Below are 115,343 nucleotides of genomic sequence, written 5' to 3' on the forward strand. Positions count from 1 at the left end.
GCTTGTGACCGGCGGCGTGTTTCACTTCGGCCTTTCGGGCCTCAGCCCGCGCGGGGGAAGAGCGGCCTCACAAGAATCATGAAGGTTTCGAGCGCGGTATCATAATCGCGCTCACCCAGAGGGGCCGTGTCGAGCAGGGCCTCGAACTGGACCTGCATATCCGCATAGGCCTGTGTTCCAGACCAGAGCAGGCACAGGAAATGGGTGGGGTCTATGGGGGTCATGAGCCCCCGTGACTGCCAGCCGAGAAAGATCGCGGCATGGCGGTCTACATGGGCGCGGAGCACGTCCTTCAGAAAGCCTTCGAGCCGCTGCCCTCCTGAAAGCAGTTCCTGAGCGAAAAGCCGCGACCCTTCCGGTCGGGTACGTGAGAACGCGATCTTGGCGCGCAGATAGCCTTCCATGCCCTCAATCGGGTCACGATCGGCGCTGAGCCAGTGATCGGCATCATCCAGCCAGACATCGAGAAGTCTTTTGAGCGTGGCGTTGTACAGCTCCTCCTTGGAACCGAAATAATAGAGGATATTGGCCTTGGGGATGTCGCACAGCGCAGCAATTTCTTCCAGGCGCGTGCCGTTCAGGCCTCGCATCCCGAAGGTCGTCTCGGCGGCATTGAGGATCTGGGGCAGCATCGCCTGGCGCGGGGCACTGGGTCTTCTGGGCTTCTTGATTGTGTTGGCGTCAGACGACGCTTTTGCTCTGAAGCCACGAGGGGCGAGGTCACTGCCTGCGCTGTCATGGTGACCAGAGGCGAGATGATCCTTATGAGGCAGGATCCTTCCGGCGAGGGGCACGGTATTATCGGTCATTCCGTCCTGTCTCCTGCTTTTTCAGCCGTCGGGATCCTGTCTTGCGGGCTCACCTGGCCTCAAAAGACCTTGTCGGCGCGCAGCAGGGCGCCCAGCAGCACATTGGCACCGGCTTCGGCCTCGGCTTCGGTAATGCTTTCGGCTTCGTTATGGCTCAACCCGTCACGACAGGGGACGAAAATCATGGCGGTTGGGGTCATGCGCGCCATATAGGCGGCATCATGGCCGGGGCCGGACACAATTTCCATCGCGTCGAATCCTGCATCACGCGCGGCGTCAGACACCATCTCGATGCAGCGTCGGTCGAACGGTACGGCAGGGGCATCCCAGATCTGGCGCAGGGCAAGTTCCACCCCGGCCTGCTCGGCAAGATTGGTGAGAGCCTGCTTCATTTCCTGCTCCATCACGGCAAGCGTCGCATCCTCCGGATGGCGCAGATCGATGGTGAAGAAGGTTTCTCCCGGCACGACGTTATGGCTGTTCGGCCGGTTCTCGATCAGGCCGACAGTACCAAGACCCTTGGGTGCATGAGCCGTGGCCACATCCGATACGGCACTGATCATGCGTGCAGCCGCCAGAAGCGTGTCTGCGCGCATGGTCATGGGGGTTGAGCCCGCATGGGCATCGCGGCCTGTCACCGTGACCTCATACCAGCGCATCCCCTGCACGCCGGTTACGGCGCCGATGACCCGATTTTCGACCTCGAGGATCGGCCCCTGTTCAATATGGAGCTCGAAATAGGCGGCGACGGGGTGATCGCCGCATTGCTGCGTGCCACGGTAACCAATCGCTTCCAGTGCGTCGCCAAAACGTTCGCCGGCGCGGTCACGCTTGTCGAGAATTTCCTCCTCCGTGAACACGCCTGCAAACGCGCCGGAGCACATCATGGGGGGAGAAAACCGCGAGCCTTCTTCATTGGTCCAGTTGATAAGCTCGACGGGGTGACGCAACACATGCCCGGCTTCGCGCAATGCACGCAGCACGGCCAGGCCGCCCAGCACACCCAGAATTCCATCGAACTTGCCGCCTGTAGGCTGGGTGTCGAGATGGCTCCCCATGGTCAGGGGCGGAAGGCTGCTATCCTGCCCCTCAAGACGGGCGAACATGTTACCCAGTCGATCGACCGTGACCGTGCAGCCGAGCGCCTTGCAGGTGGCAGCAAACCAGTCACGTACCTGACGGTCCTCTTCCGTCAGGGTCAGACGCTTGATTCCCCCCTTGGGGGTCCCGCCAAAACGCGCAGTTTCCATGAGATCGGCCCAGAGGGCGCGGCCATCGATACGGATATTGCTCATGCGGCGGGAGATCCTTTCAGGCGGAGAGGCGATGCGGATTGGAGGGATGGTCAAGCCAAGTCATCTCGCCGTCAACAGGCTGCGGTGTCATGGTGATGCAATCATCCACCGGGCAGACATGGGCGCAGAGATTGCAGCCCACACATTCGTCCTCGATCACGCTGTATTCGCGACGGTTCGGCCCGGTGCTTTTGGCGATGGCCTGATGCGAGGTGTCCTCACAGGCGATATGGCACAGGCCGCACCCCACGCAGCTTTCCTGATCGATCTGCGCGATGGTGCGGAACTTCATGTTGAGCTGGTTCCAGGGTACGAAGCGCGACACGGCCCGCCCGCTCAGATCGGGCAGGGTCGCGTAATCCTTGCTGTCCATCCAGTTCGAAAGCCCGTCGATCATGTCCTCGACGATACGGAACCCGTAATGCATGGCCGCCGTGCAAACCTGTAGCGCGCTCGACCCCATGGCGAGGAATTCGGCGGAGTCCCGCCAGTTGCTGATGCCCCCCATGCCCGAAATGGGTATTCCCGCCATTTCGGGATCGCGGGCAATCTCGCCGATCATGCGCAGGGCGATGGGCTTGACCGCCGGGCCGCAATAGCCGCCGTGCGTGCCCTTGCCTCCTACGACCGGCATGGGGGCCATGGCGTCCAGATCGACCCCGATGACCGACTGGATGGTGTTGATGAGCGACACCGCATCGGCACCGCCACGACGGGCAGCGCGTGCGGGCATGAGGATATTGGTGACATTGGGGGTCAGTTTGACGATGACCGGCATGCGCGTGTTCTGCTTGCACCAGCGCGTGACCATCTCGACATACTCAGGCACCTGCCCCACGGCAGAGCCCATATTGCGCTCTGACATACCATGCGGACAGCCGAAATTCAGCTCGATTCCGTCCGCTCCCGTCTCCTCGATAAGCGGCAGAATGGCCTTCCAGCGATGCTCCTCGCACGGCACCATAAGGCTGACGATGAGCGCCCGGTCCGGGAAATCACGCTTCACGCGCTTGATCTCGGCGATGTTGGTTGCTAGCGGCCTGTCGGAAATCAGCTCGATATTATTGAGCCCCATAAGACGCTTGCCCTCGAACTGAAGGGCGCCGTAACGCGAGCTGAGATTGACTACCGGCGGGTCTTCTCCCAGCGTTTTCCACACCACGCCGCCCCATCCCGCTTCATAGGCGCGACGGACATTATATTCCTTGTCGGTGGGTGGGGCAGAGGCCAGCCAGAACGGATTGGGTGAGGTGATGCCGGCGAAACTGGTGCGCAGATCGGCCATGATCAGAGAACTCCTGTGCCGGAGAGAGAAAGATCGTCAGGAGTCAGGTCGCTGTGAATGGCCTGTGCTGCCTCGCGCCCGTCGCGTACGGCAGCCACAGTGAGATCTTCACCCGCTGTGCAGTCGCCGCCAGCATAGACGCCAGCCAGTGTGGTGCGGCCTTTTTTGTCCACCACAAGGCGGCCATTCTCGATCAGGATCTGATCCTGTGAAACCGGGTCAGGGACAAAAACCTGCCCGATGGCCTTGAGCACCATATCCGCGGCAATCGTGAAATCGACAGGGGGCGTGGCGGGGCCTGTCGACGCTTCTGCGGCTGCGTCAGTGCGTCTGAATGTCACGCCGGTGAGGGCGCCATTGTCGAATTCCAGCCGGGTTGGTGCGGCCCAGAGCCGGAGCGTGACCCCGTTGGTCTGCGCCCAGTCGCGCTCGACCTCGGTGGCCGACATGGTGGGCTCACCCCGACGATAAACCAGCGTGACTTCTTCGGCGCCGAGGCGTTTCGCCTGTACGGCGGCGTCGATGGCCGTGTTGCCTCCACCGATCACGACGACACGCCGCCCGACCTGCACCGAGGCCAGCGGGTGGGAGCGCAGATGTTCGATGAATGCCACGGCATCCTTGACGCCAGGCATGGTCTCGCCGGGGAGGCCAAGAGCCCGCACGCCGGACAGGCCGATTGCCAGAAAGACGGCATCGTAATCCTGTCGCAACGTGGCGAGGTGGATTGTTTCGCCCAGAATGGCCCGTCCCTGATAATGAATGCCGCCGATTGCCATCAGGAAATCGATTTCCTTCTGGGCAAAATCATCCGCCAGCTTGTAGGCGGCAACACCATATTCATTCAGGCCGCCCGCCTTTTCGTGCCGGTCGAACAGCGTCACCTCATGACCGTGCATGGCCAGACGATGAGCACAGGCGAGGCCCGCAGGGCCGGCGCCCACGATGGCGATATGTCGCCCCGTCGGGGTGGCGCGTGTGAAAGGGTGGGTGTCCTGGGCCATCTGCCAGTCTGTGGCGTAGCGCTGCAGGGCGCCGATACGAACAGGTTTATGGGTTTCGATGGCGGTGTGCACACATTTCTGTTCGCACAGGATCTCGGTCGGGCAGACGCGGGCGCAGGAGCCGCCGAGGATGTTTGATTGCAGGATGGTCCTGGCCGCACCGGCCGTGTTCCGCGAGGCAATGGCCTTGATGAAACGCGGAATGTCGATATCGGTCGGACAGGCCTCGATACAGGGCGCGTCATAACAATAGAAACATCGATCGGCTTCCAGCGCTGCCTGTTCGGGGGTCAGTCCCGGATGGGCATCCGCGAAATTTCGCGCCAGAATATCTTGGGGCAGGCGACCACAGGCAATATCAGGGCGCATGGGAGAATCCGGTTCTGTTTGTTCCGTAAAACGAACGTTACGGTCGGGATGATGCGCACTGCAAGTAAAATTTGACCATATGTTCAGATATCTCGCGGCGAAAATTTCCTGACTGATCCCGATGCAGGGCGCGGCGGTCAGAACAGCGGGGGCAAGGAAACATGTCGCACACCTGTCTGTTCCGATATCGATACATAATCCGTGCTAGCAAGGGGGATACCGGGGGAGGTGGATCGCTTGCGCGATGCCGTGATGGCAAAGAAGTGGAACATTTTTGCATCTGGCCCAGAAAGCGTTACCGGATTGGAACGCCCCTTCCGCAGGCGCTATAGGGTGAAGCGCTGGTCACGACAAAGCAAAGAGTGGGGATAAACGATGAGAATGATCGGGCTTCTGGGCGGTATGAGCTGGGAGAGCTCGGCCATGTATTATCGTCTGCTCAATGAGGGTGTGCGTGACAGGCTCGGTCCTGCCTCGTCTGCACGCTGCCTTTTGTGGTCATTCGACTTCGCCGAGATCAAGGATCTCCAGCATCGTGGCGCATGGGATGTTCTGACCGAGCGTCTGATTGAGGCCGCGCGTCATCTGGAAAAGGCGGGAGCGGATGATCTGGTAATCTGCACGAACACCATGCACTGCGTGGCGGATGCGGTGCAGGCGCAACTATCGATTCCCATCCTGCATATCGCTGACGCCACCGGCGAACAGATCAGGCAAAGCGGCTTTCGCCGCATCGGGCTGTTGGGCACGCGCTTCACCATGGAGCAGGATTTCTACAGGAAGCGACTGACCGAGCGTTATGGTCTGGAGGTGATCATTCCCGACGAACGGGACCGCATGGACGTGCATCGTATCATCTATGAAGAGCTCGTGGCCGGGCAGATCAACCCGTCATCCCGCGCGCTTTATCGCGCCATCATGGCCCGCCTTGTCGCTTCGGGTGCTGAGGCGATCATTCTGGGATGCACGGAAATCATGCTGCTTGTCGGGGCTGAGGATTGCACGGTGCCGCTTTTCGATACGACAGCCCTGCATGTTCACGCCACACTCGAAAAGGCATTGGCCGACTGACGAGATGTCCGGAAAGGTATGGAAAATGGCCGTCCCCTGAGGGGGGAGGCTGAGCGCGCGTCATTAACGCACCATCACAGCGATTAAGGGCTATCGCCGGGCAGGCTGGTGGTCTGCCGTGGTCTTTGGCGTAGCGAACGTCATTGTGAAGCAGGTTGTCACAATATGTTGCGAAAAAGCAACGACGTCCAGTATTTTTCGTTATCGTTGCGTTATAGATACCAAACCGGAAAAATTTCCTTACGGTGTGTTTCATTATTTTTACGAAACATATTCACGGGGAGTCTCACGATGGTGCGCCGGGTAACATTGCCTTATCGTCACAGGGGCCTGCGGCAGAGCACATTGATGGTTGCCCTGTTCTGCACAGTGTTTGCTGCGCCGGCAGAGGGCCTTGCCCAGACCATCGCTCAGGGGGCGGGAACCGCGCACAAGAAGACCACCGCGCGTCGGTCATCCCACGCGACGAAAAAACCCGCTCATGCAACGGCCAAGGCAACATCCTCGAAGGTGGGCGTGGCGGCAGGGAGCGCTGGTGGCAGCGCAGCGTTAACCGGTGCAGGCACTGCATCGCAAAACGGCGCGTCGAGTGCTGCCGCCCAGCCTGCCCTGCCTTTCTCAAGTGGCGTGGAAACGGCGGATTCCTCGCCGCAGAAAGAGACCATCATCGTCACCGGCACGCGCCTGTCGCAATCGCGCCTGACGAATGTCATGGCAGGATCGACCCTGGGTGGGGAACAGATCCGACGCCGGGGATATTACGATCTCGGTACGGCCCTGCTGCGCGAAAATCCGGCAATCAGCCAGGGTGGCAATTCCACCATCGGTAACCAGGGCAGCTTTGGGGCGGGTCAGTCCTTTATCGGCCTCCTCAATCTGGGCGCCCAGCGTACGCTGACCCTGATCGATGGCATGCGTATGGGCGGTGGCGCGACAGCCTCGATCTATGGTTCCGGTTCGGGCTCGCAGGTGGATGTGAGCACGATTCCGACCTCGCTCATCAAGGGTATCGATACGCGCCTCGGCGGCGCGGGCGCGGCCTATGGTGCCGACGCCGTGGCAGGCGTGATGAACTATACGCTCGATGACCACTTCACCGGTGTCGATTTCAATGCCCAGGGTAACTGGTCGCAAAAGCTCGATGCACCGGGTGAGAAACTGACCTTCAAGGCTGGCCGCAATTTCGACCATGACAAGGGCGGCATGGTCTTTGATGTGGAATACCGCAACCAGGGCGGTATGGTCGCCAATGACCGGCCTGATGTGTTCGGGCGCGACGCGGTGCTTTATCATCGCGTGCCGCTCGGGCAGAGCTCGCCCTATACCTATGTTCTGGGTGCTGGCTCACGGTTCATCCAGAACTCTGTGACCGGTATTCCCATGATCACCGGTGATTACGGCAATCTGCCGGTCTATGCGGGGTCTGCTGGCGCCGCGCTGGCCGGTCAGGCCAATAACGCCGTGGCCAATGGCGCCAATATGCCGCTCATGTTCAGTCAGAATGGCCAGTCGCTCATTCCGCTTCAGGCAAATGCCTATCTCAAGGGAGACACCACGCACGGCATCGGCGGGAACGGTATCGCCCTTCAGGACTACAATCAGTTGATCGCCCCCAATGACAAGCTGAACCTGACGTTGCTTGGGCATTACGACATTACCCGGCACATTCATGCCACATGGCAGGGCTGGTATGCCCGTGGCAGCGCCGAGAGTCAGGTGGGTCAGGGCACATGGAGCACGACCCAGTTCGACAATCCCCTGACGCTCAATACGGCTGGCCCGATGAGCAGCAGCTACTACACCAACGATGTCGTCAACGGCGCCTATGCGCTGAGCACGAGCAATCCCTATCTTACCAGCGCCGAGCAGCAGACGATCAGGAATGCGCTCGCTGCCAATGGCCAGCCGACAGACACCTTCTACCTGAACCGTCTGAACCAGGACCTCGACGCCGGTCTGTATCGCACGAAGGTGCAGATGTACCGCTTCCAGGGCGGGCTTGCCGGTGATTTCAATGCAGTGGGGCGCAAGTTCGACTGGAAAGTGCGTGGTGAATACACGCGCTACATGAACAATACTTGGACGCCTTCCATCGTCATTCCCAACCTCGTCAATGCCCTCAATGCAGTGCGTGATTCCAGCGGCAATATCGTGTGCGCTTCGGGCTATCAGAATGCACCCATCGCCACGCGCAGTTCGACCTGTGAACCACTCAATCCATTCGGCTATAACCAGATGACGCCGGGCGCACGTGACTATGTCATTTCAGATGCCCATTCGCGCAACAACAACACCCAGCGCGATATCCAGGCCGAACTGAGCTCAACGGTGTTCCGCCTGCCCGCAGGCGATATCCGGTGGGATCTGGGCTATGAGCATCGCCGCGAAGGGTATCATTTTGATCCGGGCGCGTTCTTCCGCGGCTGGCCGCAGGGTGATGGCACGTATCAGCAATACGGCAACAGCACGGCTATTCCGCCCACGGGTGGTGCGTATCATACGCATGAAGCTTTTGGCGAGCTAGACGTACCTTTCGTCTCGCCGACCATGAACGTGCCGGGTATCTATAACCTGTCGGCCACAGCCAATGGTCGCTTCATCAATAACAGCATGACCGGCAATTACTGGACCTACATGTTCGGCGGTGCCTGGTGGCCGACCGAGGATTTCGGCCTGAGCGGCAATTATGCCCAGTCCGTGCGTAATCCCTCCGTGACGGAACTGTTTTCGCCCCGCTCCACCGATTACGAATCAGGCGTTGATCCGTGCTCCGACGCAGGTGTCGGTTCCGGCCCCAACCCGGCCATTCGTGCAGCAAACTGCGCGAAGGCAGGCATCACCCAACCCTTCACCTCCAACTTCAATTTCTACACCATTCCGGGCAGCGCAGGCGGCAATAGCAACCTCAAGAACGAAACCTCAAAGAGCTATACGGGCAGCCTCGAATTCCGGCCGCATTTCGTGCGTGGCCTCGACATGAAGGCGTCTTTTGTGGACGTGAAGGTGAAAAACGCCATCACCTCACTGGGCGCGCAGGATCTGATGAATGCCTGCTATGACTCGTCCAGCTACCCGTCCAATGCCTTCTGCAATACCTTCACACGTGATTCCTCCGGGCAGCTCTCGACCTTCAGCGCAGGCTATTACAACATTGCCAGCTATGAGACGCAGGCTTTGCAGGCAACCTTCGACTACTACGCTCCCCTGTCGCGTTTCGGGCTGGGCGACGGTGCCGGTGAAATCGATCTGAGCGGCAACTACGTTCACTATCTCAAGAGCCAGAACACCTATCTGGGCAGCACCTATTTCCTCTCGGGAACGACAGACGCACCCAATGACAACTTCACGCTCAACCTGAACTACATGCGCGGTCCGTTCTCGGCCCAGTGGCAGACGCTCTGGTATGGGCCGACCCAGTACGCGGTGCAGGTACCGGCCACGCGTTATCAGGATAACAAACGCCCCTCATTTGCCTATTTCAATCTCTCCCTGGCGTATGAGATTACCAGGAATCTCGCGGCCAATTTCGTTATCAACAACATCACCGATGCCCTGCCGAAGGACCCGGGCATCTATGATACCAACCGTTATTACGAGGCCTTTATCGGACGGAGCTTCCAGCTCAATATCGGCGTGCATTTCTGATGCAACCGCACCCCTCTGCAAAAGCAGAGGGGTTTTTCGACGCGCCTTTCCCGATGGTCCTGAAAGTGGCGCGGCACAGGGAAAACCTTTTGCCTTGCGGGAGCGTTGCCTGTTACGGCCCCATTTTCAGGATCATCTGTCTCTTGCGCCCATTCATTTTCGGTACGCTTTTCGTCGTTGTCATTCTGAACTGGCTCTGGCCGCTTCCTCTGGCACTTCCCGTCAAACTGGCTGCGATCATCCTGATCGTTGGAGCGGCGCTCTTTCACCAGTGGAGCCGCCTTTCTTCCGGCTCTGTCTTTGCGCCGGAAATGCCGCGCCCTGTGGTCATCCTGTTCAACTGGGCCTTCGGCGCCCTGATGTTCGTGACCGTCGGGCAAATCTTGGTTGATAGTGTCGCGGCTCTGTTGGCATTGGTGCAGTGGCATGGAATCGTGATCGGCACGATCCCGCGCGTAGCGATCGGTGGGCTTGCTGCCTTGCTGTCGGCGCTGGGAGTATGGAATGCCGTTCGTGTACCGCCGGTCAGGCATGAGACAGTCAGCATCGCGGGGCTCGATCCTGCTTTTGACGGTTATCGTATTGCCCAGCTAACCGATCTGCACATCACCCGGGTTTTCCCGCGTCGCTGGGCCGAGGAGGTGGTGTCACGCACCAATGCCATCGGGGCAGACCTGATCGTCGTGACCGGGGATTTTATCGATGGATCGGTGGCCATGCGCCGCGACGACGTTGCCCCGCTCGCGCAACTGGCGGCCCCTGACGGGCTGATGGCCTGTCCGGGTAACCATGAATATTTTTTCGATTATCGCGAATGGATGCAGCATATCGGTTCGCTCGGCTTTCACATGCTGCTCAACACGCATCGGCTCATCACCCGTAACGGCGCGTCGCTGGTGGTTGCGGGTGTGACAGATCACTCCGCAGCCGGTCATGGTGAGGCCAGGCCCGATCTGGCGGCGGCGCTGGCAGGACGTCCTGAAGGCGCTCCTGTCATACTGCTCGATCATCAGCCCGGTGGCGCGCGTGAGGCTGCCGCTCAGGGCGTGGCGCTTCAGCTTTCGGGCCATACGCATGGGGGGATGATCTATGGTCTCGACCGCATGGTGGCGCGTGGCAATAACGGCTTTGTTTCCCGCCGCTACGAAATTGGCACCATGACGCTTTACGTAAGCAACGGCACCGGTATCTGGCCCGGCTTCGCACTTCGCCTTGGCAGACCCTCCGAAATTACCTGCTTTCACCTCAGATCCGCCTGATCGCTGGCGCGAAAAGGGTAGGGCGCGTCACAGTCTGGAAGGCTATGGCCCTGCTGTATGCACGGCCGTATGAAGCTGCTACGTCCCGCAGGAATAAAGGCGGTTGTGATAACCGTGCGGCCGGTCAGGGCGCAGGCCGGGGATATCGTGCCTCGGCGATGAAGCAACGACATGCTGGCGATGGACAGGGGAAGAGGATGGGCCGTTATTGCGTTACGGTAACGTGCGAGGCACGTCGCGGAATTGTGGCTGTGATCTCGGGGTATCTCGCAGGAAAAGACTGCAATATCCGCGATAGCTCACAGTTCGACGACGTCGAATCAAACCGGTTTTTCATGAGGACCAGTTTTCTGGCCGAGGCGAATACGAGCCTTGAGGAATTGCAGCGCGATTTCGCCCCGATCGCCGCGCAATACGGCATGACCGCCACCTTCCATGACGAAAATGAGCGTCTGAATGTCGTGATCATGGTGTCACGGTTCGGCCACTGCCTGAACGACCTGCTCTATCGCACCCGTATCGGGGCCCTGCCGATCAATATTGTTGCGGTGATTTCCAATCATCTGGATTTTCAGAAGCTGGTGGTCAACCACGACATACCCTTCCACTACATCCGGGTGACGAAGGAAAACAAACCCGAGGCCGAAGCGCAGCAGCTTGCCATCATTCGCGACAGCGGGGCGCAGCTTGTGGTGCTGGCGCGCTATATGCAGGTTCTGTCTGATGAGATGTGTCAGGCCCTGTCAGGGCGCACGATCAACATCCATCACTCCTTCCTGCCCAGTTTCAAGGGCGCTCATCCCTACCATCAGGCTCATGCGCGTGGCGTCAAGCTGATCGGTGCGACCGCGCATTATGTCACGGCGGAACTCGATGAGGGGCCGATCATCGAGCAGGATATCATTCGCGTATCGCATAACCAGTCACCTGAAGACTACGTCACACTGGGACGTGATGTGGAAAGTCAGGTGCTGGCACGCGCAATTCATGCCCATGCTCACAGACGTGTGTTTCTCAACGGCCGTAGCACGGTGGTCTTTCCCGCAAGCCCGGGATCCTTTGCCTCGTCACGTAACGGCTGAACCAGACAGAGCCCCTGTTGCACGGGATCGCTGTCAGTGGCGATTACCGGGCGATGGGCATGGCGGTTCTGGGATCCATCACCCTTTGCCGATGCGTTGGCCAATCCAGTCCATGGTGCGCCCGAGATTACCGAATGGGTAGAAATGCAGGCTTGCCGGGCCATGCGCGTCGGCAAGCTGCTCTTCAAGCTGGGTGATCAGCTTGTCCGGTCCGGCGCTTCCCAGTAACTTGCCAAGCGATATGCCATATCGGGAAAGCACGGAAGCAGAGGCCCCTACCCCGCAGCGTGCGGCAAAACGCAGCAGGGAGGCGATCGACGCAGGTCCCGGAACGCCTATCCTGACGTGGCATGTGATCCCACGTTCACGCAGGCGCATCAGCCATGTCGTAATGGCCTGAGCATCGAAGCCGAATTGCGTGACGATTTCGGGCGTCATGCCCCGTGCCTCGATATCGCGGCATTTATGCTCCAACACCGTCCAGCCTTGTTCAGGCGTCATGAGGGGATGGCCTTCCGGATATCCCCCGATACCGACAACCCTGATCCCTGCTTTCTCGAACAGGCCGGTTGCCAGCAGGGCAGCGCTGTCGGCAAAAGGGCCTGCAGGCTCGGACGGGTCCCCTGCGACAATGAAGCATCGCTCAATCCCGGCCTCGGCCACCATCTGTGCCAGCAGGGTCTCGCAGGCCGCTTTCGAGGGAAGGCGTCGGGCAGAGAAATGCGGCACAGGAAGCAGGCCAAGAGTCCTGATGGTGCGGATGGCCTCCAGACGCGCTGCTTGCGTGTCATTGGCCAGATGGGGGATCATGACAGGTGTGACTGGCTCCAGGGGCAATGCTCCCGATGACATCATGCCTTTCAGGGATGGCAGATCCCTGGTCGTGACTTCGAGCGAAAAGCGCCAGAGCCGATCCGGATCGTGTGCCCCGTCCCTTTTCCCCGTTGATTGCACCGTCATGGCGTCCCCCTGCCCGTTATGGGGATCATGCCCTGTGTTGTCGTTCAGGGCTGCATGAATCTGGAGAGGCGATAGATTTGAATTGCCCGGCATGATGCAGGAGCGGGCGTGCGGCCTTGTCATGGGCCATACTGCATACCTGACCGATCAGTATGACATGATCTCCCGCCGTTACCTGCTGCACGAGATCCGTGGTGAAGACCGCCCCTGCGCCTTTCAGAACCGGCAAGCCGTCGTGCGGCTCGAACAGATCCTGCAATGCATCGTTGCGTCGTCCCGCAAAATGCAAGGCATGGGCCTCCATATCCCGCGCAAGAACACTGACGGCAAACCGGCCAGCATGGCGGACCCGCGCCAGAAGCGTGGAACGCGCACCAACACAGACACCAATCAGGGGTGGGTCGAGCGAGACCGACATGAAAGCGCTGACCGTCATGCCGTGATCGCCCTCCTCTGTGCGTGTCGTCACAACCGTGACGCCGGTCGCGAACTGCCCACAGCAGGCGCGCAGGGCTTTTGGATCAAGGCTGTTTTGGGCCTTGATGTCTGGGCCGGGCTTCAGGGGGGCTTCTGTCATGATTTCTGCCGAATCTTCGTTTAATGAGCGCGGCAAATGCGGCCCTGCCGCCATTGGGGCCGAATCCTGAAAAACAGGCCGGTCAGCTTTCGCGGCCAACCGGCATCGTCTTGCGCATGATCGGGAGGGTGGGATCAGGCGCAGGTCAGCTCGCGACGGACGATCTCGGCACCGGCGGCGAGAGCCTGGAGTTTGCCTCTGGCCACGTTGCGTGAAAGTGGCGCCATGCCGCAATTCGTGCAGGGGCAGAGATTTTCGGCATCAACAAACTGAAGCGCCTTGCGCAGAGTATCCGCAACTTCTTCCGGGGTTTCGATGCGGTTGCTTGCGACATCGATGGCCCCGACCATCACCTTCTTGCCTCGCAGCAATTCGATCAGTTCCATCGGCACGTGGGAGTTCTGGCATTCCAGCGACACGAGATCGATGTTCGAGGCCTGCAGCTTCGGGAAGGTGCGTTCGTATTGGCGCCATTCATGGCCCAGCGTCTTTTTCCAGTCTGTATTGGCCTTGATGCCATAGCCGTAGCAGATATGGACGGCGGTCTGGCATTTCAGCCCTTCAATGGCGCGCTCCAGCGTGGCAATGCCCCAGTCATTGACCTCGTCGAAAAACACGTTGAAGGCTGGCTCATCGAACTGGATGATGTCCACACCGGCCTGCTCCAGCTCACGGGCTTCGGCATTGAGAATGGCAGCAAATTCCCAGGCCAGTTTCTCGCGGCTTTTGTAGTGCGCGTCATACAGCGTGTCGATCATGGTCATCGGGCCGGGCAGCGCCCATTTGATCGGCGCCTTGGTCTGCTGACGCAGGAATTTTGCATCCTCGACAAAAACCGGCTTCTCACGCGCGACTGCACTCACGACTGTGGGTACGCTGGCCTCGTAGCGGTTGCGAATGGTGACGGTCTCGCGCTTCTCGAAATCGACACCGGCGAGATGCTCGATGAAGGTGGTTACAAAATGCTGGCGTGTCTGCTCGCCGTCGCTGACGATATCGACGCCTGCCACCTGCTGCTCAAGCAGCGAGACGCGAAGCGCATCCTGTTTGGCCTCAACCAGAGCCTCGCCCCCCATTTTCCAGGGGGACCAGAGCTTTTCGGGCTCGGCAAGCCATGAGGGCTTTGGCAGGCTGCCAGCAGTTGCGGTGGGGAGAAGCTTCTTCATGAAATATGACTCTTCAGAGGGGTGGCCCACAGGGATGGCCCACAGGGGCGGCATAGTGATGCAGAATGAAGGGCTCAGGCCGCGTATCGGCTGGACCATTGCTCGAGAAGGGTTTTGTGCGGCGCAATGAAATGTTCGCCTGCAAATCGTCCCTGCTCGATGGCGAGGCGCGTGCGCTCCTCGCGGTCATAGACCACACGGGTGTTGGAGTAATCGTTCTGGCGCAGGCTGGGCTTGTAGCGTGAGGCGGCAGCCGAGTTCGCGTTGTAGATTTCCGGGCGATAGATACGCTGGAAAGTCTCCATCGTGCTGATCGTGCTGATCAGTTCGAGAGGCGTATAATCATTGAGCAGATCGCCAAAGAAATAGAAGGCGAGGGGCGCGACGCATCCGGGCGGCATGAAATAACGCACCTGCATCCCCATCTTGCCAAAATAGCTTTCGGTCAGTGAGGTCTCGTTGGGTGTGTATTCCACGCCCAGCACGGGATGCTCATTGGTGGTGCGGGTATAGATCTTGTTTTCCGAAACGCTCAGGCAGATCACGGGGGGCTTTGTGAAATGGGCTGCGTAGGCCTCAGACGCGATGAAAGCCTTGAAGATCCTGCCATGCAGAACGCCGAAATCATCGGGAACTGAAAAACCGTCACGTCCGCGATTATGCTCGGGCAGGAGCACGCTGAAATCATAGTCGCGCACATAGGATGAGAAATTATTGCCTACGATGCCCTCGATGCGCTTGCCACTGGTCCGGTCGATGATTGTGGTCCTGAGGAGCTCGATGGCAGGAAAGCTCTCACCAGACCCGGTGATATCCATGTCGATGGAGACGATATCGAGTTCGAGCGCATAGCGATGACCCTCAGGGTTGTCCCATCGAGCGAGATCGTTGAAGCGATGATCGATCATGTGCAGCGCCGCCCGCAGGTTTTCCTGACGGGATTCACCTCTCGCGAGATTGGCGAAATTGGTGGTCAGCCGCGTACCGGGAGCCGGCGCATAGTTTTCGTCAAACCGGAGGCTTTTGACCTTGAAGGTGAAATCGCGGGTCATGATGGGCGGGTATCCTCTACTGGAACCTGTTTTCCGCGCCACGTTGGAAGTGCCGCCGCGCGGTGCGAGCGAGGCCCGTTTATCCGGCGTGACCCATCATGAAGACAAATGATTATAATTCGTCATAACATGACAATCTGTCATGTCATTCCTCGTCGTGTCAGAAAGACACGCGGGATGCTGTAGGCCCGGCGCCGTTGATCATCGGCGTCATGAGTCGATTTTGACACTGGCTGCCAGTTTGATGAATCCGTCCAGATATGGGGGTGCCGTACCCGTGCGGTGGCCCAGGTGGATGGATTTGAGAATTCCGTTACCAATCCTGACTCCTTTCACCCCTCTCACCTTGCGTAGCAGCCAGTCCGGTGTGGCGCTGACAGCCCGTCCGGATGCCACAAGGCGCAGCATCAGATCGGTGGTTTCCACTGTGCGGTGCCGCCGCGGCAGGGCATGGGCCGGGACGAGGAATTGCGTGTAGATATCGAGCCGCTCGCGCGAGACGGGATAGGTGATCAGCGTTTCGGTTGTAAGGTCGGAAGGTTCGATATGGTGTTTCTGCGCCAGAGGGTGCGTGTCGGACACGGCCAGTACGAGCTCGTAGTCGAAGACGGGCGTGAAGGTGAGCTCCGGGCGCGCAATCGGATCGGGCGTGACGAGAATATCGATTTCATGGCCGAGCAGAGCCGTCAGGCCGCCAAACTGAAAGGCGGTCGTGACGTCGAGTTCGACATCAGGCCACGCAGCAAGAAACGGATCGACCACCTGCATCAGCCAGTCCTGACAGGGGTGACATTCCATACCGATACGGATCGAGCCCCGCCGACCGCGCGCATAATCTTCCAGCACACCGGCGCCATGCTCAAGCTGAGGCAGGACGCGCTGGGCGAGCCCGAGCAGATAGTCACCGGCGAGGGTAAAGCGCAATTTGTGGCCTTCGCGTTCGAACAGCTTGACGCTGTAACGGTCCTCGAAACGGCGGATGGCATGACTGACGGCTGACTGGGTCAGGCATAATTGTTCTGCTGCCTGTGTCAGGCTGCCGGTGCGATGGATTTCACGCAAAATGGCCAGCGGCTGAATGTCGATCATGATCCATGAATATCCGTCAGGTTTCCCTCATCTGTGATGAATTTCAGGCAGGAATCAAGCAGATGGTCTGGCGTGATCACGATCCGGGAGCGCGAACAGCATCTCTCTGGCCCCGGCACGCCGCTCCGGTTTTCGTGCCCCGGAGATGCAGCCGGCCTCGGACGTTCGGCAGGGAGATGGCGGTTTCAGCTGCAGTGAGCGCGGTGAGTGGTCAAAAACAAGCTGGCGCAGCCCTTATGGGATACGCCAGCAAGGTTACGATCTGCCGACTTACGCCATCTGAGGGCTTAGATTAGCAACGTCACTCAGCAAGCTGGCCCCAATGGGCTGCCAGCCAAGGCGTTGCTGCGTCTTCTGACTCGAGGCCGTCATGTCCTTGCTGACGAAGCTATATAACCAGCCGAAATGAGCCATTGCCTCATCCTCGCTCAGTCCGGTGACGGGCAAGCCGAGAGTTTGCCCGATCCTTTCCGCAATGGCGCGTACCGACACACCTTCTTCCGCCGTTGCATGATAGCGTGCGCCGTGGGCCTGTTTTTCAAGCGCCAGACGATAGAGTGTGACGGTGGCCGAAACAGGGGCTGCCGACCAGCGATGATCTGTGTCCGCAATATAGGCGGCACGCCCTGTCTCGCGGGCGAGCTGGATCAGGAATGTCACGAGGCCCTGACGCGCCGTATCGTGAATTTGCGACAGACGCACCAGCGAGACATTCCGGCCGCGATCAATCATCCCCTGCGCTGCGATTTCCGAAATGACCCGTGGATTCTTGTGCTGGGCGTTAAAGACATCCTCATCCGCGCACGCGCCGGGATGGGCTTCGCCGAACAGCGTTGTGGAGGTGATTACAAAGGGGCGGTTCGAACCCTCAAGCGCCTCACCGATGGCGTCGATAGCGCGTTGGTCTTTCTCGCAATTGGCAAGATAATGCGCGAAGTCATGGTCGAACGCGGTATGGATAACGCCGTCGCTCCCTGCCGCTCCTGCGCGCAGGCTGGCGAGATCCTCAAGATCGCCGTGCAGCGCCTCTGCACCTGCGGCCTGAAGTCTTTGTGCGCCAGCCGTCGAGCGCGTCAGGCCAAGCACCTGATGGCCAGCCCCAATAAGTTCCGCAACGAGTTTGGCGCCGATAAAACCGTTCGCCCCGGTCAGAAAAACGCGCATGATCCAGCTTCCTCAGTTGTCAGATCATGATTATGGCCGCCATAGTCATCCTGTTACAGTAGTGACGTTATCATAGTACCAGCACTGACAGGCTTGCCGTGACATCTCCCACCGCCCTTGGCGCCTATTTGCGAGATAGGCGTGATCGTCTCGATCCGGCGGCTTTCGGCTTTCCCGCCACAAGGCGACGCACGCCGGGGCTGCGCCGGGAGGAAGTCGCGCAACGCGCCAATATCAGCCCCACATGGTACACCTGGCTGGAGCAGGGGCGGGCGGGTTCGCCCTCGGCGGATGTGCTTGATCGTATTGCCAAGGGGATGCTGCTGACCGAAGCAGAGCGGGAGCATCTGTATATGCTGGCGCTCGGGCATCCGCCGGAACGGCGGTACAGGGCGGCCGAAGGCATCACGCCGCGCCTGCAACGTGTGCTTGATGCGCTCACCTGGAGCCCAGCCATCGTCAAGACAGCCTTGTGGGATGTCGTTGCCTGGAACAGGGCTGCCTCCTGTGTGCTCACCGATTACAGCAAGCTGGCGCGGGAAGACCGCAATATCCTCAAGATCGTCTTTTGTACGCCCCGTATACGCGCGATGCAGACAGACTGGTCGAGCCTTGCTTATTCAGTGGTCGCGGCTTTTCGTGCCGATGTGGTGCGGGCTGGTGCTTCTGCCGAGATCGACAGGCTTGTCGCTGAGCTGAGCGCTGCCAGCCCGGATTTCGCGGCGCTCTGGCAGCATAATGACGTGTTGCAGCAGGGTGAGGGAACCAAGCGCCTGCAACATCCTGCGGTGGGGCTGATCGAACTCGAATATTCAGGGTTCGCGGTCGATGGGCGGCCAGATCTGGGCCTGATCATCTACAATCCGGCTACAGAAGGCGATCTTGAGCGCATCCAGCGCCTCATGGCAGAGACACCTTCGGACAGTGGCGTCCCGGTGGCTGACGGGGGTGGCCCGAACTGATGTGATGTGTCGGATGCGGGCAGGCCGTAGCTGGAGGCTCAAGACGCCGCCTACAGATATTCGCTTTTGAATGAGAGGCGCGATTTGCCTGTAAGGGATTGGCCGTGAACTTCCTGACCCTATCAGGGTGCAGGACAACAGACGACCAAGCAGTAAAATGCCAGACTGTCTGACTTGAAACGCTGTTCTGTTTTTCTAGAAATTCCGCATCTGCGTCATCGCTTTGTACCGAAAAATCCGGCCTGTAGCGTGGTGTCCCGTACGGGATTCGAACCCGTGTTACCGCCGTGAAAGGGCGGTGTCCTAGGCCTCTAGACGAACGGGACTGGAGGCGTGAGCGGCTGATTATCTCACCCCCGGATGGGGGTCAACCCTAAATCGTGGCAGCGTCCAAAATAAAAAAGCTCAGCATATCCTGACCGTTCCACTGCTCGCAGCGCAGTTGCCCCGCCACGTGAAGTACCGGCATGGCCCGGTCTTCCAGCAGGGCAGCGAACGCCTTGTCTGCGGCGCGAAAGACCAGACCACGCAGCCTGCCACCATCCTCGCCCTGCAGGATGACACGCAGCGTGTTGCCATCGCGCCCGATACGCTCGGTCTTGACGGCACGAACGCGGCTGATGGCAATGACCGGCTCTTCATGGCCAGCCCCGAAGGGGCCGAGGCGTGCCAGCTGTGCGGCAATTTCCGTCGTTGCTCCACGAAGGGTCAGTACGCCGTCTATGCATAGTGAGTCGTGGCGCGGGCGGAGTCTGGCCTGGGCAAGCGCCTCGTCAAGGAACTGGTGGAATTCCGCTGCTCTTGCTGCGTCAAGAGAGAACCCGGCCGCCATGGCGTGACCGCCACCGGTAAGAAGCAACCCCGACTGGCAGGCATTGATTACAGCCGCGCCAAGGTCGATGCCCGGCACAGAGCGGGCCGAGCCCTTGATCCTGCCATCCCGAAGAGCGCCAACCAGCACAGGCCTGTTGCAGCGCTCACGGATACGACTGGCGACGATACCTACAACACCCGGATGCCAGTCCTCGCCATGCAGGAACAGGGCCGCGTGACCAGCCTCTAGCTGCGCTTCGGCTTGGGCATAGGCATCGTTGAGGATATCTGCCTCGACAGTCTGGCGCTGCCGGTTGATTTCATCGAGTTTTTCGGTCAGTGCGCGGGCCTCGAACGCATCGTCGCTCAGGAGCAGCTTTACCCCGAGTTCGGCTTGCGCAATACGGCCGCCCGCGTTGATTCGTGGCCCGATGGCAAAGCCACAGGCCATGGCGCTGGCTGTTTCTTTCACCCCTGCCACGGAGGCCAAGGTGGACAGGCCCAGCCGCTCGCCACGGCCCATTACACGCAGGCCTTGGGCGACGAAAGCGCGGTTGAGGTCGCGCAGGGGCATCACATCGCAGATTGTGGCCAGTGCCACCAGATCGAGCTTGCGCAGCAGGGCAGGCTCCTCATGCGCGTCAAACCAGCCCGACGCGCGCAACGTCCGGCAGGTAGCAATCAGCGCAAGGAAGGCGACGCTCGTGGCGCAAAGATGCCCTAGCCCCGACTCGCAGTCGAGGCGGTTGGGGTTGACCACCAGACAGTCAGGCAGAATGGCCCCGTCTGGCTTGTGATGGTCCAGCACGATAATATCACCATCCTCTTTGAGGCTGGTGAGCAGATCAACGGAGGCCGTCCCGCAATCGACACAGATAAGTAGGCTCGCCCCTTTGGAGCGCAGGCCTTCAAGGGCTGGCCCGTTGGGGCCATAACCCTCCTTCTGCCGGTCGGGAATATGGAAAAAGACCGGGCATCCCAGCTCGCGAAGCGTTTCGGTAAGAAGGGTGGTGCCACAGGCACCGTCGACATCGTAATCACCGAAGACGCCAATGGTCTCACCCGTCTTGACGGCGTTGGCCAGTCGCAGGGCAGCGTCATTCATGCCTGTCAGGCAGGACGGGTCTGGCAGCCAGTCGCGCAGTTTCGGGTCGAGAAAAGCCGGAATACGGGCGGCATCGACCCCGCGGCTGTGCAGGATGCGGGCCAGTAATTCGGGAATGGCAGCGCGTTGCGCGATGGCCAGGGCGATGCGACCATCACCGCTGGCCAGCCTGTCATCGCGCCAGACCCAGGAACGCTGACTGCCACTTTCATGGACAGAAAGAACCGGTTCTGGCGAAGCGATGATCGTGGGAGCGTCAGACATACGCTCCTTTATAGGGTGGGATCAGTGACCTGCCCACGTCTTGGTGGTGAAATTGTGCCGCCCTTCAATGAAGCGCACCGTGGCAGACTTGGAGCGCATGACGATGGAATGAGTGCGGGCAACGGTCGGGCCGTAGAAGCGCACACCACGCAGCAATGTTCCGGTCGTGACACCAGTCGCCGAGAACAGCACGTCGCCACGGGCCATGTCATGCAGGCCGAGCTTGCGGGTCGGGTCATTGCCCGGATCCATCGAGCGGGCGCGCTCGATCTGGCTCTCATCCTCGAACATCAGGCGGCCCTGCATCTGCCCACCCACGCAGCGCACGGCTGCGGCAGCCAGAACACCTTCCGGCGCGCCACCCGAACCCGCATAGATGTCCACGCGGCTCTCATCCATACAGGCCGCAATGGCGGCAGCAACGTCGCCATCGGTCAGCAGCATAACGCGTGCACCAGCTTCGCGGGCGCGGGCAATCAGCTCCTCATGACGTTCGCGGTCGAGCGCGCACATGGTGAGCGAGGAGATATCCTTGCCCTTGGCCTTGGCGAGGTCACGCAGTGTGGTTTCGATCGGGGCGTCGATATCGATCAGATCGTCCGGCAGGTTCGGGCCCACCACCAGCTTCTGCATGTAGATGTCAGGCGCATGGAGGAAATTACCGCTCTCGGCCAGAGCCACCATCGTCATGGCGTTCGGCATGTCCTTGGCGCAGAGATTGGTGCCCTCGAGCGGGTCGACGGCGATGTCCATCTTGGGACCGCCGGCACCCACCTTTTCGCCGATGTAGAGCATCGGGGCTTCGTCCATCTCGCCCTCGCCAATCACGACCGTACCCTCGATCGCGACGGTGTCGAAAGCGGCCCGCATGGCCTGGACGGCTGCACCGTCAGCCTCGTTCTTTTCCCCACGGCCAGTCCAGGCCGATGACGAGATGGCCGCAGCTTCTGTCACGCGCACGAGCTCGAGCGCGAGGTTGCGATCCGTCACTTTATACTTAGGAGAGAAAGGCATCCGGTATATCCTATCTGTACTCTATCCAGCTGAGCCGGAATTGCGACACGCCCTGTTATGCCGGGATGTGCCGCCTTTGCCACATCACACAGTCTCGATTTTCATGAGCAGCGGTGTGCCGACGACAGTTTCCAGGGGCTCGAGGGCCGTCAGGACGGAAAGCATGGCCGCCTCGCTGGTTTCATGTGTGACAAGCGCCAGGGGAACAACCGTCTGTGAAGAAGCCGCTTTTCCGGCCTCTTCCGCCGCATGTTGCGAGAGGGCGCGCAGGGATACGCCATAGTCGCGCAAGGCCGCTGTGATATCGGCCACCACGCCGGGGCGATCCTGCACAAAGAGGCGCAGATAATACTGCCCGGCCAGGTTTTCGCGCGGGGCGCAGGCGATTTCGGGCCGTGGGTCCATCCCCCATACGGGCAGGGCTGTTCCCCGGGCAAGATCGATCACATCCGCCATTACGGCGCTGGCGGTCGGTCCTGCACCCGCACCACGGCCTTCAATCAGCATCGGGCCGCTGAAGGCGCCTTCGGTCAGGACAGCATTGAAAACGCCGTCCACATTCGCGATCGGAGCGGATTGCGGCACCATGCATGGGCGCATGGAGGCCTCGATGGCGCCCTGCTCATCACGGCGCGCACTGCCCAGCAGCTTGATGCGATAGCCCATCTCGCGGGCAAAGGCCTGATCGCACGCGGCGATGTTGCGGATTCCCTCGACATGCAGGCTGTCGAACCGCACCGGCTGACCAAAGGCAAGGCCGGCAAGTATGGCGAGCTTGTGGGCAGCGTCCCAGCCATCGACATCGGTGGAAGGGTCGGCTTCGGCATATCCAAGAGCCTGCGCCTCGGCGAGGATATCGCCAAAATCGCGGCCCGACTCGCGCATGGCGGTCAGGATGTAGTTGCAGGTGCCGTTCAGGATGCCGCCAACGCGCACCAGATTATCGGCCGCGAGACCTTCACGCACGAGCTTGATGGCCGGGATGCCGCCTGCCACCGAGGCCTCGAACAGCAGGGAGGTGTTGTTCTCGCGGGCCAGCGTGGCCAGAGCCGCACCATGAATGGCAAGCAGGGCCTTGTTGGCGGTTACGACCGGCTTGCCAGCCTTCAGGGCGGTTTCGACCAGCGTACGGGCTGACCCCTCTGCGCCGCCAATCAGTTCCAGCACCACATCGACCTTCGGGTCACTGGCCAGCGCAATGGGGTCATCATGCCAGGTCAGACCGGCAAGATCGACGCCACGGTCGCGGGTGCGATCGCGGGCCGAGACAGCGACCACCTCGATGGTCCGTCCGGCACGGGCAGTAATGGCCTGGGCGTTCTCACGCAGAAGGCGCACCACGCCAGCCCCGACCGTGCCAAGACCAGCAATACCAAGATGAAGTGTTTGACCGTTCACGAAACTGCCTCTGCCTGTTTGACGCCGTGTTTGTTGAGGAAGGTCTTGATGGCACGCGTAGCCTGACGCAGGCGCTGCGTGTTCTCGACAAGACCGATACGAACGAAGCCTTCGCCATATTCACCAAAGCCCAGACCCGGGGCCACGGCCACACCAGCCTCTTTCAGCAACAGCTTGCTGAAATCGACGCTGCCCATTTCGGCGAAGCGCTCCGGGATAGGCGCCCAGGCAAACATCGAGCCCTGGGGAGAGGGAACGTCCCAGCCCGCAGCATGCAGCCCGCGGATCAGCACGTCGCGACGCTCACGATACATGTCCCGAATTTCGGCCACGCAATCCTGCGGGCCGCTCAGGGCCGCGACAGCCGCCACCTGAATGGGGGTGAAGGCGCCGTAATCGAGATAGGACTTGATGCGTGTGAGGGCCTGGATCAGATGCGGGTTGCCTGCGGCAAAGCCCATGCGCCAGCCGGCCATGGAATAGGTCTTCGACAGTGAGGTGAACTCGACCGCGATATCCTTGGCGCCCGGCACCTGCAGGATCGACGGTGGCGGCTCGTCGCCGAAATAGATTTCGCAATAGGCCAGATCGGACAGGATCCAGATCTGCTCGCGACGGGCGAAAGCGACCAGCTCCTTGTAGAAATCCAGCGATGCCGTGAAGGCCGTCGGGTTGGACGGAAAGTTCACGATGAGCGCGGTGGGCTTGGGGACGGAATGGCGCACTGCCCGTTCAAGCGCGCGCAACATGTCCTCATCCGGCGTGGCGGGAATGGAGCGTACCGAAGCGCCCGCAATGATGAAGCCAAACTGATGAATGGGGTAGGACGGATTCGGCACCAGAATCGTGTCGCCGGGGCTGGTAATGGCCGAGGACAGATTGGCCAGACCTTCCTTCGAGCCCAGCGTCGCGATGACTTCGGTCTCGGGGTTCAGATCCACACCGAAGCGGCGCTCATAATACCCCGCCAGCGCACGACGCAGCCCGGGAATACCACGGCTGACCGAGTAGCGATGGCTGCGCGGGTCGGCCACGGTCTCGACAAGCTTCTTGACGATATGGGGCGGTGTGGGGCTGTCGGGGTTGCCCATGCCCAGATCGATGATGTCTTCACCATGCGCTCGGGCCGCGGCCTTGGCCTTGTTCACTTCGGCAAAGACATAGGGCGGCAGGCGACGGATACGGTGAAACTCTTCGGTCATTTTTTCGGCTCGGGGGCACAGGGTTGAAATAAAATTACCGGAGTCAGGGCGACTCCGACAATCTTCACTAACCTGTTTCCAGAACCGGGTGAACCGTCCTCAGTAAGGCGAGCGGTCAATTCTCGCGCCACGCCCCAGCGCACCGGCGCTCAGACGGATATCCGATGCGGGGACGCCGTGCAGAATCAGGGTCTGTGCCACCACGCGCGCGCGCAGCAGGCCGAGCTTGATGCCAATAACCTGCTCTTCAGGGCGGAATGACGTGATTTCGCCAAAACCCTTCACATAGACCACGTCATGAGGGCCTCGTGTGCCGAGGAATTTGCCGATCGTGCCGTCCTGGCCATTCGCGATCTGATCGGAGGCCTGCTTGAAACGGATCAGCGTGCCATGGGGCTCGGTCAGATCATAAGAGGGCGGTGCAATGTCCGGCAGGGCGGCATCGCGCGGAATATCGAAGCCGGGAAAACGTGGCGCCTGGGGCGGCAGATCGCCGATTTGCGGCAGCTCGCCCGGTTTGATCGGCGGCGGCGCAAAACGTGTGACCTCAGGCAGGGCGGCTTCGGGCGGCACTGTTTCGGCTGGCGCAGCCTTCTTCGCTGCCGGTTTGGCAACCGGAGGTTTAGGCGCTGGTGCAGCAGCCGGTGCCGCTGCCGGTGCCGCTGCTGGTGCAGGCGTCGCTGGCGGTGTCTGGCCGGGTGCCACAACGCTCATCGATGAGCCACTGTCATCGCCGGAGGGGCGTGGCTTGGGCTGCGGTGGCGGCGGCGGCGCCGGAATGATGAGTGGGCCGTCAGCCACGGCCAGATGCTGGCTGAGGTTGCGCTGGAGCGTCAGCTTGTCTGTAAGAGCCTTCCGGGCCGGGGCACTGGGCAGATCGACCTGGGCAGTTGGTGTGAGCCCGACATGGGGGTAGTTGCCATGAGCCCCCGGTGCAGGGGGGCGCTGCTTGGCAATCTCGCCGCCCTGGTACTGATGATACCAGTTACCGACCGTATCGACGGCGTCTCTGTGACCGCAGGCGGCCAGGGGCATCGTGAGCGACGCCATGCCTGTCATGACAAGGCCTTTGTGCAGCCAGCCTGTTTTCTGCATTTCTTCTGATCGACCTTATGAGTTTCTTGTCCGGGTTCACCGCGCTCGCGTCACCCTAACCGTTCCTGCCCCCCGTGGCGAGATGCCTGATCCCCAGCAAAAATTGGCGGGGCTCTTGTGAGGGCCGCCCATCAAGCGCAACATAGAAGGGATGAACAGGCTGTATGGACATAGGAACACCGTAATGCGTGGCACGACGCCTCAGGACATCTTCCGTATCGCACCACGTCTCGATGATGAAGATCCCGATACACAGAACCCCGACTCCCCGGAGACCAAGGAGCCCGCAGAAAAGGCCCCCGGTACCGAAATCGAGGGCAAGCTGTTCGAGCAGCGCAAGGTGCTGATCTTTGGCGGCATCAACGATAAGGTGGCCCGTGATGTCACAGGTCGTCTGCTTGCACTGGCCGGAGCTTCGGACAAGCCGATCGATATCTACGTCAATTCACCGGGTGGCCATGTCGAGAGTGGTGACACCATTCATGACATGATCCGCTTTGTGGATTCCATTGCTCCCGTGAACATGATCGGCACGGGCTGGGTGGCATCGGCTGGCGCGCTGATCTTTGCTGCAGGTCGTCCCGAGCGTCGCCTGTGTCTGCCGAACACGCGCTTCCTGCTGCATCAGCCGATGGGCGGTGTTCGTGGCCCGGCAACCGATATCGATATCGAGGCCCGCGAGATCATCAAGATGCGCGAACGCCTGAACCGACTGTTTGCTCGTGAAACCGGTCAGTCCTACGAGAAGATCGCCAAGGACACGGATCGCAATCACTGGATGTCGGCAGAAGAGGCCATTGCCTATGGTCTCGTCTCGCGCGTCATCAGTAAGATGAGCGATATCAAGGAATAAGAAGAGGAAGTCTCTCTCATGTCACGTCTTGAACAACTCTACAGCCATCTTCCCGATGCGCCGTCAGACAAGACCTTGGCCAAGGCCGATTTCGAAGCCCGTCACTGGAGCAGCGCCATTCCCGGCCCGCTCAAGCCGGGCACTGAGGAACACAAGCGCGCCGTAGCCGACATGTTCAGGGAGACTTTCAACCCTTACAAGCCTTCGGTCATCGAGTGGCCGAAGCTCGACCCGCAGACCCTGCATCGCATCACCTCGCTGCCGATCTGGGATATCGCCGTGCAGACCGAAGGCAAGGCACGCCTGCGCATGGCGGCCTATGCCGATATGATCGATGATCCCGACATGAAAGACGCCCTGCGTCGCAATGCCTGGGAGGAGAACCGCCACAAGGAGGTGCTCTCCAAGCTTGTTGAAGCCTACAACATCCCGATGGCCCCCGAGCCGCCCTATATCGAGCCGAAAGACACGGAGTGGGCGTATCTGGTGACCGGTTTCTCGGAATGTGTGGATAGCTTCTTTGCCTTCGGTCTGTTTGCCCTTGCCGAGCGTGCCGGTCTGTTCCCCATGGAACTGATCGAGACGTTCGAGCCTGTGATGCAGGAAGAGTGTCGTCATATCCTGCTTTTTGCCAACTGGCTGGCCTGGCATCGCGCCACCATGCCGTGGTGGAAGCGCCCTGTTTTTGAAGCGCGTGTTCTGGGTGTCTGGGCGTTCCTCGCCTATGAGCGCATGGATCTGGCCCGTTCGATCGATGCCGAGGGCAACGAGCACACGCAGGACAACAATTTCACCGTGACCGGCGCCAAGGACATGACGGACATGGACATCAAGGTGCCAGAGCTGATGCAGCTTTGCCTTGATGAAAATGATCGCCGCTTCTCTGGTTACGACCACCGCCTGCTGCGTCCCACTACGACACCGACACTCGTCAAGACCGGGCTGGCTGCCTATCGTCTGTGGGGAAAAGCATCGGGGGCCGTACGCGCCCGCCTCGGGCATAAGGAGCAGCACGCGCCTGCATGAGTGTGATTGAGCCGGGGTCAGAAGCCCATAAGCATTACTTCTGTCAGCAGTTTATCGATACGCATCAGGTTTTCGATCCGGAAACCCTGCCGTGGCCCGAGCTGACAGAGGAGGAACTGACCCGGCTCCGCGCCGTACCGTTCTGGCAGGAGGTGTATCACACCGAGCGCCGGGCCGGCGCAATTGTCGATGCCTTCACTCCCCAGATCATCGATCCTGAGGTCAAGGAGGCGGTACGGCTTCAGGGCTATGAAGAAGCCCGCCACGCCGATCTGATTCGCGTCATGATCGAACGATACGGTCTGGACGCGCGCAAGCAGCCGCTTGAGAAATTCCCTGCCGATCTCGAAACAGCCTTTATCGACTTTGGCTTTGGCGAGTGCCTTGACGCTTTTCTGGGTTTCGGGGCTTTCAAAAGCGCCCGTCAATCACAGTTTCTGCCCGAAAAGATGTTCGAGATTTTCGACATCCTGATGTTCGAGGAAACGCGGCATATCGTTTTCTTCATCAACTATATGGCCTGGCGAGAAAAGCGTCGCGGCCTTGGCCGCGCAAGGCGTTCCGCCAAATCGCTACGTTTCTATATCCGCGCGCTCAGCCGCCTGCTTGGGATGGTGAAACGTGGTCAGGAGCCCAATGACGGGCGCGATTTTGCCGTCACCCAGACCAATCTGTTTCTCGACGGCTTTTCCTTCCGCGACTTTGTCGAGGATTGCTATCGTGAAAACGCCCGTCGCATGACGGCGTTCGATCCTGGTCTCATGCAGCCTCGCCTGCTGCCCGGTATTGCCGATCTGGCGCTGCGCGGGTTGCGCCTGTGGGATAAAGGGCGTGGTCTTTCGCGCTAACAGGCTTGGGGCTCTGCCCTATCCCCCGCCAAAGGGCAGTCGCCCTTTGGAAGCCCTGAATTCGGAAGCGAAGGGTGCCTCGTTTATTCTCCTGTCGCGCCACCGCCTGCATGACGACGATCATAGCCGCCGTAGAATTGCCCGTCGGGATGCGATCCCAGCTTTGCGCCACCAGCGAGAACGCCTTCGGCTGAGCCCCATGGCTGATGCGTCTCAATCGTATAGCCATGAGCGCGCAGGGTGGCGATGACGGGTTCTGACAGGGCACCGGGTTCGATCTCGACGGCTTCGGGCTGCCATTGCTCGTGAATGCGGGGCATGTCGACGGCTTCCTGAATGGTCATGCCGTAATCGACTACCCCCAGAATCGCCGCGAGGGTAATGGTGGGAATGCGTGAACCGCCCGGGCTGCCAATGGCCATGATGGCCTTGCCATTTCTGGAGAGAATGGTGGGCGACATGGAAGAGAGCGGTGTCTTGCCGGGGGCAATCGCATTGGCCTTGCTGCCGACAATGCCGAACATGTTCGGCTCACCGGGTTTGGACGAAAAATCATCCATCTCGTCATTCAGGAAATAACCGGCGCTGCCTGCCATGACCTTCGCCCCGAACCAGCCATTGAGCGTATAGGTGACCGAGACAGCGTAGCCCGAATGATCCATGATCGAATATTGTGTGGTTTCGCGCTTTTCAGGCTGGGGGTCGCCCGCCACGAGGCTGGCAGAGGGTACCGCGTCTTCGGTTGGAATGGCGGCGCGGATTTTTGCGGCATAAGCCGGGTCGATCAGATGGGCCACAGGGTTTTTGACGAAAGCCGGGTCGCCCAGATCGCGCCGGTCGGAATAGGTATGACGCATCGCCTCGATTTCCTGATGTGTCGAGCGCGCGCTGTAGAGTCCCTCAGCTTTCAGGTCGTAGTTTGACAGGATATTGAGCATTTCGCACAATGCCACACCGCCGCCACTCGGCGGGGGGGCGGTATCAATCTGATACCCACGATAGCTGCACCGTATGGGCGCCATGATGCGTGGCTTGTAGGCGGCGAAATCAGCCATGGTCAGCAAGCCACCATTCGCCTTGCTGACACGCACCGTTTCTTCAGCAATCCAGCCGCGATAAAAAACGTCCGGCCCCTTGTCGGCAATGGCCTGAAGCGAGCGGGCGAGATCGGTCTGTCTGAAGCGCTCGCCAGTCGTGAAGGGCTGGCGATCGGCGCGCAGAAAGATTTTCGAGGCGTAGGGATCGTTGATGAAGGCCTTGGTCGAGGTGTTCAGCAGGTGAACGTCATTCTCTTCGAGCGTGTAGCCTTCACCGGCCAGAGCGATGGCGGGTGCCATGACCTGAGCCCGTGTCAGATGGCCCCAGCGTTTCAACGCAAGATCGAGCCCGGCCACCGTGCCAGGCACGCCCATCGATTTCCATCCGATGGTCGAGAGCCCCTTGATGATCTTGCCGTCCTTGTCCTGATACATCGTCTCGGTGGCGGCAAGCGGGGCATGTTCGCGGAAATCGATGAAGAAGGCTTTGCCGTCTGGTGTGTGCAGGGTCATGAACCCGCCACCACCGATATTGCCTGCGGCCGGGTAGACCACGGCCAGCGCATAGCCCACGGCAACAGCCGCATCGACAGCATTCCCGCCGTCGCGCAGGATCTTTGCCCCGACATCAGAGGCCAGATGCTGCGCCGAGACCACCATGCCATGCGCGCCCTGCGTCGAGGGAATAGGGGGGCGACTGGTCGCGGCGCCGCCAAAATTGAGCGCGTCGCCACCCGGTGCCGCCTGGGCAGGGCTGAAGGCCGAGAGCGTGACGGCACAGGACAGGGCGGAAGCAGACAAAAGCTGACGCCAGCGGTCGGGCGTTGAGGCAGGGAAAGACATAAGACGGTCCTGAAATCAGTGAGAAGAAGCGGCTGAAGAGGGGTGTGGCGCCGGGCTGAGCGCATCATTGTTGCGATCGATATCGGGAATGACGTGATCCGGGTCGAGGATCGCGCGCCGTACGGGGCTGCCGCCCTTGAGCGTCACGACATGGGTATTTCCGCCGCTCCAGACTTCTGTCGGAATCACGAGGCGTTCGACGCTGCCATCGTCACGGGTGACGGCAAGAGTAACCGGCAAAGGCAGCCAACCCTTGTTGCTGATCGTCAGCGAGACGCCTTTTTTCGGGTCCTTATCGGGATACCCAATGGCATCGAGCGCATAATCGGGGCTGCGATTCTCGAAATACCAGCCGCGCCAGAACCAGGAGAGGTCTTCACCGGCATCGCTCTCCATCAGACGAAAGAAATCCGAAGGGGTCGGATGCTTGTAGGCCCATACGGCGATGTAGTGGCGAAAGGCGCGGTCGAAGCGTTCCGGCCCCAGAATCTGGCTGCGCAGCAATTCGAGACCGTAGGCCGCCTTGAAATAGGCCATGGCATGACGATTGCCATGACCCGGAATGGTGGATGAGGTCATGAGCGGGTCATAGACCGGGTCTTTCAGGATCTTGACGATATCATCCGCTGGCTTGCCCGTGTCGGGGGCATATTCGCCGTCCTGCTTGGGGGCGAACTCTCCCTTGTTGAAGTGTTGAGAGGCGAGGGAGTCGATGAAGGTGTTGAACCCTTCATCCATGAAGCCATGGCGGCGCTCATTGCTGCCAACAATCATGGGGAACCACCCATGGCCCAGCTCATGGGTGGTGATCCAGAACAGCTTGGCATCACGGTCCTGCATGCCGTCAAAAACGATGCCGGGATATTCCATTCCAGCGCCATGACCACCGACATTGATCGCTGTGGCCCAGGGATATGGGTACCAACTCGATGAGAAATACTCGATGCTGTGCTTCACATATTCTGTCGATCGGTCCCAGGCCTGTGGGCCGATACCCTCCACGGGGTAAACCGACATAGCCAGTCGTGGGGCTGGTTTCAGCCCAGGGGCTGGAGCAACAGGCGGCAGATCAAGCTTCGCTGCATCCCAGAGCAGGGCAGCAGAGGCAACAAAGGCCACATCGCGCGTATAGGGCATGAAAAAATGCCAGCGACGGGTGCCGTTTGCAGATATGCGGGAGGTGGCCTTGATATCGGCCTGATTGCGTATCAGCACGCGTTTTTCGCTCATGCGTGCCTGCTCCAGACGCTGGCGTTCCTCCGCCGTCAAAACGTCCTTCTCGTTGAGCAGCGCTCCCGATCCCACAACAAGGAAATTCGACGGCACCGTGACGCGATAATCGATATCGCCGTAATCGAGGTAGAATTCGCCCCCCAGATAGGGCGCTGTGTCCCAGCCACGCAGATCGTCAAAAACGGCCATGCGTGGATAAAACTGCGCGATTTCAAAAATATCCCCATTTCGCGACGGGGTGGCGGCCGTACGACCGCCCCAGGTTCCTGGGATCTCGTAATGCCATGATACGGTGAATTTCACGGTGCTGGCAGGTGCAAGCGGGGTAGGGAGAGAGATCTGCATCCGTGTGTCGGAAATCAGCGGTGTGACAGCAATTTCCTTTGCATGCGCGTCAAGCAGAGCGACACGGTCGATCTGCATCCCCTCGGTGTGGCCATGCGCCTTGAAACGCGCTGGTATGGCGGCTGCGCCTCGTGAGGTCTCGCGGTAGATATTCTGTTCGAGCTGTAGCCAGAGCACGTTCAGGGTGCTGGGGCTGTTATTGCGGTAGGTGATGGTCTCCTGCCCTGTCAGGCGATGGGTAGGGGCATCGAGCGCGACATCAATGCGGTAATCGGCCCGGTTATGCCAGTAATCGGGGCCAGGCGTCCCATCAGCGGAACGATAGCGATTGATCGCGGTCGGATAATCAATGGGCGCGAAAATATGAGTCGGCTCTGGCTCCGGCCTTGGCCCTGTCTGGGCCGGAGGGGGCGCTGCTGCGGCAAGGAGTGTGGCCAGCCCTGTAGCAGCGCTGGCCTTGAGAAGGGGCTTTGTCGCAGCCCGACAAAGCGGCTTAGAAATTCGCATCGACACGACCGAAATAATAGGCGCCGGTCATGGAGAGCGGAGAGGCTGAATCATAGATCTTCGGCCCGAGGTAATTCACCACAGCAGGCACCATGCGGGGACGCTGGTTGAAGATGTTGTTCGAGCCGATTGCCAGACGCCAGTGCTTGTTGACGCGATAAGCCACTTCGAGATCAGTGGTCCACACAGGGGTATTCTCGAAGGGCAGGAAGGTGGTGGTGGAATAGCGCACGGAAGACGGTGCGAGATCTTCATAGGTAAGCAGGGTCTTGTAGGAGCCAAAGCGCGTCTCGCGGATATTGACCCCCCATTTGCCGTAATCCCAATGAGCATTGAGGATGATCTTCGAGCGCGGCACGCCCTGTGCCGAAGCCTGTGTCTGGGCGTTGGCGAAAGGATTACCAAAGATATTGGTATTGAGATGAGTGACGACGGTGCGGTTCAGGTTGAGCAGCAGTGAGAGATCGAGTGAGCCGTAGCGATGCAGCAGGAAGCGGTAATCACTCTGGATATCCAGACCCTGCGTGCGGGTACTGGCTGCATTGGCGTAGTAATAGGCCTTGATATTGCTCAGGGAGACGCTGCCGCCTGTTGCGATATCAACCCCCGCCGCCTGAATGGCTTCGAGAGCCGATGTGCCTGCGATGCTGGATGCGGCCAGGATACGGTCACGGATGTTGATCTGATAGACATCGGCAGAGATGTGGAAGCGGTCGACCGGCTCAAGCACGATGCCGCCCTCGGCGCTGGTCGACCGCTCAGGCTTGAGCGATGACGCCCCGATGGAGCGCGCCGCCGTGCTGTTGGCCCCGAGCAGGCCGGAAGCACCTGTCGGAGAAACGCTGAGCGAGCTGTAATGCTCCTCGGCCAGTGTCGGCGCGCGGAAACCGGTGCTGATCGTACCGCGGACTGCGATACGGCGCGTGAAATCGTAGCGCGTGGTGATTTTGCCGGTCTCGGTATTGCCGGCATCTGTGTAGTGTTCGAAGCGACCGGCAAAATCGAGATCCCAATGCTTCAGCGGGTGAAAATCGCCATCGAGATAGCCGGCCCAGACATTACGTTGCCATTGGCCCGCACTGACAGGCGAGATGCCAGCATAGCCGGATGTGCCGCCATAGAGATAGGAAGCGTCATTGCCTGCGCCCACATGATACGTTTCCAGACGATGTTCGGCGCCCATGGCAAACGTCATGGGTGTGGCCATGCCGACATTGAAATTGCGACGCATGTCGAAATTGCTCGTCCACTGCGCCATGCTGTAGGTCGCTGCACGGGTGGTCGTCGGGGAATAGCCATACACATTGGCGTAGCTGGAATTATAGGTGTTCTTGACGCCGATATCGTCGTCATCCTGCCCGTAAAGCGTGCTCAGATCCCAGCTGAAGCCGAAAAGATCATCACCCTTCAGGCCAAGATTGGCCTGGAAATTGTTTTCGTCGATCGTCTCCAGAGGGGAGAAACCATAGGGATAGACCGTCGTGGGTGCCGAGGCCCCGGGGAGGCGGTAGTTCTCATAGGCTTCGGCATGGCGATGGGCATAGGTGACCAGCCCATAGGTGCGCAGGCCCTCGACAATATCCTTGCCCCATTCGATCGACAGATTCTCGCGTGTTTCCTCAGGCGTGCTTTCGATCTTGTTCGAATTGGCAGGCCAGCTCGAACTGGCGGTCCAGCGATGGTCGCGCGTGCTCTTGTTATCGGCCACGAAATGATCGGTGTGGTAAATCTGGCCCGAAATATGAACGAAGCCGTCCTGTCCCCATTTGCGACCGCCATCGGCACCGATCAGATATTGCCACCCATCGCCATTATAGGCGTTTGCGCCTGTCTGGGCATAGGTATGGATGCCGTGATCACTTTTCTTGGTAATGATGTTTACCACGCCGGCGATGGCATCAGACCCATACATGGCAGCCGCGCCATCGCGCAGCACTTCCATATGGTCGATGGCCCCGGCCGGGATCATGTTGAGATCAACCGGTGTGGTCCCGCCCGCCATGTTGCCGGTGATATTGCGCCGCTTGCCGTCAACCAGCACCAGAACCTCATTGGCCGAAAGCCCGCGCATGCGAATGGATGAGGTCAGGGCTGCCGTATCGTTGCCCAGTGCAGAGACGGTGATGGACGGGTCGAGACGTGACAGGACACTGGCGAGATTGAGTTCGCCAGTACGCTCCATCTGCGCCTGCGTGTAGAGGGTGATCGGCGACGAGCTGTCACGCACCCGACGATTTGAGGAGCGCGTGCCGGTGACGATAATGGCTTCACTGCCGCCTTCCGCATGACTGCTCGCAGCCTTGTGATGGCTGGGCGCGGGACGCGATACAGGGATGGTTTGCCGGGCAGGGGAGGAAGCACCCGTAGAATGATGCTTATGGCGATTCTGGCCTTGCTGGATCGAGGAGGAGGATTCTGCAAGGGCTGAGGGTGATGAGACCTGGAAGAGGGCAGTTGACGAAATCAGTGCCACGACAAGATTTTTTTTATAAGCCGACCGGTGTTCTGGCATGAATGACGCCCTTCGAGACGATTCCGATATGATACGAATAAGAAATATCCGATCACACCCCACGTTGTCGGGCAATAAATGAAAAGAATGATTTATGTAACATATAATTATATAATAATCTTATTGGATACTTCCGTTACATGATTGCAGAGACCAAGGAGATGCATCCCGGGTTCTTCAGCGCAGATAGGTTCGGGACAAGGTCATTTGTTGGGAGCGTTCATGGGTGAAAGAACGCAAACGAGGCCGGTCACTGGCAGCGACGGGAGATGAGCGTGTTTGGTGCCTGCGCCCTCCCGGCACTGTCTCGCAATTCATGGGGTCTGAACGGGCAGACACCATAAGCAGGAAGGTCCCTGCTTGTGTGAGCGAACCTCGTTCGAGATACCCGGCGAGCTCAGCCAGAAAGGCCAAGAAGGCGCTCGGTATCCGGATCAACCGGGATACCATTCAGCAAACGTTTCTGCGCCTCTTCCCACTCCTTGTCGCCCGGCGCGCATACCGGCACGTCCGGCTCTGCGGGCGGCGAATTGCGCAGCAGGTCGAGGTAGCAGGCCATTTCCGCCTCGAAAGCCTCCTGCCCGATAAATCTTGCCGGATCAAAGGCGACCATGATGTGACCGACATTCTGTGGTTTGTGACCTTCCTGCGCCTGGGTCGTCGTGGTCATGATGGGATCCGGGTCCGCCCCCGAGAGCACAGCCGAGAGAATTGTGACAAGCCCGGCCAGCGCTGTCCCTTTGTGGCCATAGGCCATTCCCCCCAACGGTTGCAGAAACCGGGCCTGCTCGGCATCGAGCGTCGGATGACCCTGCTCATTCAGCGCGACTTCGGGCGGTAAAGGCAGGCCCAGGCTCCGGTAAAGCTTGACCCGATTGAACGGGATGGAGGATGTCGCCATGTCGAGCAACCAGGGTTCCCGGTCACGGACAGGGGCCGCCATGGCGATGGGGTTGGTGCCATGAAAAGGGGTACGTCCTCCCGCCAGCGCGACAGCGGGATCGGAGTTGCTCAGGACCAGTGATACAAAACCCTGTTCGGCTGCCGCCAGCGCATAAGCCCCGCCCGCGCCATAATGGGTGGAGTGATGCACGGTCACGGCCCCAATGCCCGCATGGCGTGCCAGCGCGATCGCCTCATCCATGGCTTCATAGGATGCGGCATGGGCGAGGCCGAAATCGGCGTCCAGACGACCGGTCGCCGGGGCCGTCTGGGTAAAGACGCGTTGTGGCTCCCTGTTCACCCCCCCTTTTTCCAGCATGTCAACGTAATAACCGATCAGCCGGACGCCGTGACTGTCTGTCCCGAGGCGTGAGGCATGCATCATGGCGCGCACGGTCTGTTCAGCATCTTCTGGCCGTGCACCGGCAGCGACGAGTTTTGCCTGGCAGGCTTCGGCCAGACGAAGGGCCGGATAACGATTGGCAGTGTTCATGAGATCCCGTTTCAGCGGTTATGTGTGCCGAGCATCTTGTGTGCCCGTTCGCGGTCCAGCGCGCCCTGCCATGCTGCAAGAACAACCGGCGCAACGCAATTGCCTGCAAGGTTGCCTACCGCGCGGGCGATACCACTGAACCAGTCGACGGCAATCAGCAGGACAAGACTCGAAAGCGGGATGGATGGTGCGGCTGCAAGGGTTGCTGCCAGCACGACGATGGCAATTCCCGGCACGCCATGCGCACCTTTCGATGTGATGAGGGCCGTCGCCAGCATCGAAAGAATCTGTGTGAGTGTAAGGGGTGTGTGGGTGACTTCGGCCAGAAAGACCACTGCAAAACCGAGATAGATCGACAGGGCGTCGAGGTTGAGCGAATAGCCTGCCGGAACGACAAGCCCCACCACCTGTCGGGAAATACCCATGGCTTCAAGCTTGGTCATGATGCTGGGCAGCACGGAATCGGAACTGGTTGTGGCGGTAACGATCAGGATTTCCTCACGGAAATAACGCGCAAAATGCAGAGGGTTGATTTTGCAAAAAGCCAGCAGCCCACCCAGGATGAAGACGATGAAGAAAGCGATGGCGGTGAAATAGAGGATGACGAACACCGCTAGGTGATTGATGGCATCCAACCCGTACTCCGCCACCGTCATCGCCACAGCGCCAAACACCCCGAGCGGCGCTGTCGCAATGATCACACGCATCATGCGCGAGAAGAGTGAGGAGAAACTCTCGATCAGGCGCGTCACCGGAGCCCCTGCTTCGCCAAGACGCGACAGGCAGCAGCCAAGCAATACGGCAAAAAACAGGATCTGAAGAATATTGCCTTCAGCAAAGGCGGCCACAGGGGAGCGGGGAATAAGGTTGAGAATGAACCCCGTTATGCCCTGACCGTGCAACGCATGAGCATTGGCGGTATAGCTGGCAACAGCGTGCGCATCTTCGGGGCTGGGCGTGTAGCTCATGCCGCGCCCCGGATGGAGCAGGAGTGCCGCCCCGACCGAAAGCAGCAGAACCAGTGTGGTCATGGCCTCGAAATAGATGAGCGCCCGGCTGCCAAGTTTCCCCACGGCGCCCAGAGATCCAGCGCCGGTGATGCCGCTCACGACAATGCAGAACAGAAGCGGCCCCACAATCATCAGGATCAGGCGCAGGAAGAGATCGGTCAGCCACCGGCATTGATGGGCAAGCTGAGGCGCAAACAGACCGAGCGCTATGCCGGCCAGCGTGGCGATAATGACCTGAACGAAAATACCGGGGCGATAACGGGCGGATCGTTTCAGGTCATGGGTGCTCAAATCGGCTCTCCGGTCGAGTGGGGTGGGGCAAAGCGCCCCACCTCAATGGTGGTCGTATCGTGCGATCAATAGGTTACGTTGATCTTCGCGCCGACGAAACGGGGCAGGCCAGGGATGACGCCATAGAACGTTGCCTGCGTACCGCCTGACAGCCAGTAGCGCCGGTCGGCCAGATTCTGCCCATAAACAGTGAGCGACCAGTGTTGCTTGGGCGCTGCAAAGGTCAGGAAGGAGTTGAGCAGGAAATAGGCCGGTGCACGATAGATGCCGCTATCACCGATATGCTGCGGCTGTGTCTGCGCGCCACGATAGTTGTAGTCGACGTCGAAGCTCATGCGATAATCGGCAAATACGTTCCAGCTATACACGGCAGCGCCAGACAGGGTGAGATTGGCAAGCCCCATATTGTAGCGATTGTAATTGGTATAGACGGGTGACCAGACACCGGTAGAAGCAAATTGTGCCGTGGTTGCGCTGCGATTCAGGCTCTGGAACTGGGTGTACACACCATTCTGGTACCCAAAATTCTGGGTGAGCACGAGCCCGTGGAAGGGATGCGCCTCCATGTCGAATTCGGCACCGTAGATATAGGAGCGCGGGGCGTTTACATAGCCGCCCAGCACGCCATAGGGCGGCACCAGAATACTGCCAAGGATCTGCTGGTCGCGGTAATCATAATAGAACCCGGCCGCATTGAAGCGCAGGCGGCGGTTGAACAGCATGGATTTGAAGCCGCCCTCATAGGTGAGCACGGATTCAGGCTTGAAGGGGCGAAGCTGGTTGGCGTTCTGGGTGATATTGGCCGAGAAGCCGCCGGGCTTGAACCCTTTGGAGAAGATGGCATAGCCCATGATATTGGGCGTCACCTGATACTGCGCCCCGACACGGCCGCCGAACTGGTTGGTGAGCGCGCCCGAGTTGCCGAAATTGGTTTGCGAGGTGGCGAGTCCGGTATTCAGATTGACGTTGGTGCTCGTCAGATTGAGCATCTGGCGGTCGTCGGAATCGTGGTTGATTGCGCCGATCAGCGTGAGCTTGGGCAGGATGCGGTAGCTGAGCTGCACATACTGGTTGAAGTTCTGCTGGTTCTGACGATAGGACGTCTCGTTCAGCGGCGTGGTGCCGGGACGATCAGAGCTGTCGTACCAGAAGCTCTGTGCCATGCGCGAGCGGCTGTAATACAGACCGGTTTCCCAGTGGAAGCGTGCTTTCGGGTCACGCGATTCCAGCTTTACTTCCTGAGAAAACACGTTGGTCTGGTTGTTGCGGAACATGTTGCCGTAGGATTTGACCGAGTTGGTCTGGTTCGTCAGCTCATGCTCGTCAACCATCTCATAGGCGCTTTGTGACCACAGACGTGCCCAGTTGAATTCCTTGGTGTAGCGCACATTCGCGCCCCAGAAGAGATTATCCTCACGCGGCTTGGCATTGTTGGGGTTGATGCCAATGATTTTGGCAAAACGCGGGTCGAGACCCCATGCCGTCTGGTAGATATCCCCCGTGATGGGGACGCCGTAGGAATTGTAGAGATTGTGACCCGAGGAGGATTCCGACTGGTCGGTTGTCCAATGGCCCCCGATATCAAGGCGCGAGGTCTCATCAATCTTCCAGCGCAGCTTGCCGCGCAGCGCGCCGATATTGCTGTTGCCGTAACCTGTGCCCTGCGCATTGTGCTGAAAGCCGCCACCCGTGAGGGACTGACCGGCAATGCGATAGGACACGCTTTTTGACAGTGGCCCAGAAACGAAGCCCTCGACGCGATTGCGCCCGTAACTGGCGATATCCTCGGTCAGGCCCGCATGGAATTGCTGCGTCGGGTCGCCCGTATGGAAGTTGATCTCGCCGCCGGTGGTCGGCTGACCATGGGTGAAGCCCGAGGCACCAGGGGCGACGGACACATCATCCATATCGAACAGGATACCCGTGGTCATGATGCTGACCGGATAGGCGATGCCATCGACATAGGGCATGACCGATGGGGTGTTATTCTGGGTAAAATCCATCAGCCCCACGCCACGCAGGGCGAAATTGAGGGCGGCGCTGCCAAAGCTCGGCTGGATGGTCAGGTTGGGTGCCACGCGCACGATATCTGTCAGCTGCCGAACGTTCCGGTTCTGCAATTCCTGACGGGACAGAACGGTTTCGGAATGAGCGTCATGCTGGCCTGCACTGGTTACGCCGCGCCGCGCCGAGACATGCACGGTTTCACTGCTGCCCGCGAGGGATGACGGGCGACGGGCACCCGCCTGACGATGCACATTTGTCTTGCCGGACTTGCTGTGCAGCGCCGGTTTTGCGCTCTGGCCGGCGGCGTTGGCCGGGCTGATCCAAGCTGTCGCGCCCATCAAGAGAGGACATGCTGCAAATGTTGTGACGAGAAGCGCGGCACGACACGAGAAGGGACGGGCAGGGCGTGATGTCGCAAGGGAAGGCATCTGTGACTCCGGGCATCAGCTCGATGGGGAACTTGTTGTATACCAATTAGAATACAATTCAGTTCAGTTCAACTTCGGAATGAAAGAAAGAGCGGGAACCGTTTCATTCCGCATTATCATCGAGTGGGTGGTGGTGCCCTGCGTGCCAGTGCTTGCCCAAGTCCGGGGAGATGGGCATAAAACGGGGATGCTCTACGAAAACAGGCTTCCTGAAGACAGGTCCTATGAGAAAAGCGAACCGGAACGTGCCAGCGGGCTCGTGATCGAGGAAAAGATCATTCGTGCCGTTCTTTCGGGGCGGATTGCGCCTGGCGAACGTTTCGGTGAGAAAGAGGTCGGAGAGATCTTCGGCGTCTCGCGCACGATGGTGCGTGAGGCCATGATCAGGCTTAGCTCACGCGGTCTGGTGGATGTCACGCCGCGCCGTGGCTGGTTTGTGATCGAGCCCAGCGTGGCGGAAGCCCGGGAGGTGATCGAGGCGCGCCGTGCGGTCGAATCGGGGCTGATTCTGGATCACGGTCTAGTAGGGCCGGAGGCGATTGCCCGGCTCCGCAGTCATCTCGTTGCGCAGCAGAGTGCGATTGAAGGGCAGGATCTGGCGCGGCGCTCTTATCTGCTCGGGCATTTTCACGTTCATATTGCCGATGTGCTGGGCAATTCGGTCATTGCCAATATTCTCGAAAACCTCACAGCACGTACGGTGCTGATCGCCGCGCTGTACCAGTCGGATGAGGATGCCCAGCATTCCTGCCACGATCATGAAGCGCTGATTGTCGCGATGGAGCGTGGTGATCGTGATGAGGCGCTGCGTATCACGCGTGATCATCTGATCCACCTGGAAAAGGCGCTGCGTAATCGCGCTCGCAGCAACCGTCATGAACGCCTGCACGAGGCGCTGGCCGAGCCGTGACCCTGATGGCGTCGGGCTTGTCGGGCCTGATGCGCGTGCAGGCGCGTCTCGACAAGGTTGCTCGGCAAAGGCACAGATAGGTCAGACCTTTTACTGAGCACGATACAAACAATTACCTCTGTCAGGATTGCAGGGCTAAGCCCTTGGTCATGACGATCTCGCCAGTGCCTTTCCCGATCCTTGAGCCCAGTCAGGCTGCGACCCTTCCATCCGAGGTGCTTCGTCACCCTGTTTTCGGCAAGGATCTGCGCGTCGGCACGCGTGCATCGCCTCTGGCGCTGGTACAGACGCGCAGTTTCATGGCGCAGCTGGGCGAGGCCTTGCCCTTTCTGGAAATCTTCGGCTCGGTGAAAGAGCATCCGATCTCGACCCGTGGTGACCGTGATCAGGCACGGCGTCTGGCAGAGATCGGCGGCAAGGGGCTGTTTTCCCGTGAAATCCATGAAGCGCTCAGGGCGGGCGACATCGATTTTGCCGTGCATAGCCTCAAGGATCTGGAAACATTTCTGCCGGACGATCTGATGCTGGGTTGCGTCCTGCGTCGTGAAGACCCCCGTGACGGGCTGGTTCTACGTGATCGCGATGCTGTCCGCCCCGGGGGTGATCCTCTGGACTGCCTGCCAAAAGGCGCCCTGATTGGCTGCGCTTCGGTAAGGCGTCAGGCACAGCTTCTCGCGCGCCGTCCCGATCTGCGTTTCTGCCTCATACGCGGCAACGTCCAGACGCGTCTGGCCAAGCTGGAGGCCGGGGCGTGCGACGCCACATTTCTGGCGCTCGCCGGGATGAAACGTCTGGGAATGGGGGCACGGGTCGATGTGATTTTTGAACCCGACGATATGCTCCCGGCTTGTGGTCAGGGGATTATCGGCATCACCTTGCGCCGCCGTGATTCGGGTGCCCGCGCGCTCATGCCTGCTCTGGAGGACCGCACGGCGCGTTATGCCGCAACGGCAGAGCGTGCATTGCTGGCCGGTCTGGACGGATCATGCCGGACGCCGGTGGGTGGTTATGCCACCATCGCCGGGCAGGTTCTGACCCTGCATGGGCTTGTGGCGTCTGAGGATGGCAGTTTCATGCTGCGTCGTTCGCTAAAAGGCAGCGTGGATGAGGCGGCCTCTCTGGGGACCGAATTGGCCGGCATCCTGCGTCGTGATACACCGGCCCGGATATTCGATGCGTTGATCGGCCAACCCGGCTGGTAACACCTCTCCGAACTTTTCCTGATCTCTGATCACGGCGTGTCCTGTCTGGTGAGGCAGGGCATTTTTCGTCGTGCGCAGACACGGTGGAAAAATCTTCTCGCCATGATGAACACAGAATCGGGGTTTTTCCTGTCAGAGATATAAAGACAAACGGTTGGATCAATAAGAATGAAGTCCATAGGACAGAAACAACAGTAATGACCCGGAACAGGAGAGGGTCATTCGTGATTGTTTTGGAGTCTGGAAATGAGATTGCTGAAATTCGGTATGGCGGCCTTGATCGCAACCACAACCCTGACCGCCATGCCTCACGCAGCGCGGGCGGATGGGATCGAGAACCCGAATGAATTCTACTGGCCGACACGTCTGAACCTGTCGCCTTTGCGTGTGCATGACAGCGAATCAAACCCCTATGGGCCGGATTTCGTCTATACGCGTGATTTCAGCAAGCTCGATCTGGCAGCCGTCAAGGCGGATATCCGCAAGACCCTGACCCAGTCTCAGCCCTGGTGGCCTGCCGATTACGGTACCTATGCCCCCTTCTTCGTTCGTATGGCCTGGCACGCAGCGGGCACCTATCGCGCCATGGACGGCCGAGGGGGTGAAGAGGGTGGCGAGCAGCGCTTTGAACAGCTGAATAGCTGGCCCGATAATGCGAGCCTCGACAAGGCGCGTCGCCTGCTGTGGCCAGTGAAGAAGAAATATGGCCGTGATCTCTCATGGGGCGATCTGATGGTGCTGACGGGTAATGTCGCGCTCGAATCCATGGGCTTCAAGACCCTTGGTTTTGCCGGCGGTCGTGCCGATGACTGGCAGAGCGAGCTGGTCTATTGGGGCCCCGGCACACAGTTCATGAGCTCGAACGTCGATTCACAGGTCAAGAAATCCAGCGTCGAGCCCGGAGGCCACCTGCCCAAGCCTCTGGCCTCGACCACCAAGGGTCTGATCTATGTAAATCCGGAAGGTCCGAATGGTGTGCCGGACCCGGCAGCTGCGGCACAGATGATCCGTCTCGCCTTTGGGCGCATGGCGATGAATGACGAGGAAACCGTTGCCCTGATTGCAGGCGGCCATACTTTCGGCAAGGCGCATGGTGCGGCCTCGGCCACCAAATGCGTGGGCGTGGCCCCTGCCGCGGCACCTGTCGAGCAGCAGGGTCTGGGCTGGGCCAATCACTGCGTACAGGGCAAGCTGAAGGCGACCGATGCCATCACCAGCGGGCTCGAGGGCGCATGGTCGGCTGATCCGATCCATTTCACCTCGCAATATCTGGACAATCTGCTGGGTCATGAATGGGTCAAGACCAAGAGCCCGGCCGGGGCCACGCAATGGGTCCCCAAAGACGCAGAGAACATCGTTCCGGATGCGAGCGATCCCAACAAGCTGCATCCGCTCATGATGTTCACGACCGATATCGCGCTGCGTACCGATCCGTCCTATCGCGCCATCATTACGCGCTGGGCCGCTCATCCCGAGCAGTTTGCCGATGCATTTGCCCATGCGTGGTTCAAGTTGACCCATCGCGATATGGGGCCGAAATCGCGCTATTTCGGGTCAGAAGTCCCGGCGGCCGATTTCCTGTGGCAGGACCCGCTTCCGGCGGCACAGGGCGCAATGGTCAATGCGGCGGATATTCGCGAGCTGAAGAAGGCAATCGCGGCATCCGGGCTGACAGAGCGCGAGATGATCAAGACCGCCTGGGCCTCTGCCGCATCGTTCCGTGACTCCGATCATCGCGGCGGGGCCAATGGCGCCCGTATCCGTCTGGCGCCCGAGAATGACTGGGCCGTCAATGATCCGGCAGAGCTGAAATCCGTTCTGCCGAAGCTCGAGGCGGTGCAGCAGCATTTCAATGGTGGCGCGCATCATGGGCGCAAGGTGTCGCTGGCCGATGTGATTGTGCTGGCGGGTAATGTGGGTGTCGAGCAGGCGGCGCATAAAGCCGGTGTCGCGCTGGATCTGCCTTTTGCCCCAGGCCGTGTGGATGCCGGTCCCGAGCAGACGGACAAGCAGAGCTTTGCCCTGCTGGACCTCAGCGCCGATGCCTTCCGGAACTATTATCGCGCTGAGCCGGATGAGAAATCACCCACACAGATGCTTGTCGATCGTGCCAGCAATCTCTCGCTGAGCGTGCCGGAAATGACCGTGCTTCTGGGCGGCCTGCGTGTTCTGGACATCAATACCGGCCATTCCGCGCAAGGTGTTCTGACCACGCGTCCCGGGACACTGAGCAACGACTTCTTTGTCAATCTGCTCGATATGTCCACGCGCTGGGAGAAATCGACGCAGCCGGGCGTGTATGACGGGTTGGATCGTGAGACGAACAAGCCGCGCTGGACGGCCTCTTCGGTCGATCTGATCTTTGGTGCGAATGCCGAATTGCGCGCCGTTGTCGAGGTTTATGCCTCTGACGATGCCAAGGCGAAATTCGTGACGGATTTCGCCAGCGCCTGGACAAAGGTCATGACGCTCGATCGCTTCGACCTGCACCGCCAGTAATGTCCGCACACGGCCCCGTCTGGCATCCAGCCGGGGCCATGAGACAGGGGCCGTTCGCCGGATCCCTGCCAGATTGCCTCCTGCGCCTCTCACTTCGGGGAGACCATTCAAATGACCCGTCTTTTTTCACGCCTGATTGCCCCGCCGCGGGTTCTTCAGGCCTTTTTCCCCTCATTCTTCATGGTTCTGACCGGTGCGACCCTGATCTGTGCCGCGTCGCTCAGCGTGGCTCATGCGGCGACGGTGGATGTCAGGATGCTGAGCCATGCGCCCGATGGCGGCCGTGGTTTTGATCCCGCCATCGTCCACATCCATGCGGGCGATACGGTACATTTCATCGCTGCCGACCCCGGTCATAACGTGCAGTCGATTCCCGGTATGCTGCCTGAGGGTGCGGCTCCATTCACCGGTCCCATGGGTCATGATCTGAACGTGACGTTCAGCAAGCCGGGCCTGTATGGTTATAAATGCCTGCCCCATTACTGGATGGGTATGGTGGGCATGGTCGTGGTCGACAAACCGGACAATGAAGCGGCGGCCAAGGCTGTGTCGCAGCCCGGTGCAGCGGCAATACGGTTCAGAAAGCTTTTCGACACGCTCGATCGAGGCTGACCCGATGGCGGTCAGGCAGGGTGGCAGGACGTATCATGCGTCAATGCGCGAAAGGCCACCGCACTACACCTTCGTGGCCATTCTGCTGCATTGGTGCCTCGCCCTGCTCGTGATCGGGCAGATCCTGCTCGGGTTTGCGATGGATCGTGCGGGGCTGCCTGACACAGCGGCGTTTTCGGTTTTCCAGATTCATCGCGCTCTGGGTGTGGTCATCCTGCTGCTGGTTGCGCTGCGCGTGATCTGGCGCCTCGGGCACAAGCCGCCACCCCATCCCCTCCGGACCAGCATCTGGCAGGCGCGGCTTGCCGATGCGGTGCATGGGGCGCTTTATGGTTTGCAGCTTCTTGCCCCTGTTTCGGGCTGGGCCCTGGCTTCCTGCGCAACGCTGGAACTGCCGCTCTCGATTTTCGGGTGGTTCGACTGGCCGCTTCTGCCTCTTGCTCACACGGACAGAAACGAAGCGGTTTTGCGCAACGTGCATCACGCTGTCGTCTGGAGTTTTGCGGCGCTGATCCTGCTGCATGGTCTGGCGGTGCTGTATCATCTGATCCGGCGCGACGGTGTGGTGCGACGTATTCTGTTTGTCAGGTCAGATAATTAGTTCATTCTTGCGCTAGTGACGCAGCAATGATTTATTGTTTATTTTTAAAATAAAATGTTGTTGTGAATTGTGAATATTGTGTTGTCAAAACAATGAAATTTTTATAAACGGATATTGCTGGCGTATCTTATTTCATATCCTGGACCATCTTCCCGCAACCCTCGGATGGTCCGATGAAAAAAACGCTTCTATTTGCCGTATCACTGATGTGTCTCGACAGCGTCCGTGCGCAGGCTGAGCCCAAACCTGTCCAACCTTCGCCCCGCCCCGTCATGGCAGTAAAACCTGTGGTGGCAGCAAAAGAAGAGCAGATGAAAGTATCGGGGCGTCATCGTGAGGGCGGGGGTGGCATGATGGTGAAGCACCTTACCCCCAGAACAATCAGCACGCTCACGGCTGATTTCATCGAAAAACAATCGCCCATGTCCACGCCAACGGGTCTGATTGCCAATCTGCCGGGGGTGGTCGGATCGAGTCAGGGGCCACTGACGGCCTCCTTCGAATCCTTCCACATACGTGGTCTGGACCGGACGGAAATCGGGGTGACCTACGAGGGCATTCCGGCCGCCAATCCCTTTACCTACAGTGTTTATACCCCGTCGATGGTCGATACCGAAAACATGGGGTCGATTTCGGTCATGCAGGGTTCGGCAGACGTCAACGCCCCCGTCTACAACGCGGTCGGGGCACAACTCTCGATGACGTTACGCAAGCCTGCCACCCATCAGAACCTTTTCGCACAGGCATCTGGCGGGACACATAGCCTGAACAAGGAATTCGTGCGTTACGACACCGGTGAGATCGGTCATAGCGGGGTTTATGGTTTTGCCTCCGGGTCCTATTCGAGCGGCAATCTCTGGCGCGGGCCCGGATCGGTCAGCCGCTGGCATGTGGATGCCGCCCTGACCAAAAGCTGGAATACGCACAGCGATTCCGAAGTGATATTTGGCTATACCAAGTCCGATCAGACCTCGTGGCTTTATCCGACACTCGGTCAGTGGCGGACTTATGGTGTGGGGTACAATACCACGAAGGATCCGAGCTCGCCGGGCTTTTATGAAATCAACAAGCGCAATACCGGCACAGTTTTCGGCGCGCTCAAGAACCATTTCGGCTTCGATCATGTGCTGTCGCTCGATGCCACAGCCTATGGGGTCGAATTCAACGGCCCCTATTTCTGGGGCGCCAATGTACCGGTTTCGGGCGGCTATATCGGCACACAGCGCTACGATCATCTCGATGGCTACGCGCCCTCATCGGCAACGCTCCGTACGGCTGTCCATCAGCCCTGGTTTACCTTGTCATCGGGGCTGAATCTGGTGGGAAGCTGGAAGCGTTCCTTCAATACTCTGAGCGTTTCCTACTGGTATTCCTACGCCAATGAATCCTCGAATCAGCGCTATTATCCGATCAATGCACAGGGGCAGTGGACGCGCTCAACCGGCTATCTGACGGCGTTTGGCGGTATGCCGATCAATGAGGACCCCGAGAACGCCCTGCAACAGGCCAACAGACTGGCGATCAATGACAAGGTGAGCCTCCTGAACGATCGTCTTGTGCTTGAGGCCGGGCTCAAGACGGCCATGTTCAACCGGCAGTACACGATGGATCTACCCGGTGCCACGCCCTACAAATCCGTGCGCAATGCGTTCATACCGGCCCCGCAATTTCTGGCGAGCTACCGGTTCGATCAGGCCAGTCAGGTCTATATCAACGGCACGACAGGTTATCGTATGCCGAGCAGCCTGAACTCACAGGTTTCGATGTACAGCCATCTGAATGGGCAGCCCACTTCCACCCCGCTCGATCCCTATGAGCCGGAATACATGATCGGCGAGGAAATCGGTTATCGTTACAGCGGCGCGATGATGGCGAATATCGCCTATTTTCACTACAACATGACCCATCATCAGATCACGAGTGCAACCTATCAGCCTGGATCGACCAATATCGTGGCGCAGGTGATTGATGCTGGCGGGCAGGAAGCCAATGGCGTGCAGCTCGAACTTGCGACCCATCCCTGGCACCATCTGAGCGCCTATGCATCGGGTCAGTACATGATGACGCGTATCGGCAATAATATCGCCTATCAGGGGGATTATCTGCCCACCAAGGGCAAGCAGGAACCCGGCGCGCCGAAATTCCTTGCCACGATAGGACTGAGTTATGACGACGGAACCAATTTCGGGACCTTCAACCTGCGCTATTCGGACGCGCAATATGCCACGTTGATGAACGATCAGAGCATCCCGTCCTATATGACGGCCGATATCTCGCTTGGTCGCAACCTGCCGAAATTCGGGCATGTGCTGCCCAAGCTCATGCTCAATCTCATCAATATCTCCGACCAGCATTATCTGTCCGGTGTCTATGGCTACACTGCCGCTGCCACAGCCCATCGCGGCGTTTATGGGAGTGGTCTGACAGGCTCCCAGCCGACCTATGACATCGGCTCCGGTTTCGCCGCGGTCGTAAGCCTGTCAGGCAATTACAATTGATCCGGGCGGGTATTTCGGGTTGCGGCGGTACGGCTGCGACCCGTTGCCTGTCATGGATGGGTTTGCGTCCTGATCCACTCGCTCACCGCTTTCAGAGCGCTCGGGTCGATGTCGTTTTCGATCAGGGCGTATTCACTCACATCCCCCGTCCCGGCTTTCTGAAGCAGGTGATTGAGACCGGGGAACTCGACGATGCGGGCGTGCGGGTTGTGTGACAGGGCGTTTTGCAAGGCGGGCTGATTGAGGTTGGGGGGAACCTGCCTGTCCTTGCTGCCCAGGGTGGCCAGAACAGGACAGCTCACCTGCGACAGAGCCACGGCGGGATCGTAGCGATCGTAAAAGCGTATGGCAGGCAGGGTGAGATCATGCAGACTGTCCGGCAGGCCGGATTGCGTCCCGTTCAGGCGGTTCCATTCGCTGTTCGCAGCTTGCTCGGCGGCTTTCTGGGATTGCTGTGGTGTCATGGCGTCGAGCACCGTTTCAAACAAAACATCGCTCTGACGGGAAACAGCGTCCGGCACATGCCGGGCCGCAGCAGCCCAGTGTCTCTGGGCGAGCATGATCTGTCGCCCCGGTACGGCCGGGGCTTCCAGCATGACGATAAAGCTGATCTGTCGATCACGGGCAGCAATCATCGCCGCGATGACGCCGCCCTCACTATGGCCCATGAGGCCGGTTCTTTGCGGATCGATATCATGGCGATGGCGCATGAAGCGAAGTGCAGCAGCGATATCCGAGGCGAAATCTTCTGTGGTGGCGGTCGTGACTGGGCCGGTCGAACCCCCTCTCTGTCGGTCATCCAGACGCAGGACAGCGATGCCCTGACGGGTGAGCGTGTCGGCCCAGAGCAGGAAGGGCTTATGCCCTGCGATCGTCTCGTCGCGGTCCTGCAACCCAGAGCCGGTAATGAGGATGACAGCCGGGAAGGGGCCCTTGCCCTGAGGCAAGGTCAGTGTGCCGGTAAGATGGGACGGTCCGGTCGGATTATTGAAGGCAACATCTTCGCTGCGATAGGGGAAAGGGGGGTGCGGTATCTGCGGTCGCGAAGGCGCCGCACTTTCGGCTGCCGCTGCCATGCCGGTCGCTCGGGTCATGCGCAGGGGAAAGGAGGACGCTCCCTGTGACCATGTCCCCGCAAGAATATTGTCCAGTCCGCTCAGGGTGCCAACATAGCGGGCGGAAAGTCCGGGCAGGTCCAGGGTGAGTGTCTGCCCTTCCAGCGTGGCACGTTGAACAGGCAGGCCAAAAGCAGATTGCGCGGGGCTGTCGAGTGTGGCTGACCACTCGCCTTGTGGTGCGCCAGCCCGCGGCGAAAGGTGTAGCACAAGTGGGAGGGACTGTCCCTGGGGCAGGGCAAGGGTGCCCTGCCAGTCGCCGGCAGGCGTGGGGGGCGCCGCAAGGGCTGTGCCCATGCCGCAGAGCGTCAGAATAAGTCTTGCCAGCGCCATGACCTGAATACTCCATGCCCGAACCCGGCCGATGGCAAAGCCCGCCGGCACAGGTCATATCATGGAGCGATCATGGTCTGATGCAACGCGTTTTCCGATAGGGTGGGGGTGCGTCACGGGGTTATGAATACAAAACCATCGTGACACCGGGGCAGGAATCGAGGGTAGGGGCGGAGGCGTTGAGAGCCAGCCCATAACGCCTGATATCATGCGGGCTGGGCCCTCTCCGGTCAGAGGGTCGGGAGACCGGAGAGGGGAAGAGGCTTCAGGCGTCGAACAGGGCCGAGATGGCGTTCTGGGCGTCTTTCTGGATCTGCTTCAGGTGATCCTCGCTCACGAAGCTCTCGGCATAGATCTTGTAGACATCCTCGGTGCCGGACGGGCGGGCAGCGAACCAGCCATTTTCTGTCGTGACCTTCAGGCCGCCAATCGGCGCATCATTGCCGGGTGCACGGGTCAGTTTGGCCAGAACTACGTCACCGGCCAGATGGGTCATGGGCAGCTGTTCCGGCGTCAGCTTGGAGAGGATAGCTTTTTGCGCGGCGTTCGCCGCGGCATCGATGCGCTGATAGAAAGGAGCACCGAGCTCCGCCGTCAGGGCCTTGTAATGCTCGGACGGGGTCTTGCCGGTAACCGCCGTGATTTCGGCGGCCAGCAGTCCCAGGATGAGCCCGTCCTTGTCGGTGGACCAGACACTGCCATCGCGACGAAGGAACGACGCACCGGCGCTTTCCTCGCCACCGAAGCCGAGCGTGCCGTTATAGAGCCCGTCCACAAACCATTTGAAGCCGACCGGAACCTCGACCACCTTGCGGCCGATCTTGGTGGCCACGCGGTCGATCAGGGCCGAGCTGACCAGCGTCTTGCCGATGCCGGCATCCTGGCTCCATCCGGGGCGGTTGTTGAACAGGTACCAGATGGCGACGGCCAGATAATGGTTCGGGTTCATCAGCCCGTCGGGACGCGAGACGATGCCATGGCGATCGGCATCGGTATCGGTCGCAAAAGCCACATCGAACTGCGAGCCCATGCCGATCAGACGGGCCATGGCGTAGGGGGAGGAGCAATCCATGCGGATCTGTCCATCCCAGTCAGCCGTCATGAAACCGAAGGCCGGGTCGAGTTCGGTGCTGACAATCGTGGCCTTGAGGTCATAGCGCTTGATGATGGCTGGCCAGTAATCCAGCGCCGCCCCACCCAGCGGGTCGATGCCGATGCGGATGGTGGAGTTGCGGATGGCCTCCATGTCGATCACGGCACCCAGATCATCCACATAAGGCGTGATGAAATCATGGCCGCGCACGCAATCGGCCTTGCGGGCCTCCTCATAGGGCAGGCGGTGGACGTCCTTGAGCCCTGCGGTCAGGAAGGCGTTGGCCTGATCCTGGATCACCTTGGTGATGTCGGTATCGGCAGGACCACCATGAGGGGGGTTGTATTTGAAGCCGCCATCGATGGGCGGATTATGCGAAGGCGTGATGACCACACCATCGGCCAGACCTTCGCTGCGTCCCTTGTTGTAGGTCAGGATGGCATGCGAAACGACAGGCGTGGGGGTATAACGGCTGTTGCAGTCAATGCGGACTTCCACACCGTGCGCGGCAAAGACCTCGATGGCAGAACGCTGCGCAGGGTCGGAAAGGGCATGAGAGTCGATGCCGATGAAAAGCGGCCCCGTAATGCCCTTCTCCTTGCGATAGCGGCAGATCGCTTCGGCAATGGCGAGAATATGGTTCTCGTTGAAACTGGTATGAAGCGATGACCCACGATGACCCGATGTGCCGAACGACACGCGCTGCGCGGCAATGGCCGGGTCAGGCTTGCGGTTGTAGTAAGCCCCGATGAGCGCCGGAATATCGGCGAGGGCGGAGGGGTCCAGCGTCTTGCCGGCGAGAGGGCTGACAGCAGTCATGGGTATCTGGGTCCTTGATCTTGCAGACGGTTTTGACCTTTTCAGGTGACACCGCCCAATGGCACCGAGTCAATGCGGCGAAAGCCACGCATAGGCACTTCACATGGCCGTTATGAGGCAGGCGAGACACGGATCGGGCAACAAAGCGTGCTGACAATAACTTGATACAAAACTGCTCCCGTCCGGATTACGATGCGGAACGTTCCTGGCATGGCAACAGGAATGATAACGCTCACAGGACGATATGATGGAACTCAAGATGCCCCTCGCTCGCCGAGGGTTTCTGACGACGGCGCTGGGTGGCGCTGTCTGTGCTGCCCTGCCGGCACGCGCCGCCACGGATGTCACGGCATCACCGCCGAGTGTGATCAGCCAGCCGCCACGTCAATGGGGAGCGTCGGCAGGGCCGGCCTATTTCCCGGACCCCGATGTGATCGCGCTCGATCCGTCTTTCAGTAACCTCACCTATTTTGCAGCCCCCATACGGCGCATCTATGACAAGGGCGACTGGACCGAGGGTCCTGCATGGAGCAGCGAGGGGCGTTATCTGGTTTTCAGTGACGTCGTACAGTCCAAGGCGCTGCGTTATATCTGGGAGACGGGCGAAGTCACCGAGTTCCGTCCTGACAGTTATGCAGCCAACGGCAATTGCTTCGATTTCCAGGGACGGTTGATCACCTGTCAGGATTTCTTCCGTCGTGTCGTTCGTTTCGAGCATGATGGCAGCGTGACCGTGCTTGCCGATAAATTCGAGGGCAAGGGCCTCAACTCGCCCAACGATGTTGTACCGCATCCCGATGGCAGCATATGGTTTACCGATCCGGGCTATGGAACCAACATCTCCGAAGGTCATGCCGACGAACCGGGCGGCCCGACCAATCCTGATGGCAAGATCAGGTGGAAGATCGGTCGTGAGCTGATTGGCGAGATTGGCGGTGTCAGGCGCCAGCAGGATCATGTGTTCCGCCTCGCCCCGGATGGCACGCTCAAGGCTGTGCTGATGGAAAAGGACGTGACCTGCCCGAATGGTCTGGCCTTCTCCCCCGATTTCAAGAAGCTCTATATCGCCTCGACCCCGGCTGGGCCGGGTCAGAAAAAGGGCGGTGACCAGGCTATTCACGTGTTCGATGTGCAGGGTGACAGTCTGGCCAATGGGCGTGTTTTTGCTGACATGCGCTTTCATGGCGCGCAGATGAACCCTGACGGGTTCAGGGCCGATGTTTTCGGCAATCTGTGGTGTGGTGTGACAGGGCCGCTCGGTCTGTGCGGTGTGTTCGTCTTCAGCCCGCAGGGCGTGCTGCTCGGCCGTATTCGCCTGCCGCAGGGATGCTCGAACCTGACTTTTGCCGGTCCGAAGCGCGATCATATCGTGATGTGTGCGGGAAGCGCATTGTATATGCTTCAGGTTGGCGTGCAGGGCGCCGCTTCTTCCTAATCCGGCATAACTTATACTGCAGGACATGGTGTGCAGGATCGCAGCCCTTTGAGGCGGCGATCACTGTCTCTGGCTGACAGTATCAGCACCGAATATCGACGTCTCTCCCTACAACCTCCAGACGGTGGGCCCTGTCGCCCCACAGGCCGCATGAGCCTCTGGGGAAATCCAATCCGAAGCGGAATGATCATCTGGGGCAGCGCAAGGTAGATCGCGCCACTCAGAACCCTTTACGTTCTGTTCGCGTTGACGGAATATCCAGTCAACGCGGAGTTCACACAATGCCATCCATCGATGCAGCCCGATCCGGCGTTTTCGCCATAGGTGGTGATCTCGAAGTCGTCCGCCTCGGTTTTGGCGCCATGCGCATTACCGGCAAGGGAGTGTGGGGTGCGCCACAGAGCCACGAACAGGCTGTCGCGACCTTGCGTCATACCCGTGATCTTGGAATCACCCTGATCGATACGGCCGATTCCTATGGGCCTTTCGTCTCGGAAGATCTGATACGTGAGGCGCTCTTTCCCTATGGCGGGCAGGTTATTGCCACCAAGGGTGGCCTGACCCGTCACGGCCCCGATATCTGGCGTCCTGTTGGTCATCCTGATTATCTGCGTCAATGCGTGCTCATGTCGCTCCGTCGGCTGGGCGTGGAACGCATTGATCTGTGGCAGCTTCACCGTGTGGGGGCTGACTGCCCGCCGGAAGCGCAGTTCGAGGCTATAGCCAAACTGCAGCAGGAGGGGCTGATCCGTCACGTCGGTCTGTCCGAAGTCGATGTGCCAATGATCAAGCGGGCGGGCGCTTTCTTCCCTGTGACCACTGTCCAGAACCGCTTCAATCTTGTCGATCGCAAATCCGAGGATGTGCTCGATTACTGCGAGACGCACCAGATTGGCTTCATTCCCTGGGCACCGCTGGCAGCCGGGTCTCTGGCTCGGCCCGGCACGGTGCTTGATGCGATAGCGAAAGACCGTGACGCCTCACCGGGGCAGATTGCCCTGGCATGGCTTCTGCACCGTTCGCCGGTGATGTTGCCCATTCCCGGAACCGGCAGTCCCGCCCATCTGGAAGAGAATGTCCGGGCCGCGTCCATCACGTTGAGCGAGGAGGAGTGCGCAGCTCTGGACAAGCAGGGTCGCGAGGCTTGGAAAAGTTCCGAAAATTAAGGCCTTTCCTGCCATGATTGCGGGGGGCGACGAGGGCGCTGGACAATGCTAGAACGCTTGCCATGATCCACGCCACCACCGCCCTTTCCTCCACCGGGTTCCCCCTGTTCTGGTTCTCGACTGCCCAAGGTGGCGGAGGCAACGGGCGTGTCCCTATGGGGGGTGGGCAACGCGGCCCCGAAGGGGGGCGCCAGCCGCCTCGTGGCCCGCGTTTCCGCCGCTGGCGCCAGGGCCTTGCAATCGCTGCCGGTATTGCACTGGTAGGGGTGGCCGGATCGGGGCTGTTCGTCTGGCACCAGTATGAGCGCATCGCGTCCGATCTGCCGAGCGTCGATACGCTCAAGACCTACCAGCCGCCGACCGTCAGCCGGATCTATACGTCTGACGATCACATCATGGCCGAGCTGGCAGCCGAACGCCGGATCTATATTCCGATCAACGCCATTCCCGAGCGCGTGAAAAATGCCTTCATCGCGCCTGAGGATCAGAATTTCTATACCCATGCGGGTCTGGATCCTCTGGCCATCATGCGTGCCGAGCTGACCAACCTGACCCATCGCAGCAAGCGGGCTCTGGGTGCCTCGACCATCACGCAGCAGGTTGCACGCAATATGCTGCTCAACAGCAATGCCCGCACGCTCGAGCGCAAGGAGAAGGAAGCCCTTCTGGCCCTGCGCATCGAGCAGACGCTGAGCAAGGACAAGATCCTCGAAATCTATCTCAACGGGATCTATCTCGGTAACGGGGCCTACGGCGTGGCCGCGGCTGCGCAGACCTATTTCAACAAGCCGCTCGATCAGCTGACCAATGCCGAGGCAGCTTTTCTGGGCGCGCTGCCGAAATCACCGGCCAATTATAACCCGTACCGCCATCCCGAACGTGCCATCGAGCGCCGGAACTGGGTGCTGGACCGCATGGCCGAAATCCATGCCATCTCACACGAAGAGGCCGCAGCCGGACAGAAAGAGCCTCTCATTCCGCACGATGCGGTGCGCTTTGGCCCGCTGCCCAATGCCGAATGGTTCGGCAGCGAGGTGCGCCGTCAGCTGATTGATCGTTACGGGCCTGACCGCGCCATGCAGGGCGGCCTTGAGGTGCATACGAGCCTCGATCGTAAATTGCAGGATGCAGCGACCCTGAGCCTTCGTCAGGGACTCATGGAGTACGACCGCAGTCATAGCCGCTGGCGTGGCCCTGTGACGAAGCTGCACGATGCTGTGGCCGGTGACGGCTGGGTTGAGGCGCTGAAGGACGTTACGCCTCCTGCTGGCATGATCGATCAGTGGCGTCTGGCTGTCGTCCTGAACCCTGCTCAGGGGCGCGTCGGTTGGCTCTCGCATGGAGAGAAGCAGGAAGGCCAGGTCATCCCCAAGGATCTGGGCTGGATGCGCAATGCCGGCACACTGGCCGCCGGTGATGTGATCATGATCGAGCCTCAGGCCGAGTCTGGTCGCGTCGCCGTGCGACAGGTTCCTAAGGTTGAAGGCGCCCTTGTCAGTCTCGATGCGCGCACCGGGCGTGTGCTGGCGATGGTGGGCGGCTGGTCGTTCAAGGAATCGCAGTTCAACCGTGCCACACAGGCGCTTCGTCAGCCCGGGTCATCGTTCAAGCCCTTTGTCTATCTCGATGCGATGGAGCAGGGCATACCGCCCTCCGAGAAGTTCGATGATGCACCGGTCTCCTATGGTGACTGGCATCCCAAGAATTACGAGGAAGACAACTGGGGCCCGACAACCCTGCATGATGCCCTGCGTGAGAGCCGTAACCTCGTGACGATTCGCCTGGCGGCGCATCTGGGCATGAAATCCGTGGCCGATATGGCGATCTCCATCGGCTTGGTCGACCAGATGCCGCATGTGCTGCCAGCAGCGCTCGGTGCGGTCGAGACCACAGTGCTGCGTGAGGCGGGTGCCTATGCCACGATCGCTTCCGGCGGCAAGCTGGTGACACCCAGCCTGATCGATGAGGTGTTGGATCGCGATGGCAGCGTCCTGTGGAAGCCCGAGGGCCTCGCCCTTGGCACGACCATGCAGGCCCCCAACCAGACAGCAATCGTAAGCCCGGCCGTAGCCCCCGGCGCAACACCGGTTGCCCCGCCCGCTGGCAACCCCGCGGATGTGACCACACCATCCACGCCTGCGCCTGTCGCCCCTGCGGGCCCGGCACCTGGCAGTTTGGAGGTGCCGCAGGTGCAGGACAACCGCCGGCAGGTGGCCAGTGCTGCAAGCGCCTATCAGATTACGGCCATGATGCAGGACGTGATCAAGCGCGGCACGGGCACGATTGCTGGGCAGGGCATTACGCGTGACATAGCAGGCAAGACGGGCACCAGTCAGGACTTCCGCGATGCGTGGTTTGCCGGCTTCACCCCTGATATCGTCACAGTGGTCTGGGTCGGGTTCGACACGCCGCAATCGCTCGGCAAGAGCGAGACGGGTGGGCGTATCGCCGGGCCGATCTGGAACCGTTTCATGAAGGTGGCGCTCGAGGGGCGGCCCGAGCTGCATTTCCGTGTGCCGGAGGGCGTGACCCTGGCCCGCTACGACACAGGCCGGCTGATGGCAGTCGACGGCTTCAAGGCGGATCAGGTGCCGGGCATGAGCATCGCCCTGCACGGGTTCGGCGCGGGAACAGAGGCGCTCACTGCGGCCGATACCGGGACCGATCTGTATGATACGGAAACCGATATGGCAGGGGCCTCGAGTCAGGCCGGGCTGAGCGAACCGGGCGGCGAGAATTCGGGTGCCGCCAAAAAACAACAGGCCCCCAATGCCCAGCCACAGGGTGACATTGGCATGGGTGGGCTTTATTGAGACCCAACGAACACGCAGGAGCATGAATCATGTCGGCCGAAACCGAGGCCCTATCGGAGCAGATCAAGCAGTCGGTGGCACTGCTGAGGAGGCATCTTTGACTGGGATGCTGCACAGACACGTCTCGCCGAACTCAATCACCGGGTAGAAGACCCCGACCTGTGGAATGATGCCGACGCCGCACAGAAGCTGATGCGCGAGCGGACGCTTCTGGCGACACAGATCGAAGGCGTCGAGAAGATCGAGCAGGACACCGCCGATATGCTCGAGCTTGTCGAGCTGGCCGAGGACGAACAGGATCAGGATACGGTTGCCGAAGCCGTTGCGACCCTGCGTAAGCTGGCCGAGCAGGCCAATGCACGCCAGATCGAAAGCCTGCTTTCGGGTGAGGCGGACAGCAATGACTGCTATATCGAGGTCAATGCTGGCGCCGGTGGCACAGAGGCTCAGGACTGGGCCGAAATGATGCTGCGCATGTACACGCGCTGGGCAGAGCAGCGCGGCTACAAGGTGACCATCATGGAAACCAGCGAGGGCGAGCAAGCTGGCATCAAGTCTGCCACGCTGCTGGTCACGGGTGCCAATGCCTATGGCTGGCTCAAGACCGAGGCTGGTGTGCACCGACTCGTGCGTATCTCGCCGTTTGATGCCGCTGCCCGCCGCCAGACCTCTTTCGCATCCGTCTGGGTCTATCCCGTGGTGGACGATACGATCGAGATCGAGGTGAATGACGGTGATCTCAAGGTCGACACCTTCCGGGCTTCCGGTGCAGGTGGGCAGCACGTCAACAAGACCGATTCGGCGATTCGCATCACGCATATCCCGACTGGTATCGTTGTCGCCTGTCAGACCGACCGCTCGCAGCACCGCAACCGTGCAACAGCCATGCAGATGCTGAAGGCCCGCCTGTACGAGGCCGAGCTGCAGAAGCGTGAAGCTGCCGCAGCCCAGACCGAGGCAGCCAAGACCGATATTGGCTGGGGACATCAGATTCGTTCTTACGTTCTGGCGCCGTATCAATTGGTCAAGGATCTGCGCACCGGGGTGGAAAAAGGCAATCCCGATGCAGTGCTTGATGGTGCGCTGGACGATTTCATGTCCGCAGCACTTGCTCAACGCGTAGGCGCAACGCGTTCGGAGGCCAGCGCCAACGCCCAATAAAGGGTGTTGGTGACAAGGGGCTGAATCTCTTGCGGCGCAAGACTTTCAGCCTCTTTTTGCGCGTTTCACAAATATTACTCTTGCAGTGAATTAATGTTCCGTTTCACTGTGTCTCAAAGTGTCGTGCCGCTGGTATGCAAAACCTTGCGTGTCGGAAAACGGTGCGATCGAAACGAAACTGACTTGACAGCAGTGCCTTACCTTTGCCCAATTTGCACGGGAGCCATGCGCTGGGAGCATGGTAAACATTTCGGGATGTGTCGGCCAGACTGACGCCTGACCGGAACGCAAGTCGCATGGGGCGGTTGCGATATTATCAAGTCGGTCCGCCCCTCTCGCCAAGAGAGGTGTGGGGCTCAGGACAGAGGGTTTGGAGTGACACAACCGATGAACTACGCCGAGCAGGAGCGACGCCCGACGAAGTACATCGTCGGCATCGCAATCGCTGTGCTTTTCCACGTCGTTGTGATCTACGCCTTGGTGAACGGGTTGGGTTCGAAAATCGTCGAACAGTTCCATCCGCCGATCAAGACGAAGATCATCACGGAGCCGAAGAAGCCGCCGCCGCCGCCGCCACCGCCGCCGCCGCCGCAGATGACGACGCCGCCGCCGCCGTACATACCGCCGCCGAAGATCCAGATTCAGCCGCCGCCACAGAAGCATGTGATCAAGCAGGTCACGCACGAAAAGCCGCCGGCACCTGTGCCGCCTGCCAATAATGCGCCGCCCGCTCCCGCAGCGCCGAAGGGCCCGCCTGTGCCGGATCACTCGGCTGGTGCCTCGCCGATCAACGGTGCCCGTCCGGTCTTCCCTGAGGAGATGCTGGAAGAAAACCGCGAAGGCAGCGTTACCGTGGCCTGTGACATCGGCACCGACGGTCGTACGTCGAACTGCCAGGTCACCAATTCGACAGGTGGTCATGCCTTCGTCGAAGCTGCCATGGAGTTCCTCCGCAAGGCCCGTTACCAGCCTGCGGTCACGAATGGACAGCCGGTGGTCGAGCATCACCATACCCTGCACATCAACTTCACCCTGGGTGATGACTGAGTGCATGGCGACCGGCGTGAAAGCACCGGTCGCCTGACGGAATGACGGAAGAGAAGCCTGGCTTCTTCTTCCGACGGGGCAGGGGGCAGGCAGCCTCCGCGCCCCGGAAAGTGAGAAACCAAGCCGCGCCCGGCAGAGAACGGGGCGGCACTGCCAGAGTCCTTCTTGAAGGGGCTCTTTTTCAGAGGATTTGGAGTTAATGACGAGACTGTTCCGCCTTCCCGCTCTCGCCGCCCCGGCCCTGGCAGTCACGCTTGCCGTGGCGCAAGGTGTGGTCGTGCCGGCCGTTGCTCTTGCCCAGGAAACCCCGGCTGCCCAGCCTGCGGCTCCTGCTCCCGACGCTGCAGCCCCGGCTCCCGCAGCGCCCGACGCCGCTGCTCCGGCTGCCCCCGGCGCCCCGGCTCCCGATGCGGCTGCGCCCGCTCCCGGCGCCCCGGCCCCTGACGCTGCCGCTCCGGCCGCTGGTGCCCCTGCACCTGACGCCGCTGCCCCGGCTCCTGAAGCTCCTGCCGAGGCGACCGCGCCGAAGTCGCAGGAAAACCCGTATGGCCTGAGCGCTCTCTGGTCCAACGGTGACGCCATTGCCCGTGGCGTTCTGCTGATCATGGTCATCATGTCCGCAGGCACCTGGATCATCATGGTCACCAAGTTCCTGGAACAGTCCAAGGTGTTCTCGGCTTCCAAGGAAGCGGCACGTGAATTCTGGACCAAGCCGACCGTTCAGGAAGGCGCTGCTGCCCTGAAGCCGGCTTCGCCGTTCCGCTACATTGCCGAGACGGGCATTGTGGCTGCCGAGCACCATGAAGGCTCGATGCGCGACGCCATCGACCTGCATAGCTGGACCGCCATGTCCGTTCAGCGTTCGGTTGACACCATCAACACGCGTCTGCAGGGCGGCCTCGCCTTCCTCGGCACCGTGGGTTCGACCTCGCCGTTCGTTGGTCTGTTCGGCACCGTCTGGGGTATCTATCACGCCCTGACCGCCATCGGCATTGCAGGCCAGGCCTCGATCGACAAGGTTGCCGGTCCGGTTGGTGAATCGCTCATCATGACGGCGATCGGTCTTGCCACCGCTGTTCCGGCCGTTCTGGGCTACAACCTGCTCGTCCGTCGTAACAAAGGCGCCATGGACCGCGTGCGCAACTTTGCTGCCGACGTTCAGTCCGTCCTGCTGGGTGGCTTCCGTCACGGTGTTGCCCCGACGGTCAGCCCTGACCACAGCCCGACGACCACGACCACCAGCTCGCGAGTTGCCTGATCATGGCGATGAACGTCGGTGGGGGTGGTGAAGAAGACGAAGTCGTCTCGGCGATCAACACGACGCCGCTCGTTGACGTCATGCTCGTTCTTCTCATTATCTTCCTGATCACCATCCCGGTTGCGACGCATTCCGTGAAGGTGCAGCTGCCGCGCGACGCCAACCAGCCGACCCAGACCAAGCCAGGCAACATTGTCCTGGCGGTCACGGCGAATGGTCAGGCGTATTGGAACGAAGTTCCTCTGCGTGGTCATCAGGATCTGCTCGATCGTCTCGAGAAGGTCGCAGTCATCAAGCCCCAGCCCCAGATCCAGATCCGGGGTGACGGCAAGGCTCGTTACGAAGCTGTCGGCAAAATCGTCGCGACCTGCCAGGAAGCTGGCATCTATCGCATCGATTTCATCACCGAGCAGCCTCACTCCTGATTTCGGTCAGGACCCCGCTTCAGGAGCCTGCTGCTGATCCCACAGGGTCGCAGGGGGCTCCGGCTCCGTTTTTTCCGGATGCCGGTCTTGGCCGGCTTTCCGCCTGTTGGAGAGTTCTCTCATGGCCATGAGCGTCGGATCCGACAGCACGCATGAAGACGAGGGCATCGTCGATATCAACACGACGCCCCTGATTGACGTCATGCTCGTGCTGCTCATCATGCTGATCATCACCATTCCGCTTCAGACGCATTCGGTCGCGCTGGACCTGCCGCAGGGCAATCCGCCGCCGAGCACCGAAGAGCCCAAGGTTGTCACGGTTGCGGTCGATTTCGACAATTCCATCAGCTGGAATGGCGAACCCGTCTCCTCCGAAGCCGATCTTCAGGCGCGCTTCATGAACGCGGCAAACCTGCCCGATCAGCCCGAGATGCATATTCACCCCAATCGCCTGGCAGACTACAAGACGGTTGCCCATGTGCTTGCCGACGCCCAGCGTCTTGGCATCACCAAGCTCGGTATCGTCGGTCAAGACCAGTTCATGGAAGGACAGTAAGTGCGTTTTCCCCGTTGTTCTCGCGCCCTCCTGGTTGCCAGCTCGCTTCTGGCAGCCTCCTCTTTCGTTCCGGTCATCGGGTCTTCGCTCGTCACGATCGCTCATGCTGAAGATCAGCTGAGTGCCAAGGTCGGCAAACCCCTGCAGGAAGCGCAAACGGCTCTGGGCGCGAAAAACTACGCCAAGGCCATGAGCGCCGTGAACGCGGCTGATGCGATTCCGGGGAAAACCGAATACGAGAAATACACCATTGCCCAGATGCGTGCGGCGGTTGCTGCCTCGTCGGGCGATGTGGCCGCGGCCTCGAAAGCCTATGACGTGCTGATCGCGTCACCGCGCACGCCTGCGGCAGCCAAGCAGCAGATGCTGATGGCCAACGCGACCATGGCCTACAATGCCAAGGATTACGCGCACGCTGTTCCGGCTATTGAGCGCTACCTCAAGATTGCTGGCCCGAACGCCCAGATGCAGACGCTTCTGGTCCAGTCCTATTACCTGCAGCAGGATTACAAGAACGCTGCGCGCGTACAGCAGGACCAGATCAACGACGAGATCAAGGCCAAGCGTATCCCGCCCGAGAACCAGCTTCAGTTCCTGGCGACCTGCTATCATCAGATGAAGGATGCGGCGAACGAGACGCATGCCTATGTGCTGCTCGCCAAATACTATTCCAAGCCTGATTACTGGGCGATGCTGATCCATAATCTCGCAGCTGACCCCCAGATGCCTGACGCCCTGCAGTTCAACCTCGAGCGTCTGCGCATGACGACGGGTGTGCTCAAGGACCCATCAGATTACATGGACATGGTCGAGCGCGCTGTTCAGGCCGGTCTGCCGCAGCTGGGGCTAAACCTGATAAACCAGGCCTATGCTTCCGGCGCGCTGGGCAAGGACCAGGGCGCTGCGCGTGAGGCCCGCCTGAAAGCGATGGTGGTCAAGCGTGCAGCCGATACGAAGGCCACACTGGCTGCGGATGCTGAGGCAGCGCGCAAGATGCCCAACGCAGCACCGTCGCTCACCGCGGGATATAATCTTGTGCTGAATGGCCAGGTGGACGAGGGCCTTGCCCTGATGCGCGAAGGGTTAGCCAAGAAGCCGATCGCTCCCGAAGGCGCTAAGCTGCAATACGCCATGGCGCAGATGGATGGGGGTCGCAAGGCTGAGGCAGTAAAAAGCTTTGCCGATGTCCATGGCGATCATGGGTCGCAGGATCTCGCGCAGCTCTGGACCCTATTGCTTACCAAATCATCAAAATGAGGTAAAATTCGTCGAGTCCCATCAATACGGTTGTTCTTGCGTGAACTGAGACATAAATTGTATCAAATCTCGTTTACCACAGAATGATCGATGGGATAATGACGACAGCTCCTACTGCTCCCACTCCCGCTCCCGACCTGCCGGCGCGTATCCTTATCGTAGAAGATGATCCGGGGATGCGTACCCTGATCCAGCGCGCCCTGCAGGGTGATGGATTCAGGGTCCGCAGTGTCGCTTCAGGCGACGAAATGTGGGACGCCCTCGCAGTTGGCCCCGTCGATCTTTTCGTCATGGACGTCATGTTGCCCAAGACCAGTGGTGTGGAACTCTGCCGCGCCATTCGCAACGGTCAGGGAACGAACCACCCCGGCGAAGCGCCTCTGGCCCAGACCCCGATCATAATGGTTTCTGCCCGTGGCGAAGAGCGCGATCGCGTCCTTGGCCTCGAAATCGGCGCTGATGACTATGTCGCGAAGCCTTTCGGCCAACGTGAGCTCTTGGCGCGTGTTCGCGCCGTGCTGCGCCGCGGTCAGGGTGCCGCTCCGACCGAGGTATCGCGCAAGGAGACAATCCTCTTTGCAGGATGGAAGCTGGATCTCCGTCGCCGCGAGCTGACAGATCCTTCGGGCGCTGTGGTCGACATCTCGGGTGCCGAGCATGACCTGCTCACAAGCTTCCTCGACAATCCCCAGCGCGTGATCGCTCGTGACAGGCTGCTCGAACTCTCGCGCACGCGCCTTGGCGACGTTTCGGACCGTAGCATCGACGTGCTCGTCAGCCGTCTGCGCCGCAAGCTTGGTGCCGACGCCGATGCGCTGATCCGCACTGTGCGCGGCCTGGGCTATATATTCGTGGCAGAAGTCGAGCGCGTCTAAACCGCCATGCCGTTCAGTCTTGGAGGGGGAAATACGCCCCGCATCATCCGTCTGTGGCCGGTCGGCCTTGTCGGCCGGGTCAGCGTGGTTCTGCTCGCTGCCGTCATTCTGGTCTTCGTGGCCAGCGCCTTTTTCTATGAAGAGGCGGAAACATATATCGATGACGACAGCCGCATTACCCAGCTTGCAGAGGAGTTGAGCACTGATCTGCGTGTGCTGCGCACGACGCCGATCAGTCAGCGCGGTCTGCTGGGCGCCCTTCTCTCGGATAACGGTATCAGTGTGAGCTGGCGTTCGGCCAACCAGCCAATCGACCTCGACCAGCCGCACAGACTGCGTCAGGTCGAGGAAAGCCTGATCGCCAATGATCGCGATCTCGGCAAGGCCGATATCCGTGTCTGGGCCGATCGGGCCGACTCATCGAGCATCCACGGGAGCCTCCAGCTGGCAGACGGAAGCCGTCTGGCCTTCAACGTGCCCGGGATTCTCAAGCATAGGCACATGACGGGGGGGCTGGCCTCGGCGGCCATCACCGCGGGTGCCGTCGCCATTGCCGCGGCGATGATCGTACGGGCGCTCAGTACGCCCCTGCGTGCGCTCGCACAGGTGGCGGACAGCATCGCCAAGTCCGATGATATGCAATGGACGATGGTCGATGAGCGTGGGCCACGAGAAGTGCGTGGACTTGCCCAGGCCATCAACAAGATGCAGCACCGCATCCGGCGTCTTATCAACGACCGTACCGAAATTCTCGCTGCTGTCTCACACGACCTGCGCACGCCACTTGCCCGATTGCGTCTGCGCGCCGGGTTCATGGATGACGAGGAAACGCAAACGGCGATCGAGGCCGATATCGACGAGATGGAGGCTATGGTGACAGGGGTTCTGGCCTATCTGGCTGGCGATCTGGACCCCGAGCCGATCAAGCAGGTCGATCTCGTCGCTATCCTGAATACGTTGCTCGACTCCCAGAGCGATCGTGGCCGCGACACAAGCTACACCGGGCCGGATCGCTGTCAGGCAATGGTGCGTCCTCTCGCAATCAAGCGGGTTTTTGCCAATCTCATTGACAATGCCTGCAATTACGGCAGCGATGCGCATGTGACGCTTGAGACGGATGGCAAGGAAGTCATCGTTTCCGTCGTCGATGACGGACCGGGAATTCCGGAAGCAGAGCTCGAAAACGTTCTCTCGGCTTTCTATCGTGTCGAGGGGTCGCGCTCACGCGCCACTGGCGGGATGGGGCTGGGTCTGGCCATTGTCACACGTGAAGTCGGGCGGGCGAAGGGTAAGGTGGATCTGCACAATGTGCCCGGACGCGGCCTGTGCGTGCAGATCATGCTGCCGCTGGGCGTCGCCCAGGCCTGATTCGGGGGATAAAGGACTTGCGGAGTCACGATTGATGGCACATGTCACAGCGATAACTGTGATCTGAGAGCTGTGATGTTTATCGAGACCGAAGATACCCCGAACCCCGCCACCCTCAAATTCCTCCCCGGTCGGGCCGTAACCGGCCACCGTGGTACGGCTGATTTTGCCGATGCCAGCGCAGCTGAGGGCCGCTCGCCCCTCGCTACCACCCTCTTCGCGGTACAGGGTGTGTGCGGTGTTTTCCTTGGTGGTGACTTCATTTCCGTTACCAAGACCGACGAATTCAGCTGGAACACGCTCAAGCCTCTGCTTCTTGCTGCGATTACCAGCCATTTCGACTCCGGTGAGCCAAGCCTTGAATCGGTTGCAGAAGCTCAGGAAGAGGCGATTGCCCCTGAGGACGAAGCCGTTGTCGCCCAGATCCGCGAACTGCTCGATACGCGCGTTCGCCCTGCCGTTGCAGGAGATGGGGGTGATATCGTATTCAGGGGTTATCGTGACGGTGTTGTACGTCTGACGATGCAGGGCGCCTGCGCTGGCTGCCCTTCATCGCGCGCCACACTGAAGCATGGTGTTGAAAACATGCTGCGTCACTACGTCCCTGAAGTGGTGGCCGTAGAGCAAGTCGAGGATTGAAGCCGTGAGTGAGAGTCAGCCAGAGTCCCCTGTCCCGGTGTCGCTGGATGGCTCAAGCCCTGATCAGACCGTCCGGGCTGGCAGCACCCGGCGTGATCATGACGCCGCACCGGGTGATGCACGCGCCCTGTCACCGGCCCTTGACGCGCTGGCACTTGATCGCCTGTTTCGACAGGCCCGCACACCCATTGGCTGGTCAGCCCGTCCGGTCGAACGCGAGACGCTGGTCACGCTTTACGATCTCGTCAAGCTTGGTCCGACATCGGGCAATTGCTGTCCAGCACGCCTCGTTTTCCTGACTTCTGACGATATGAAGAAGCGCCTGCGACCGGCCTTGTCCGCGGGCAATATTGAGCGTTGTCTCAGCGCGCCTGTCGTGGTGCTCGTCTGTCATGACCCTCTGTTCTTCGAGCATCTGCCCCGCTTGAGCCGGGAGGAAAACCTGCGGAACTGGTTTGCCGCTGATGTCGGACTCTCGGAAGAGACGGCGTTTCGCAATGGTTCTCTCCAGGGCGGCTACATGATCCTTGCGGCCCGTGCCCTTGGTCTTGATGTCGCACCGTTCTCAGGGTTCGACGGCTACACAATCGAAGACGACTTTCTCTCCGATACAGGCTGGCGCATCAATTTCATCGCCGGTCTGGGTTATGCGGAGGCGCCGCCACAGGTGGAACGCGCCATGCGTTTGGCCTTTGACGAAGCCTGCCTCGTTCTCTGATGGTGTTGACGGCAGGTACGCGCAGCCTGGTGCTGAATGGCGCAACACTGGGTCCATCGAGCGCGGGGGATCTGGCGATCTTCGAGGGTCGTCGCTGTGTTGTACATGTAGCGATCGAAGGCCTTGGGGCGACGGCATCCCTGGCCGCGCATTGCCGTGACTTCTTCAAGATGCCGGGCTGGCATCAGGGGCCGGAACTGATCATCGCCGTCATAGGGCCTGGGTCGTTCACTGGCCTGCGGGCCAGTCTTGCTCTGGCGAACGGCCTGGCGCTTGGTTTCGGTGCGCAGTTGAGGGGTGTCACGACAGGTGCCTGTTTCCGTACGCGACAAGGTCTGAAAAGTGCCATCTGTCTGACGCAGGCACGTCGTGATCGTCTGTTTGTCGAATGGGCTGACGGTTCCTTCTGGGCCGGATCACCGGACGCATTTCTGTCCAGGCAGGGTGCGGGCCGGGAAGGGCCCTTGGTCGGCAATGGCGTCGCCATGCTGGCAGGACATACGGTTCCATCAGGGGCATTTGAAACAGCACGACCCGACATCCACATGATTCTGGAAGCGGGCCTGGTGACAGCCGACAGCGCCATGCTTGAGCCCCTTTACATCGACGCACCGGAGGCCAAGTTGCCAGCCCGTGGATTGCGTCCTGCACCGCAGGGATGACCGACGGCGGCCCAATGGTCATGTTGGGTACGGCCCATGGGGAACTCTGTGCCGCCCTGCACCGGGATGCCTTTCCCGAACCCGAGCAATGGACGGCCGAGGCCTTCACCGGCTTACTTTCGATGCCGGGTGTTGCAGGCTGGGTCTACACCAATCACAGTGGACCGACCGGCCTTCTTCTCGTGCGGCATTGCATGGATGAGGCAGAGATTCTGACTGTTGCTGTGCTGCCTGCGTTCCGCCGCAAAGGGGTTGCGCGCGCGTTGATCGAGGGAAGCCTCACTTTTCTTAGAGGGCAGGGGGTGACGAGCCTTTTCCTCGAGGTGTCAGTCAACAATAGTCCGGCAAGCGCTCTTTACCTCGCACTCGGATTTGAGGAATGCGGGATCAGGCGCTCTTATTATCCCGACGGAAGCGATGCGCGGGTCATGCGTCATGATTTACATAGCGCTATACGGTAATCGCTCTCGACCGGGTTCTCCGCGACCTCCCACTCTGCCTTCTGTCCGAGCGTTTCCAGCAGGGTCAACACGTTGCGGCGCGTTTCCTCTCCTCTGAGCAGCACGAGAAGATCCTGGCCAATCTGGGACCGATCAAGCGCAAGGCGAACGTAAACTGTGGTCATGGGGCAGGTCTTGTCTGTGATATCAATAATCTGCACGGACATTGTATTGAGTACCCCTAGTTGTTCGATATATTTTCTTGTACTATATCGTTTGGTGAGTGTATTTCTATCAATCAGATATATTCATTGAGGGAAATTTATATGTCGAGCGATCCGGATAACTTGATTTTGCAGAAGCTAACGACACAGATCATCTCTGCCTATGTGGCTCATAATGAAGTTTCGGGTCAGGACCTGCCCAATCTCATCCGGACAATCCATCAGACCTTGTCCAATGTTGCCAATACCAAGCCCGAAATTATCAAGCCGATACCAGCGGTACCGCCGAAGAAATCAGTATTTCCCGATTATATCATATGCCTCGAAGATGGCAAAAAGCTCAAACTGCTCCGCCGCCACCTTCAGACCGTCTATGACATGACGCCTCAGCAATACCGCGAGCGCTGGGATCTGCCGCCAGAATATCCGATGGTCGCACCGAATTATGCGAGCCACCGCTCGAATCTGGCGCGCAAGATCGGTCTTGGCCACCGTCGATGAGAAAGGCGCCCTTTGTCCGATACTTAACGTTGGCAAAGGACCGGATTTTCGGCTACGCCGTATTCCATGGTATCTGAAGCGAAAGCTGACGCAAAGCGAAGCGGGCGGGCTCAGGAAGAGTCACGCATCGGGCAATTATGTATCGACCGGGGCCTCAAGATGACAGGGCAGCGCCGTGTCATCGCGCGTGTCCTGTCCGAAGCTGAAGATCACCCGGATGTCGAGGAGCTGTATCGTCGTGCCTCGCAGCTCGATGCGCGTATTTCCATCGCAACAGTCTATCGCACGGTCCGTCTGCTAGAGGAAAAAGGGATCCTCGAGCGTCGTGATTTTGGTGGTGGTCGTGCACGTTATGAGGCCAGCGAACCTGGCCACCAGCACCACTATCATCTTATCGATGTCGATTCCGGTCATGTCGTCGAATTCGAGGATGAGGACCATGCTGCCCTGATGGAGGCCCTGGCCCGTCGCCTCGGCTTTGATCTCGTGTCGCATCGTCTCGAACTCTTCGGCCGCCGCATGCCCCAGAAGGCAGGCGGCTCAACAGGTCAGGATTGATGAGCGCCAAACCCTCCCACGCCGAGATCCTGCGTCTTCTTGTTACGGACGGCGAAAACAGTGCTGCTGCAGGTCAGTCACTTTCCAGCCTCGATCTGTCCAGGGACGCCTTTCCCGAACTTCGGGGGGGGCAGCTTGGCGTGCGTATTGCAACGACCGATGCCGAACGCGAAGCCGCTCAGGCCCTGCGCTACCGCGTGTTCTTCGAGGAGATGGGAGCTCATGCGGATGAACGCACGGCTCGTCTGAAGCGCGATATCGACGATTTCGATGAGGTGGCGGACCATCTTCTCGTGATCGATCATGCTGTGTCGTCGGGTGCCGAAGGCGTGGTGGGGACCTATCGTCTCCTGACCAGCGACAAGGCCGCTCAGCTCGGACGTTTCTACACATCGAGCGAGTACGATATCTCGACGCTCACGGAATTCCCTGGTCGACTGCTTGAAGTCGGGCGTTCCTGTGTCGATCAGCGCTACCGTGGTCGTTCGGCCATGCAGCTGCTCTGGCGTGGCATTGCCTCGTACATCTTCCTGCATCGTATCGATGTTCTGTTTGGCTGTGCCAGCCTGCCGGGGACAAATCCCGATCTCATGGCTGATGAGCTGACTTATCTGTATCATAATCATCTCGCCCCGCCGGCGCTCCGCATTCGCGCTCTGCCGGACCGGTATGTTGATATGCAGCGCAGCGATCCGCATCTGCTTGATCATCGCAAATGCCTGTCGAAGCTGCCGCCCCTCATCAAGGGCTATCTGCGTCTCGGTGGTTTCATTGGTGACGGGGCCGTTGTGGATGAACAGTTCAATACGACGGATGTGGCCGTTCTCGTTAAAAGCGAGCTCCTGGCGGACAAGTATTATCGTCATTATGAGCGTCGCCTGAGAGACGCCCTAGAATAAGACCAGGAGTAAAATGTGACTTTCCGGCTCTGGAACGCTTCCTTCCCGTCGAGCCGGCTTCCATTTTCCACCGGGAAAATGATTCTGGCTGATCTCGTCGTCGGGGCTCTTGCCTCGCTGGCGCTCCCGCCTCTGTACTGCTTGCCTGCGCTCTCCCTTGGGTTGCTCTATCTTTATCGTTGCACGCAGGACGCAGCGAGCCCTCGTCAGCTTGCGGTACACGCCTTTTTCTTCGGGCTTGGCTATCACACGGCGGCATTGTCCTGGTTGACGAATGCCATACTGACGCGGGCGCATGATTTCTGGTGGGCTGTGCCCATTGCCGCCCCAGGCTGCGCCTTGATTCTTGCGCCCTTCATCATGGTGCCCGTCCTGCTATGCCGCCTCATGCCGGAAGGCGCGTCACGCATGGTCATGCTGGCTGCGCTATGGACGCTGGCTGACATGGCGCGTGTATTCATCTTCACGGGCTTTCCCTGGAACCCGACCGGCAGCGTGTTCGAGATCCCGGGTCTGGTGGGTGATATTCTCATTCAGCCTGCTGCCGTTATAGGGGTGGACGGGCTGACATTGGTCGCTGCTCTATGCGGATTGCTGGTCTGGCATGGGCGCACAGTCCGCCTTGGTCTGATCGGGGGCATTTGCGTGTGGGGTATATGGGGGGCGTACAGCCTGACCAACCCCCAACTCTTGCCCGTCAGGAATCCCGTGGTGGCGCTGTTGCAGGGGAATGTGCGTGAGCGCGACATTCTCTCGCGCGATGGTGCTGTGCAGGCATTCAGGCTTTATCTGCGCCTCACCAATGAAGCCGTAGCGAAGGCAAGGGCCCTCAACGAGGATCGGGGCCTTATCTATCTCTGGCCTGAGTCGGGCTTTCCCGGACTTCTGGACGAAGATGAGCCCGCTAGGCGCATGATTGCCCAGGCGGCAGATGGCGCATGGGGGATGATCGGGTCGGATCGGCGCGACGCAGATAACCGGTTTTACAACAGTATTTTCGCTCTGGATGAAAGCGGGCAGATCAGGGCCGTCTACGACAAGTCCACGCTGGTTCCGTTTGGAGAATATCAGCCACGCTTCATTCCGTTCAATCTGCTTCCAGGTCAGTTGACGCCGGGTAAGGGGCTAGCCACCTGGTCGCTGCCAGCGCTAGGGGCTGTCGGACCCCTGATCTGTTACGAGATCATATTCTCCGGCCATGTCGCAGGCGCCAAGCGTCCAGACTGGTTGGCGAATATCACCAATGATGCGTGGTTCGGTAATAGTGCAGGGCCGCGCCAGCATCTGGCGACCGTAAGAATCAGGGCGGTCGAAGAGGGACTGCCGGTCGTTCAGTCTGCTAATATGGGTATCACGGCAGCTTTTGATGGCGCCGGGCACGAAATTGCCCGCTTGCCCTGGGGTAAGGCAGATAGCCTTGTTCTCGCCATACCCTCGCCGCACCGGCCAACAATATTCTCGATCTATGGAAGAATAGTCCCTGTCAGTCTCTGCATTATGGCTGTCTTGGTGGCTGTTTTTCTTGGGCATCGCCGACAGTAGATAATAGAAAGTTAATCTATGCCGTTGGGTGTATCTGATTAACCACCAATAAGAGTCCATGCTTGATGAGTAATACCGCAAAAAGCGCCTCGGCAGCGGGTCCGATCGATGCTCTCGTCGGCGCACGGATCAGATTGCGGCGTACCATGCTGGGCATGTCGCAGGAAAAGCTCGGCGCGGCGTTGGGACTTACTTTTCAGCAGGTGCAGAAATATGAGCGTGGCGCGAACAAGGTAGGGGCAAGTCGCCTCTATGAAATGTCGCGCGTTCTCGATGTGCCGATCGGTTTCTTCTTCGATGATCTGGCTGGTGGGGGAAACGGGTCCATGCGACGCTCTGAGGGCGCCTCCTCGGCGGCGACCGGTTTTTCAGAGGCACCATCCGGTTTCAGGTCGGCGACAGGCGAAGATGGGCTTGCCCCCGTAGGTCTGTCAGCGGAACCCATGCCTGCACTACGCCTCGATACAATGTCCGTTGAGCTCCTGCACGCCTTCCAGAATATCACAGACGCCAAGGTGAGGTTTCAGCTGGTCAACCTGGTGAAAAGCATGGCGTTCCCGGATTGAGACAAAAGCGCGGGTTCTGAGCCCGATGGGAGTTTATTCCCGGCGCAAAACCTTGTCTGTTACGAAAGAGGCCAGTTTACCCGCCGTGAAATCCTTTTTGAGCCTGACCTCGTCATACTCATGCTCGACCCAGTGCATGAAGGGTATGCGCCCTTCAGCCTCGACCTGATAGCGCAGGACAAATGCGTCGAGAATACCGGTACGAGCCCGGTTGAAATGCCCAAAACGCCAGTGCAACTGGCGCAGCGCCTGAGCGGCTGTCCCGCCTTCGAACAGGATGACCAATGCCGAGGCCAGGCCTGCGCGGTCGGCACCTGACTTGCAGTGCATGAGCATCGGGCGTTCGATCTGCGCATACAACTCGGCAAAGCGCAGGATCCTGTCTCGGTGCGGTGCGCCACGGCTTTCGAAAGCCATGTCGATATGATCGAGGCCCAACGCCTGCGCAGCCTGCCGTGAGAGGGCATCTGAACCGCAGCGCCGATGCCCGCGCAGATTGACCAGCGTGCGCAGGCCCAGCTTTCGCTTGAGTCGGGCCAGCCGTGCGGGTGTGGGGTGATTGCATCGATAGACATTGCCCGGTACGACGGTAGCGAGATTGGTCCAGGGTAGACGGAAAATGGCATGATCGACGAAGAGACTGTCGATCCACGCCTTGCGTCGGCCTGTGGCAGTTGCCAGCGATCCATCAAACACGAAAAACTCTCCCCCGATTTGCTGTGCGATGCCTGCCGCACCCGGCATCATCCGTCAATTGCCGCCAGTGAATGAGGTTGATACAAGATTCGTCATGCGTTCAGCCTCGCTCCTCCTCTTTCTGATGGTTCTTGCCGGCTGTGCGGATAATACATTCGGCCCCCCGAAGCCGGATCTGGCCGTGAATGGTCCACCGGGCCATCCGCCCGGTCAGCCACCCCATCGCGATCGCATGGCACGCGCCTATGCTTCGCTGCCGGTTGCCATACCGGGCATGGACGGGGCGTCGGGTCCGCCGGTTCTGCCGGGCCTCGCCACCGAGACCGTGACGACCAGTGAGGTCAAACCCCAATATGCCGTGCCCGATGCCGAAGTCTCCTACGGCAAGAGAGGGAATCCATGAGCGACTTCGTCACCGGACATTATGGCCCGCGCGCCAAGGATTATGTCAGTAGCCAGACCCACGCAGTCGGGGAGGATCTGGAGCGTCTCGTCGCCCTGCTGCGTGAAGAGACCCCTAGTGTGGCCCTCGATCTCGGCTGTGGCGGCGGTCATGTGAGCTATGCCATGGCGCCGTTCTGCGGGCAGGTCGTGGCTTATGACCCGACATTGAGCATGGCTCTTGCCGTCAGGAACGAGGCAGAGCGCCGTGGACTGACCCGGATTCGCCCTGTCGGAGGTTTTGCGGAATCCCTGCCCTTTGCAGAGGGCATTTTTGATGTGGTGGCCAGCCGCTTCAGTGCCCATCACTGGCGCGACCTGCAGGAGGGGCTCAATGAGGCGCGCCGCGTGCTGCGACAGGGCGGTCTGGGGATCTTTATCGACACGGTCGCCCCAGAGGCCCCTATGGCCGATTCCGTGCTGCAAGCGATCGAAACCCTGCGCGATCCCTCGCACATGCGCAATTATCGCGTCTCGGAGTGGAGACGCAGTCTTGAGAGTGCTGGATTTGCGCTGGAAGGCTATCAGCCCTTGCGCCTGAAGCTTGACTTCGCCTCATGGGTTGCGCGAACCCGGACGCCTGCCTTGCATCAGCAGGCCATTCTGTCGCTCCAGAGGGCGACAGATGCCGGAACCCGACAGCATTTTGCTGTCGAGGCTGACGGGAGCTTCACGCTCGATACGGCGCTTTTCACGGTGCGTTAGAGCACGGCGCCGGTCATGGCGTTTCAGTCGGCCAAGGGGCGGGCTTCTTCCGGCAGCATCACCGGGATGCCGTCGCGCACCGGGTAAGCAAGGCGGGCCCCCTTGCTGACAAGCTCCTGAGCCTCGCGGTCATAGATGAGCGCTTCCTTCGTCACCGGGCAGACAAGCATGGAAAGAAGGCGGGGATCGAGATCCTGAGCCATAGGTGAATCCTTCTGATGGATGGGAGAGGGGGTTGAATGGCCTCGACCCTGCCTTCGTCATTCCTCTTTTAAAGGGGAAGAAGGCAGGATGGCAGCCGCGAGGCGTGGCTCAGGAAAAGAGCAGGGCTGACAGCTTGCGTCGCGCGGGTAAGGTTGCCGGATCGGTATTGCCCCAGGCTTCGAAGAACCGCAGCAATTCGGCGCGTGCTGCGCCGTCATTCCACTCGCGGTCCTGTTTGATGATGGCAAGCAGGGTGTCTGCTGCCTCTGATTTATGACCCGCACCATTCAGGGCGCCAGCCAGACGGAAGCGTAAAGCGAGATCGTCGGGAGACGCCGCACACTCCGCCCGGAGCCCGTCGAGCGCCGAGGCTGCCTGATGGCTCTCCTTGTGCAGGGCCAGGGCAGCGCGTGCGCCTGTCACGGCCGGGTGCTCCGCCAGCTTCGGTGGTACCTGACTCAGGGCCTCGTCCGCACCCTCATCATCACCCAGTACCGTCAGCGCCCGGATCATGCCGCCCCAGCCCTCGGGGTTTTCCGGCTCGATTTCGAGCAGCGAGGCAAATAGCCCGGCGGCTTCCTCTGCCTGACCTTCCTGCAAGGCAGCCGAGGCCGCGGCAAGGATATCCGCGCTTGGCAGCGTGGCGCCGGTTGCCTTGACGATCTGCTCGATAAAGCGGCGCACTTCGCTCTCGGGCTGGGCGCCCTGCAGGATGTCGACAATCTGGCCCTTATAAAAGGCCGCAACAAGCGGGATCGACTGGATGGGCAGACCGACCTGCGCAAGCTGGGCCGCAAGCGCGGCATTGGCCTCGATATCGACCTTAACCAGCTTGACCCGACCGCCGGCCGCCGTCACGGCGCGCTCGAGCACGGGGGTCAGTTGCTTGCAGGGTCCGCACCAGGGCGCCCAGAAATCCACAAGTACGGGAAGCTGCCGGCTGGCTTCGAGCACCTCAGGCATGAAGCTGCGCTGATCGGCATCGACGATGAGTGCAGCCTGTGTGCCGGGAGCGCCGGGGGACGGGGGCAGGCCTGCGTCGTTTCCGGGCTGGGGGCGATTCTGCCCAATGATATAGTCCATGGAATCTCTCTGTCCCGATGATGCGCGGCTTTTCGCTGGCATCACCTGTTGATCATCATGGCTACAAGATTGTTCTGAAGCGTGCAGGACGCAAGCCCGAGCCTGGGTGCGCGGCGTCGGGAGAGGCTCCCAAGAAAGAAAAGCAGAAAAAAAGCATGTTTTTTAAAAAACCCTCTTGCGCGCCACGGCCTCAGGCAGTAATTACCCGTCCAACGGAACGCGGGCGTAGCTCAGGGGTAGAGCACAACCTTGCCAAGGTTGGGGTCGTGGGTTCGAATCCCATCGCCCGCTCCAGATAATCTACTGATTTATCTGGAGCGGCGCTTCCGAAATACCAAAGAAAATTCTCAGAACTTTATGAAGAGCAGGAATTACTTTCCTGAATTCTTTGTGATCTTGTGCGCTCAAACGCCTTGCATACCAATGAACCTGACTCTTTGATCAGCAAAATCTCGCTTTGGACAGGTTGCGTCACCCTTGGAAGGTTTTTAACCGTCGTAGGGTAACAAAAAAATAACGCGGCGAGATTTTGAGACATTATCCCACTATAAAGAGCTTTTTGCGGTCAGTTCCGGCTATTGCGGGCCTGATGTCCGCCCTGTCATTTCCCTGTGGCATGGGCAGCAAGGTCTGGGCATCTGATGCCGAGCCTCAGCCAAAGCGCGAGCAATGGTACACTGGCTCTCTCATTTCGCCGTCTGGCCCGCAGTTCAAGGCAGGTGTGCTCGGAATTGAGCCCTATCTGACCTATAATCAGCCCGTGGATTATCTCGGGTCCAATGGGCGCTCCATGTCGTCCGGACCGGGCCAGAGAACCATCAGCAATTCGACGATGGTCAAATACGGGCTGACCGATAATGTCAGTATCCAGATATTCCCTGCCATCTCCTATGGCTGGAAGCGCGGAGATGGCACGACCAGCAGTCTAAAATTCGGCGATATGCCGGTCGACTTTCTCTGGCGCTTTCTGGACCCCAACCCCAAACGGTATATTCCGTCGCTGAGCCTGTTTGTCGGCATGCTCATGCCGACGGGTGATTATTCCAATCTGGGCCGAAGTCAGGACGGCGTGGGCAATGGCGCCTATGTTTTCCGCACGGCACTGGTAGAGCAATCAACCTATGATTTGCCGCATGATCACACGTTGCGGCTGCGTATGTGGGCGACATTTCGGCGCGCTGTCACCTCGGCCCGCCTTGATAACGTGACGAGCTATGGCACCACCAAGGGTTTCGTGGGGCGTGGGCGCCCTGGCATGAGTGGCCAGACTGGCTTTTCACTCGAATATGGCTTCAACCAGCGCTGGGTGCTTGCTGTCGATATGGTGCGCGACTGGGCCAATGGCGCGCGCATCTGGGGCTCTGACGCGAGGGGGCGGCGTATCGATCGAATCAATGGGTCATCAGGCGACTGGATGGTGGCACCGGCACTCGAATTCAGCTGGTCGCCCCGTTTCGGCGTCATTGCAGGCGCTTCGGTTTTCTATGCCGGCCACAATACCAACATGAATGTTGCACCGCAGATCGCGGTTAACATGATGTTCTGATTGCGAAATGGAAGGCAGGCGCCTTCCGGCAGGAGCGAAGACGCCCGAACAGGACTTGCCATGAATGCGAGAGCACGCCACAGCTTGGCGCTTATCCCGCTTCAAGGAACTCTTTCATGGCGACAGACGGCCCGTCTCGCACTCTTCATCGCCAGCTCGGTCCATTCAGCCTGCTGATGATGGGGATCGGTAGCGTCGTGGGTGCGGGTATCTATGTTCTTCCCGGTGTCGCCGCCTCGCAATATGCCGGTCCGGCTGTCTCCCTTTCCTTTGTTCTTGCAGCCATCAGCTGCGGCTTCATCGGGCTCTGCTATGCCGAGCTCGCCTCGGCGCTTCCGCGTTCCATGGGCGGGGCTTACGGTTATGCACGAGCGGTGCTGGGCGTGGGGCCTGCCTGGTGGGTCGCCTGGATGCTGGTGCTGGAATATGCGCTGGCCGGATCGGCTGTTTCGGTTGGGCTGACGGGCTATCTCGCCAAATTCCTGTCGGGCTGTGGCATTACCCTGCCCGCTTCTCTGAGCGGGTCGACCGTCATCTGGCAGGATGGCGGTTTCCATCTCGTGGCGCAGATCAATGCAGTGGCGCTCTTTCTGGTGCTTGTTCTTGGCCTGGTCCTGTCACGCGGCATCCGTCAGGCAAGCAGGGCCAATGTCGCTTTTGTATTGCTGAAGCTCGCTGTGCTGGTGGTTTTTGTCGGGGTGGGTTGTTCGCAGGTGAAGCCGGCTCTCTGGCACCCCTTCCTGCCCGCCTCAGAAGGCGGGTTCCATTTTGGCATTGCCGGGCTGTTGCGTGCGGTGGCTGTCGTCTCTTTTGCCTATCTTGGCTTCGATTCGATTTCGATTGCGGCTTCTGAAGCGCGGCAACCGGGGCGGGATGTGCCGTTCGGGCTGATCGGCGCTCTGGCGATCAGCGCGGTGCTCTACGTCATGGTTTCACTGGTGATGACCGGGCTTGTGCCGTTTCGCCAGCTTGGCACGGCAAGCCCTGTTGCGCTGGCGGTGCAGGCGCTGGCCATGCCTGCTCTGGCGCTCGTGCTGCAATTCGGTTCCGTCATTGGTCTGGGCTCGGTGCTGTTTGTCAGCCTTTATGGTCAGTCCCGCCTTTGCCACATCCTTTCCCATGATCGCCTTATTAGCCCGCGCCTCTGTCTGGTCGATGCCAGGACGGGTGCGCCAGTGCTCGCCATTGCGCTGACCACAGGCCTGACCGCGCTGACGGCCGCGCTCCTTCCCATTACCTTGCTGGCCGATCTCGTCAGTATCGGCACGATGATCGGTTTTCTGGTGATCGCCTTCGCCGTCATGAAGCTGCGTGGTGATGAAGGCCTGCCTCAGGCACGGTTTCGGGTGCCGCTGGGCGGTGTGCGTTTTGGTGGGCTCTGGATCGGAATCGTGCCGGTTCTGGCAATACTGGCCTGCCTGATCAATCTGGCGACCGTACTGACAGACCTGACCGCGCAAACCCTGCGCGGCGAGTGGATCCCGCTAGGGTTTCTCGCGTTGTATTGCGTCGCGGGTTGGTTGCTTGGGCGCAGGCAAACCAAGCCTGGTCATGCATCAAACTGATCGAGCGCAAAATGTAGGGGGGGAGATGGTGCCGACACTCGGAATTGAACCGAGGACCTACTGATTACGAATCAGTTGCTCTACCCCTGAGCTATGTCGGCGTCCTTGGCGCGGTGCTATAGCCGAGACCGGGGCCGACTGCAACAGGGCAAACACCTATCTCTCAATGGAATCGTCCGCTACACTATGATTCATGTCTGATCGCTTCCACAAGCGTCTCTGGCGCAACGCTGTCACCATGGCTTCCGCAGTGCCTCCCACACCGACACTCAAGGTTGTGGAAGGTTTGCGAGAGTGCTCTGATTGTGGCTTGTTCCAGACGGTACCTCGCCTGAGGCGGGGGCAGGTGGCCTATTGCACGCGCTGCGATGCCCAGTTGGCACGCAGGCGTCGAACGCCGCCGATTGCGGCACCTACCGCCTTCTGCCTGGCCTCGGCAGCGCTCTACATCGCATTGCTCATCACGCAGCTTCTCACCATCAATGTGCATGGGCGGGTCAATACAGTCACCATTCTCACCGGGCCGATCGAACTCGGTCGGGAAGGGTTTGGCGAGATCGGTTTGATCGTCGGGCTGACGACACTCATCATGCCCGGTGTGGTTATTGCCCTCATGGGGGCGATTCTAGTGGGCGCCAGCCGTCGTACCATGCCCGATTGGGCGCCGCGTCTGATGTCCTGGTACGAAAGACTGCGCGAATGGTCGATGATCGAGGTTTATATCCTCGGTGTCTTCGTCGCCTATACCAAGCTGATCGACCTGGCGATTGTCGATCTCCAGGCCGGTGTCTTTCTGATTGCCGCGCTCATGATCACCATGGCGGCCACAGATTCCACCCTCGATGTCGAGCGTATCTGGGACAACCGCGATATCCGCGAGGAGATGGCGGATGGTCAGGGACGGATCCTGCCTGTCGAGCATCTGACGGCCACCGACGATTCGATGCCACCCATCCAGCATATGCTGTCCTGTCACTCCTGCGGACTGGTCATGGCGTTCGATCATGAGGTGTCGCGCGAGGGCGATATGGGCGATTGTCCGCGATGCCATCAGATCCTGCGTCGTCGGAAATCGAACAGCCTGACCAATGCAGCCGCCCTGCTGCTGGCGGGGATCATCTGCTACATTCCGGCCAATATGCTGCCTGTGATGACCTACACCAAGATGGGTCAGCCCGACACCAGCACCATCATCCACGGTGTCATCGAACTCTGGCAGTCCAACCTGATCCCGCTTGCCCTGCTGGTGCTGTTCGCTTCCATCACCGTGCCGGTACTCAAGATCGTGTCGCTGGCGCTGATGGTTCTCGGCACGTGGCGCAAGCAGAAGCGTGGATTACGTCTGCTGACCAAGCTCTATCGTCTGATCGATATCATCGGGCGCTGGTCGATGATCGATGTTTTCATGATCTCAATTCTTGTTGCGATCGTTCATTTTAATTTTCTCGCCAATGTTTTGGCGGATCCGGGTGTGGTTTTCTTCACCATCGTCGTCATCGTGACGATCTTTGCGGTGCATAGCTTCGACCCACGCAGCATGTGGGATGCCGCAGGGGAGAACGGCCCTGTGCCTGCCCCGGACGAGGCGAGACAAAATTCCGGTCAAGGAGGGATCTCCGAGGCCGGTTCTTCATTTCCTCCTCACGATATGGAGCCTGAGCGCGCGTGAGCGACAATAACGATCAAACCCGGCAGCACACCCCCGGCCCGAAAAAGGCAGGAATCAGGAAGACACGTTTTTCTATTGTCTGGCTGATTCCGATTATTGCTATCGTCATCGCGGGGTGGCTTGCGTGGCGTAGCATCGCCAATCGCGGTCCTGACATCACCATCACCTTCGATACGGCTTCCGGCCTGACCGCTGGGCAGACACAGGTCAAGAACAAGGCTGTTACGCTGGGTACGGTTCAGGACATCAGCCTGACACCGGACATGCGCCGTGTGATCGTTCATGTGCGCATGAACGGGGACACGGAAGACATCCTGACCGATCATACGCGCTTCTGGGTGGTGCGACCCCGCATCAATGGGGCCAGCATTACCGGGCTCGAAACCCTGCTTTCAGGGGCCTATATCGCAATCGATCCGGGTGAGAAGGGTGGTCGCTATGAGACCAACTTCACAGGGCTCGAAGCCGCACCCGGTGTGCGTTCCGACCAGCCCGGCTCCACCTTCATGCTGGTCACGCCGACGCTGGGGTCCATCGGTGAAGGGGCTCCCGTATTCTTCCGCGACATGTCTGTAGGCGAGGTTCTTGGCTACACCATGCCGCCGGGGGGCGAGGGGCCGATCATGGTCCAAGTTTTCGTCAAATCGCCCTATGACCATTACCTTCGCACCGATTCGCGTTTCTGGAACGTCTCGGGCGTGCAGGTGGGGCTCGGTGCCGGTGGCCTCAAGGTCCAGCTGACGTCACTTCAGGCGCTCCTCTCCGGTGGTGTGGCCTTTGGCCTTCCGACGCGCCGCCTGAAAGTCGATGCCCCGCAGGCACCGGCCAACTCGGTATTCCGTCTCTATGCAAGCCAAGCTGAAGCCGACAATGCGCGTTATCATCAGCGTGTGAAGGCAGCGACCTATATCGACAGTTCAGTGAAGGGACTGACGTCCGGAGCTTCGGTCAGTATGTTCGGTATCCAGGTGGGCAGTGTGACCGATGTCTCACTCAAGGTGAACGAGCAGGACGCCACAGCACGGGTACGCGTGGAAATGGAGCTTGAGCCCGAGCGCGTTCTGAACAGCGAGGAAACATCGCGGGACTCGCAGCACAAGCTGCTGGAGGCTTTCGTTGCCAAGGGGATGCGCGCTTCAGTCGAGAGCGCCAGCTTCCTGACGGGCGAATCGATGATCGGTCTGCAATTCGTCAAGAACGCCAAGCCTGCGTCGCTGACCTATGAGGATGATGTAGCCATTATCCCGAGCCAGCCTGGCGGGATTGACGGCATCATGGCTTCAGCTGCCACAACTATGGATAAGGTGGCCGCCATGCCCCTCACCCAGATTGGCGAGCATCTGAATGATCTCCTGGCCCACGCGGACCAGCGTCTGGCCAGCCCTGAGGTCAAGCAGTCGATCGTCGCGCTGCGCGATTCACTGCGTCATATCTCGGAACTGACCCAGAATGCGAGCGAAGGGATGAAGCCGCTTCTCAAGAAGCTTCCTGCCATGAGCGACGCCCTGCAGGGCACACTCAAAAATGCGCAAACCGTTCTCGCAAGCTATGGCGGCGATACCGATTTCCACCGGGATCTGCAGGCCATGATCACGCAGCTCAGCCAGGCCGCACGCTCCATTCGTTTCCTGACGGATTATCTCAACCATCATCCTTCAGCCTTGATTACGGGACGCCACTGACGTGCAGATTTTTTCCTTCCCTCTCCTCGGTCAATCGCGTTCCCGGTCGGTGGGGCGCGTGATGCCTCGACTATGCGCTAGCGCATTGATGCTGGGTGTCATGGGTACTGCACTGACCGCCTGTGGCAGCGACCCGACGCTTTATTCTGTGGCGTCTGTTCCCGGTGTGGCCCAATCTGGTGGGCCGGTCACGGTCGAAGTGCGAACCCCGGTTGTAACGGCCAGCCTCGATCGCGATGAAATCGTGCGACAGGACAAGGACTACAAGCTGGAAATTGCCAAGGGAAATGCGTGGAGCGAGCCGATCGGTGACATGATTGGCCGTGTGCTTACGCATGATCTGGCCCAGCGCCTGCCGGGCAGTACGGTCTTCGCGCAGAACGATGCCGTCTCGACCAAGGCGCAGGCCTTTGTTGAAGTCACGATTACGGCGTTCAACGCGGATCAGCAGGGCAACGCCCTGCTGACGGGATCGCTCTCGGTGCATGGCGACAAGCCGGGCATCGGCCCCAACCTCACTGTGCCGGTGCAGCTTCAGGCCCATCTGGACAACAAACGGGCCAACACGCTCGTGGCGGGGCTCAGTACGTTAACCGGTCAGCTCGCCGATCTGGCTGCGCAGAAAATCCGCGCTCTGCCGGTATTGCCGATCACGCCCTGAGGGTAAGTGGGGCCTTGCCCCGCTCCCGCTGGGGAGACAGGTTTGCCTGCCTAGCGGCAGAGGACATAAAAAAACCCGCCTCCTTTCGGGGGCGGTTTTTTTTGTCTATCGCGAGACGATCAGAGCTTTTCGACCTGTGTATAGTCCAGCTCCACCGGGGTGGAACGACCGAAGATCGAGACGCTGACCTTGAGGCGCGAACGTTCTTCGTCCACTTCCTCGATAACGCCATTGAAAGAGGTGAACGGGCCATCGGCCACGCGGATCTGCTCGCCAATCTCGAAGGTAAGCGCGGAACGCGGACGCTCCACACCTTCTTCCGCCTGCTTGAGCATACGCTCGGCTTCGGCTTCGGTAATGGGGGATGGACGATTGCGCGTTCCCAGAAAGCCGGTGACCTTGGGTGTGTCCTTGACCAGATGCCATGCATCATCGGTCAGTTCCATTTTCACCAGCACATAACCGGGGAAGAACTTGCGCTCGGCATTGATCTTGCGACCACGACGAACCTCGGTGACGTCCTCTGACGGAACCAGCACTTCCTCGAACTGGTCGCTCAGACCCTTCTGGGCTGCCTGTTCCTTGATGTGGGTCGCAATCTTCTTCTCGAACCCGGAATAGACATGCACGACGTACCAACGCTTAGCCATGGTTGTTCGTCTTAGCCTCCAACGCCAAAGAGTTCGCGCACGCCAAGCCCGATGACCTGGTCGACAACGAAAAAGAAAACTGAGGTAAGGGCAGCCATGGCAAGGACGGCGCCCGTAGTGACCAGCGTGTTACGGCGTGTCGGCCAGGTGATCCTGGTCGCTTCCGTACGTACGTCCTTCAGGTACTGAACCAGATTGAAACGGACGGCTGGTTTGGACGAGGGTTTCGGGGCGTCTTTCGAAGCGCCTCCCTTGGAGGGCGAAGACTGCTGCGACCCGTGTTTTGGGGTAGTGACCGACACCGTCATCCTCATATTCTTCAGAAAGCCGCGCGTGGCGGAATACCGCGCCCGACTCCGCTCGCTGGAGTAAACCAGCGGCTGCGGCGTGGTGGCAGGGGCGGAGGGTCTCGAACTCTCAACCTCCGGTTTTGGAGACCGGCGCTCTAGCCAATTGAGCTACACCCCTAGCGTCGTCCGCCTGGTCAACCGTCGAGGATGAAACATCCGGTCGGGTTGGGTCATGACGAGACCACTTGCGGCGTAATGCGGCGCTCGGGCTTTTAAGTCAAGAGATCATTTGCAGTTTTTCGAGCAAAACTGTCTCTTGCTTCAACGCGGGATCAGCGTTAGGGAGAGCCATCAGCTGAAGCGCGGGCGTAGCATAGTGGTAATGCAGTAGCCTTCCAAGCTTCTGAGGAGGGTTCGATTCCCTTCGCCCGCTCCAGCCGATATCCCTCCGGAAAAATCAGTCTTTCTTAAAGGCTAATGTCTCACGCCCTGCCGTGGGCTAATGCATGTCGCCTTTCATTCGGTCGCACAGGGCCTGTGGCTCGCATGGGCCGAGGCGAATTGCGTGATCATGAGCGCAACTGGCGCGTCACCCACATTCCCGGACAGATGGCCTATATGGCCCTGTGCATCGGACTTCGCCCCGACATCCTCACTGAGAAGAGCATCGCCAGGGTTCAGCTCGACGCGCGTGCCATCCATGCTTTGCACGAACCACACACCCTGAATGGGGATGATCCATTGCACGCTCTCAGGGGCGTGCCAGCCACCCTTCCAGTGGGCGGGCTGGATGCTGGTCACCATGCGCGCCTCACCCTGCTGGGCATGGTTCACCCATTGCGGATCGGCGTGGGCAGCAAGGCGGCTCAGGGTAAAATTCTTCAGCTTGCATTTCGTGAGATGGCTCACACCCTGCTCATCGGTCCAGTTATCCCAGTAAGGCACACCGGCAGGTTGCTCGACGGATGGCATCTCGGGTTGGGCGAGAGCCGTGAAGGGCATCATCGCTGCCAGAATCGAAATAGAAGATAGCGTGCGGCGACAGAGTAGAGGGCGGGCAAGGTAGGCGGCAAACATCAGGTAAGGGGGCCTTTGGCTCTTGGTTGGGGGTGGTGGCGGGGTTTTGGCAAAATCACACGCATAAGTGCAACCTCGGGAACCAACCGGTCTCGCATCGGGTATCCCCGCGAGAGAGTCATGACGCTGCCTTGAGCCTGCATGGGTGCAGGTCCTGGCAAGGGGGGGTATTTGGGCAGGGGCTTCCCGCCAGAAGAAAGGCAAGGCGGCGATTTCAGCGCCTCGGGGCCCAGAGTGTCAGTTGCACTTGGCGCGGCCTGCGTGCTAGACGCCCCGCGAGGCCTGATCCGTTATTGCGGAATCGGGACGAACAGTCTCGTTATCTGAGTCATGATCAATCGGTTCCATGAACGATGCGTTGGGCACATGCCCTGCACTATGGTCGCGATGGTCATCAGGATGTTTGTGTAATTGGGGTGGGAACGCCGGACGTGACAGTGGTCGAAACAGCCGAGGCACCGCAGGTCAGCATGGATGCATCGGGGGGCATGGCGCAACGCTACGCTCTCGCGCTCTATGAATATGCTGAAGAGAAATCGGTGCTCCCTGAAGTGCTGGATCAGGTGCGCGCCCTGCGCAAGCTGATTGCGGAAAGTGCGGCACTGCGCGAATTTCTGGCCGACCAGAGCCTCGATTCCCGCCAGGCAGGCCAGGGCCTGGAAGCTGTTCTCAAGGCGCAGGGCTTCAGCGAGACGCTCAAGCGCTTTGTTGGTGTGGTGTCACGCAACCGTCGTGCATCACGCATTGATGAAATTCTCGGTGCCGTTCTTGCCCTCGACGCCAAGCGCCGTGGCGAGACGATTGCCGAAGTGCGCAGCGCGCAGCCTCTGACGGCTGGTCAGCGCAGCGCCTTGCAGACTCGTCTGGCCGAGGCGGGCTATGCCCGTGTCTCCATGATCGAGCGCGTTCAGCCTGAGCTGATCGGTGGTCTTGTCTTACAGATTGGCGCCAAGCTTTTTGATACCTCCATTCGCGGGCGTCTGACCCGCATCCAGAATGCCATGAAGGGAGCCGCGTGATGGATATCCGTCCCGCAGAGATTTCGGACATCCTCAAGCAGCAGATCGCGTCCTTCAACGACGAAGCGCAGGTCTCCGAGACGGGCACCGTCCTGTCCATCGGTGACGGTATCGCGCGCGTCTATGGCCTGTCGAATGCCATGTCCGGCGAAATGGTCGATTTCCAGGCTACGGGCGACCGCGGCATGGTGCTGAACCTCGAAGAGGACAGCGTCGGTATCGTCGTGTTCGGTGATGGCGATGGCATCCGTGAAGGTGACACCGTCACCCGTACGGGCGCCGTGGTTGAAGTGCCGGTCGGCAAGGGGCTCCTGGGTCGCGTTGTTGACGCGCTCGGCAACCCGATCGACGGCAAGGGCCCGCTGACCGACGTCGTCATGAAGCGCGCCGAAGTGAAGGCTCCGGGCATCATGCCGCGCCAGTCCGTGTGCGAGCCGATGCAGACCGGTATCAAGGCGATCGACGCCCTGGTGCCGATTGGCCGTGGCCAGCGTGAACTCGTGATCGGTGACCGTCAGACCGGCAAGACCGCCATTCTGATCGACACCATCGTGGCCCAGAAGCCTGTCAACGCCACGGGTGACGAGAAGCAGAAGCTTTACTGCATCTATGTCGCTATCGGCCAGAAGCGTTCGACCGTTGCCAATCTCGTTCGCACGCTGACGGAAGAAGGCTCGATGGAATACTCCATCGTCGTCGCCGCCACGGCGTCCGACCCGGCACCGATGCAGTATCTTGCACCGTACTCGGCCTGCTCGATGGGTGAGTTCTTCCGTGACAACGGCATGCACGCCCTGATCTGCTATGACGACCTGTCCAAGCAGGCTGTGGCCTATCGCCAGATGTCGCTGCTGCTGCGTCGTCCGCCGGGCCGTGAAGCTTTCCCGGGTGACGTGTTCTATCTGCACTCGCGTCTGCTCGAGCGCGCCGCCAAGATGTCCGACGAGTTCGGCGGTGGTTCGCTGACGGCTCTGCCGGTGATTGAGACGCAGGCTGGTGACGTTGCCGCCTATATCCCGACCAACGTGATTTCGATCACTGACGGTCAGATCTTCCTGGAGACCGACCTGTTCTACAAGGGCATCCGCCCCGCCGTAAACGTCGGTGGTTCGGTGTCGCGCGTTGGTTCGGCTGCCCAGATCAAGGCGATGAAGCAGGTTGCCGGCAAGATCAAGCTCGACCTCGCCCAGTACCGTGAAATGGCTGCGTTCTCGCAGTTCGCTTCCGATCTGGACCCCGCTACCCGCAAGCAGCTTGAGCGTGGCGCACGCCTGACGGAACTGCTGAAGCAGCCCCAGACATCGCCGCTGCCGGTTGAAGAGCAGGTTGTCGTGCTGTTCGCCGGTACGCGTGGCTTTGTCGATGTGGTCAAGGTCGATCAGGTCGTGCGTTACGAAGCCACTCTGCTGGCCGAAATGCGCAGCTCGGGCAAGGCCATCCTCGACGCCATCCGCACCGATCGTCAGATCAAGCCGGAAGTCGAAGCCAAGCTGACCGAACTGCTGACGGCGTTCAACAAGCGCTTTGCAGCCTAAGGACGGACCATGCCCTCGCTGAAGGAACTGCGCGCCCGGATCGCGGGCGTGAAATCGCAGCGCAAGATCACGAGTGCCATGAAGATGGTCGCAGCGTCCAAGCTGCGCCGTTTTCAGAAGCATGCCGAGGCCTCGCGTCCCTATGCTGCCGCCATGCGCCGCATGTTGTCCGAGCTTGCGACGGCAACTTCAGGCCAGGGCGAGTTGCCCGTGCTTCTCGAAGGCGGCAAGGGTTCGACCCATCTTATCGTTTTGCTGACCAGCGATTTCGGTCTGGCGGGTGGCTTCAATGCCAATCTGGTGCGCTCGGTGCGTCAGATCGTCTCGCGTCTCGAATCGCAGGGCGAAACGGTGCGTATCCTGCCGGTCGGCCGCAAGGGCGGTGAGGCCATGGCGCGCATCTTCCCCGGCAAGCTGATCGAGCGTTACGAAGGCACGGCTGGCCGCGAGGTGCAGTTCCAGAAGGCTGTCGACCTCGGCCAGCGCGTTACCGAGCTGCTTACCGATGGTCAGGTCGATCGCGTGACGGTGGTGTTCAACCGCTTCGTCAACGCCATGACCCAGATCCCGACGGAAGAGGCGCTCGTTCCGCTGCCCGTGGCCGAGAACGACAACGCCAGTGAATATACCGCTCAATATGAATTTGAGCCCAATGAAGCCGAGCTGCTCGCTCAGCTTCTGCCGCGTAATATCCAGGTCCAGTTCTTCGCTGCGCTTCTTGAAAGTGCGGCTGGTGAGCAGGGTGCACGCATGACGGCCATGGATAACGCGACACGGAATGCAGGCAAGGCGATCGACTCTCTGTCGCAGCGCTATAACCGCACCCGCCAGAGCAACATCACCAAAGAACTTATCGAGATCATCTCCGGCGCTGAAGCCGTCTGAGACTTTTACGCAGGAGCCGAAATACGATGTCCGAAACTCTGTCGTCTGCCAGCAGCAACGTCGTGGGTCGCGTGACGCAGGTCCGCGGTCCCGTGGTCGATGTCCAGTTCGAAGGCACGCTGCCGCATATCCTCAATGCGCTGCACGTCCAGATTGGCGACCAGACCCTCGTGCTCGAAGTGGCACAGGAAATTGGTGAGCGCGAAGTGCGCTGCATCGCCATGGACAGCACCGATGGTCTGGTCCGTGGTAGCGAAGTGAAGGATACCGGTGCCCAGATCACGGTGCCGGTTGGCCCGGCGACGCTCGGCCGTATCCTCAACGTCATCGGCGAGCCCGTCGATGAGCGCGGCCCTGTCGTGTCCGACAAGCACTATCCGATTCACCGCAAGGCTCCCTCCTTCGAGGACCAGGCTGCGGCTTCCGAGATTCTGGTCACCGGTATCAAGGTTGTCGATCTGCTCTGCCCGTACCTCAAGGGCGGCAAGATCGGCCTGTTCGGTGGCGCTGGCGTTGGCAAGACCGTTATCATCCAGGAACTGATCAACAACATCGCCAAGGCTCATGGCGGCGTGTCCGTCTTTGCCGGTGTCGGTGAGCGTACGCGTGAAGGCAACGACCTGTATTTCGAAATGCAGGATGCCGGCGTGATCAAGATCGGTGAAGACGGCTCGACGGCTGGCTCAAAGGTGGCGCTGGTTTATGGCCAGATGAACGAGCCGCCGGGTGCCCGCGCCCGCGTGGCCCTGTCCGCCCTGTCTCTCGCAGAATATTTCCGCGATGAGGAAGGCCAGGACGTGCTGTTCTTCGTGGACAACATCTTCCGCTTTACCCAGGCCGGTTCGGAAGTTTCGGCTCTGCTGGGTCGTATTCCTTCGGCCGTTGGCTATCAGCCGACGCTGGCCACCGAGATGGGCGCCCTTCAGGAGCGCATCACCTCGACCAAGAAGGGCTCGATCACCTCGGTTCAGGCCGTTTACGTGCCTGCCGACGATCTTACCGATCCGGCACCTGCCGCGACCTTCGCCCATCTTGATGCCACGACCGTGCTGAACCGCTCGATCGCGGAAATGGGTATCTATCCGGCTGTTGACCCGCTCGATTCCACCTCGCGTTCGCTCGACCCGAAGATCGTCGGTGAAGAGCACTATCAGGTGGCCCGTGACGTGCAGCGTATCCTTCAGACCTATAAGGGCCTGCAGGACATCATCGCGATCCTGGGCATGGATGAGCTGTCGGAAGAGGACAAGCAGGTCGTGGCGCGCGCGCGTCGCATCCAGCGCTTCCTGTCGCAGCCTTTCCACGTTGCCGAGGTCTTCACGGGTTCGCCGGGCAAGCTCGTCGCTCTCGATGACACCGTGCGCAGCTTTAAGTCTATTGTGGCCGGTGAGTATGACCACCTGCCGGAAGGCGCTTTCTACATGGTCGGACCGATCGAAGAAGCGATCGCCAAGGCCGAGAAGATGAAGGAGTCGGCGTAAGCCCATGCCGGTTCAGGTCGAAATCATCAGCCCGGAAAAGCTGCTCTTCCGCAAGGAAGTCGAAATGGCAGTCATCCCGGGCGAGGAAGGCGATATCGCGGCCATGCCGGATCATGCGCCGATCATGCTCCTGCTGCGCGGTGGCGTCGTCTCCCTCTATGAGGGGGGCGTCGTAACCGAGCGCTTCTTCGTCTCCGGTGGTTTCGCCGACATTACGGCAGATCGCTGCACGATTCTCGCTGACGAGGCCCTGCCGATCAAGGACATCGTCCTGACCGAAGCAGAGTCGCGCCTCGAGACCCTCGAGCTTCAGCTGACCAATGTCGCAGCTGATGACCTCGCGGACATCGAGCGCATCTCCCGCAAGATCCAGTCCACCCGGGCTGCAATCGAGGCGGCTGAGGCTGCACACCCGATCTACTGATCGGGCATACCCGTTACCGAAAAGGCCGGCTCCCCTTCGGGTGCCGGCCTTTTTGTTTGATGTTTGTATCGGGGCCGACATCGGGTCCTGGCATAAGGCAGTATGGTCCTTACATCACCTTGGATATCAGAGGCATGCCGCCGCCCGATGTGCTGCGATAATAGCCCTATTCTGGGGACAGAGAGAGGCGGTTGGACCTTGGGCACCTCCGGATCAAGGTCCTCAGCCGGCTTGTCAGAGCAGACCTGATTGAGGAATGCGTCTAGCCTGAATAAGCGCCAATGCCTCCTTGTCCGGGTCAGCGCCTATTCTCACTGGGTGCTTTCCCTCAAGCTTTCAGGGCAGATGTCTATGTCAGAGGCACCATTTGGACTGTCCAGCCCGTCCGGGCTGGTTTTGCGGTCTCAGCCGCGACCGCGATAGCCGGGAACATCCTGTGCAGGCACCCACACGCCCTCGGGCGGTAGGCCAGTCTGCCAGAACACGTCGATGGGAATACCACCGCGCGGATACCAGTAAGCACCAATACGCAGCCATTTCGGGTTCAGCACCTCGACCAGTTTCGTGGCAATGCTGACGGAGCAATCCTCATGAAACGCACCATGATTGCGAAAACTGGTGAGATAGAGCTTGAGCGACTTGCTCTCGACGATCCATTCATCCGGAATATAGTCGATCACGATATGAGCGAAATCGGGCTGACCCGTCACCGGGCAGAGCGAGGTAAACTCTGGTGCGGTGAAACGCACCACATAATCGCGGCCCTTATGCGGGCTCGGCACGCGTTCGAGCGTTGCGGTTTCCGGGCTGTCCGGCTGCACGGTCTGTCGGCCAAGCTGGCTGAGTGCCGCGAGATCGTTCTCTGATGTGGTCATGTGGGTCTGCCCTGATGTATGGATGGGAAATGCAAGTGTCTCAAGCCGGTTTCCCAGCCCCAGTCATCGTGTCTTCTACAGACGATTTGGCGCAACTCTGCGCCCGACTCAAGCAGGAGCCGTTCGTTACGATCGATACGGAGTTCGTGCGCGAGCATACATACTGGCCGGAACTTTGCGTGGTGCAGCTCGGTGGCGTGTCGGATGTTGCCGTGATCGACACCCTGGCACCAGGCATCGACCTTGCGCCGCTGGCCGATCTGCTGGCAACGGAAAGCTGCGTCAAGGTCTTTCACGCTGCCCGACAGGATCTGGAAATCTTCCTGCATCTGTTCGATGTCCTGCCGCGCTCCATTTTCGACACACAGGTGGCGGCAATGGTGGGGGGCTATGGCGATCAGGTGGGCTACGATACGCTCGTCAATGCCATTACCGGCGCGAGCATCGACAAGACCCATCGCTTCAGCGACTGGGCAGCGCGCCCCCTGTCCAAGGCACAGATCGCCTATGCCGCAGCAGATGTCACGCATCTGCGCGATGTCTATCTTGCCCTGCATGACGAACTGGAAAAGCAGAACCGTCTGCACTGGGCTGATGCCGAGCTTGCTGTCCTGAACGATCCGGCAACCTTCCGCCCCGATCCACGCCGCCAGTGGGAGCGGCTGAAGGCCCGCACCAATAACCGTCGCATGCTTGGCGTCTTGCGCGAGGTTGCGGCATGGCGTGAACTCGAGGCGCAGGCGCTGAACATCCCTCGTCAGCGCCTTATCCGCGATGAAAGCCTGCTCGAAATTGCGGCTGTTCGCCCGCAGGATACTGACGCTCTCTCCCGCGTGCGTGGTGTCTCTCGTGGTTTTGCCGAGGGCAAGGCCGCACCGGGTCTTCTGGCGGCAATTCAGACAGGGCTTGATCTGCCCGAGAAGGACCTTCCGCGACCGCCGCGCAAATCCGAGGGGGCCAAGCCTTCTGCGGCGTTGGTTGCGCTGCTCAAGGTCGTGCTTGCCGCCAGTTGCGAGGCCAACCGCGTGGCCCCTAAGCTTGTCGCGACGAGTGAGGATCTGGACAGTCTGGCACTAGGTGAAACCGATAGCCCGGTTCTCAAGGGATGGCGCCGCGCCGTTTTTGGCGAGGATGCCCTTGCGCTTCTGCGAGGTGATATCCAGCTTGCCGTTGAAGGCCGTTCGGTTAGGCTGATCCGCGACGATCAGGCCTGAAGACTGCTCTGATTTGGTGCTAGATCCTGCCGTGCGGTAGCGCCCGGAGGCATCATGCGTAGGCAGGGCGCGGCTCAGGCGAAGCCTGAGAGGAAATGCTAGAGGGGATCAGCGACCGGCAGCCCCTGTCAGAGATTGTCACGTCATTCTTTGGTAATTCGCGCGGGTTCAGATTGACTTGAGCAAGAGCTCTGTGTTTATGCGCCAGTCTCATCATAGAAAAATCCGATTTACGGATTGAGCAAGTCGTATCGACACCCTAGTTTTACGTCACAGGACTGAATGAGGAGCACGGGCGATGGAATGGACTGACGAAATAATCTCCCGTCTTCAGACGCTTTGGCAGGAAGGACTATCGACAGCCGAGATCGGGCGACAGCTCTCGATCACGAAAAATGCTGTCGTGGGCAAGGCTCATCGTCTTGGTTTGCCGCCACGCCCTTCGCCCATCCGTGCTGCAGCCAAGTCCCGCAAGGATGCTGCTCCTGAGACGGGCGTGGATACCACATCGGCGCCGTCCGCTGAAGCTGTCGCGCCAAAAGCTGCGGAACCGGCCACAATCCCGGCCAGCGAAAAGCCGCCTGTCAAAGCTGCTGAAAAACCCGTCGAGGCGGTGCAGGAAAAGACCAGTGAGGTTGTCGGCGTCAAGGCAGCACCTGCTGCACTGGTAGAGGATGCGCCGGCCCCGGTCATGGCTGGCCGTCAAACCGCCACCACGCCGACATCGTCTGCTGCCGGATCGGCTTCGGCCAGTCCTGCTGCGACAAGCGAAGATGAGCCTGCCACTGCCGCGAAATCCGCTCCGCCCCGCAAATCCGCAGAGGCCAAGACCATGGCGCCAGATCTGATGCTCCGCCCGCTCCTGCGCCCGCTGACGGCCGATACGTCGCCGCGTCGTGGTCCGGCTTGCTGCTGGCCCAACGGCGATCCTGGAACCCCCGGTTTCCATTTCTGCGGAGCCAAGCCCGTTCCCGGCAAGCCCTACTGCGCCGAGCATTGCGCGATTGCTTATGTGAAGCTGCGTGACCGTCGCGAAAGCGTTGGCTGAGACGAGCCTGAACAAGGATGAATGAAAAAAGCCCGGTCCTGCTGGACCGGGCTTTTTTTTTGTTGCCTGTCGCCAAAACGGATCAGGCTGAAGGGGTGGTCTCTTCAGTCTTCTCAGTTGCGGGGACGGGGGCTTCAACAGGGGCCGGGCGAGCAGGCATGTCGCCTGTGATCATTTCCAGATGACCCGTGATCTGGCCACCATCCTCGACCTGCAGGCGGCGGGTGCGCGTCTTGCCAATCAGACGGCCCGTAGCACGCACGGTCAGATTGCCACGAACGGTCAGTGTGCCGTCGATCGTGCCCGCAAGGTCGGCATCCTCAACTTCGATTTCACCGCGGAAGACACCACCCTGTGCAACCGAAAGCTCGGTAGCCTGAAGCAGCGTGGCCTCAACCGTTCCCTCGACAACAAGACGCTCGGCATCCTGAATCGAACCCTGCACCGAAATGCCGCGTCCAACGACCAGCGTGCGGCGGTCGGTTGCTTCACGACGCCCGCCAGGTGCCGAAGCCGCTGCTGCCGCGGGGCGGGCAGGGGCTGCCGGGGTGGCAGGCGTGGCAGGTGAGGGAGGGGTGGGGAACGGCGAACGACCCATCGCGGCAGAATCCTTGACTTGTGAGGCTGGTGAGGCGTCAGCCGCTGGGGCCGGACGCTCGGGGAAAAGCGAAGCGCTGCCCGTCGTAGGGGCAGCCGGTTTTTGGCCGATACTGGCCGATGCACCTGAAGATGAGGGCGTTGCTGTATCTTCTGGTTTGCGTCGTTTGAACAAGAGAACCCCGCTGCGCGTTCTGAAAGGTGGCGGTTCGGGTGCCGCTGGCGGCTGGTGACAGACGCAAAATCACCTCAGAGGTGCTTCACGCCCTAACCCGGCTTACACGTTATGTTGCGCAAGCGACAAGCGGATAAACAGCAGGTTTTCGCGGTTTTTGACCCTGACCCGGTCTTGTGTCATGGCCTGTCGGAAAGAATGCCGAACCTGTCGTTCACGCAACATTACGATCACGTCTGATCATGTTGATTTCATGGCGTGAACTCTGTTTTCTCCACTTAATTTCATCGCATCGGAGCCCTCATGACTGCACCCACTCTCGATCTGCTCTGCATCGGCAACGCTATTGTCGATATTCTTGCACAGGTTTCGCACGAGACACTGACGGCGCTCGGCTCGCCACTGGGCAGCATGACATTGATCGATGCCGATCAGGCAGCGTCTATCGAGGCAAAGATCACCCCGGAGCAAATCATGGGTGGCGGTTCCGCCGCCAACACGGCGGTCGTTGCAGCCCGTCTGGGCGCTCGCGTCGGGTATTTGGGCAAGGTGGCAGATGATGAGGCAGGGCTTGGCTATGCCCGAGACATCGCCGCGCAGAAGCTGTTCTACCCCTCAGCCCCCGTCCGGAATGCCGATCGCCCCACCGCGCGTTGCATCATTCTCGTCACGCCTGACGGGCAGCGTACCATGCACACCTATTTGGGCATCTGCACCGAGTTCGGACCCGAGGATGTGGATCAGGCCGCCGTCTCCGCCGCTGCCGTGACCTATATGGAGGGCTATCTGTTCGACAAGGACCGCGCTCAGGCCGCTTTCATCCTTGCGGCCGAGACGGCGCACAAGGCCGGTCGCCGCGTGGCCCTGACCCTGTCGGATACGTTCTGCGTGGCACGCCATCACGCTGCCTTCCGTGCGCTGGTCGCCGGGCATATCGATATTCTCTTCGCCAATGAGGCCGAGATTTGTGCCCTCTACGAGACCGAGGATTTCGACGCCGCCGCCACGCAGGCCGGGCGTGACGCTGCCCTTGTCGTGCTGACCCGCAGTGAGAAGGGCGCGGTCATTCTCTCAAATGGCGAGAAGCTGGTCGTTCCGACGGAACCCGTGAAGGTGGTCGATACGACGGGTGCGGGCGATGCCTTCGCTGCTGGATTCTTGGCTGGACTGGCCAAGGGCCGCAGCCTCGAAGCATGTGGTCGTCTGGGCAACGAAGCTGCTGGTGCGATCATCACCCGCATGGGGGCACGCCCTGCCGCGGCTTTCGCGCTCAAGGCCTGAGGGCTGTTTCGGGGCGCCGCCCCGAACCCTGCCAAAGGGCGGTCGCCCTTTGGAAACTCGCGCCTCGATACCGTGCCTCACTACACAGGGACGAAAGGGCTTACTTCTATCAAAGAGGCGGGGCAGGGGCCTGTATTACGTTAGAAGAAGGCCCGGAAATGCTAAAAAACCCGGTCTTTCCGATCCTTTCATTGCACTCTGACGGGAAATTGTGCAGAACACGGCCAATCCGTCAGTCCCGGCTTTGTGTCGTTCCCAGGGAGCGATCCGGCAGGGCATGACCCTGCAAGCCCGATCAGGACCGCTTCATGGAAATCCGTAACATCGCCATTATCGCGCACGTCGATCATGGCAAGACCACCCTTGTTGACCAGCTTCTCAAGCAATCCGGCTCGTTCCGCGAAAACCAGCACGTTGCTGAGCGCGCGATGGACAGCAATGACCTCGAGCGTGAGCGCGGCATTACCATTCTTGCCAAGTGCACCTCGGTCGTCTGGAACGAGACGCGTATCAACATCATCGACACGCCGGGCCACGCCGATTTCGGTGGTGAGGTCGAGCGTATCCTGAGCATGGTGGACGGCGCGATCATCCTGGTCGACTCGGCTGAAGGCGCTCTGCCGCAGACCAAGTTCGTGCTGGGCAAGGCGCTGGCCCGTGGCCTGCGTCCGATCGTGGTCGTGAACAAGATCGACCGTGGCGATGCCCGCCCCGACGAAGTTCATGAAGAAATCTTCGACCTGTTCGCAGCTCTGGGCGCCGACGAGCATCAGCTCGACTTCCCGATGCTGTACGCTTCGGGCCGTCAGGGCTGGGCCGATCTGGAAATGAACGGCCCCCGCAAGGATCTGTCCCCGCTGTTCGACCTGGTGCTGCGCCACGTGCCGACGCCGGGCCTCGATAAGGAAGCGCCGTTCGGCATGGTTTCGACCATTCTCGAAAGCGACAACTTCCTGGGCCGCATCCTGACGGGTCGTATCGAGCAGGGCCGCGCCCGCGTGAACATGCCGGTGCGCGTGCTGCGCCCCGATGGCACGATCGTGGAAACGGGTCGTCTGACCAAGCTGCTGTCGTTCCGCGGTCTGGACCGCGTGCCGGTGGATGAAGCCGAAGCCGGTGATATCGTGGCTGTGGCCGGTCTGTCCGACGCCACCATTCCCGACACTATTGCAGACCCGGCTCTCGATGCGCCGCTGCCTTCGACCCCGGTCGATCCGCCGACCCTGACCATGACCTTCCGCATCAATGACGGCCCTCTGGGCGGTCGCGAAGGCAAGAAGGTGACGTCGCGCCAGATCCGTGACCGTCTGTTCAAGGAAACCGAAGGCAACGTGGCCATCAAGGTGACCGAGAGTGCCGAAAGCGAAGCCTTCGAGGTTGCCGGTCGCGGTGAACTCCAGCTTGGCGTGCTGATCGAGACCATGCGTCGCGAAGGCTTCGAGCTGACCATCGGTCGCCCGCGCGTTCTCTTCCGTAACAACGAAGAGACCGGCGAGCGTGAAGAGCCGTACGAAGAGGTTCTGGTCGACGTTGACGAGCCCTATTCGGGCGTGGTCGTCGAAAAGATGTCGATGCGTAAGGGCGTGATGCAGGACATGCGTCCGTCGGGTGGTGACAAGGTCCGTCTGACCTTCCTCATCCCGTCGCGCGGCCTGATCGGCTACCACGGCGAGTTCCTGACCGACACGCGCGGCACGGGCATCATGAACCGTCTGTTCGCGGGCTATAAGCCTTATGCAGGCACGATCGATGGCCGTCGCAACGGCTCGCTGATCTCGGCAGAAGACGGTGCGACCACGCAGTACGCCCTGTTCTCGCTGCAGGATCGTGGCACGCTGTTCGTCGAAGCTGGCGAGAAGATCTACACGGGCATGATCCTGGGTGAGCATTCGCGCGAGAACGATCTCGATGTGAACGCTGTCCGTGAAAAGAAGCTGACCAACATCCGTGCCGCAGGCAAGGACGATGCGCTGCTTCTGACGCCGCCGCGCAAGATGAGCCTTGAGCAGGCTATCGCCTATATCGAGGACGATGAGCTGGTTGAGGTGACGCCTTCCGCCGTACGTATCCGCAAGCGCTACCTGGACCCGAATGAGCGCAAGCGTATGTCGAAAGTCAAGTCAGACGCCTGACACTAAGGAAAGGCCACCATTCGGTGGCCTTTTTTTATGATCGTGTCGGCATTAAGGCATAAACATGCCTTTACGGTGCGATTACACGTATTTTATCTAATTTTCCTCAAGACGAGACTGAAAAATACTGATAGCGTTTGTAACGTCATAAGTGCAGGCGGCCTGTTCTACAGTCTGACTGACGCCTGTGATTATGTGAATTCGTATTCTGGAGCTTGTTTTATGCTCGTTTTCAATCGTCGTCTTCTTACCGGTGTTGCCGCTCTTGCCATGACGCTGAGCGCCCCTGCTTTCGCTCAGACCACGCAGGAAGCCGCCCCTGCTGCTGCAGCTCCCGCTGCCCCGGCAGCCGCGCCTGCTGCTCCGGAAGCTACGGCCCCGGCTCCGGCCTCTGAAGCAGCTCCCGCTGCTCCGACGGAAGACAAGGCTGCCACGCATAAGGGTAAGCACAAGCACAAGCACAAGCACCACAAGAAGGGTGCAGCAGCTGCCGCCGAAAAGGACGCTGCAGGCAACTGATCGATCACATGATCGAGTTTGAAAGACGGGGCCCGAAAAGGCCCCGTTTTTTTGTGCCTGTCACTTCGGGTCTATCTCATTGGTTTCCTGGCCGATTGATGAATGATCGATATAGGTTCACGCTGAACGGGGCGTCTAATCACCGGTAATGCTCGCCTTTATACCTCTCTCCATCGGCGATGCTTCTTTAAGAGGCATACCCATACGGGAACGGGAGACAGGGATAGTGAGCAGGGAAATCGTGGTCGTCATCGGTGCGGGTGGTATTGGTCTGGCCATTGCGCGACGACAGGGCATGGGCAAGCATCTGCTCCTGGCCGATATCGATCAGGCTCTGTTGCAACGCACGGCTGGGACCCTGCGCGACGCCGGCTATGACGTGGCAACCCAGGTGATCGATGTCTGCTCGCCAGAAAGCGTTCACACACTTGCCCAGATGGCTGCTGCAATGGGGCCGGTCATGCAGGTGATCAATACGGCTGGCGTTTCGCCCAATATGGCGCCACCCGCCAAGGTGCTTGAAGTCGACCTTTACGGTGCTGCACTGGTATTTGAGGCCTTTGGCGAGGTGATTGCCTCTGGTGGATCAGGCCTGATCGTTGCCAGCATGGCAGGGCATATGCCCCATCCACTTTCCCCGTCGGACGAGACGCAACTGGCGCTGACCCCTGCGGCCTCACTGCTTGAGCTGCCCTGCCTGCAACCTGATGTCATCACTGACAGTATGGTGGCTTATATCGTTGCCAAGCGCGCAAACAGTCTGAGGGTGCAGGCCGAGGCGGTGAGATGGGGCACACGCGGTGCGCGGGTGAACGCCATAAGCCCAGGGATTGTGGTCACCCCGCTTGCCACGCATGAACTGGCTTCCGCATCGGGTGACGCCTATCGCGCCATGGTCGAGGCCTCACCGGCGAAACGTATGTCACCCCCTGATGAGATCGCAATCGCGGCTCATTTTTTGCTTGGGCAGGATGCCGGTTTCATTACGGGGGGTGATCTGCTGATCGATGGCGGTGTTATCGCGGCCATGCGTGCGGGGCAACTATCTGCACCGGGCTGAGCATTGGTGTTTCCGCGAGGCCCGGCAGGAAGGCATTCGAGGGGGAGGATCCCCCTCTCATACTTAGGCCAAAGCCTTATGTGGCTTCAGGACGTGTAGCGGTCCAGCGACAGATCCAGTGAGGGGATGTCGGTGCGCTTGCCGCTGATACGGTCGGCGAGGATACGACCCGAGCCGCAGGCCATGGTCCAGCCCAGCGTGCCGTGGCCCGTGTTCAGCCACAGATTGCTGTAGCGCCCGGACGGACCAATGACGGGTGTGCCATCCGGCGTGCAAGGGCGCAGCCCGGTCCAGTAGCGGGCACGGCTCAGATCGGCACCGCCGAACATGTCGTTGAACGACAGTTCGAGCGTTTCGCGACGGTCCTGGCTCAGCTTGAGGCGCCACCCGGTCAGCTCCGCCGTACCACCAATGCGAATACGATCGCCAAGGCGCGTCATGGCAACCTTGTAGGTCTCGTCATTGACTGTAGAGGTCGGGACACGGCTCTCATCGGTGATCGGGGCTGTCAGCGAGTAGCCCTTGACCGGATAGACCGGCAGGTCGAGTTCGATGGGCTTGAGCAGGCGGGGCGAGTAGCTGCCCAGTGCCAGCACATAGGCATCGGCTGTCAGGCGGCCCGCACTGGTGCGGATACCATAGATGGCGTCGCTCGCCGCTTCGATGGCCTCGATTTCGGTGCGGAAGCGGAAGCTCACGCCCTTCTCTGCTGCCATGGCGGCAAGGCGCTGTGTGAAGAGATAGGCATCTCCGGATTCGTCACCGGGCAGACGCAGGCCACCCTTGAGAATCTGACGCGCACCGGCGAGGCCAGGCTCGTATTTCAGCACGTCGTCCATGCCCAGCAATTCGTGGGCAACGCCGCTTTCCTCAAGCAGGCGCATGTCCTCATGGGCATGTTCGATCTGCTTGTCGGTGCGGAAGAGCTGGATCAGGCCCTTCTGTCCATCGTCATAGGTAATGCCGGTGCTGCGGCGCAGTTCGGCCTGACAGTCACGGCTGTATTCCGCAATGCGCAGCATACGGCTCTTGTTGATGTCATAGGCATGATGGGTACAGTTGGTCAGAAGCTGCGTCATGAAGCGCAGCATCGGCATGTTGACGGCGGCAGCACGCACAACCAGCGGCGCATGCTTTTCGAGCATCCAGCGCATCGCCTTGAGGGGCAGGCCCGGCATGGCCCAGGGCGTGGAATAGCCGGGGGAGACCTGACCGGCATTGGCGAAAGAGGTTTCGAGTCCGACGCCCGGCTGACGGTCGATGACCTCGACCTCATGACCCTGCTCGGCAAGATACCAGGCTGTGGTGACGCCGATGACACCGGCGCCCATGACGATGATCTTCATTGTGAACTCTCGATATATTCACGATGGAAGCGCTTCCCGAGTCCGGTCAGCAACTCATATCCGATCGTATCCAGTGCCGCGGCCAGTTCGTCCAGCGGACGATGGGGGCCGATCAGCTCGAAACCGGTGCCGGGGGGCAGGGGGCTGTCTCCCAGCGCGGTCAGATCCAGCGCCATGCAGTCCATCGAAATCCGCCCCACGATGGGCAACAGGATATCAGGGCTGTCAGGCAGAACGGCGCTGGCAAGGCCACCGCCGCGTCTGTGGAAACCATCGGCATAGCCGACGGAAAGGGTTGCGATACGCGTGGGCTTTGTCGCGATGAAACGCGCGCTGTAGCCTACCGCCACATCCGGGGCGATCCAGCGATCCTGCACCATGCCGGCCAGCAGGGTGACAACCGGATGCATGGGATTGGCGCGATCCGGGGTCGGGTTGCCGCCATAGAGGGCATAACCAGGCCGGACCAGATCATGATGGAAGGCTTCCCCCAGAAAGATACCGCTCGACGCTGCAAGACTGGCAGGCAGGGCCGGGAGCTTGCGGCGCAGGGCCTCGAATTGTAGGCGCTGTCCCTCATTGCGCGGCGAATGGTATTCATCCGCGCAGGCCAGATGGCTCATGATGTAATCAATGGCCAGATCGGCAAGGGTGTTTTCAGCAATGAGCGTATCGATATCGGCCTCGGACAGACCGAAGCGCGACATGCCGCTGTCGAGCTGAAGCAGACAGGGGGAGCGCACGCCCGTATCGCGGCCCAGCGCGGCCCAGCGGCGCACATGGTCGAGGCTGTTCAGAACCGGTGTGAGCCCTTTGTCCTGCAAAAGCGCCTCGCTGCCTGGTGCCGGGCCATTGAGGATACAGATGGCAGCATCGGCCGCCAGAATGGGGCGTAGCTCCAGCCCCTCCTGAACGGTGGCAACAAAGAACCGGCGGCATCCGGCGCGATAGAGGGCTGGGGCGACACGCGTCACACCCAGCCCGTAGGCATCCGCCTTCACCGCGGCCCCGACGGCGACATCGGGTCCCACACGGGATTTCAGCAGCTGGTAATTCTGCTTGATGGCGTCGAGGTCGATACGAAGCCATCCACCGGCACGTCTGACTGCGTCGGTTTGCGCCTCGTCTGGCTGGGTTGTCATCAGGGTTCGCGTCTTTCGATCATTTCGGGATCATACTAAACCGGGGCCCTGTCACGGCTCAAGACCCTGACGGCACACCCTTACTTGTGGAATATTCAAAGTGAAGGGCCTGATCGGGGTGGACGATAGGGTGAATGGCATGGGCTGCCATGGCTCCCTCGCTGAACCCCTGCAGGATCAGCTTCAGCTTGCCGGGATAGGTGGCGATGTCACCAATCGCAAAAACGCCCGGCAGGCTGGTTTCCATGCTGGAGGGCGTGACGGGAATCGTGCTGCGCACGGTATCGATATTCCAGGTGGCAATTGGGCCGAGATCGGTCGAGAGACCATAGAAAGGCAGCAGCGTATCGGCTTCGATGCGACGGGTCTGGCCCTCGAGATCGATCACATCGACCGCGGTAAGGGCACCATTCTCGCCCTGCAATGCGTAAAGCTGATAGGGCACGACTTTTTCGATACGCCCTTCAGCCACACGGGATTCGATCTGGGAGAGGGTTTCGGGCGCACCACGGAAGCGGTCGCGGCGATGAAGCAGGTAGATCTTTTCCGCAATGTCGGAGAGCGACAGCGCCCAGTCGAGGGCGGAATCGCCACCGCCTGCCACCACAATGCGCTTGCCTGCAAAATCGGCGCGCTTGCGCACGTAATACTGAACAGCGCCACTCGCCTCATAGGCATCGAGACCATCGAGCGGCGGGCGATTCGGGCCGAACGCACCCGCTCCTGCCGCTATGATCACGGCGCGCGCCGTCACCACATTGTTCTTGTCTGTCTCGAGCGTGAAGGCGCCGCGCTGGCCCGACAGCTTTTCCACGCGCTGGCCCAGAAGGCGGGGTACATCGAAGGGGGCGATCTGGGCATCGAGCGCGGCAATCAGGGCACCGCCTTCAATCGAGGGGTGCGCCGGAATGTCATAGATCGGCTTTTCAGGATACAGCGCCGCGCATTGGCCACCAATCTCGCTCAACGCGTCAATCAGCACGCAGGAAAGTTTGAGCATGCTGCACTCGAACGCGGCAAAAAGCGCGGTCGGCCCTGCACCGATAATGGCTACATCGATGTCGAGAGGGGTCTGGCCCATGTCAGCTGTCATCCATATCTGTCCGGCCTGTTGGCCCGGTCATGCTTCGCAACGAGGCTGAAAGAAACCACATTCTTTCCTGCGATGCACCCCCCTCATATGGCTTGTGTGCCTGTTGGGCCGTGTCACTCTGTTTGCAGGCGATTGTCGGCTAACATATGGCCGAAGAGGCTCACCCTTGCCGTGGCGCTGGGGCTTTGATACGAGAGAACCAGCATCAAGAGCCGGTATCGTTTCACCGGCGCCAACCTGCTCCCGGGCAAGGTGGTATCTCCGGGCAACCGGAGAGATGTGGCCGCTCCGGCAATCTCGGGACACGCCACACCCTCCTTGCCGCAAGCCCGTACTGCTTTTTCAGAAGCGCAAGGATTTCCAGCCTGTGGCCCAGCAATTTGCCAGTGACAATTATGCCGGTATCTGCCCCGAAGTATGGGACATCATGCATCAGGCCAATAAAGGCTCCGTTCCGGCCTATGGCGATGATGAATGGACCAGCCGCGCCGCTGACAGCTTTCGTGCACTGTTCGAGACGCGCTGCGAGGTGTTCTTTGCCTTCAACGGCACGGCGGCCAATTCACTCGCGCTGGCGGCGCTCTGCCAGTCCTATAACAGTGTGATCTGCTCGTCTTTCGCCCATGTCGAAACCGATGAGTGTGGAGCCCCTGAGTTCTTCTCCAATGGCTCCAAACTTCTGGTGGCGCGGACCGATCATGCCAAGCTTTTCCCCGAGGATATCCGGGCGCTGGCAACCTGTCGCAGCGATATCCATTACCCCAAGCCTAAGGTGGTGACGATCACCCAGCCGACCGAAACGGGCGAGGTCTATTCCCTGGCCGAGATACGCGCCATTTCAAAAACCTGCCGTGAGCTCGGGCTGCGTCTGCATATGGATGGCGCACGCTTTGCCAATGCCTGCGCGGCGCTGGGCTGCACCCCTGCCGAGATGACGTGGCAGGCCGGTGTGGATGTATTGTGTTTCGGTGGCACCAAGAACGGCATGGGGGTAGGCGAGGCCATTCTGTTTTTCGACTCGGCCCTTGCCGAAGGCTTCGACTATCGCTGCAAGCAGGCCGGGCAATTGGCCTCGAAAATGCGCTTTATTTCCGCGCCCTGGATCGGTCTGCTCGAAAGCGGGGCCTGGCTGCAAAATGGCGCGCATGGCAATAGCTGCGCCCGTGCCCTGGCCTCGCGTATCGAGGCGCTTCCGGGCTTGTCGCTCATGTTTCCCGTGCAGGCCAATGCAGTGTTCCTCAAGGCGCCGGAGGCCGTGCTGGAGGGGCTGCGCGAGCGGGGCTGGCGTTTCTACACCTTCATCGGCGGGGGCGCGCGTTTCATGTTTGCATGGGATGCCGACCCGGCCCGTGTGACGCAGCTTGCCGATGATATCGAGGCCCTTGCCGCGTGAGCCCAGCGACACTTGCTTCCATCCATGCATTATCGGCCTCCACCCTGTCGGATCTCGATATGGCAGGGACGGCAGTTTTTGCGATCTCCGGCGCGCTCGTGGCAGCCAAGGCACGGCAGAACATCGTGACCTTCGCCTTCTTCGCGGCCATGACAGGGGTCGGCGGCGGGACGTTGCGTGACCTGCTGATTGGCGCTCCGGTGTTCTGGATGCATGCGACAGCACCTCTGGCTGTGTGTCTGGGTATAGCCTTGCTGGTCTGGTTCACCCCGCATCGTTACTGGCACGAACGGGCGATCGACTGGTTCGATGGGCTGGGGCTGGCATCCTATGCCGTTTACGGCGCTGCCAAGGCCATTGCCTACGGTATCCCCTGGCTACCTGCCGCCATCATGGGCGTGGTGACAGCCTGTATGGGCGGCATCATACGCGATGTTCTGGCCGGCCTGCCCTCGATCGTGATCCGTCCGGAATTATATGTCACCGCCGCCGCGCTGGCTGCGGGACTTTATGTTGGCCTGAACGGTATCGGGGTATCGCCAGTTCTCGCTGGCGCAGTGGCTGTAACACTGGGTTTTGCTCTGCGTGGCTATGCCATTGTGCGCAAGATCGATCTGCCCACCTACAGGCGTTAGGGATATGATATAGTTCGATCCGTTAGTAAGTAGAGATCGAGAATCTGTGTCGGGCTTGTTACCTAAAACGAGATTACGGTATAGGGTATTTATCCAGATTGAGAGCATCACGTGGCCCAGCTGATTTCCCTAGTTGTCCCCTTTTATAACGAAGTGGAGACTATCGACCAATTCGTAAGTACAATTCTAGCAATTGTAGAAAGTATACCCGATGTAAAATGGGAGATAGTCTGCGTAGACGATGGCAGTGTAGATCTGACGCTTGCGAAGTTAATCTCTTATTCTTCGAGGGATAGCCGCTTCAAGCTCGTGGAGCTTTCTCGCAATTTTGGCAAGGAAGCTGCTCTAACGGCTGGAATGGATTTTGCGGCGGGTGCTGCTGTGATACCGATTGACGCAGACCTGCAGGACCCTCCCGAGCTCATAGGTGAAATGATAGAGGCTTGGAGGTCTGGAGCTGAGGTCGTCCTTGCACGGAGGATAGATAGATCGACAGATAGTCTGCTCAAACGCAAGACAGCAGCCTGGTTCTATCAGCTTCATAATCGCCTATCGAAAATCAGTCTCCCTGAAAATGTTGGGGATTTTCGACTGATGGATCGAATAGTCGTTGATGCGTTAAAGCGGCTACCAGAACGACAGAGATTTATGAAAGGTATATTTGCCTGGATAGGATTCAAGACCGTTACAATCGATTATGTTCGCGCAGAGCGGTCTGCAGGGAAGACGAAGTTTTCAGGCCTTGCATTATGGAATCTAGCTATGGAGGGGTTCACCAGTTTCTCTACAGTGCCACTGCGGATATGGACATATATCGGGGCTCTAAGTTCAGTTCTCTGTTTTTTATACGCAGCATATATTATTGTTAGTACACTGTTTTTCGGTATTTCTGTTCGGGGATATGCCTCGATTTTTGTCGCCATCATGTTCTTCGGATCTGTGCAGATGATTAGTATTGGGCTATTGGGCGAATACATTGGTAGAATATATATGGAAACGAAGCGGCGACCAAATTATATAGTTCGAAAACTTCATCAGATATAGGATGTTTCAGAGAATTACTGTGAAAGACAAGTTTGCAAAATTCAAAATAAGAATAAAAGAACTGGAGGGTGTTAGGTCGATGGAGGAAATAACTAAGTTATTCAATAAGTATGAGTATATCTTATCTTTTTTCTTGTTTTTGATCGTGTACGTAATCACATATGGAGTGGTTGTATCTGCGGATTACGCATTTTCAGATGACTATACGTTCTTTAATGATATGGGTCATTCAAACCCTATGCCTTTGATTATAGGGATAGTGCAAGGCGGCCGACCAATATACGCAATCTATAGTCTTATATTTAGCCTTGCTGGTGATATATCAGACCTTGGTTGGATAAGATTGATATCTATATTTGGTACATCGTTTTTTGCCTTGCTTATGTATCATAATTTAAAGAGATATACTAATATTCCTTTGGGAGTGATCTACCCTGCATCCGTTGCGTGTGGATTGTCTCCGGCATTTCAAGTTTATTCCGCTTGGACAGTGACTTCCATATTCCCATGGGCTGCTTCTCTTGCGGGATTAAGTGCATTATCTCTCCCAGAGAAAACAGACTTTCAACGGGTAGCAACTTCATTAGCTCTTCTTGTATGCGCTGTTTTTATTTATCAACCAGCCGGCATGGTATTTTGGGCATTTTTGTTGCCCAGAATCTTATTGAGGGGAACCAGTCTAAACCAGCTAAAGCTGATGATCAGATCGTTGTTCGTGATGGGTGCCGCCCTCGTAGTGGATTTTGGTTCAAGCAAAATCCTTCCTAGAGTATTCTTTTCTGACCTTCCACAATTTAACAGGTCTGCTCTCGTTACAGACTATGTGGGAAAAGCAGAGTGGTTCCTTGAAGAAGTTATACCAAACGCACTGAACCTATTTTCGATTTCACCGAATATATGGTATATTTTGCTTGTGGTATTGATGATAATTGCTGCTTGTATCGTAAAATTTAAAAGACCCCTAATAGTAATAAAAAACTTGTCTATTATGGGGGTAATTATTATTTTGTCTTATTTGCCAAATCTCATCATAAAGGAAAGTTGGGCGAGTTATAGATCTCAGGTCGGATTAGATTCTGTAATCATCATTTTGGTTTTTATGTCGATATATGAATTGTGTTACATTACTAAGTTAAAATTCGTCTGTACAGTAATTCCTTGTATCTACTTGACTATTGGTTGTTTTGTGGCGCATAGAAATGTTAATGAATATTTTGTGAAGCCTCAGGTAAAAGAATTGACGCTGGTAGAAAACTACCTCCTGAGCCAAAGAGGATTGTATCAGGCTCAGAAATTTTATTTGGTGCCGTCAAGCTGGAAAGATCAACTATCACCGGTTCTGAGATATGATGAGTTCGGACTACCTTCTTCGATGCAGGTGTGGGTTCCGCAAGGAATGGCTTGGGCAATTCTCGAAAAGACCTCTCAGGGAGTTCCCATAGGTCTTGGACGCGCAATAGTTGGCAAAATTGATGACGCCCCGCACAAAGAGGACATATTAATACTGAATATGGGTGATGCCCTTAAATACCTTCGTACAGAAAAGAATACTTAACAGTTTCCATTGGTGTTGTGTAAATATCTTAATTGGCGTCGCGGGAGCACTCTGCAGCAGGTGGTTTAAGCCTTGAAGCCAGAGATTGGTTTGGAGGGGAAGGGCGGATAAATCACCAATGATACGAGGCATCGCTTCGGGAATTTTGAAGCGTATGGTTCGAGCATGTATCCACTTTCTATGACCTTAGCACCAGATTGATTGTATGATGCAATTTGACCTCCCCGATCAGCCCGCCACCGAAGCCCTTGCTGTCCGTCTGGCAGAGTTGTCGCGGCGGGGGGATGTGATTGCGCTGCATGGCGAGATGGGTATGGGCAAGAGCGTCTTTGCCCGAGCGTTTTTGCGTGCACTGGCGGATGATCCCTCGCTCGAGGTGCCGAGCCCGACATTCTCTCTGGTGCAGATTTATGAACTGCCGAAGGCCACCGTGGCGCATTTCGACCTCTGGCGGCTGGACGGACCTGATGCCCTGTTCGAACTGGGATGGGACGAGGTTCAGGAAGGAATCATTTTGGTGGAGTGGCCCGAGCGCGCGGGTGACGAGCTTCCTTCGCATGCCCTGCATCTGACCCTTTTGCCGGGGCCGGGAGAAACGGAGAGGCTGGCGCAGGTTACGGGGTGGGACGGCCGGCTGTGACACTGGCGACGATTCCACCCGACCGCTCCTTTCTCGACGATGTGGCGCGTCGCTGGCTGGCCGGACCGGCGCGGCAGGAGGCCGATAATGCGCTGATTCTCGTGCCGAGCCGACGCGCTGCCCGTAATCTCACCGAGGCGTTTTTGCGCTCTCTGGATGGTAAGGCAGCACGACTACCCCGCATCGTGCCGGTTGGTGATGTGAACGAGGAGGATCTGGCGCTTTCGGGAGCCGAGGCGTTTTCCTTCCCGCCTGCGGTGGACAAGCTGCGCCGCCTGTCGGTTCTGGCAGCGCTGGTACTTCAGGCTAAAGGCGTATTCAGCGCTGACCTGACGCTGGAGCAGGCCTGGCCGCTGGCTTCTGCCCTTGCAGAGCTGATGGATGATGCCGAGCGCGTTGGCGTCGATCTGCGCGAGCGTCTGCCCGATGCCGCCGAGCCACGCTTTGCCGATCACTGGCATAAAACGCTGCAGTTTCTGCACATCGTCACCGAGGCCTGGCCGCAATGGCTGCAGGAAACCGGGTTGATGAACCCTGTCGCACGGCAGGTGGCGGTCCTGCAGGCGCAGGCGGCGCGCTGGCGCGATGCCCCGCCTCAGGGGCCGCTCTGGGCTGTCGGATTCACCGATGGCATGTTTGCCGTCTGTGCCATCCTGCGTGCGGTGCTCGATGCGCCTAAGGGCTGTGTCATTCTGCCCGGTGTGGATCTCGATCTGCCTGAAACGCTGTGGGACACATTGCCGGAGAGCCATCCGCAATCCGGATTTCGACGTCTCGTCAGCGATCTGGGTGTTTCCCGTGAAACCATCGTGCTTTGGGACGACCTCCCGCCCAACGCCGATAAGACTGCGGCCCGGGCCCTTCAGGCGCGCGCCGCCCTGACCAGCCTGTTCATGCGCCCGATGGAAGGCCTCTCAGCCTGGGGAGAGAGCCCGACCTCTCTACCATTGGCCGGCATCACGCGTGTCGATGCTGATGACCAGCAGCAGGAGGCCGCCAGTCTCGCCATGATCCTGCGTCATGCGGTGGAGACTCCCGGCCGGACGGCCTCACTGGTAACGCCTGACCGCGCTCTGGCGCGCCGCGTGGCAACGGAACTGCTGCGTTACGGTATTGTCGCGGATGACAGCGCAGGTGAGGCGCTGGCACTCACGCCCGCTTCCATCCTGCTGCGGCTTGTGGCTGAAGCGGCTTTCGCCAATCTGGCCCCCGTTGCCCTGCTGGCGCTGCTCAAGCATCCGCTTGTCGCGCTGGGCAGCACACCGGGCAATTGTCGTGCCACGGCGCGTCGCCTCGAGCGACTGGTGTTGCGCGGTCCTGCGCCACAACCCGGCATGGCCGGACTGCGCCTTGCGCTGCAAAAGCAGGACCAGAGCGCGGCAGAGACGGCAGACAGCCCCGATCAGGTCGAGCCACTATCGGATTTTCTGGAACGGCTTTCGGAGGCGATGTCGCCTCTTCTGGAATGTGGGGATCTTCCCTTGCCGGATCTGCTCACCTTGCTCGTTCGTGCGGCAGAGGCGCTGGCCACGACACAGGATCAGCCGGGTGAAGAGCGCCTCTGGCTTGGGGCAGAGGGCCACGCCCTGTCGCGCCATGTCGCCAGCCTGATGACTCATGGTGCCGTTCTGCCGCCGCAGGGTCTGGCGGGCATGCCTGCCTTCCTGCTCGCCTCGATGGCGGGGCAGATGGTGTTTGGCCAGCGTGTGTTGCAGGGGCGCGATGGCGAAGCCCTTCACCCCCGGGTCTCGATACTGGGTGTGCTTGAGGCCCGGTTGCAGTTTGCCAATCTTGTCATTCTGGGTGGGCTCAATGAGGGGATATGGCCGCCTGCCACCGATCCCGGCCCGTGGCTCAGCCGCCCGATGCGCACGCGCGCAGGCCTGCCTTCGCCAGAACGACTGGTGGGCACGGCCGCGCATGATTTCACCACAGCGTTTCTGTCGGGTGAGGAAATTGTCCTGTCGAGCGCATCGCGACGCGATGGGGCACCTGCCGTTCCGGCACGTTGGCTTGTGCGTCTCGATGCCCTGCTTGAAGGACGGGGGCAAAACCTGCCCAGCCATCCGGCCCTTTCCTGGCAGGCCCATCTGGACCAGCCGCAAGGGGCAGCCCGTCCGGTGCCGCCGCCTGAACCGCGCCCGCCTGTGGCCCGCAGGCCAAGGCGGCTGTCGGTAACGGAAATCGATCTGTGGCTGCGTGACCCCTATGCGATCTATGCCCGTCACGTGCTGGGCCTGAGAGCCCTGCCTGCTCTGGAAGAGGCAGCGGACCGCTCGGATATCGGTGTGGTGGTGCATGACGGCATCGATGCCTGGCTGGCCGCAGGGCAAAACGGGGGCAGGGCGCTTCATGCAGCGTTGCTCAAGGCGATGGAGGGGCGAGACCTTCGGCCAGCTCTTGCAGCCTGGTGGCGCCCGCGCCTGATGCGTATTGCCGATTGGGTTTGCGAGCGTGAGGCCGGGCGAGAGAAACCGGCCCGGATCAGTACGGAGCAGAAAGGCACCCTGACCCTGACGCCGCCCTATGCACCCTTCAAACTCAATGCACGCGCGGACCGGATCGAGATCGGATCTGACGGGCGGGCGACCATCATCGATTACAAGACAGGCAGCCTGCCAAAGGTGAGCGATGTGGAGGCCGGGTGGAGCTCGCAACTTGTGCTGGAAGCCGCCATGCTGCGCCTTGGTGGTTTTGCCGGCCTGCCGCCCGCCGAGACAGCCTCTCTGCTTTACTGGCGGCTGACCGGCGACCGGAACCGCGGTGAGGAGCTCTCGGTACCGCGCAAACCGGAGGATCTCGCCGATCTGGTCGAGACATCCCTCGACAGGTTGCGCCGACGTATCGAGGCTTTCGATAACCCGGCAACAGCGTATCGCTCACACCCGCACCCGGATTATGTGCCGCGCTACAGCGATTACGCCCATTTGGCGCGTGTGTCGGAATGGAGTGCGGCGCGCGAGGAGGGCGGAGAATGAGCCAGATCCCGGCAAGTAACGCCCTGGCGCATAATACTCCACCAGGCAATGCCCAGATTATTGCATCGGCCAATGACATCCAGCGTCTGGCGTCCGACCCGCTGGCTTCGGTTTTTGTCTCGGCCTCGGCAGGCAGTGGCAAGACGAAGCTGCTGATCGACCGCCTGTTGCGGCTCATGCTGCCTGTTCTGGTACCCGACCCGCAAACAGGCTCCCCCGTGCTTCTGCCCGGCTGTGACCCTGCCCGCATTCAGTGTCTAACTTTCACGCGGGCGGCGGCCGCCGAAATGGCCAATCGGCTGCAGTCCCGCCTCGGGCGCTGGGTGTCGCTACCCGATGCGGCACTCGATGGTGAATTGCATGCGCTGAGCGTACCCGTCTCCCCTGAGACGCGTCAGGCGGCACGCGCGCTTTTCGTGCGGGTGCTTGATCTGCCCGGCGGCATGAAGATCGGCACAATCCACGCTTTCTGTCAGTCATTGCTGCGTCGTTTCCCGCTTGAAGCTGCGATCAACCCGCATTTCACCCTGATGGAAGAGACGGATTCCGGTCTCGCTCTGGCCAATGCCATCGAGCAGACGCTCTCACGCGCCGCCCGTGACCCCGTTATGGAAGAAAGGCTCTCCCTGCTGGCCGGGCAGGTCGGGCTTGAAGACTATCTCGATCGTATCAGGGCGCTTCAGGGGCGTGCGGCGCGGCTGCGTCAGAGTTTTGCCCGATGGCAGATCGAGCCGGGGCGCATCGAGCGGGCCTATCGGCGCGCTTTTGATGCTGGTGAGGAAAGTCTTGACGACCTTCTGGCCCAGCGCACGGTTTCGCCTGACGAGGCGACGCTGCGGCGTTGCGCCCAGGAGGCTCTCCCCCTCGGTACACCGACCATGCAGGCTATGCTGGGCCGGATGCTGGATGCCCTGTCCCGCACACCGCAGGAACGGGATGCAGAGGACTGGTATGCGGTTTTCGTCACCGGTACCGGTACCCCCCGTGCCGCTAAGGGCTTCGTGCCCGCCGCCATCAACCGGGATCGCCCCCATATCATGGAGGCGTTTACCCGCGAGGCCGAGCGGCAGATTGCGCTGGGGCGCCGCATTGCTGTCCAGCGTCTGATCGCGCTCAATCTGGCCCTCTTTGCGCTAGCGGCCCCCACGCTCGAACGCTACGCACAGGACAAGACGCTCCGTGGGCTGGTCGATTATGACGATCTGATTGCCAGCACCCGCGATCTGCTGCGCGACCCGGGCGCATCATGGGTGCTCTACAAGCTCGATGGCGGACTTGACCACCTGCTGCTGGACGAAGTGCAGGATACGTCTGCCGCGCAATGGGAAATTGCCACAGCCCTGATCGAGGAATTCTTCGTGGGTGAAAGCGCCCGCGACATGGAAGGGCGGCCCCGAACGGTTTTTGCCGTGGGTGACTTCAAGCAGTCCATCTATGCCTTCCAGGGGGCCGATCCACAGGGGTTGTTCCGTGCGCGCGACCGCTTTCGTGACATGGTCATCGGTGCCGCGCAGGAATGGCGTACGCCCGAAATCGGGGTCTCGTTTCGCTCGGTTGCCCCGGTTCTCGATCTGGTCGATGCCGTCTTTACCAACCCACTCGCCGCAGACGGATTGCGCGAGCCGGGGCGCGATACCCTGCCGCCCCATCGCTCTGCCCGCCCCGGTCAGGGGGGGCGCGTCGAGCTGTGGCCGCTCGTGCCAAAAGATGAGAAGGACGGTATCGACGACCCCTGGGCCGCGCCGACAGGCAATGCGGGGCAAAGCCGCGCACCCCAGAAGCTGGCCGATCATCTTGCCCAGTGGATTGCTGCCCAGATTGGCAAACCACCCCAGCCCGGTCAGACACCGTTGCGGGCCGGTGAGGTGTTGGTTCTGGTGCCACGTCGCTCCTCCTTTCTGCGTGCCCTGATCCGTGCCCTCAAGGGGCAGGGGGTGGAGGTTGCCACACTTGTCGGGGTCGGGCTGACGGACTCGCTGGCGGTGCAGGATATGATGGCGCTCTGTCATGCTTTGCTTCTGCCTCAGGACAATCTCACCCTGGCTGCCGTGCTGACCTCCCCATTCGGGGGTGTCAGTGACCATTCGCTGATGGATCTGGCGATGGAGCGAGGTGAGATACCGCTCTGGACAGCCCTGCGGGAGCGCCATCGTGAACGTCCGGAATGGCAGAGCGCCTGGGAGCGTCTGTCAGCGCTACAGACCCGAATCGATTTTGCCACGCCCTATCAGATTCTCGCCGATGCGCTGGGCCGTCATGAGGGGCGGGCAAGGGCTCTCGCCCGTCTTGGTCCTGAAGCCGCCGAACCGCTTGATGATCTGCTTTCCGCCGCCTTGCGCTTTGAGGCGCTGCACGCCCCGTCCATGCAGGGCTTTCTGCACTGGCTGGCGTCAAGCAGCCTGACCGTCAAGCGTGAAGCGGAGGCCGAGATCGATGCCGTACGCATTATGACGGTGCATGGCTCCAAGGGGTTGCAGGCCCGTCTGGTGGTGCTGCCTGATATGACCGGTGATGTGCAGGGTGAGAAAAAGCTGCTCTGGACACATCAGAACGGGCTTGATTTGCCAGTCTGGATGCCCGGCAAGGAACTGGCGTCTGACCTGGGTGACAGGCTCAAGGCCGAGGAGAAAGCCGCAGCCCAGGCCGAACGTAATCGACTGCTTTATGTGGCGCTGACACGGGCCAGTGACTGGCTGGTGGTGTGCGGTTGGGAGTCAAGGAAGAAGCCTGCGGAAACGTCATGGTATGCATTGTGTGAGGCCGGATTCCAGTCGCTCGCTGCCGTTCCCGCACCGTTTGAGGGCGGTTGGGAGGGAGAGACCCTGATCATTGAGGCGGCCCCTGCCGAACAGGCCCGTCAGGCCAAAGCGGTCTCACCGGTCGTGCCGGACGCCATCCCGGCCATCTTCGGTCAGGCACCGGAATGGCATGCTTGGGCTGCCCCCCAGGAATCACCTCTGACGCGCCCCCTGGCTCCGAGCCGCCCCGATAATGCGCAGTATGGCGCCGCGCCGCCCGCCCTTTCGCCCCTCAGGCTGGTGTCCGGGCGTGAAAACAGGCGGGCCCGTGCGATCGATCGCGGCACACTGGTTCATCGCCTGCTGCAGTGGTTGCCTGACAGGCCGGAAGCGGAATGGCGGGATCTGGCCCATGCCTGGCTCTCTCATCCGTCGCATGATCTGTTGCCTGACGATGTGACGCGTCTTGTCGGGCAGGTGCTGGCCATACTCACCGACAAGGCGCTTGCGCCGCTTTTCGGCCCGGGCAGTCTTTCGGAGCAGCCGGTTACCGGCGTGGCTTTCGGTCAGGTGGTGCTGGGGCAGGTCGATCGCCTCTGCGTCAGCGACGGTCAGATCATGCTGTGCGATTACAAGACGGGGCAGAACCCGCCTCGGCCCGGTCAGGCCATACCCGCCGCCTATCGACGGCAGATGGAAGCCTATGGCGCGGTGCTGAAGCAGATCTACCCCGATCATGAACTCGTCATGGCGCTGGTATGGACCGAAGGCCCGACCATCAGCTTCATTCCCCCACATGACTCATCATGAGGGGCGGTCCGTGCTGAGGGGGCGGGGGGACAGGGCCTGGGCTGCCTGATCCTCGGTACGCAAGGGTGATGGATTTCAGGCCCGGTTAATGGCGACGCCAGTCATTGCGGTGGTTGTCCCGACGATCCCTATTGTTGTCGCGACGGTCGTAATTGCGGCGATAGCCGGGCCCACCCCAGCCGCGGCCGGTGTAGTGCGGGCCGACCGAGTAGCCACTGTTCCAGCCATGACGGTCCCAGCCGCCCGGATAGCCGTAATAATTGCCACCGTAATAATCATCGTAGCCGCAGCCGCTCAGGCCGAGGGTGAAAATGGCCAGAAGAGCAAAACAGGCAGAGCGTTTCTTCATTGGGGAGCTCCCATTTCCAGTATGTCTTTCTGGGCCTCGATGACGCCGAATACGGCACCGGACGGATCGGCCAGGATAGCGACGATGGCGCCATCCCGATCGACATGGGGCGGTACGATGACCTGCCCCCCTAGCGCAGTTGCCCGGTTGGCGGCATCCGCCGTGTCCTGAACCTGGACAAACTGTACCCACCGGGCACGGTCCTTCTGCGTCACACCATTAGGCAGGGTGTTGAGGCTCGCGCGTTCCTTGTCCTGCGAGGCGATGATGTAATGGCTTCCGTTATCAGCTTCAGGTGCTGCCATGACCTTGTAATTGAACAGGAGCTGGTAATATCCCGCCTCCTGTCCGGGGTTCGGGGCCAGCAATGTGGCCCAGGACCAGCTGTTGAGCGCAGGGCTTCCGGGCTGGTCGGCGGGATCGCCCGCCAGGGCGCTGAGCGCTGCGTAAATGCCATGCTGCGGGTCGGAAACGATCACCATCTGGCCAAGACCATCAATCTGGCGCGGCCCGAAAAGCACCTTGCCTCCCTGCTGCCGCGTCACACGTGCCACTGTCGCAGTATCGGAGGTCGAGATGAAAGGCATCCAGAATGGGGTATCGCGGTCAGAATGGCGCAGGGCGTGGGCCACCATCGCACCTATGGGCTGAGTGCCTGACAGGATCTCGACCCGCGGCGTCTTGCCATCACCGACGGCACGGAAGCTCCAGCCAAAAAGCCGGGAGTAAAACACTTGCGCCTTGGTCAGATCGGGGGTCACCAGCATCGAGAAGACGATCTTGCCAGGCAGAATCCGATGGGTCGCCGGGGCGCTGAGCGGGGCGAAGGGCTGGGTTGGTGCTGGCTGCGCCATGGCGGACGGGATAGCGGCAAGCACGCTGGTGCTGCAGAGCATCCCCACCCAGAGCTTCTGAAAAGCAGATTGTTTGGCCAAGAGAAAATCTCCAGTAACGTTATGACGTTATTGGATAAAACGTCTACCGAAGGTTTGTGTTTCTCCAAATGCTGCGTCTGAGCCTTCACTAGCTCTTGAAGGCTGCGGCCGAACTGCTGATATGTCCCATTCAGGTGGGCCTGTAATGGCTCGCAGCTGTAATGGAGAACAAGATGAGCGAGAACACCGTGGCTGTCAGCGACAGCGGGTTTGACAAGGACGTGCTGCAGGCCGAAGGCCCCGTGCTGGTCGATTTCTGGGCAGAATGGTGCGGCCCCTGCAAGATGATCGCCCCTGCGCTCGACGAGATCGGTGGTGAGTACA

The 115,343-nt window shown here is 59.9% G+C and carries 98 protein-coding genes, 5 tRNA genes and 1 riboswitch (2 of these 104 cut by a window edge); of the genes, 63 read left to right on the plus strand and 40 right to left on the minus strand.

The features are described 5' to 3' along the window. On the plus strand, positions 1–82 hold the end of the coding sequence (locus P5689_RS08265; protein ID WP_285532771.1) for an NCS1 family nucleobase:cation symporter-1. It extends 1,373 nt beyond the left edge of the window; 82 of the gene's 1,455 nt are visible here — the last part of the coding sequence; its start codon lies beyond the left edge, outside the window; its stop codon occupies positions 80–82. Here P5689_RS08265 and P5689_RS08270 read toward each other — a convergent pair. Genes P5689_RS08270 through P5689_RS08285 form a run of 4 tightly spaced genes read right to left on the minus strand, consistent with a single transcriptional unit; the run spans position 42 to position 4,762 of the window. Beyond that, positions 42–809, minus strand: coding sequence for a TetR family transcriptional regulator C-terminal domain-containing protein (locus P5689_RS08270; protein WP_285532772.1), 768 nt, complete (start codon positions 807–809; stop codon positions 42–44). The genes P5689_RS08265 and P5689_RS08270 overlap by 41 nt on opposite strands. Positions 810–868: 59 nt before the next feature. Further along, positions 869–2,104, minus strand: coding sequence for a M20 family metallo-hydrolase (locus P5689_RS08275; protein ID WP_285532773.1), 1,236 nt, complete (start codon positions 2,102–2,104; stop codon positions 869–871). A 16-nt stretch (positions 2,105–2,120) separates the two neighbouring features. After that, on the minus strand, positions 2,121–3,389 hold the full coding sequence (gene preA, locus P5689_RS08280; RefSeq protein WP_122038418.1) for an NAD-dependent dihydropyrimidine dehydrogenase subunit PreA: 1,269 nt from the start codon (positions 3,387–3,389) through the stop codon (positions 2,121–2,123). Positions 3,390–3,391: 2 nt separating this feature from the next. After that, a complete protein-coding gene (locus P5689_RS08285; protein WP_285532776.1) occupies positions 3,392–4,762 on the minus strand; it encodes an NAD(P)-dependent oxidoreductase in 1,371 nt (456 codons plus the stop codon). A gap of 375 nt (positions 4,763–5,137) precedes the next feature. Here P5689_RS08285 and P5689_RS08290 point away from each other — a divergent pair, with 375 nt between their 5' ends. From P5689_RS08290 to purU, 4 genes are all read left to right on the plus strand, one after another. Beyond that, positions 5,138–5,833: an aspartate/glutamate racemase family protein gene (locus tag P5689_RS08290; protein WP_285532777.1), complete on the plus strand. Its 696-nt coding sequence runs from the start codon at positions 5,138–5,140 to the stop codon at positions 5,831–5,833. Between the two features lie 291 nt (positions 5,834–6,124). Further along, entirely contained in the window at positions 6,125–9,478 is a 3,354-nt protein-coding gene (locus P5689_RS08295; protein ID WP_051395830.1) for a TonB-dependent receptor domain-containing protein, read from the plus strand. A gap of 143 nt (positions 9,479–9,621) precedes the next feature. Further along, positions 9,622–10,737, plus strand: coding sequence for a metallophosphoesterase (locus P5689_RS08300; RefSeq protein ID WP_285532778.1), 1,116 nt, complete (start codon positions 9,622–9,624; stop codon positions 10,735–10,737). A gap of 197 nt (positions 10,738–10,934) precedes the next feature. Further along, positions 10,935–11,819 (plus strand): formyltetrahydrofolate deformylase, encoded by an 885-nt coding sequence (purU, locus tag P5689_RS08305; protein ID WP_023978189.1) that lies wholly within the window; start codon positions 10,935–10,937, stop codon positions 11,817–11,819. Positions 11,820–11,897: 78 nt separating this feature from the next. Here purU and P5689_RS08310 read toward each other — a convergent pair whose 3' ends face one another. From P5689_RS08310 to P5689_RS08335, 6 genes are all read right to left on the minus strand, one after another. Further along, on the minus strand, positions 11,898–12,779 hold the full coding sequence (locus P5689_RS08310) for a methylenetetrahydrofolate reductase (RefSeq protein ID WP_285532780.1): 882 nt from the start codon (positions 12,777–12,779) through the stop codon (positions 11,898–11,900). A gap of 25 nt (positions 12,780–12,804) precedes the next feature. Then, the gene (locus P5689_RS08315) at positions 12,805–13,356 is read right to left on the minus strand and encodes a flavin reductase family protein (RefSeq protein ID WP_285532782.1); all 552 of its coding nucleotides are present in this window, start codon (positions 13,354–13,356) and stop codon (positions 12,805–12,807) included. Between the two features lie 134 nt (positions 13,357–13,490). After that, entirely contained in the window at positions 13,491–14,522 is a 1,032-nt protein-coding gene (locus tag P5689_RS08320) for a methionine synthase (RefSeq protein WP_285532783.1), read from the minus strand. 74 nt (positions 14,523–14,596) lie between these two features. Next, positions 14,597–15,574, minus strand: a complete 978-nt coding sequence (locus P5689_RS08325; protein WP_285532784.1) for a DUF1852 domain-containing protein — start codon at positions 15,572–15,574, stop codon at positions 14,597–14,599. A gap of 210 nt (positions 15,575–15,784) precedes the next feature. Then, a complete protein-coding gene (locus P5689_RS08330; protein WP_285532785.1) occupies positions 15,785–16,663 on the minus strand; it encodes a LysR family transcriptional regulator in 879 nt (292 codons plus the stop codon). 270 nt (positions 16,664–16,933) lie between these two features. Then, positions 16,934–17,827, minus strand: a complete 894-nt coding sequence (locus P5689_RS08335) for an SDR family oxidoreductase (RefSeq protein ID WP_285532786.1) — start codon at positions 17,825–17,827, stop codon at positions 16,934–16,936. A gap of 98 nt (positions 17,828–17,925) precedes the next feature. Here P5689_RS08335 and P5689_RS08340 point away from each other — a divergent pair, with 98 nt between their 5' ends. Then, positions 17,926–18,789, plus strand: a complete 864-nt coding sequence (locus P5689_RS08340; protein ID WP_285532788.1) for a helix-turn-helix transcriptional regulator — start codon at positions 17,926–17,928, stop codon at positions 18,787–18,789. Positions 18,790–19,039: 250 nt separating this feature from the next. On the opposite strand, the gene P5689_RS08345 is transcribed toward P5689_RS08340, so the two are convergent. The 6 genes from P5689_RS08345 to P5689_RS08370 all read right to left on the minus strand — a co-directional run bounded on the left by P5689_RS08345 (position 19,040) and on the right by P5689_RS08370 (position 25,680). Then, positions 19,040–19,115, minus strand: a tRNA-Glu gene (locus P5689_RS08345). Between the two features lie 47 nt (positions 19,116–19,162). Then, complete coding sequence (gene recJ, locus P5689_RS08350; RefSeq protein WP_285532789.1) at positions 19,163–20,971, minus strand: single-stranded-DNA-specific exonuclease RecJ; 1,809 nt, start codon at positions 20,969–20,971, stop codon at positions 19,163–19,165. 21 nt (positions 20,972–20,992) lie between these two features. After that, the gene (glpX, locus tag P5689_RS08355) at positions 20,993–21,985 is read right to left on the minus strand and encodes a class II fructose-bisphosphatase (protein WP_023979732.1); all 993 of its coding nucleotides are present in this window, start codon (positions 21,983–21,985) and stop codon (positions 20,993–20,995) included. A gap of 84 nt (positions 21,986–22,069) precedes the next feature. After that, positions 22,070–23,383 carry a homoserine dehydrogenase gene (locus tag P5689_RS08360; protein ID WP_062163716.1) on the minus strand — a complete coding sequence of 438 codons (1,314 nt, stop codon included), beginning with the start codon at positions 23,381–23,383 and terminating at the stop codon, positions 22,070–22,072. Next, on the minus strand, positions 23,380–24,585 hold the full coding sequence (locus tag P5689_RS08365) for an LL-diaminopimelate aminotransferase (protein WP_062163717.1): 1,206 nt from the start codon (positions 24,583–24,585) through the stop codon (positions 23,380–23,382). Before P5689_RS08365 ends, P5689_RS08360 begins: the two co-directional genes overlap by 4 nt. A gap of 99 nt (positions 24,586–24,684) precedes the next feature. Then, the gene (locus P5689_RS08370) at positions 24,685–25,680 is read right to left on the minus strand and encodes a hypothetical protein (RefSeq protein ID WP_062163718.1); all 996 of its coding nucleotides are present in this window, start codon (positions 25,678–25,680) and stop codon (positions 24,685–24,687) included. A gap of 184 nt (positions 25,681–25,864) precedes the next feature. Between P5689_RS08370 and P5689_RS08375 the strand changes: the two genes are divergently transcribed. The 3 genes from P5689_RS08375 to P5689_RS08385 are packed head-to-tail and all read left to right on the plus strand — an operon-like array spanning position 25,865 to position 28,407. Continuing rightward, positions 25,865–26,533 (plus strand): ATP-dependent Clp protease proteolytic subunit, encoded by a 669-nt coding sequence (locus tag P5689_RS08375; protein ID WP_023979736.1) that lies wholly within the window; start codon positions 25,865–25,867, stop codon positions 26,531–26,533. Positions 26,534–26,551: 18 nt separating this feature from the next. Beyond that, positions 26,552–27,559: a hypothetical protein gene (locus P5689_RS08380; protein WP_023979737.1), complete on the plus strand. Its 1,008-nt coding sequence runs from the start codon at positions 26,552–26,554 to the stop codon at positions 27,557–27,559. After that, complete coding sequence (locus P5689_RS08385; protein ID WP_285532794.1) at positions 27,556–28,407, plus strand: hypothetical protein; 852 nt, start codon at positions 27,556–27,558, stop codon at positions 28,405–28,407. Before P5689_RS08380 ends, P5689_RS08385 begins: the two co-directional genes overlap by 4 nt. Before the next feature lie 83 nt (positions 28,408–28,490). Here P5689_RS08385 and ggt read toward each other — a convergent pair whose 3' ends face one another. From ggt to P5689_RS08415, 6 genes are all read right to left on the minus strand, one after another. Next, positions 28,491–30,287 carry a gamma-glutamyltransferase gene (gene ggt / locus P5689_RS08390; protein WP_285532796.1) on the minus strand — a complete coding sequence of 599 codons (1,797 nt, stop codon included), beginning with the start codon at positions 30,285–30,287 and terminating at the stop codon, positions 28,491–28,493. A 15-nt stretch (positions 30,288–30,302) separates the two neighbouring features. Beyond that, positions 30,303–32,372, minus strand: coding sequence for a M1 family metallopeptidase (locus P5689_RS08395; protein ID WP_285532797.1), 2,070 nt, complete (start codon positions 32,370–32,372; stop codon positions 30,303–30,305). Then, the gene (locus P5689_RS08400) at positions 32,359–34,884 is read right to left on the minus strand and encodes a TonB-dependent receptor plug domain-containing protein (RefSeq protein ID WP_408868537.1); all 2,526 of its coding nucleotides are present in this window, start codon (positions 34,882–34,884) and stop codon (positions 32,359–32,361) included. Before P5689_RS08400 ends, P5689_RS08395 begins: the two co-directional genes overlap by 14 nt. 397 nt (positions 34,885–35,281) lie before the next feature. Then, positions 35,282–36,319: an Ldh family oxidoreductase gene (locus P5689_RS08405; RefSeq protein ID WP_285532800.1), complete on the minus strand. Its 1,038-nt coding sequence runs from the start codon at positions 36,317–36,319 to the stop codon at positions 35,282–35,284. A gap of 11 nt (positions 36,320–36,330) precedes the next feature. Continuing rightward, the gene (locus P5689_RS08410; RefSeq protein ID WP_285532801.1) at positions 36,331–37,620 is read right to left on the minus strand and encodes a cation:dicarboxylate symporter family transporter; all 1,290 of its coding nucleotides are present in this window, start codon (positions 37,618–37,620) and stop codon (positions 36,331–36,333) included. Positions 37,621–37,685: 65 nt separating this feature from the next. Further along, positions 37,686–40,055 (minus strand): TonB-dependent receptor domain-containing protein, encoded by a 2,370-nt coding sequence (locus P5689_RS08415; protein WP_285532802.1) that lies wholly within the window; start codon positions 40,053–40,055, stop codon positions 37,686–37,688. A gap of 187 nt (positions 40,056–40,242) precedes the next feature. Here P5689_RS08415 and P5689_RS08420 point away from each other — a divergent pair, with 187 nt between their 5' ends. From P5689_RS08420 to P5689_RS08445, 6 genes are all read left to right on the plus strand, one after another. Then, positions 40,243–40,965 (plus strand): GntR family transcriptional regulator, encoded by a 723-nt coding sequence (locus P5689_RS08420; RefSeq protein WP_023979742.1) that lies wholly within the window; start codon positions 40,243–40,245, stop codon positions 40,963–40,965. Between the two features lie 149 nt (positions 40,966–41,114). Then, positions 41,115–42,167, plus strand: a complete 1,053-nt coding sequence (gene hemC / locus P5689_RS08425) for a hydroxymethylbilane synthase (RefSeq protein WP_285532804.1) — start codon at positions 41,115–41,117, stop codon at positions 42,165–42,167. 303 nt (positions 42,168–42,470) lie between these two features. After that, positions 42,471–44,666, plus strand: coding sequence for a catalase/peroxidase HPI (katG, locus tag P5689_RS08430; protein ID WP_285533865.1), 2,196 nt, complete (start codon positions 42,471–42,473; stop codon positions 44,664–44,666). Positions 44,667–44,777: 111 nt separating this feature from the next. Further along, complete coding sequence (locus P5689_RS08435; RefSeq protein ID WP_285532805.1) at positions 44,778–45,278, plus strand: pseudoazurin; 501 nt, start codon at positions 44,778–44,780, stop codon at positions 45,276–45,278. A 43-nt stretch (positions 45,279–45,321) separates the two neighbouring features. Further along, on the plus strand, positions 45,322–45,879 hold the full coding sequence (locus tag P5689_RS08440) for a cytochrome b (RefSeq protein ID WP_285532806.1): 558 nt from the start codon (positions 45,322–45,324) through the stop codon (positions 45,877–45,879). Positions 45,880–46,052: 173 nt separating this feature from the next. After that, entirely contained in the window at positions 46,053–48,377 is a 2,325-nt protein-coding gene (locus P5689_RS08445) for a TonB-dependent receptor plug domain-containing protein (RefSeq protein ID WP_285532807.1), read from the plus strand. Between the two features lie 50 nt (positions 48,378–48,427). On the opposite strand, the gene P5689_RS08450 is transcribed toward P5689_RS08445, so the two are convergent. Together P5689_RS08450 and pgm are read right to left on the minus strand one after the other, a co-directional pair. Next, a complete protein-coding gene (locus tag P5689_RS08450; RefSeq protein WP_285532808.1) occupies positions 48,428–49,825 on the minus strand; it encodes an alpha/beta fold hydrolase in 1,398 nt (465 codons plus the stop codon). Between the two features lie 265 nt (positions 49,826–50,090). Beyond that, the gene (pgm, locus tag P5689_RS08455) at positions 50,091–51,737 is read right to left on the minus strand and encodes a phosphoglucomutase (alpha-D-glucose-1,6-bisphosphate-dependent) (RefSeq protein WP_285532809.1); all 1,647 of its coding nucleotides are present in this window, start codon (positions 51,735–51,737) and stop codon (positions 50,091–50,093) included. A 259-nt stretch (positions 51,738–51,996) separates the two neighbouring features. Here pgm and P5689_RS08460 point away from each other — a divergent pair, with 259 nt between their 5' ends. The 15 genes from P5689_RS08460 to P5689_RS08530 all read left to right on the plus strand — a co-directional run bounded on the left by P5689_RS08460 (position 51,997) and on the right by P5689_RS08530 (position 67,578). Continuing rightward, entirely contained in the window at positions 51,997–53,172 is a 1,176-nt protein-coding gene (locus tag P5689_RS08460) for an SMP-30/gluconolactonase/LRE family protein (protein WP_285532810.1), read from the plus strand. 281 nt (positions 53,173–53,453) lie between these two features. Next, positions 53,454–54,338 carry an aldo/keto reductase gene (locus P5689_RS08465; RefSeq protein ID WP_285532811.1) on the plus strand — a complete coding sequence of 295 codons (885 nt, stop codon included), beginning with the start codon at positions 53,454–53,456 and terminating at the stop codon, positions 54,336–54,338. Positions 54,339–54,493: 155 nt separating this feature from the next. Further along, positions 54,494–57,151, plus strand: coding sequence for a PBP1A family penicillin-binding protein (locus P5689_RS08470; RefSeq protein ID WP_285533866.1), 2,658 nt, complete (start codon positions 54,494–54,496; stop codon positions 57,149–57,151). 29 nt (positions 57,152–57,180) lie between these two features. Next, a protein-coding gene (gene prfB / locus P5689_RS08475; RefSeq protein ID WP_122048714.1) for a peptide chain release factor 2 occupies positions 57,181–58,312 on the plus strand; the annotation gives its coding sequence in 2 pieces (ribosomal slippage) (positions 57,181–57,249 and positions 57,251–58,312; 1,131 coding nt in all). 387 nt (positions 58,313–58,699) lie between these two features. Continuing rightward, positions 58,700–59,359, plus strand: a complete 660-nt coding sequence (locus P5689_RS08480) for an energy transducer TonB (RefSeq protein WP_023979752.1) — start codon at positions 58,700–58,702, stop codon at positions 59,357–59,359. 199 nt (positions 59,360–59,558) lie between these two features. After that, entirely contained in the window at positions 59,559–60,617 is a 1,059-nt protein-coding gene (locus P5689_RS08485; protein WP_023979753.1) for a MotA/TolQ/ExbB proton channel family protein, read from the plus strand. Positions 60,618–60,619: 2 nt separating this feature from the next. Next, positions 60,620–61,042 (plus strand): biopolymer transporter ExbD, encoded by a 423-nt coding sequence (locus P5689_RS08490; protein ID WP_023979754.1) that lies wholly within the window; start codon positions 60,620–60,622, stop codon positions 61,040–61,042. A gap of 121 nt (positions 61,043–61,163) precedes the next feature. Further along, the gene (locus tag P5689_RS08495) at positions 61,164–61,598 is read left to right on the plus strand and encodes a biopolymer transporter ExbD (protein ID WP_023979755.1); all 435 of its coding nucleotides are present in this window, start codon (positions 61,164–61,166) and stop codon (positions 61,596–61,598) included. After that, positions 61,599–62,855 carry a hypothetical protein gene (locus tag P5689_RS08500; RefSeq protein WP_023979756.1) on the plus strand — a complete coding sequence of 419 codons (1,257 nt, stop codon included), beginning with the start codon at positions 61,599–61,601 and terminating at the stop codon, positions 62,853–62,855. 98 nt (positions 62,856–62,953) lie between these two features. Further along, a complete protein-coding gene (locus P5689_RS08505) occupies positions 62,954–63,730 on the plus strand; it encodes a response regulator (protein ID WP_023979757.1) in 777 nt (258 codons plus the stop codon). Positions 63,731–63,736: 6 nt separating this feature from the next. Then, the gene (locus P5689_RS08510; protein WP_285532815.1) at positions 63,737–65,098 is read left to right on the plus strand and encodes an ATP-binding protein; all 1,362 of its coding nucleotides are present in this window, start codon (positions 63,737–63,739) and stop codon (positions 65,096–65,098) included. Between the two features lie 75 nt (positions 65,099–65,173). Continuing rightward, positions 65,174–65,737, plus strand: a complete 564-nt coding sequence (locus tag P5689_RS08515; protein WP_023979759.1) for a NifU family protein — start codon at positions 65,174–65,176, stop codon at positions 65,735–65,737. Positions 65,738–65,864: 127 nt separating this feature from the next. Further along, positions 65,865–66,455, plus strand: coding sequence for a malonic semialdehyde reductase (locus tag P5689_RS08520; protein WP_031241514.1), 591 nt, complete (start codon positions 65,865–65,867; stop codon positions 66,453–66,455). After that, the gene (locus P5689_RS08525; RefSeq protein ID WP_023979761.1) at positions 66,455–67,117 is read left to right on the plus strand and encodes a peptidase M22; all 663 of its coding nucleotides are present in this window, start codon (positions 66,455–66,457) and stop codon (positions 67,115–67,117) included. The genes P5689_RS08520 and P5689_RS08525 overlap by 1 nt, the downstream gene beginning before the upstream one ends. A gap of 20 nt (positions 67,118–67,137) precedes the next feature. Further along, a complete protein-coding gene (locus P5689_RS08530) occupies positions 67,138–67,578 on the plus strand; it encodes a GNAT family N-acetyltransferase (RefSeq protein WP_235075529.1) in 441 nt (146 codons plus the stop codon). Here the strand turns inward: P5689_RS08530 and P5689_RS08535 are convergent. Further along, complete coding sequence (locus P5689_RS08535) at positions 67,551–67,784, minus strand: sulfurtransferase TusA family protein (RefSeq protein ID WP_031241518.1); 234 nt, start codon at positions 67,782–67,784, stop codon at positions 67,551–67,553. The genes P5689_RS08530 and P5689_RS08535 overlap by 28 nt on opposite strands. Before the next feature lie 99 nt (positions 67,785–67,883). Here P5689_RS08535 and P5689_RS08540 point away from each other — a divergent pair, with 99 nt between their 5' ends. The 5 genes from P5689_RS08540 (at position 67,884) to P5689_RS08560 (ending at position 71,847) form a co-directional block, all read left to right on the plus strand. Beyond that, complete coding sequence (locus tag P5689_RS08540) at positions 67,884–68,282, plus strand: MucR family transcriptional regulator (protein WP_285532819.1); 399 nt, start codon at positions 67,884–67,886, stop codon at positions 68,280–68,282. A 66-nt stretch (positions 68,283–68,348) separates the two neighbouring features. Then, positions 68,349–68,840 (plus strand): Fur family transcriptional regulator, encoded by a 492-nt coding sequence (locus P5689_RS08545; protein ID WP_023979764.1) that lies wholly within the window; start codon positions 68,349–68,351, stop codon positions 68,838–68,840. Then, the gene (locus P5689_RS08550; RefSeq protein ID WP_023979765.1) at positions 68,840–69,739 is read left to right on the plus strand and encodes a GNAT family N-acetyltransferase; all 900 of its coding nucleotides are present in this window, start codon (positions 68,840–68,842) and stop codon (positions 69,737–69,739) included. The genes P5689_RS08545 and P5689_RS08550 overlap by 1 nt, the downstream gene beginning before the upstream one ends. A gap of 15 nt (positions 69,740–69,754) precedes the next feature. Continuing rightward, on the plus strand, positions 69,755–71,281 hold the full coding sequence (lnt, locus tag P5689_RS08555; protein WP_031241523.1) for an apolipoprotein N-acyltransferase: 1,527 nt from the start codon (positions 69,755–69,757) through the stop codon (positions 71,279–71,281). 65 nt (positions 71,282–71,346) lie between these two features. Further along, a complete protein-coding gene (locus P5689_RS08560) occupies positions 71,347–71,847 on the plus strand; it encodes a helix-turn-helix domain-containing protein (protein ID WP_023979767.1) in 501 nt (166 codons plus the stop codon). Between the two features lie 33 nt (positions 71,848–71,880). Here the strand turns inward: P5689_RS08560 and P5689_RS08565 are convergent, their stop codons facing one another. Next, complete coding sequence (locus tag P5689_RS08565) at positions 71,881–72,543, minus strand: tyrosine-protein phosphatase (protein ID WP_285532823.1); 663 nt, start codon at positions 72,541–72,543, stop codon at positions 71,881–71,883. A 94-nt stretch (positions 72,544–72,637) separates the two neighbouring features. On the opposite strand from P5689_RS08565, the gene P5689_RS08570 reads away from it, so the two are divergent. Both P5689_RS08570 and P5689_RS08575 read left to right on the plus strand, forming a co-directional pair. Next, positions 72,638–72,946, plus strand: coding sequence for a hypothetical protein (locus tag P5689_RS08570; protein ID WP_023979769.1), 309 nt, complete (start codon positions 72,638–72,640; stop codon positions 72,944–72,946). After that, complete coding sequence (locus P5689_RS08575) at positions 72,943–73,689, plus strand: class I SAM-dependent methyltransferase (protein WP_285532826.1); 747 nt, start codon at positions 72,943–72,945, stop codon at positions 73,687–73,689. The genes P5689_RS08570 and P5689_RS08575 overlap by 4 nt, the downstream gene beginning before the upstream one ends. Before the next feature lie 23 nt (positions 73,690–73,712). Here P5689_RS08575 and P5689_RS08580 read toward each other — a convergent pair whose 3' ends face one another. Further along, entirely contained in the window at positions 73,713–73,892 is a 180-nt protein-coding gene (locus tag P5689_RS08580) for a Trm112 family protein (RefSeq protein ID WP_023979770.1), read from the minus strand. Between the two features lie 109 nt (positions 73,893–74,001). Then, on the minus strand, positions 74,002–74,976 hold the full coding sequence (locus tag P5689_RS08585; protein WP_285532829.1) for a tetratricopeptide repeat protein: 975 nt from the start codon (positions 74,974–74,976) through the stop codon (positions 74,002–74,004). A gap of 219 nt (positions 74,977–75,195) precedes the next feature. Between P5689_RS08585 and P5689_RS08590 the strand changes: the two genes are divergently transcribed. The 3 genes from P5689_RS08590 to P5689_RS08600 all read left to right on the plus strand — a co-directional run bounded on the left by P5689_RS08590 (position 75,196) and on the right by P5689_RS08600 (position 78,087). Next, positions 75,196–75,270, plus strand: a tRNA-Gly gene (locus tag P5689_RS08590). Positions 75,271–75,565: 295 nt separating this feature from the next. Continuing rightward, entirely contained in the window at positions 75,566–76,522 is a 957-nt protein-coding gene (locus tag P5689_RS08595; protein ID WP_240993446.1) for a hypothetical protein, read from the plus strand. Between the two features lie 116 nt (positions 76,523–76,638). Next, on the plus strand, positions 76,639–78,087 hold the full coding sequence (locus P5689_RS08600) for an amino acid permease (RefSeq protein ID WP_285532834.1): 1,449 nt from the start codon (positions 76,639–76,641) through the stop codon (positions 78,085–78,087). A 26-nt stretch (positions 78,088–78,113) separates the two neighbouring features. Here the strand turns inward: P5689_RS08600 and P5689_RS08605 are convergent. Beyond that, positions 78,114–78,188, minus strand: a tRNA-Thr gene (locus P5689_RS08605). A gap of 92 nt (positions 78,189–78,280) precedes the next feature. Here P5689_RS08605 and P5689_RS08610 point away from each other — a divergent pair. The 3 genes from P5689_RS08610 to P5689_RS08620 all read left to right on the plus strand — a co-directional run bounded on the left by P5689_RS08610 (position 78,281) and on the right by P5689_RS08620 (position 82,099). Continuing rightward, entirely contained in the window at positions 78,281–79,756 is a 1,476-nt protein-coding gene (locus P5689_RS08610; RefSeq protein WP_285532835.1) for a paraquat-inducible protein A, read from the plus strand. Next, positions 79,753–81,438, plus strand: a complete 1,686-nt coding sequence (locus P5689_RS08615) for an MlaD family protein (protein WP_285532836.1) — start codon at positions 79,753–79,755, stop codon at positions 81,436–81,438. Before P5689_RS08610 ends, P5689_RS08615 begins: the two co-directional genes overlap by 4 nt. 100 nt (positions 81,439–81,538) lie before the next feature. Further along, positions 81,539–82,099, plus strand: coding sequence for a membrane integrity-associated transporter subunit PqiC (locus P5689_RS08620; protein WP_235075536.1), 561 nt, complete (start codon positions 81,539–81,541; stop codon positions 82,097–82,099). Positions 82,100–82,218: 119 nt separating this feature from the next. Here the strand turns inward: P5689_RS08620 and nusG are convergent, their stop codons facing one another. From nusG to P5689_RS08635, 3 genes are all read right to left on the minus strand, one after another. After that, entirely contained in the window at positions 82,219–82,749 is a 531-nt protein-coding gene (nusG, locus tag P5689_RS08625) for a transcription termination/antitermination protein NusG (RefSeq protein WP_023979810.1), read from the minus strand. An 11-nt stretch (positions 82,750–82,760) separates the two neighbouring features. After that, positions 82,761–83,057 carry a preprotein translocase subunit SecE gene (secE, locus tag P5689_RS08630; protein WP_081866850.1) on the minus strand — a complete coding sequence of 99 codons (297 nt, stop codon included), beginning with the start codon at positions 83,055–83,057 and terminating at the stop codon, positions 82,761–82,763. An 83-nt stretch (positions 83,058–83,140) separates the two neighbouring features. Further along, positions 83,141–83,217 (minus strand) — tRNA-Trp (locus P5689_RS08635). Between the two features lie 184 nt (positions 83,218–83,401). On the opposite strand from P5689_RS08635, the gene P5689_RS08640 reads away from it, so the two are divergent. Further along, positions 83,402–83,475: transfer RNA gene (locus tag P5689_RS08640), tRNA-Gly, on the plus strand. Positions 83,476–83,555: 80 nt separating this feature from the next. On the opposite strand, the gene P5689_RS08645 is transcribed toward P5689_RS08640, so the two are convergent. Continuing rightward, positions 83,556–84,116, minus strand: coding sequence for a cupin domain-containing protein (locus P5689_RS08645; RefSeq protein ID WP_285532840.1), 561 nt, complete (start codon positions 84,114–84,116; stop codon positions 83,556–83,558). A 470-nt stretch (positions 84,117–84,586) separates the two neighbouring features. Here P5689_RS08645 and atpH point away from each other — a divergent pair, with 470 nt between their 5' ends. From atpH to atpC, 5 genes are read left to right on the plus strand one after another with little or no spacing between them, the layout of a single operon-like run. Then, positions 84,587–85,135: an ATP synthase F1 subunit delta gene (atpH, locus tag P5689_RS08650; RefSeq protein WP_408868569.1), complete on the plus strand. Its 549-nt coding sequence runs from the start codon at positions 84,587–84,589 to the stop codon at positions 85,133–85,135. Then, positions 85,135–86,670, plus strand: coding sequence for a F0F1 ATP synthase subunit alpha (atpA, locus tag P5689_RS08655; protein ID WP_035444199.1), 1,536 nt, complete (start codon positions 85,135–85,137; stop codon positions 86,668–86,670). The genes atpH and atpA overlap by 1 nt, the downstream gene beginning before the upstream one ends. Positions 86,671–86,679: 9 nt before the next feature. Beyond that, positions 86,680–87,555, plus strand: coding sequence for a F0F1 ATP synthase subunit gamma (locus tag P5689_RS08660; RefSeq protein ID WP_122048766.1), 876 nt, complete (start codon positions 86,680–86,682; stop codon positions 87,553–87,555). Positions 87,556–87,581: 26 nt separating this feature from the next. After that, entirely contained in the window at positions 87,582–89,036 is a 1,455-nt protein-coding gene (gene atpD / locus P5689_RS08665; protein WP_285532845.1) for a F0F1 ATP synthase subunit beta, read from the plus strand. Between the two features lie 4 nt (positions 89,037–89,040). Next, positions 89,041–89,460: an ATP synthase F1 subunit epsilon gene (gene atpC, locus P5689_RS08670; RefSeq protein WP_023979816.1), complete on the plus strand. Its 420-nt coding sequence runs from the start codon at positions 89,041–89,043 to the stop codon at positions 89,458–89,460. 404 nt (positions 89,461–89,864) lie between these two features. Here atpC and queF read toward each other — a convergent pair whose 3' ends face one another. After that, positions 89,865–90,335, minus strand: coding sequence for a preQ(1) synthase (gene queF / locus P5689_RS08675; RefSeq protein WP_023979818.1), 471 nt, complete (start codon positions 90,333–90,335; stop codon positions 89,865–89,867). A gap of 29 nt (positions 90,336–90,364) precedes the next feature. On the opposite strand from queF, the gene rnd reads away from it, so the two are divergent. Continuing rightward, complete coding sequence (gene rnd, locus P5689_RS08680; RefSeq protein WP_285532847.1) at positions 90,365–91,549, plus strand: ribonuclease D; 1,185 nt, start codon at positions 90,365–90,367, stop codon at positions 91,547–91,549. 298 nt (positions 91,550–91,847) lie between these two features. After that, on the plus strand, positions 91,848–92,597 hold the full coding sequence (locus P5689_RS08685; RefSeq protein WP_285532849.1) for a GcrA family cell cycle regulator: 750 nt from the start codon (positions 91,848–91,850) through the stop codon (positions 92,595–92,597). 82 nt (positions 92,598–92,679) lie between these two features. Here P5689_RS08685 and P5689_RS08690 read toward each other — a convergent pair whose 3' ends face one another. Beyond that, a complete protein-coding gene (locus P5689_RS08690; RefSeq protein WP_035444197.1) occupies positions 92,680–93,195 on the minus strand; it encodes a polymer-forming cytoskeletal protein in 516 nt (171 codons plus the stop codon). 477 nt (positions 93,196–93,672) lie between these two features. Between P5689_RS08690 and P5689_RS08695 the strand changes: the two genes are divergently transcribed. The 4 genes from P5689_RS08695 (at position 93,673) to P5689_RS08710 (ending at position 98,361) form a co-directional block, all read left to right on the plus strand. Beyond that, positions 93,673–94,650: an adenosine kinase gene (locus P5689_RS08695; protein ID WP_285532853.1), complete on the plus strand. Its 978-nt coding sequence runs from the start codon at positions 93,673–93,675 to the stop codon at positions 94,648–94,650. A gap of 308 nt (positions 94,651–94,958) precedes the next feature. After that, positions 94,959–96,782, plus strand: coding sequence for a translational GTPase TypA (gene typA / locus P5689_RS08700; RefSeq protein ID WP_062163757.1), 1,824 nt, complete (start codon positions 94,959–94,961; stop codon positions 96,780–96,782). Positions 96,783–97,004: 222 nt separating this feature from the next. Then, positions 97,005–97,301: a hypothetical protein gene (locus P5689_RS08705; protein WP_122048949.1), complete on the plus strand. Its 297-nt coding sequence runs from the start codon at positions 97,005–97,007 to the stop codon at positions 97,299–97,301. Positions 97,302–97,527: 226 nt separating this feature from the next. Continuing rightward, positions 97,528–98,361, plus strand: a complete 834-nt coding sequence (locus P5689_RS08710; RefSeq protein ID WP_285532855.1) for an SDR family oxidoreductase — start codon at positions 97,528–97,530, stop codon at positions 98,359–98,361. A gap of 86 nt (positions 98,362–98,447) precedes the next feature. Here P5689_RS08710 and P5689_RS08715 read toward each other — a convergent pair whose 3' ends face one another. Genes P5689_RS08715 through P5689_RS08725 form a run of 3 tightly spaced genes read right to left on the minus strand, consistent with a single transcriptional unit; the run spans position 98,448 to position 101,930 of the window. After that, complete coding sequence (locus tag P5689_RS08715) at positions 98,448–99,707, minus strand: D-amino acid dehydrogenase (protein WP_023979251.1); 1,260 nt, start codon at positions 99,705–99,707, stop codon at positions 98,448–98,450. After that, a complete protein-coding gene (gene alr, locus P5689_RS08720) occupies positions 99,704–100,849 on the minus strand; it encodes an alanine racemase (protein ID WP_285532856.1) in 1,146 nt (381 codons plus the stop codon). The genes P5689_RS08715 and alr overlap by 4 nt, the downstream gene beginning before the upstream one ends. 58 nt (positions 100,850–100,907) lie before the next feature. Continuing rightward, entirely contained in the window at positions 100,908–101,930 is a 1,023-nt protein-coding gene (locus P5689_RS08725; RefSeq protein ID WP_285533867.1) for an NAD(P)/FAD-dependent oxidoreductase, read from the minus strand. A gap of 209 nt (positions 101,931–102,139) precedes the next feature. Continuing rightward, a riboswitch (SAM-I-IV-variant riboswitch) is annotated at positions 102,140–102,251 on the plus strand. A 58-nt stretch (positions 102,252–102,309) separates the two neighbouring features. Between P5689_RS08725 and P5689_RS08730 the strand changes: the two genes are divergently transcribed. From P5689_RS08730 to addA, 7 genes are all read left to right on the plus strand, one after another. Then, positions 102,310–103,335 carry a low specificity L-threonine aldolase gene (locus P5689_RS08730; protein WP_285532857.1) on the plus strand — a complete coding sequence of 342 codons (1,026 nt, stop codon included), beginning with the start codon at positions 102,310–102,312 and terminating at the stop codon, positions 103,333–103,335. Then, positions 103,332–103,970 carry a trimeric intracellular cation channel family protein gene (locus tag P5689_RS08735; protein WP_285532858.1) on the plus strand — a complete coding sequence of 213 codons (639 nt, stop codon included), beginning with the start codon at positions 103,332–103,334 and terminating at the stop codon, positions 103,968–103,970. Before P5689_RS08730 ends, P5689_RS08735 begins: the two co-directional genes overlap by 4 nt. 111 nt (positions 103,971–104,081) lie before the next feature. Beyond that, the gene (locus P5689_RS08740; RefSeq protein WP_285532859.1) at positions 104,082–105,014 is read left to right on the plus strand and encodes a glycosyltransferase family 2 protein; all 933 of its coding nucleotides are present in this window, start codon (positions 104,082–104,084) and stop codon (positions 105,012–105,014) included. Positions 105,015–105,033: 19 nt separating this feature from the next. Next, positions 105,034–106,569: a glucosyltransferase domain-containing protein gene (locus P5689_RS08745; protein WP_285532860.1), complete on the plus strand. Its 1,536-nt coding sequence runs from the start codon at positions 105,034–105,036 to the stop codon at positions 106,567–106,569. A 208-nt stretch (positions 106,570–106,777) separates the two neighbouring features. After that, positions 106,778–107,209, plus strand: a complete 432-nt coding sequence (gene tsaE / locus P5689_RS08750; protein ID WP_285533868.1) for a tRNA (adenosine(37)-N6)-threonylcarbamoyltransferase complex ATPase subunit type 1 TsaE — start codon at positions 106,778–106,780, stop codon at positions 107,207–107,209. After that, positions 107,206–110,187: a double-strand break repair protein AddB gene (addB, locus tag P5689_RS08755; protein WP_285532861.1), complete on the plus strand. Its 2,982-nt coding sequence runs from the start codon at positions 107,206–107,208 to the stop codon at positions 110,185–110,187. The genes tsaE and addB overlap by 4 nt, the downstream gene beginning before the upstream one ends. Further along, positions 110,184–113,735, plus strand: coding sequence for a double-strand break repair helicase AddA (addA, locus tag P5689_RS08760; RefSeq protein ID WP_285532862.1), 3,552 nt, complete (start codon positions 110,184–110,186; stop codon positions 113,733–113,735). Before addB ends, addA begins: the two co-directional genes overlap by 4 nt. Positions 113,736–113,820: 85 nt before the next feature. Here the strand turns inward: addA and P5689_RS08765 are convergent, their stop codons facing one another. After that, the gene (locus P5689_RS08765; RefSeq protein WP_285532863.1) at positions 113,821–114,084 is read right to left on the minus strand and encodes a hypothetical protein; all 264 of its coding nucleotides are present in this window, start codon (positions 114,082–114,084) and stop codon (positions 113,821–113,823) included. Further along, positions 114,081–115,019, minus strand: coding sequence for a VOC family protein (locus P5689_RS08770; RefSeq protein ID WP_285532864.1), 939 nt, complete (start codon positions 115,017–115,019; stop codon positions 114,081–114,083). The genes P5689_RS08765 and P5689_RS08770 overlap by 4 nt, the downstream gene beginning before the upstream one ends. A gap of 173 nt (positions 115,020–115,192) precedes the next feature. Here P5689_RS08770 and trxA point away from each other — a divergent pair, with 173 nt between their 5' ends. Continuing rightward, on the plus strand, positions 115,193–115,343 hold the start of the coding sequence (trxA, locus tag P5689_RS08775; RefSeq protein WP_031240847.1) for a thioredoxin TrxA. 176 nt of this gene lie beyond the right edge of the window; only the first 151 of its 327 coding nucleotides appear in the window; the start codon lies at positions 115,193–115,195; its stop codon lies beyond the right edge, outside the window.

The organism is Asaia sp. HumB (assembly GCF_030263835.1).
GTDB lineage: Bacteria > Pseudomonadota > Alphaproteobacteria > Acetobacterales > Acetobacteraceae > Asaia > Asaia bogorensis.

Excerpts from the sequence above, each read along its gene's own strand:
- P5689_RS08540 (WP_285532819.1), top strand. The coding sequence starts at position 67,884 with ATGTCGAGCGATCCGGATAACTTGATTTTGCAGAAGCTAACGACACAG.
- pgm (WP_285532809.1), bottom strand. The coding sequence starts at position 51,737 with ATGACTGCTGTCAGCCCTCTCGCCGGCAAGACGCTGGACCCCTCCGCC.
- P5689_RS08295 (WP_051395830.1), top strand. The coding sequence starts at position 6,125 with ATGGTGCGCCGGGTAACATTGCCTTATCGTCACAGGGGCCTGCGGCAG.
- queF (WP_023979818.1), bottom strand. The coding sequence starts at position 90,335 with ATGACCACATCAGAGAACGATCTCGCGGCACTCAGCCAGCTTGGCCGA.
- P5689_RS08685 (WP_285532849.1), top strand. The coding sequence starts at position 91,848 with ATGGAATGGACTGACGAAATAATCTCCCGTCTTCAGACGCTTTGGCAG.
- recJ (WP_285532789.1), bottom strand. The coding sequence starts at position 20,971 with ATGTCTGACGCTCCCACGATCATCGCTTCGCCAGAACCGGTTCTTTCT.
- atpC (WP_023979816.1), top strand. The coding sequence starts at position 89,041 with ATGCCGGTTCAGGTCGAAATCATCAGCCCGGAAAAGCTGCTCTTCCGC.
- P5689_RS08560 (WP_023979767.1), top strand. The coding sequence starts at position 71,347 with ATGAGTAATACCGCAAAAAGCGCCTCGGCAGCGGGTCCGATCGATGCT.
- P5689_RS08400 (WP_408868537.1), bottom strand. The coding sequence starts at position 34,884 with ATGCCAGAACACCGGTCGGCTTATAAAAAAAATCTTGTCGTGGCACTG.
- P5689_RS08365 (WP_062163717.1), bottom strand. The coding sequence starts at position 24,585 with ATGACCGAAGAGTTTCACCGTATCCGTCGCCTGCCGCCCTATGTCTTT.
- tsaE (WP_285533868.1), top strand. The coding sequence starts at position 106,778 with ATGCAATTTGACCTCCCCGATCAGCCCGCCACCGAAGCCCTTGCTGTC.
- P5689_RS08275 (WP_285532773.1), bottom strand. The coding sequence starts at position 2,104 with ATGAGCAATATCCGTATCGATGGCCGCGCCCTCTGGGCCGATCTCATG.
- alr (WP_285532856.1), bottom strand. The coding sequence starts at position 100,849 with ATGACAACCCAGCCAGACGAGGCGCAAACCGACGCAGTCAGACGTGCC.
- atpD (WP_285532845.1), top strand. The coding sequence starts at position 87,582 with ATGTCCGAAACTCTGTCGTCTGCCAGCAGCAACGTCGTGGGTCGCGTG.
- P5689_RS08440 (WP_285532806.1), top strand. The coding sequence starts at position 45,322 with ATGCGCGAAAGGCCACCGCACTACACCTTCGTGGCCATTCTGCTGCAT.
- P5689_RS08515 (WP_023979759.1), top strand. The coding sequence starts at position 65,174 with ATGTTTATCGAGACCGAAGATACCCCGAACCCCGCCACCCTCAAATTC.
- P5689_RS08765 (WP_285532863.1), bottom strand. The coding sequence starts at position 114,084 with ATGAAGAAACGCTCTGCCTGTTTTGCTCTTCTGGCCATTTTCACCCTC.
- P5689_RS08645 (WP_285532840.1), bottom strand. The coding sequence starts at position 84,116 with ATGTTTGCCGCCTACCTTGCCCGCCCTCTACTCTGTCGCCGCACGCTA.
- P5689_RS08285 (WP_285532776.1), bottom strand. The coding sequence starts at position 4,762 with ATGCGCCCTGATATTGCCTGTGGTCGCCTGCCCCAAGATATTCTGGCG.
- hemC (WP_285532804.1), top strand. The coding sequence starts at position 41,115 with ATGACGATCTCGCCAGTGCCTTTCCCGATCCTTGAGCCCAGTCAGGCT.
- P5689_RS08535 (WP_031241518.1), bottom strand. The coding sequence starts at position 67,784 with ATGTCCGTGCAGATTATTGATATCACAGACAAGACCTGCCCCATGACC.
- P5689_RS08495 (WP_023979755.1), top strand. The coding sequence starts at position 61,164 with ATGGCCATGAGCGTCGGATCCGACAGCACGCATGAAGACGAGGGCATC.
- P5689_RS08610 (WP_285532835.1), top strand. The coding sequence starts at position 78,281 with ATGTCTGATCGCTTCCACAAGCGTCTCTGGCGCAACGCTGTCACCATG.
- addA (WP_285532862.1), top strand. The coding sequence starts at position 110,184 with ATGAGCCAGATCCCGGCAAGTAACGCCCTGGCGCATAATACTCCACCA.
- P5689_RS08470 (WP_285533866.1), top strand. The coding sequence starts at position 54,494 with ATGGGGGGTGGGCAACGCGGCCCCGAAGGGGGGCGCCAGCCGCCTCGT.
- ggt (WP_285532796.1), bottom strand. The coding sequence starts at position 30,287 with ATGTCTTTCCCTGCCTCAACGCCCGACCGCTGGCGTCAGCTTTTGTCT.
- P5689_RS08380 (WP_023979737.1), top strand. The coding sequence starts at position 26,552 with ATGTCACGTCTTGAACAACTCTACAGCCATCTTCCCGATGCGCCGTCA.
- P5689_RS08530 (WP_235075529.1), top strand. The coding sequence starts at position 67,138 with ATGTTGGGTACGGCCCATGGGGAACTCTGTGCCGCCCTGCACCGGGAT.
- P5689_RS08315 (WP_285532782.1), bottom strand. The coding sequence starts at position 13,356 with ATGACAGAAGCCCCCCTGAAGCCCGGCCCAGACATCAAGGCCCAAAAC.
- P5689_RS08510 (WP_285532815.1), top strand. The coding sequence starts at position 63,737 with ATGCCGTTCAGTCTTGGAGGGGGAAATACGCCCCGCATCATCCGTCTG.
- P5689_RS08660 (WP_122048766.1), top strand. The coding sequence starts at position 86,680 with ATGCCCTCGCTGAAGGAACTGCGCGCCCGGATCGCGGGCGTGAAATCG.
- P5689_RS08405 (WP_285532800.1), bottom strand. The coding sequence starts at position 36,319 with ATGAACACTGCCAATCGTTATCCGGCCCTTCGTCTGGCCGAAGCCTGC.
- typA (WP_062163757.1), top strand. The coding sequence starts at position 94,959 with ATGGAAATCCGTAACATCGCCATTATCGCGCACGTCGATCATGGCAAG.
- katG (WP_285533865.1), top strand. The coding sequence starts at position 42,471 with ATGCCTCACGCAGCGCGGGCGGATGGGATCGAGAACCCGAATGAATTC.
- P5689_RS08585 (WP_285532829.1), bottom strand. The coding sequence starts at position 74,976 with ATGGACTATATCATTGGGCAGAATCGCCCCCAGCCCGGAAACGACGCA.
- P5689_RS08705 (WP_122048949.1), top strand. The coding sequence starts at position 97,005 with ATGCTCGTTTTCAATCGTCGTCTTCTTACCGGTGTTGCCGCTCTTGCC.
- secE (WP_081866850.1), bottom strand. The coding sequence starts at position 83,057 with ATGACGGTGTCGGTCACTACCCCAAAACACGGGTCGCAGCAGTCTTCG.
- P5689_RS08545 (WP_023979764.1), top strand. The coding sequence starts at position 68,349 with ATGGTATCTGAAGCGAAAGCTGACGCAAAGCGAAGCGGGCGGGCTCAG.
- P5689_RS08415 (WP_285532802.1), bottom strand. The coding sequence starts at position 40,055 with ATGCCTTCCCTTGCGACATCACGCCCTGCCCGTCCCTTCTCGTGTCGT.
- P5689_RS08435 (WP_285532805.1), top strand. The coding sequence starts at position 44,778 with ATGACCCGTCTTTTTTCACGCCTGATTGCCCCGCCGCGGGTTCTTCAG.
- P5689_RS08310 (WP_285532780.1), bottom strand. The coding sequence starts at position 12,779 with ATGACGGTGCAATCAACGGGGAAAAGGGACGGGGCACACGATCCGGAT.
- P5689_RS08370 (WP_062163718.1), bottom strand. The coding sequence starts at position 25,680 with ATGCAGAAAACAGGCTGGCTGCACAAAGGCCTTGTCATGACAGGCATG.
- P5689_RS08725 (WP_285533867.1), bottom strand. The coding sequence starts at position 101,930 with ATGGGCCAGACCCCTCTCGACATCGATGTAGCCATTATCGGTGCAGGG.
- P5689_RS08570 (WP_023979769.1), top strand. The coding sequence starts at position 72,638 with ATGCGTTCAGCCTCGCTCCTCCTCTTTCTGATGGTTCTTGCCGGCTGT.
- P5689_RS08270 (WP_285532772.1), bottom strand. The coding sequence starts at position 809 with ATGACCGATAATACCGTGCCCCTCGCCGGAAGGATCCTGCCTCATAAG.
- P5689_RS08320 (WP_285532783.1), bottom strand. The coding sequence starts at position 14,522 with ATGAAGAAGCTTCTCCCCACCGCAACTGCTGGCAGCCTGCCAAAGCCC.
- purU (WP_023978189.1), top strand. The coding sequence starts at position 10,935 with ATGGGCCGTTATTGCGTTACGGTAACGTGCGAGGCACGTCGCGGAATT.
- P5689_RS08505 (WP_023979757.1), top strand. The coding sequence starts at position 62,954 with ATGACGACAGCTCCTACTGCTCCCACTCCCGCTCCCGACCTGCCGGCG.
- atpA (WP_035444199.1), top strand. The coding sequence starts at position 85,135 with ATGGATATCCGTCCCGCAGAGATTTCGGACATCCTCAAGCAGCAGATC.
- P5689_RS08335 (WP_285532786.1), bottom strand. The coding sequence starts at position 17,827 with ATGCGCGTTTTTCTGACCGGGGCGAACGGTTTTATCGGCGCCAAACTC.
- P5689_RS08420 (WP_023979742.1), top strand. The coding sequence starts at position 40,243 with ATGCTCTACGAAAACAGGCTTCCTGAAGACAGGTCCTATGAGAAAAGC.
- P5689_RS08450 (WP_285532808.1), bottom strand. The coding sequence starts at position 49,825 with ATGGCGCTGGCAAGACTTATTCTGACGCTCTGCGGCATGGGCACAGCC.
- P5689_RS08480 (WP_023979752.1), top strand. The coding sequence starts at position 58,700 with ATGAACTACGCCGAGCAGGAGCGACGCCCGACGAAGTACATCGTCGGC.
- P5689_RS08715 (WP_023979251.1), bottom strand. The coding sequence starts at position 99,707 with ATGAAGATCATCGTCATGGGCGCCGGTGTCATCGGCGTCACCACAGCC.
- P5689_RS08395 (WP_285532797.1), bottom strand. The coding sequence starts at position 32,372 with ATGCGAATTTCTAAGCCGCTTTGTCGGGCTGCGACAAAGCCCCTTCTC.
- atpH (WP_408868569.1), top strand. The coding sequence starts at position 84,587 with ATGGATGCATCGGGGGGCATGGCGCAACGCTACGCTCTCGCGCTCTAT.
- P5689_RS08580 (WP_023979770.1), bottom strand. The coding sequence starts at position 73,892 with ATGGCTCAGGATCTCGATCCCCGCCTTCTTTCCATGCTTGTCTGCCCG.
- P5689_RS08690 (WP_035444197.1), bottom strand. The coding sequence starts at position 93,195 with ATGGGTCGTTCGCCGTTCCCCACCCCTCCCTCACCTGCCACGCCTGCC.
- P5689_RS08330 (WP_285532785.1), bottom strand. The coding sequence starts at position 16,663 with ATGATCGACATTCAGCCGCTGGCCATTTTGCGTGAAATCCATCGCACC.
- P5689_RS08600 (WP_285532834.1), top strand. The coding sequence starts at position 76,639 with ATGGCGACAGACGGCCCGTCTCGCACTCTTCATCGCCAGCTCGGTCCA.
- P5689_RS08465 (WP_285532811.1), top strand. The coding sequence starts at position 53,454 with ATGCCATCCATCGATGCAGCCCGATCCGGCGTTTTCGCCATAGGTGGT.
- P5689_RS08620 (WP_235075536.1), top strand. The coding sequence starts at position 81,539 with ATGGGTACTGCACTGACCGCCTGTGGCAGCGACCCGACGCTTTATTCT.
- P5689_RS08595 (WP_240993446.1), top strand. The coding sequence starts at position 75,566 with ATGTCCGCCCTGTCATTTCCCTGTGGCATGGGCAGCAAGGTCTGGGCA.
- P5689_RS08575 (WP_285532826.1), top strand. The coding sequence starts at position 72,943 with ATGAGCGACTTCGTCACCGGACATTATGGCCCGCGCGCCAAGGATTAT.
- P5689_RS08445 (WP_285532807.1), top strand. The coding sequence starts at position 46,053 with ATGAAAAAAACGCTTCTATTTGCCGTATCACTGATGTGTCTCGACAGC.
- glpX (WP_023979732.1), bottom strand. The coding sequence starts at position 21,985 with ATGCCTTTCTCTCCTAAGTATAAAGTGACGGATCGCAACCTCGCGCTC.
- P5689_RS08460 (WP_285532810.1), top strand. The coding sequence starts at position 51,997 with ATGCCCCTCGCTCGCCGAGGGTTTCTGACGACGGCGCTGGGTGGCGCT.
- P5689_RS08695 (WP_285532853.1), top strand. The coding sequence starts at position 93,673 with ATGACTGCACCCACTCTCGATCTGCTCTGCATCGGCAACGCTATTGTC.
- P5689_RS08490 (WP_023979754.1), top strand. The coding sequence starts at position 60,620 with ATGGCGATGAACGTCGGTGGGGGTGGTGAAGAAGACGAAGTCGTCTCG.
- P5689_RS08485 (WP_023979753.1), top strand. The coding sequence starts at position 59,559 with ATGACGAGACTGTTCCGCCTTCCCGCTCTCGCCGCCCCGGCCCTGGCA.
- preA (WP_122038418.1), bottom strand. The coding sequence starts at position 3,389 with ATGGCCGATCTGCGCACCAGTTTCGCCGGCATCACCTCACCCAATCCG.
- nusG (WP_023979810.1), bottom strand. The coding sequence starts at position 82,749 with ATGGCTAAGCGTTGGTACGTCGTGCATGTCTATTCCGGGTTCGAGAAG.
- P5689_RS08375 (WP_023979736.1), top strand. The coding sequence starts at position 25,865 with ATGCGTGGCACGACGCCTCAGGACATCTTCCGTATCGCACCACGTCTC.
- P5689_RS08290 (WP_285532777.1), top strand. The coding sequence starts at position 5,138 with ATGAGAATGATCGGGCTTCTGGGCGGTATGAGCTGGGAGAGCTCGGCC.
- P5689_RS08525 (WP_023979761.1), top strand. The coding sequence starts at position 66,455 with ATGGTGTTGACGGCAGGTACGCGCAGCCTGGTGCTGAATGGCGCAACA.
- P5689_RS08325 (WP_285532784.1), bottom strand. The coding sequence starts at position 15,574 with ATGACCCGCGATTTCACCTTCAAGGTCAAAAGCCTCCGGTTTGACGAA.
- rnd (WP_285532847.1), top strand. The coding sequence starts at position 90,365 with ATGCAAGTGTCTCAAGCCGGTTTCCCAGCCCCAGTCATCGTGTCTTCT.
- P5689_RS08385 (WP_285532794.1), top strand. The coding sequence starts at position 27,556 with ATGAGTGTGATTGAGCCGGGGTCAGAAGCCCATAAGCATTACTTCTGT.
- P5689_RS08550 (WP_023979765.1), top strand. The coding sequence starts at position 68,840 with ATGAGCGCCAAACCCTCCCACGCCGAGATCCTGCGTCTTCTTGTTACG.